The following is a 114,344-nucleotide window of genomic DNA, read 5'->3' as shown; positions in this document are numbered from 1 at the left end:
GGCGATCAGATTCACGCCGACCACGAGCGAGGCGATGGCGCCGGCCGCGAACACCACGGTCCACCATGCGCCACCCGCCATCAGCGTGTACGACTCGGACAGCGCGAGCCCCCAGTCGGCGGAAGGCGGCTGAATGCCGAAGCCGAGAAACGACAGCGTCGCGACCGCGAAAATGGCATACCCGAGCCGCACGGTCGCCTCGACGATGATCGGTGGCAGCACGTTCGGCAGAATCTCCGCGAACATGATGTACGGCGCGCGTTCGCCCCGCAGTTGCGCTGCGGCGACGTAGTCCAGATGCCGTTCGGCGAACACGGCCGCGCGTACTGTGCGCGCGGTGATCGGCGTGAAGGTAATGCCGATCACTAAGATCACGGTGAAGTTCGATGCGCCGACCGCGGCCAGCGCGAGCAACGCGACGATCACGAGCGGCAGCGCGAGCACAGCGTCGATCGCGCGGCCCACGACGTTGTCCACCCAGCCCTCGAAATAGCCGACGATCAAGCCGAGGGCTGTTCCCGCGACCGTGCCGAGCAGGGTCGCCAAAGGCGCAATGGCCAGAATGTCGCGCGCGCCAACAATGACGCGGGAGAACACGTCACGACCGAGCTGATCGGTGCCGAACCAATGCGTGCCATCGGGCGGTGTGAGCGAGTTGAGCGGATCGGATGCGTACGGGTCGATCCGCACGATCCATTGCCCGGCGATCGCGCAGACCACCCACCATCCAACGATCAACACGCCGACCACAAACGTGGGCGAGCGCAGCAGGACGCGCAACTGGTCGAAGCGCGGTTCAGTAGCCGGGCGTGGAGCGGGCGGCGCGGCCGGCGGAACGATGGTGCTCATTCGGCGCTCCTCACTCGTAGTCGCGGATTGAGCAGGATATGCAGTGCATCGGCGACGAGGTTGGCGGCGGTGTAGACCACGCCGATTGTCAGCACGCCCGCTTCGAGCATCGGAAAATCCTTGGCCTTGGCGGCGTTGTAGATCAGCGAGCCGATACCTTGATAGTGGAACAGCGTCTCGACCACCACGAGGCCGCCGATCATGTAGCCGAGCTGCGTGGCGGCGACGGTGATGGTCGGCAGCAGCGCATTGCGCAACACGTGCCGCCAGATCACGGTACGGCGCGGCAAGCCTTTGAGGATTGCCGTGCGGGTGTAGTCCGCATCGAGCGCTTCGACGGTGCCCGCGCGCGCCATTCTCGCGATGTAGCCGAAGAACACCAACACCAGTGGCAGCACCGGCAGAATCAGATACCGCAATTGTTCGAGCGCGCTCGCTTCGGGCGGATACGACGCTTCGATCGGCAACCAACGCAGCCACACGCCGAACACCAGAATCAGCACGATCGACGAGACGAACTCCGGCACCACGGTCGCCGACAAACCGGCGATGCTGATGGTGCGATCGAGCCAGCGTCCCGCGTGCATGGCCGACCACACACCGCCCGCAATGCCGAGCGGCACGACGACGATAAACGCGAGCAGACCGAGCTTGGCCGAATGCGCCAGGGCGTCGGCGATAAACGGCGCAACCGGTTCACGGTACGCATAGGAAAGCCCCATGTCGCCGCGCACGAAATGCGAGATCCACTCGACGTATTGCGTCATGAGCGGCCGGTCCGCACCGAGCTGATGATTGAGCGCGGCGACCGCGCGCGCATCGGCGAGCGGCCCGAGCACGGCGCGGCCAATATCGCCAGGCAGCAACTGGCCGCCCGCGAACACGATTACGGACAGCAGCCACAGCGTAATCAACGACAAACCGACCCGCGTCGCCAGAAACCGCGCGACACGGCCGGCGTTGCCGCTGGGGACCGGAGAGGCGGAAGGGGTCACCGTGGTCGACATTGTGATCTCCTGCCGAAGAAGTGCCGTGCGCTCATGCTTTCAACGCCTTCGCGTCAAACCGCTTTTACGTTCAGACCGCTTTTGCGTCCACGTTACGCGCTCAACACCGCGCGGTCGAAATAGAGTTGCGCGAGCGCGGTGAAGCGCACGCCGTTCACACCCTTACGCATGGCGATCAACTGATCGTAAAAGAACGGAATGATCACGGGCGTTTCGTCGAGCAGCAGCGTCTGGATCTGTCCGGAGATTTTCTTCTGCGTGCCCAAGTCGACTGCCGCGACGAACTGCGCGACCAGTTGATCGTATTGCGGGTTCTTGAAGTGCGCGGCGTTCCACGTGCCGGTGCTGGTGAGCGGCGCGTTCAGAAACACGTTTGGCACGCCGCGATGACCGTAATCGGTGATGCCGAGCGGCGAGTCGAGCCAATCCGATTTGCCAGGTGTGCCCGCGCCGTAGTACAGCGACTGACTCTCCACCTTCAGATTGATGCGCACGCCGATCGCCTTCGCCGCGTTCTGCACGACCACCGCGAGATCGGGAATCTCCATGTACTTCTCGGTGGTCAGCGTGACGTCGAAGCCATTCGGCACGCCCGCTTGCGCAAGCAGTTGCTTCGCCTTCGCGATGTCGATCCTGCGTTGCGCGACGCCTGCATCGGAAGACGGAAATACCGGCGCGAACGGGCTGTCGTTGCCGATTTGCGCACGGCCCTTGAACAGACCGCGCACCAGCACGTCGCGGTCGAGCGACAATGCCAGCGCCTGGCGCACGCGCTTGTCCTTGAACAACGGATTGTCGTTGCGCATATGAATCTGGCGATGCGCGCTCGACTTCACGCCGATTGCCTTGTAATCCGGATTGTTCAGAATGCCAGCGCCGCCCTGCACGGTGAAGGTGCCCATCACGTCGGCCTGGTGGCCTTGCAACGCGAGCATTTGTGCCTGTTCGTCGGCGTAGAACGAGAACTGTACGCGTTGCGGTAACGCTTTGTCGCCCCAGTAGTCCGGATTGCGCACGAACGAGGCGCCGACCTTCGCCTGATACTTTTCGAGCTTGAACGGACCGGTGCCGATGAAGCTCTTTTCATAACCACCCGCATAGTTCGCGGGCAGGATCACGGCGTTGTAATTGTCCGAGGAAACGTAGTACGGGAAGTTGCCGTTCGGTGCATCGAGATGGAAGGCGACCGTGTGTTCGTCGACGACCTTCGCACCGCCTTTCGACAGCACGCCCTTGAGCACCGAGAGCGCCGCCGAACCGCTCGCCGGATCGGCGAGCCGATCGAAGGTGGCGACGACGTCTTTGGCGGTGAATGCCTGGCCGTCGTGGAATTTGACGTTCGGGCGCAGCGTGAAGGTCCACACGTCGCCCTTGTCGTTCGGCTTCCACGACAAGGCAAGCGCCGGCTTCAGCACGAGTTTTTCGCCGTCGTCGTCGATCAGGAATTCGCCGGTCTGATTCAGCAGCGCGAGGCTCGCGGCATCGTTCACGGTGAGCGGATCGACGGCGCCGGCCGGCGTCAGGTGGGCCACGCGGATCGTCTGGTTGGACGGGCTCGGTGCGCCTTGCGCGCGGGCTCGCGGCGCATTCAGCACGCCGCCGCCGGCCAGCGACAAACCGATCACGCTCGCATAGCGCAGCAGATCGCGGCGCGTGATGCGGCCGGCGATGAATTCGTCGATGGCGTGGTTGCCGTAGGCGTCGGCGGTGTGGCGAGCTAGGTCGAGTTCGAGAAATCGGTCCGCGGGAGTCTTCATCGATGGAGTATCCAGTCCGTTCTGCTGTCGGTTCTGAAGGGCCGCGCCAGATGCACGCGACAGGCGACTTTATTGCAATGACGAAAAGCTGCAGCGCGCTGCAGTGCTGAAAAGCGGTTTCAGTGTAAGCGATTGCCCATCGGTTCGGCGCGCTTGCTGCGCGGTCCGGTCGCCGTTTGGCGTATAAAAGGGCCGGCGTGTGTCGTCACGACAACGCTCGGCGGGCTGTCTCGCACGGTTGCGCAAAAGCGCAGGATGCCGCAGCGCGGAAACTGCCGTTGTGTCGTCTCCGCCGTGGAAACCATGCCGGTCTTCTGCGAAGGCACGTTGGATTTACCGTGCAACGATGCCGGCGCGGCGCCAGCGATGGAACAGCACCGAGCCGATCCAGCACGCCATGAAGGTTGCGACGATGCCGTAACCCAGTACGCCGAAGCGTTCGTTGAGACCCGCCACCGCATCCCATACGCCGCCGCTCAAACCGAGTTTGTCCGACAGCAGGCCCAGCGCTTCAACGCCGCCAATGACGATTGCCACCACCGCCGAAACGAACGTGATGCTCGCGTTGTAGTAGAGCTTGCGTTTCGGATCGTCCATGGCCCAGCCGTAGGCGTGGACCATCAGCACGTTGTCGGTCGAATCGACCAGCGTCATGCCCGCGGTGAAGAGCGCCGGGAACACGAGGATCGAATACAGCGGCAGACCTTTGCCGGCTTCGGACGCGGCAATCGCCAGCAGGCCGATCTCGGTCGCGGTGTCGAAGCCGAGACCGAACAGCACGCCGACCGGGTACATGTGCCAGCTTTTCGTCACGAGCCGGAACATCGGCCGCAATGCGCGCGACAGCAGACCGGCGGGCGCGACGCCTGCCGTCGTTTCAGCAGCGAGTTCGCCGCCGCGTTGGACGTGGCGATAGCGGCGCCACACGTCGCGCAGAATCACGAGGTTCACGCACGCCAGCACCAGCAGAAACACTGCCGAGACGACGGTGCCGATCGTGCCGCCGACCGCCTTGAAGGTGTCGAAGCGGCCGTGCAGCGAATGCGCAGTCCACGCAATGCCGATCGTCGCCGCGATCACGATTGTCGAATGGCCCAGCGAAAACGCCAGGCCCACGCCGAGCGGCTGCTTGCCCGCCTGCATCAGCTTGCGCGTAACGGCATCGATCGCCGCGATGTGGTCCGCATCCACTGCGTGGCGCAGACCGAAGCCATACGCGAGCAGCGCGGTGCCGAGCAGCAGCGGATAGTGGCGAAACGCGATCAACGCCCACGCCCAGGCGCCGAGATTGGCGGCGATCAGTACGGCATACAGCGTGATGAGGCGAGGGCGCAGCGAAGCAGTCGACGTCATGAGTTGCGTGATAGAAGTTTAGTGATCGTGCGGATGCTTGTGAATCGGATCGACCCAGAAGACCGTTTCCGGCGCTTCCACCGCGTCGATGTTCAGATTTACCACCACCGCTTCATTGTCGCTGCGCACCAGCACGCATTCGAGCGGATCGTCGGTACTGGCGTTGATCTCCTGATGCGGCACATAGGGCGGCACGAAGATGAAGTCGCCCGGGCCGGCTTCGGCGGTGAACTCGAGATGCTCGCCCCAGCGCATGCGTGCCTGGCCTCGCACCACGTAGATCACGCTTTCGAGCGCGCCGTGATGATGCGCGCCGGTCTTTGCATTCGGATGGATCGTCACGGTGCCGGCCCAGATTTTCTGCGCGCCGACGCGCGCCGCGTTGATCGCCGCCGCGCGATTCATGCCCGGCGTTTGCGCGGTATTGCTGTCGAGCTGGTCGCCCTTGATGACCTTGACGCCGTGCTCGCGCCAATCGATCGGCGCCGGCGGTTGCTCATCCTTGTAGTGCGGGTGTTCGTGATCCTGGCTCATGGTGTGTCTCCTTGAGGGCGTTAGTCCGGGCGGTCGGCCCGGCGCCGTTTGGCATTTTTGCACGTTCAAAAACGTGCGTGTTGCCGGCTGCTCCAGGCGGTGTCACGGACGAAAAAAAGCCCATCCACAGGGGACGGGCCTTTTGCTGTCAGCCTTCATTGCATCGCGGGTCGCAGCACATGGCGTGTTGCAACCCTCGGCGCTTACTTCTGCTTTGCGTTGATCACGGCTTCCGCGACGTTGTTCGGCGTTTCGGCGTAGTGCTTGAACTCCATCGTGTACGTCGCGCGACCTTGCGTTGCAGAGCGCAGTGAAGTCGAATAGCCGAACATCTCCGCAAGCGGTACTTCGGCGCGCACCAGCTTGCCGCCACCGCCGGCGATGTCTTCCATGCCTTGCACCATGCCACGACGGCTCGACAGGTCGCCCATCACGTTGCCCATGAAGTCTTCCGGCGTTTCCACTTCGACGGCCATCATCGGTTCGAGCAGCACCGGTTTGGCCTTGCGCATGGCGTCCTTGAACGCCATCGAACCGGCCATGCGGAACGCGTTTTCGTTCGAGTCGACGTCGTGGTACGAACCGAAGGTCAGCGTCACTTTCACGTCGACCACCGGATAGCCCGCCAGCACGCCGGCCTTCAGTGTTTCCTGAATGCCCTTGTCGACTGCCGGAATGTATTCACGCGGAATCACGCCGCCCTTGATCGCGTCGACGAATTCGTAGCCTTTGCCTTGCGCCGACGGTTCGAGCGTGATCACCGCGTGGCCGTACTGGCCGCGGCCGCCCGACTGCTTGACGAACTTGCCTTCGACGTCTTCGACCTTGTTGCGCACCGTTTCGCGGTAAGCAACCTGCGGCTTGCCGACGGTCGCTTCGACGCCGAACTCGCGTTTCATCCGGTCGACCAGAATTTCCAGGTGCAACTCGCCCATCCCGGAGATGATGGTTTGGCCGGATTCTTCATCCGTCTGCACGCGGAACGACGGGTCTTCCTGCGCCAGACGATTGAGCGCGATGCCCATCTTTTCCTGGTCGACCTTGGTTTTCGGCTCGACGGCCTGCGAAATCACCGGTTCCGGGAAGATCATCTTTTCAAGAATGATCACGTGTTGCGGATCGCACAGCGTGTCGCCCGTGGTCGCTTCTTTCAGGCCGACTGCCGCGGCAATGTCGCCGCAGTAGACTTCCTTGATTTCCTTGCGCTCGTTCGCATGCATCTGCAGGATCCGGCCAAGGCGTTCCTTCTTTTCCTTGGTCGCGTTGTAGACGGTATCGCCCGAATTCACCACGCCCGAATACACGCGGAAGAAAATCAGTTGGCCCACGAACGGGTCGGTCATGATCTTGAAGGCGAGCGCGGAGAACGGATCGTCGTCTTTCGGATGCCGCTCGATTTCGTTGTCGTGCTCGTCGTGTCCGGTAATCGCGGGGATGTCGAGCGGCGAAGGCAAATAGTCGATCACCGCGTCGAGCATGGCCTGCACGCCCTTGTTCTTGAACGCGCTGCCGCACAGCATCGGCACGATCTCGTTGGCGATGGTACGCACACGAATGCCGTGCTTGATTTCCTCTTCGGTCAGCGTCCCACCGTGCAGGTATTTGTCGAGCAGCTCCTCGCTCGCTTCAGCGGCAGCCTCGACCATCTTGTCGTGCCACTCCTTCGCGGTCGCCTCGAGCTCGGGCGGAATGTCCCGGTACTCGAACTTGATGCCCTGGTTCTCTTCGTCCCAGTAGATCGCCTTCATCTTGACGAGGTCGACCACGCCCTGGAAATGATCTTCCGCACCGACCGGAATCTGGATCGGCACCGCGACGCCCTTCAGGCGATCGCCGATCTGTCGTTGCACACGGAAGAAGTCCGCGCCGACGCGGTCCATCTTGTTGACGAACGCAATGCGCGGCACCTTGTACTTGTTCGCCTGACGCCACACGGTTTCGGACTGCGGCTGCACGCCGCCGACCGAGTCGTACACCATGCAGGCGCCGTCGAGCACGCGCATCGAGCGCTCAACTTCAATTGTGAAGTCGACGTGACCCGGGGTGTCGATGATGTTGATCCGGTGTTCCGGATAGTTGCCGGCCATACCCTTCCAGAAAGCAGTCGTGGCAGCCGATGTGATCGTGATGCCGCGCTCCTGCTCCTGTTCCATCCAGTCCATCGTCGCAGCACCGTCGTGAACCTCGCCGATCTTGTGGGTCACGCCTGTGTAGAACAGGATGCGTTCAGTGGTGGTGGTTTTGCCGGCGTCGATGTGAGCGCTAATGCCGATATTCCGGTAGCGCTCGATGGGAGTCTTGCGGGGCACGTGAACCTCCTTGAAATGGCGCGCCTGAAACGCTTGCCGGGCGGCAGTCTGTGCTGCCCGGGGAGCCTTGGATGCTGCTTTACCAAGAATACTAGGATAGCGCGTCGGCCTGTCTTTTGCAGGAATCTTGCCAGCCGCGTGTGAAGGCCTGCTGGTATGGGCTCGCGCGACGGCGCCGGCCTCTGCCGGGTGGTGCCGGGCATCGCCCGCCCCGCGCTGAATGGAAAAAAGCCGGCGCCTCGCGAAAGGCACCGGCTTTTTGTGAAAAGCGGCCGCTGAAGACTCGGCAGGGTGTCGTCGTGGTCGACGCGCCTTTATTGTGCGGCCGGCAAGCCCTGGATCTTCATGCCCGGTTTGATGCCTTTCGACGAGAACCAGCCCTTGCTCATTTCCAACGCATACACGCCGTTGTTCTTCGGGCAGTGATTGTTGGTGGTCTCGGCCTGCATCTCGTCAATGTCGGTGACCGTGCCGTCGGCGCGCATGAACGCGATCGACAGCGGGATCAACGTGTTCTTCATCCAGAAGCAATGCACGGCGTTTTCATTGAAGACGAACAGCATGCCTTCATTCGGCGCGAGGGTCGTGCGATACATCAGACCCTGTTCGCGATCGGCGTCGTTAGCGGCGACGGCTGCGTCGATCACGAACATGCCCGCGGTCAGCTTTGCGCGCGGAAAGTCGCCGGGCTGCTTAGCGCCCGCCGGCATCTGTTGCGCATGAGCGGGGGCAGCGGTGGTCGCGGCGAACGACATCGCGGCGAGCGGCAGTGCAACGGCAACAGCGAAACGCGCAATCAACGAGCGCATGGGAAATCGCACGGCATGACTCCTTGCTGAAATTTAACTCGCGAATGTTACGCGAGCGCGTCAAAAACAAAAAGGCAGATCGCCTTGCGGTGATCTGCCTTTCAACGCCGTAAGAACGGCAATGAAGCTAGTTCTTGACTGCGTTTTTACAACAAACTTACTCCGAAGCGCCCGAAGCTGCAGCTGCAGCTGCTGCCTTCTTGTGCGACTTCTTGTGAGCGTGCTTCGTGGTCTTCTTTGCCGACGAAGCTGCTGCCATCGGAGCTGCCGAAGCTGCTGCCGGTGCCGAAGCTTGTGCGAATGCTGCCGTTGCGAAGAGACCAGCGACCAGAGCGGCGATCAGTTTGTTCATTTTGTGAATCCTCAGCTTTAGTTGATTAACCAAATGACCCGGTTATATGTAGAGTCATGTCGGTAAACGTGCCATCCACCTTTCGGTTGACAGCCGCATCGAACATTTTTTCGACGCGTCTGCTTAGCGCTCAGACTCCCCGTACTCACCGCGAGAGCGGCGTGTGCAAAGGCCCTTAAGGCTGAATGCCGGATAGCTTCGGGCGGCATCTGCGTCGAATAACGCGTGAGCTCGCGCACCGGTTGACGTGGATTTCGTGGAAAATTTATATGCCGACGTGCTGAAGCAAATGAATGGCTGTAGAGCGATCGCGAACGCAATTGTTTCACGCGTTTTTCATATTGGTTTCACGCGCTATTTTGTTTGCGGATACAACGAGTTAGCTTTCTCGCCGGGGGTCAAAATAGCGATTCGATGCGGGTTCAGTGTGGGTTCGGTGCAGACATGGCGCGCATGCAAATGCGTTCAGGCGATGCCTTCCCATGGGGCCTTCAGCGGCAACTCGACACTCTCTCCCGGCTGCAGCCCAAGCGAAAAAATATCGAGTGCGCCGATACCGGCACGCACGAGACGCAATGTCGGGAAACCCACCGCGGCGGTCATGCGCCGCACCTGGCGGTTCTTGCCTTCTGTGATCGACAACTCGATCCACGTGGTCGGAATCGCGGCGCGATAGCGGATCGGCGGCGTGCGGGTCCATAGCGAGTCGGTCGGCTCGACGTATTCGGCGCGGCAGGGCCGTGTCACGTAATCGCCGAGATCGACACCGCGTGCGAGCTTCTTCAACGTGGCATCATCGACTGCGCCTTCCACCTGTGCCCAATAACGTTTGACAAGTTTGTGACGCGGCTCGGCGATGCGCGCTTGCAGCGCGCCGTCGTCGGTGAGGAGAAGCAGCCCTTCGCTATCGGAGTCGAGCCGGCCCGCCGGATAGATGCCGGGCACTTTCACCCAGTCGGCCAGCGACGCCCGCGTTTCATGCGGCGAAAACTGACAGATGGTGCCGAACGGTTTGTTCAGGGCGAGGAGTCGCATAGAGGAATCGATGAAGGTCGAGCGGCGGCGGGAGCGTGCCGCGCAGGCCAGGAGGGGCGCTGGCTCGGTAGTAAATGGCGGAATAATAATGCATAATGAGCTGCTGCAAGTCATCTGTCTTATATAAGACATAAGACTAAACGAGTAACTGATTTTGATTTTCGACAATGTTGGAAAACCCCGAGCGGCATACCGGCTCGTGGCTGCGTCGGCGTGGGCTAGAATAGACGACCAGGCCGCTCGCGGGCGTCCGGCATTGCGCGTAGCGAGGAGCACCCGGTTTTCGCAGTCTCCCATCAGCTTTCAGCACAGCCTTCACTGGAGTCCGATCATGCCGTATCAGCACATCAAGGTTCCGACCGGCGGTGACAAGATCACCGTCAACGCAGATTTCTCGCTCAACGTTTCCGACCAGCCAATCATTCCGTATATCGAAGGCGACGGTACGGGCCTCGACATCACGCCGGTGATGTTGAAGGTGGTGGATGCCGCGGTAGAAAAAGCCTACGCGGGCAAGAAGAAAATCCACTGGATGGAAATCTACGCCGGCGAGAAGTCGACCAAGGTGTACGGCCCGGACGTGTGGCTGCCGGAAGAAACGCTGCAGGTGCTGAAGGAATACGTCGTCTCGATCAAGGGTCCGCTCACCACGCCGGTCGGCGGTGGTATCCGTTCGCTGAACGTCGCGCTGCGTCAGGACCTCGATCTGTATGTCTGCCTGCGCCCGGTGCAGTACTTCAAGGGCGTGCCTTCACCGGTGCGTGAGCCGGAGAAGATCGACATGGTGATCTTCCGCGAGAACTCGGAAGACATCTATGCCGGCATCGAATGGCCCGCCGGGTCGGAAGACGCGAAGAAGGTCATCAAGTTCCTGCGCGAAGAAATGGGTGTGAAGAAGATCCGCTTCCCGGAAACCTCAGGGATCGGTGTCAAGCCGGTGTCGCGCGAAGGCACGGAGCGCCTCGTGCGCAAGGCGATCCAGTATGCGATCGACAACGAGCGCCGCTCGCTCACGCTGGTGCACAAGGGCAACATCATGAAGTTCACCGAAGGCGCGTTCCGCGACTACGGTTATGCGCTGGCGCAGAAGGAATTCGCTGCGGAGCTGATCGACGGCGGTCCGTGGATGAAGATCAAGAACCCGAAAACGGGCGGCGACATCGTGGTGAAAGACGTGATCGCCGACGCGTTCCTGCAGCAGATCCTGCTGCGTCCGGCGGAATACGACGTGATCGCCACGCTGAACCTGAACGGCGACTACATTTCAGACGCGCTGGCCGCGCAAGTCGGCGGTATCGGGATTGCGCCGGGTGCGAACATGTCGGATTCGGTCGCGATGTTCGAGGCCACGCACGGCACGGCGCCGAAGTACGCCGGCAAGGACTACGTCAATCCGGGTTCGGAAATTCTCTCGGCTGAAATGATGCTGCGTCACATGGGTTGGACTGAAGCGGCCGACCTGATCATCAAGTCGATGGAAAAGTCGATTCTGCAAAAGCGGGTTACGTATGACTTCGCGCGCTTGATGGAAGGCGCGACGCAGGTGTCCTGTTCAGGTTTTGGTCAGGTGTTGATCGAAAATATGTAAGCGATTCGCGCTGGTTTTTCCAGCCTGAGTCAACAAAACCCCGGCGCCGTGAGGTGGCCGGGGTTTTTTGTTTTACAGCGCATGAAGCGCATCTGCATGCGATTCATGCATTCCTGCAGCGTTTGCTCAAAACGCCACGTCACGTTACGACGTTTCAAGAGGTCGCATCCGACCAATATCGAGAACTCCCCGCACCCCGTCGGGTACGGTACCCCCGGCTGGAAATCGCGCCCGCCTGTTAGCGAGGCGCGCCCACCTGCCGGCGAACCCAACCAACTTCCCTGCGTGAGAGTGACAAAACGATGACCCACAAAGATTCCGTTGCCAATGTGTACGTCGCCACCCCCAGTTATGGCGCGGTCGTGACGACCGACTACGCGCTTGGACTTCTCGACCTCTACGACGAGGCGGCCCAACAAGGCTTCGGCTTGCGGGTCAACTTCAACAGCTTCGACAGTCTGATCACTCGCGCGCGCAACACCATGGTGGCGGAATTTCTCGCCGATGCCCGCTTCACGCATCTGATGTGGATCGACGGTGATATCGGCTTCAAAGGCGCGGATGTGGTTCGCCTGTTGCAGGCCGATCGGCCGGTGGTGGCCGGCGTCTATCCGCTGAAGAACGATGGGTGGCCGGCCGCCGGTCTGGAGCAGGCGGTCCCGGCCGGTTCGACGAAGGCCGATTTTCGCGCCCGCCACGCCATGTACCCCGCAATAGTGCGGGGAGATGTACTGGAAGCCGACGCTGACGGCTTTCTCGACGTTCTCTATGCGCCCACCGGCTTCATGCTGATCAAGCGAGAAGTCTTTCTGGCGCTGATGCAACGCTTTCCTGAGCTTCATTGCCGTTCGAGGCTCGCAGGCCGTCCGGAACTGGATACGGGTGAGCCCGCGACTTTCCTCTACGCGTTCTTCGACACCATGATCGATCCGGAGTCGCGGTTGTATCTGTCCGAGGACTATGCATTTTGCCGCCCATCGCAAGCATCGGTATCACGCCAGCGGTCGATGCGCGGTCGAATCTGCGGCACCAGGGCATTGCAGTGTACGAAGGCGATCTCGCTCGCAGTCTGGCGCTACAACGTGCGATGGCGGGTAGTCGTGCGGCCGCCAACGGGTGACTATCGAAAGCGTTCGGAAAGGAAAGCGGGTGTCCAGTATTTGAGACATTCGCTTTGTCGACGTTTCAAGCCACGGTAGCCGCAGTGGCAATCCGCCTCAAATTAGAACGCGCCGCCCAAAAAAAGAAACCCGGCACGGAGCCGGGTTTCAAAGGACGGGTAACGAACAGGTTCAGGCAGGTGCCTGGATGTTCGATGCCTGTTTGCCTTTCGGGCCTTGCACGACCTCGAAGGTTACTTTTTGACCTTCCTTGAGGGTCTTGAACCCATTCATCTGGATGGCCGAGAAGTGTGCAAACAGATCCTCACCACCTTCGTCAGGCGTGATGAATCCGAAACCTTTTGCGTCATTGAACCATTTGACCGTACCAGTTGCCATTCCAACTTCCCCTGTAACTCATGTCACTACCACGAGCCCTCGAAAAGCTCGACGGCCGCGCGATGCAGCCGCTCCCTCCTCACAAGCTCACCATCGGCATTTTTTCGATTTATGGCGCAGTGAAAAAAGTGCCAGCTTGATTGTTGAGGCTCTTTATTCGAGTGTCAAGAAAATTTTGAGACGTCGTTGTCGCGTTGCAAACAGGCGTTTTCCAGGGTTTTTCCCGCTTTTGTTTTCTTATGTGCGGTTGCCCAAGCGTGCTGTCTTGAAAAGTCGCATAATCGACTCACATGCTGTTCTGCGGGTCGCACGCCGTCCGCTGGCCGGGCGCGTGCCGTCAGCCAGTATGGGCAGGTTGTGCGATACTCGATCCGACTGCGGCGCAGCACGGCCGCGACGCATCACAGGATAGGGGCCGGCTCCGCAATCGGCTCGTCGAATGACGCACCGCTTGGGGGTATTTACCCATCAGGCGGGAGCGAACGGGCTCACCGGCCGGTCGGCCGGGTTTTGACAGGATTGCGGGCCTGTCCTAGTTGTTTAGAATGGGTGTATGGCGATTATCCCGGACAAGCAGGACGGCACCGTACTGGAGCGGCAGGAAAAGAAGCTGAAGCCGCCTTCCATGTACAAGGTAGTGCTGCTGAATGACGACTTCACGCCAATGGAATTTGTCGTGATGATCGTGCAGGAATATTTCAATAAAGATCGTGAAACCGCAACGCAGGTGATGTTGAAGGTGCATCGCGAGGGCAGGGGAGTTTGTGGGGTCTATACGCGGGACATCGCGTCGACCAAAGTCGAGCAAGTCGTTACCCACGCACGGCAGGCCGGGCATCCGCTGCAGTGTGTGATGGAGGAAGCATGATTGCCCAGGAACTGGAAGTCAGCCTGCACATGGCGTTCATGGAAGCACGCCAGGCGCGGCACGAGTTCATAACGGTCGAACATCTTTTGCTTGCACTGTTGGACAATCCAACAGCGGCGGAGGTGTTGCGTGCATGCGCGGCCAATATCGAGGATCTGCGCCAGAACCTGCGCAACTTCATTCATGACAACACGCCGACCGTGCCTGGCACGGACGACGTCGACACGCAGCCCACGCTGGGTTTCCAGCGTGTGATCCAGCGCGCGATCATGCATGTGCAATCCACCTCGAATGGCAAGAAGGAAGTGACCGGCGCGAATGTGCTGGTGGCGATCTTCGGCGAGAAGGATTCGCATGCGGTGTACTACCTGCAGCAGCAGGGCGTGACGCGTCTGGATGTGGTGAATTTCATCTCGCATGGCATTGCCAAGACCAGCAGCACGGACGCCGCGAAAGCGAGCGACGCGAATGCCGAGTCCGACGAAGCCGCCGCGCAGAAGGAAACGCCGCTCGCCCAGTTCACGCAGAACCTGAACCAGATGGCGAAAGACGGCCGCATCGATCCGCTGATCGGACGCGAGTCGGAAGTCGAGCGCGTTGTCCAGGTGCTATGCCGCCGCCGCAAGAACAATCCGCTGCTGGTCGGTGAGGCCGGTGTCGGCAAGACCGCGATCGCCGAAGGGCTCGCCTGGCGCATTACGCGCGGCGAAGTGCCGGATATTCTGGCCGATGCGCAGGTGTATTCGCTCGACATGGGCGCGCTGCTCGCCGGCACCAAGTATCGCGGCGACTTCGAACAACGCCTGAAGACGGTCCTCAAGGAATTGAAGGAACGTCCGCACGCAATTCTGTTCATTGACGAAATTCATACGCTGATCGGCGCAGGCGCTGCGTCGGGCGGCACGCTGGACGCGTCGAATCTGCTGAAGCCGGCGTTGTCGTCGGGCACTTTGAAGTGCATCGGCGCGACCACGTTCACGGAATATCGCGGCATCTTCGAAAAAGACGCGGCATTGTCGCGCCGCTTCCAGAAGGTCGACGTGACTGAGCCGACCGTCGAGCAGACGGTGGCGATCTTGCGCGGCCTGAAGTCGCGTTTCGAAGAGCACCACGGCGTGAAGTATTCGTCGGGCGCGCTGTCGGCGGCGGCTGAGTTGTCGGCACGCTTCATCACGGATCGTCATCTGCCGGACAAGGCGATCGACGTGATCGACGAAGCGGGCGCGGCGCAACGCATCCTGCCGAAGTCGAAGCAGAAGAAGACCATCGGCAAGAACGAGATCGAAGAAATCATCTCGAAGATCGCCCGCGTCCCGCCGCAAAGCGTGTCGCAAGACGATCGCAGCAAGCTGCAAACGCTGGATCGCGATCTGAAGAGCGTGGTGTTCGGGCAAGACCCGGCCATCGACGCGCTGTCGGCCGCGATCAAGATGGCGCGTGCGGGCCTTGGCAAGCTGGACAAGCCGATCGGTGCGTTCCTGTTCTCCGGCCCCACGGGCGTCGGCAAGACGGAAGTGGCGAAGCAACTGGCGTTCACGCTGGGGATCGAACTGATCCGCTTCGACATGTCGGAATACATGGAGCGTCATGCGGTGAGCCGTTTGATCGGTGCGCCGCCGGGCTATGTCGGTTTCGATCAGGGCGGTCTGTTGACCGAAGCCGTCACGAAGAAGCCGCACTGCGTGCTGCTGCTCGACGAAATCGAAAAGGCGCATCCGGACATCTACAACGTGCTGCTGCAGGTGATGGACCACGGCACGCTGACGGACAACAACGGCCGCAAGGCGGATTTCCGTAACGTCATCATCATCATGACGACGAACGCGGGCGCCGAGGCAATGGGCAAGGCGGTGATCGGCTTCACGAACCGTCGGGAAACCGGCGACGAAATGGTCGACATCAAGCGCATGTTCACACCGGAGTTCCGTAACCGTCTGGACGCAACGATCAGCTTCCGCTCGCTCGATGAAGAAATCATCATGCGCGTGGTCGACAAGTTCCTGATGCAACTGGAAGATCAGCTGCACGAGAAGAAGGTCGATGCGCTCTTCACCGACGCGCTGCGTGCTCACCTCGCGAAACACGGTTTCGATCCGTTGATGGGTGCGCGGCCGATGCAGCGTCTGATCCAGGACACGATCCGTCGTGCGCTGGCCGACGAGTTGCTGTTCGGCAAGCTGATGAATGGCGGCCGCGTGACGGTCGACGTGGATGCGGAAGACAAGGTGCAGTTGACCTTCGACGAGCATCCGGCGCCGCGTAATCCGAATCCGGAAGCGGTTGAGGTTGAGTAAGTCGGTCGAGTAAGCGTTTCAGTCTCATCTGAAAGCAGAACGGCGCGGGTTGAACCCCGCGCCGTTCTGCTTTTTGCGTTGCGCGAAGCGCTTGTTGGAAGCAAGCGAGGCTTCAACGCTTATCGATCGATAGGGCTTAGTGCTTGCCGGTGCTGCCGAACCCGCCTGCGCCACGCTCGCTGGTCTCGAAATCGTCGACGATGTTGAATTCAGCTTGCACGACCGGCACGATCACCAGTTGGGCAAGGCGCTCCATCGGATTCAATACGAACGTGGTTGTGCCGCGATTCCAGGTCGAAATCATCAGTTGCCCTTGATAATCTGAATCGATCAGCCCGACCAGGTTGCCCAGCACGATGCCGTGTTTATGACCCAGACCCGAACGCGGCAGGATCAGCGCCGCGTAACCCGGATCGGCGACGTGAATCGCCAGACCCGTCGGCACCAGTGCGGTTTCGCCGGGTTTGAGGGTCAGCGGTTCGTCGAGGCAGGCGCGTAGGTCGAGGCCCGCGCTGCCGGTGGTTGCGTAGGCCGGGAGTTGTTCGCGCATGCGCGCATCGAGAATCTTCAGGTCGAGTTTCATGCAGGTTCGAAGGGTTAAGGAGTGGAGGCCGGGCGTCCGAGTTGGAACGCGTCGGCGAGAAGTTCATAGGAGCGCAGCCGGGCGCGATAGCTGCCCGCTACGGTGAGCACGATCAATTCATCGGCCTGGAACTGCTCCTGCAAGGCATGCAGCCGCTCAGTGACGGTTTCCGGCGTGCCGATGATGCTGCGCGGCTTCTCGCGGTCGATCACCAGTTGCTCACGCACGCCGTATTCCTGCGCAGCGCCTTGCTCGACCGTCGGAATCGGCGCATTCAGGCCAAGGGCCATCTGCACGCGGCGCAGATCGACCGCTTTTTCCAGGTCGGCGGCTTCCTGTTCGGTGTCGGCGCAAATCACAAATACCGAGGCGGCCAGATAGGGCTGTGCTGTTTCCAGGCTAGCCTTGAAGCGTTCACGATAAGCCAGCGCCACCTGATGCCCGAAATGCGCGTTGATGAAATGCGCGAACGCAAAGCGGATGCCGAGTTGCGCCGCCAGCAGGCCGCCGAATTCACTCGACCCGAGTACCCACAATTGAGGACGCGTAGCGATTTGCGGTTGAAGCAGCACGCCGTGCCCAAGGTGATCCTCGGGCAGTGTGCCGTGCATCAGGCCGACCAGATCGGCGACCTGCTGCGGAAAAATCTCGCCGCGATTGTAGGCACCGGCCGCGACCGCCTGCGCCGTGCGCATGTCGCCTCCTGGGGCGCGTCCCACCCCCAGATCGATACGGTTCGGAAACAACGCCTCGAGCATCATGAATTGCTCGGCGACCTTGAAAGGGCTGTAGTACGGCAGCATCACGCCACCTGAGCCGAGTCGAATGCGTTTGGTTACGCTGCCGAGGCGCGCCAGCATCACCTCAGGGCAGGGATTCGACACGCCGCGCAAGCCGTGATGCTCGGCGCACCAATAGCGCGTGTAGCCGAGGTCGTCAGCCAGTTGCGCGAGTTCGACGGTGGCGGCGATTGCGTCCGCCACTGAGTGCCCGTCGATCACGGGCGTTTGATCGAGCACGGAAAGTAGCGTCATGTCAGTACTGCTCCAGATGAATCGGTGCGCTAGAGGCGCTCGCGGCGAATGCAACATGCGCCGCCGCGCGCGGCTTTAGCGAATCAGACTTGTGTCGGGCAGACGCCTGGCAATTTCTACGATCAATGCGCGCGCGAGCGTCTGCTTGTCGGCGCGCGGCAGCTTGGTGGCACCTGCCGCTTCGAACAGGATGACTTCGTTATCGTCCATGCCGAAGGTCAGTGGACCGAGATTGCCGATCAATAAAGGCACGTTCTTGCGCATGCGCTTTTCTTCGCCGTGCACTTCGAGGTCGCCGCTCTCGGCCGCGAAACCGACTGTGAACGGCGGATGCTGCAGCTTGGCAATCGCTGCCAGAATGTCCGGATTCTCGACGAACGTGAAGGTGGGCAGCGCGCGCTCGGCAGTCTTCTTGATCTTGTGTTCGCTGGCGTGATCGACGCGCCAGTCGGCCACCGCGGCCACGCCGATGAAGATGTCGGCGTCGGCGACCGAGCGCATCACCGCATCGTGCATTTGCTGCGCGGTTTGCACGTCTTGGCGGAACACGCCCCACGGCGTTTCCAGCGCCACCGGACCAGCGACCAGATGTACCTCGGCGCCGGCTTGTTGCGCGGCGCGCGCCAGCGCAAAGCCCATCTTGCCGCTCGAACGATTGGTGATGCCGCGCACCGGATCGAGCGGTTCGAAAGTCGGGCCGGCGGTCAGCAACACGCGGCGGCCGGAGAGGATCTTCGGCGAGAAGAATGACGCGATCGCTTCGTAAGTCGCGGCCGCTTCGAGCATGCGCCCGTCGCCGACTTCGCCGCACGCTTGCGGACCCGAATCGGGACCGAGCACTTCAATGCCGTCCGCGCGCAGTTGCGTGACGTTGCGTTGGGTGGCCGGGTTCTGCCACATCTGCCGGTTCATCGCCGGCACGACGAGCAGCGGACAATCGCGTGCTACACACAGCGTCGACAGCAGGTCGTCGGCCATGCCGTGCGCGAGTTTGGCGAGGAAGTCGGTAGAGGCGGGTGCAATGACGATCGCGTCGGCTTCACGCGAGAGATCGATGTGCGCCATGTTGTTCGGCACGCGAGCGTCCCACTGGCTCGTGTAGACCGGCCGGCCGGACAGCGCCTGCATCGTAACGGGGGTGATGAACTGCGTGGCCGCTTCGGTCATGACGACCTGCACGGTCGCGCCGGCCTTGGTCAACAGACGCGTGAGTTCGGCGATCTTGTAGCAGGCAATGCCGCCCGTCATGCCGAGGACGAGGTGTTTTCCTGCGAGTTCTGCGGTTGCCAACGAAAGCCTCCGACAAAGCGTGGTCTACCTATACTCGTTAGCGCGAGCCGCGCACGCGCCGCAACTCGTCGAGCACGAGCAGGATCGCACCGATCGTGATCGCGCTGTCGGCGAGATTGAACGCCGGCCAGTGCCACGTGCGCACGTGAAAATCGAGAAAGTCGATCACATGGCCGTACGCCAGCCGGTCGATCACATTGCCGAGCGCGCCGCCCAGAATCAGCGCGAGCGCCGTGCAGAACATCTTCTGCCCGCCGTGGCGCTTGAGCAGATAGCAGATCACCAGCGCCGCGACCACGCCGAGCGCGGTGAACGCCCAGCGCTGCCAGCCGCCCGCCATCGCCAGGAAGCTGAAGGCGGCGCCGCGGTTGTACACGAGGATCAGGTTGAAAAACGGCGCGACCTCATGCGGAACACCGTAGGCGAACACCTTCTGGACCGCGATTTTGGTGAGCTGATCGAACAGGATCACGATCAGCGCGACACCGAGCCACGGCGCCAGCGAACCACCGGCGGCTGACGATTTCGACATGGTTTTCGCCATTATGCCGCGCTCCTCGCTTCACCGTTGCCGAACAGATTGCTGAAGCAGCGGCCGCACAGGGTGGGGTGCTCGGCATTGGCGCCAACGTCCGCGCGGTAGTGCCAGCAGCGTTCGCACTTCAGATACTTCGAGGCAATCACTTCGACGCCTTCTTCCGCTTCGCTGTCGACCTTGACGACGGTCGCCGCCGACGTGATCAGCACGAACTTCAGGTCGTCGCCGAGGCTCGTGAGCGCGTCGTAACGCGCGCCGCTCGCGCGGATTTCGACTTCCGCCTGCAGCGACGAACCGATCAGGTTCGCAACGCGTGCTTCTTCCAGCGCCTTGGTTACGTCGCTACGCGCGGCGCGCAGCAGCGTCCATTTGTCGAGCAGATCACCCGCTTCCGGCACCGCCGGGAACGCGTGATAGGTCTCGGTGAAGATCGTTTCGCTGTTCGGCGAGAAGATCTTCCACGCTTCTTCGGCGGTGAACGACAGGAACGGCGCCATTAGGCGCAGCAGACCGTGTGCGATGTGATACAGCGCGGTCTGAGCCGAGCGGCGTGCGACGGAGTCAGCCGCCGTGGTGTACAGACGGTCTTTCAGCACGTCCAGATAGAAGCCGCCCAGGTCTTCCGAGCAGAACGTCTGCAGCTTCGCGACCACCGGGTGGAACTCGTACTTGTCGTAGTGCGAGAGGATGTCGTTTTGCAGGTTTGCCGATAGCGCCACCGCGTAACGGTCGATCTCGAGCCAGTCTTCGACCGGACGCGCGTGTTGCGCGAAGTCGAAGTCCGACAGGTTCGCGAGCAGGAAGCGCAGCGTGTTGCGGATGCGGCGATAACCTTCCGTCACGCGCTTCAGGATCTCTTCGGAGATCGCCAGTTCACCCGAGTAATCGGTCGAGGCGATCCACAGACGGATGATTTCCGCGCCAAGGCGGTTCGCCACTTCATGCGGGTCGATACCGTTGCCGAGCGACTTGCTCATCTTGCGGCCTTCGCCGTCGACGGTGAAGCCGTGCGTGAGCAGCGCGTTGTAGGGCGGGCGGCCGTCGAGCATCGAAGCGGTCAAGAGCGACGAGTGGAACCAGCCACGGTGCTGGTCCGAGCCTTCCAGATACAGGTCAGCCGGGAATTGCAGTTCGTCTTTATGCGAGCCGCGCAGCACGTGCCAGTGCGTGGTGCCCGAATCGAACCAGACGTCGAGCGTGTCGCGGTTCTTTTCGTACATGTTGGCGTCGTCGCCGAGCAGTTCGCGCGGGTCGAGCGTTTGCCACGCTTCGATGCCGGCCTTCTCGACGCGTTGCGCGACTTCTTCGAGCAATTCCAGCGTGCGCGGATGCAGCTCGCCGGTTTCCTTGTGCACGAAGAACGCCATCGGCACGCCCCATTGACGCTGACGCGACAGCGTCCAGTCCGGGCGGTTGGCGATCATGCTGAACAGGCGCTGCTTGCCCCACGACGGATAAAAGGCGGTGTTCTCGATGCCTTCGAGCGCGGTCTCGCGCAGCGTCTTGTCGGTGTCGTTCGGCTTCACGTCCATGCCGGCGAACCATTGCGAGGTCGCGCGGTAGATGATCGGCGTCTTGTGGCGCCAGCAGTGCATGTAGCTGTGCGTGTACTTCTCGGTGCGCAGCAGCGAGCCGGCTGCTTGCAGGGCTTCGACGATCTGCGGATTGGCCGCCCAGATCGACAGACCGCCGAACAGCGCGAGCGATTCGATATAACGGCCGTCGCCCATCACCGGGTTGATGATGTCCGAATCGGCCATGCCGTGCGACTTGCAGGACACAAAGTCTTCCACGCCATACGCCGGCGACGAGTGCACCACACCCGTACCCGTTTCGGTCGTCACATAGTCGCCGAGATAAACCGGCGCCGTGCGCTTGTAGGCCGGATGCGCGGAGGCGAGCGGATGATTGAAGCGCAGGTTGACGAGCTTCGCGCCCGGCGTGGTCGCGATGACCGTGCCTTCCACTCCGTACAGTTTCAGGCAAGCTTCAACGCGCTCTTCGGCCAGGATCAGCAAACCGCGCGGTGTATCGACCAGCGCGTAGACGATTTCCGGATGCAGGTTCAGCGCCTGGTTGGCGGGGATGGTCCACGGCGTGGTGGTCCAGATCACGATGCCGCCTTCGTTGCGCGGCAGCGCATTCAGGCCGAACGCCTGCGCGGTCTTCTCCGGCTCGGCGAAGCTGAACAGCACGTCGATGGTCGGATCCGTCTTGTCCTTGTACTCGACTTCCGCTTCGGCCAACGCCGAGCCGCAGTCGAAACACCAGTTGACCGGCTTTAGGCCGCGGAAGACGTAACCCTTTTCCATGATCTTCGCGAGCGCGCGGATTTCGCCGGCTTCATTCGTGAAGTTCATTGTCTTGTACGGGTTGTCCCAGTCGCCGAGCACGCCCAGACGGCGGAAGCCGACCTTCTGCTTCTCGATCTGTTCGGTCGCGTAGGCGCGCGCCTTCTGCATCACTTCGGCGGCCGGCAGCGACTTGCCGAACTGCTTTTCGATCTGGATTTCGATCGGCATGCCGTGGCAATCCCAGCCCGGCACGTAGACCGCGTCGAAGCCCGCCAGATTGCGTGCCTTGACGATCATGTCCTTGAGGATCTTGTTGACCGCGTGGCCGAGGTGGATGTCGCCGTTCGCATACGGCGGGCCGTCGTGCAGGATGAACTTCTTACGGCCTTTGCTGGCCGCGCGGATCGTCTCGTAGACCTTGCGTTCCTGCCATTCCTTGACCCATTGCGGCTCGCGCTTGGGCAGGTCGCCACGCATCGGGAACGGCGTGTCGAGCAGGTTGACCGGGTAGCGTGACTGCGGTTTCGAATCGGCTTTCTTGTTGCTCATGATGAGGTCGCGGTGAATTCTTTCTAAGCGCAGCGAGGCTGCGGTATGCGCAAGATGCGCAGGGCGTTGGGCGCGCCCGGCAGGCATGTCGCGTGATCCACGGACGCCCTTCGATGCGCGCAGCAGTGGGTACATGCAGCGCTTCAGCGCGCTCGCATGTACCGCGGCGGCTATCTAATTCGGTCGGTGGCCGAGGTGGCGAAACCGGTGGAACGGCTGCCCGGCGTGCCGGCGCCGACGGCCGCGAACCACGCGCGCGCATTGGCGACGTCGCGCGCGATGGCGGCGGTCAGCGTTTCGAGGTCGACGTACTTTTCCTCGTCACGCAGCTTTTTCAGGAATTCGACGCGCACGAGTTTGCCATACGCATCGCCGTGCCAGTCGAGCAGGTGTACTTCGAGCAGCACGCGGCCGGAATCGTCGACGGTGGGGCGCAGGCCGAGGCTGGCGACGCCCGGCAACGGCTCGTCCGCCACGCCATGCACGCGCACCACGAAAATGCCGGCCAGTGCCGGGCGCTTGTGCGCGATCGGCAGATTGAGCGTGGGGAAACCGAGGTCGCGGCCGAGCTTCATGCCATGCACGACGTGGCCGCTGATCAGGTAATCGCGGCCCAGCGCGGCACGCGCCGAATCGAGATCGCCCGCTACCAGCGCCGTGCGCACGCCCGAGCTGGAAATGCGCGCGCCGGACGGATCGGCCACCGTTGCCATCTGCTCGACTTCGAAACCGTGCTGTTGACCCGCGGCCTTTAGCGAGGCGAAATCGCCCGCGCGCTTGGCGCCATAGCGGAAGTCGTCGCCGATCATCACCCAGCGAGCATGCAGCCCGTTGACGATGATCCGTTCGACAAACGTATCCGGCGACTGGCTCGCGAAGGTGTGATTGAAATGCTCGACCACGACCCGGTCGACGCCGTTGGTGCGCAGCGCTTCAAGCTTGTCGCGCAGCATGGCGATTCGCGGCGGCGCGCCAGCGGGGTTGAAGAACTCGCGCGGGTGCGGCTCGAAGGTCATCACGCAGACGGGCAGGCCGCGTGCATCGGCGGCGGCCCGGACGTGGGCGAGCAAAGCCTGATGGCCGCGGTGGACACCGTCGAAGTTGCCGATGGTCAGTGCGCAGGGCGCACGGCTTTCGGCATTGGGAAGACCGCGGAAGACTCTCACGATAGCGGGTTTGAGGTAGGGCGGCCGAGATGCCGCAAAACAAATGATTATAAACGCTCAGCGCACGAGACGGCGGCGCGTCGCCGTTTCAGTGTCCCCCGAATGATAAAATCCGCGGATGAAAAAACTCGTCATCCTGATTTCCGGACGGGGAAGCAACATGGAAGCTATCATTCGCGCCTGCGCGGACGAAGGCTGGGCGGCGCAAGTCGCGGCTGTGATTGCCAACCGTCCTGACGCCGCGGGCCTTGCGTTCGCTGCGTCGCACGGCATTGCCACGGCGGTGGTCGACCACCGCCAGTTTCCCGATCGCGACAGCTTCGACGCCGCGCTGGCGCAAGAAATCGACAGCTTCGCGCCTGATCTCGTCGTGCTCGCCGGCTTCATGCGGGTGCTCACGGCCGGTTTCGTCGACCATTACGCCGGGCGCATGCTGAACGTGCATCCGTCGCTGCTGCCAAGCTTTCCGGGCCTGAAAACCCATCAACAGGCACTTGACGCCGGCGTGCGGCTGCATGGCGCGTCGGTGCATTTTGTCACGTCGCAGCTGGATCACGGGCCGATCGTCGCGCAGGCGGCCGTCCCCGTTGAGGCCGGCGACACCCCCGCCACGCTCGCCGAACGCGTGCTGGCAACTGAACACATTATCTATCCACGCGCGGTGCGCTGGTTCGTCGAAGGGCGTCTTGCTCTCGACGGCTTGCGTGTCACGCTTACGCCGCCGGAGCCGCAATGGCTCTTTGCCGGTCACACCGCCGGAGAGGGCGCATGAGATTACATGGTTTTTTGATTGGACAAACCGAGACTTTGCTGGCTGAAGTCCTGAAGCTGAACGGTCCGGCCGACGCCACGACGAGCCGCTTTTTCCGCGCGCATCCGAAGCTCGGGCACGGCGAGCGCGGCGTGATCGCCGAGGCGGTCTTCGCCGTCCTGCGCCGCCGGATGGAATTCGCCCATCTGGCCGAAGGCGGCGCGGGCAGCCCGGCGCGCCGCATGGCCTTGCTGGGACTGATGCAAACGGCCGGCCGCACGGCCCTCAAGCCGTTCTTGTCGGACACCGAATCGCACTGGCTCGAACACGTCGCGAAGATCGACCCTGAAAGCCTGCCGCTGCGGATTCGCCTGAATCTGCCCGACTGGATCTATCAGGCGCTCGCGAAGCGCTTCGAACCTGCGGAACTTGCGCAGCTGGCCGCCGCGCTGAATTATCCGGCGCCGCTGGACCTGCGCGCGAACCCGATCAAGGCAAGCCGCGACGACGTGCTGAACGCGCTGTCGAAGGCAGGCATCGAAGGTGGCGCGACGCCTTTCGCACCGTTCGGCGTGCGGGTGGTCGGCAAGCCGCCGCTGACCAAGCTCGACGCGTTCCAGCACGGCTGGGTCGAAGTTCAGGACGAGGGCAGCCAGTTACTGTGTTCGCTGGTCGCCCCCAAGCGCGGCGAAATGATCGTGGACTTCTGCGCGGGCGCCGGCGGCAAGACGCTGGCACTGGGCGCGGCGATGCGTTCCACCGGGCGTCTGTACGCCTTCGACGTCTCCGAGCGGCGTTTGGCCAAGCTCAAGCCGCGCCTCGCGCGCAGCGGGCTGTCGAACGTGAATCCGGTGCTGATCGACAGTGAACACGACGCCAAGATCAAGCGTCTGGCCGGCAAGATCGACCGCGTGCTGGTCGACGCGCCGTGCAGCGGCCTCGGTACGCTGCGTCGTAACCCGGACCTGAAGTGGCGCCAGTCGCCGGAATCGGTCGCCGAACTGGCGCCGAAGCAGGCGTCGATTCTGGCCAGTGCCTCGCGTCTGGTGAAGAAGGGCGGCCGTCTCGTCTACGCAACCTGCTCGATTCTGGAAGCGGAAAACGAAGCCGTCGTGCAGCAGTTCCTCGCCGACCATCCGGACTTCGCCTTGGTGCCGGCGCGCGACGTGCTCGCCGAGCAGCGCATCGACCTGGAAATGGGCGATTACCTGTCGCTGTGGCCGCACCGCCACGCTACCGACGGCTTCTTCGCAGCCGTGCTGGAACGCCAGAGCTAAACGCAACCGGCTGGCTGCCGGCGCAAACGGGTTTCTTTTCTGAACTGAACCCCGCTGCTCCGGCGATTTCGGCGACATCATGCAAAACCGCATTTTTCCTCATATGTTCGGCGACCTCGCGCGCGACTTCGGCCAGCCGGTGATGCTGTGGCAGGTCGGCGTCCTGCTCGTGACGCTCGGCATTGCCTGGCTGCTCGCGCGCCTGTTGCGCCGCACCCTCGATCTGCGGCGCCAGACGCGTTACCAGACCTTGCGTTTCGGCGCGGAAAGCCTGAACCGCGCGTTCTTTCCGCTGATTGGTGCGGCGTTCGTGTGGCTTGCGCAGGCGATCACCGGCCCGTTCATGCACACCGCGCTGCTCGATCTGGCGCTGGTGCCACTGTTCGGTATCGGTCTGATTTACATCGTGTTTTTCTTCGCACGGCGGGTTTTCAGTCAGGACGGCTCGAACCATCCGTGGCTGTTCCTCGTCGAGAAAATCGTTTCGCTGGTCGTCTGGATCGGCATGGTGCTCACCGTGATGGGCATCCAGGACGACGTGATCACCTGGATGGGCAGTGTGCGCTTCCGGGTCGCGAATGCGCACATGACGCTGCTTTCGCTTACCACGGGGCTTCTGTGGGTGTGTGTGACGATGATCGTCGCGATGTGGCTCGGCGCCACGTTCGAAGACCGTCTGATGCGCTCCAAGACGCTCGACGCCAACCTCAAGGTGGTGGTGGCGCGAGTCGGGCGCGCTGCGTTCGTGCTGGCGGCGGTGTTGATCAGCCTGTCGCTGGTCGGAATCGACATCACGGTGCTGGGCGTGTTCGGCGGCGCGCTGGGTGTCGGGCTCGGGTTCGGCTTGCAGAAGATCGCCAGCAACTACGTCTCGGGCTTCATCATCCTGATCGACCGCTCGCTGCGCATCGGCGACACCATCAATGTCAGCGGCTTGCAGGGCATGGTCACGCAGATCCGCACGCGTTATACGGTGGTGCGCGGCCTCGACGGCATCGAAACGCTGATTCCGAACGAAAAGCTGATTACGGACGTGGTGCAGAACCAGTCGTCCTATTTGACGCGCGGCTACGCCAAGGCGGCCGTGCAGGTCGCCTACTCCACCGACGTCGAGCAGGCGATGGCGTTGCTCGCCGAGGCCGCACAGGGCGTCGCGCGGGTGCTGCAGGAACCGGCGCCTACGCCTTATCTGGTTGGTTTCGGCCCCGACGGCATCAACCTCGAACTGGGTTTCTGGATCGAAGACGCGGCAACAGGCACGTCAGGCGTGCGCTCGGCCGTCAATCGCAACATCTGGCGTCTGTTCTCCGAACACGACATCGCAATTCCTTTCTCGCAACGCGAAGTGCGAATCGTCGGCAACGTCAGCGACGCCATGCCGCAAGCGGTAACAATGACTGCTCCCGTGGCCAATCAGGCCGACAGCGCCCACTGACGGGCACTTCGAACCCGCCGGCGGGTCCAAAAAAGACCGCCAGCGCGTTCCATCTGGTTGATACCGCACAAAAAATCCCTATTTGTTACAAACACTTGGAACGCTTCAAGTAGAATATCGTCCAATCCCGCTGTATGCTTTCACTTTCTTGACACGCGCATTTCGCGTGTGTCTGGCGTCTCTTGTTCCACAGGTAAATTGCCTTGTTGAATTCCTTGCTCGATTTCCTTGCTCACGGTTTGCTGCACTTCTCGTGGTGGCAACTTGTGCTGTACACGCTGGTCGCGACGCACATCACGATCATTGGCGTAACGGTCTATCTGCATCGCTGCCAGGCGCACCGTGCGCTGGAGCTGCATCCGATCGTCAGTCATTTTTTCCGTTTCTGGTTGTGGATGACCACCGGTATGCTGACCGGCCAATGGGCCGCGATTCACCGTAAGCACCACGCCAAGTGCGAGACCGAAGAAGATCCGCACAGCCCGCAAACGCGCGGCATCTGGAAGGTGCTGCTCGAAGGCGCGGAACTGTACCGTTCCGAAGCCAAGAATGAAGAAACGATGCGCAAGTTCAGTCACGGCACGCCGAATGACTGGATGGAACGCAACGTCTACACCAAGTACCCGATCTTGGGCGTGAGCCTGATGATGGTGCTGAATGTCGCGCTGTTCGGCGTCGTCGGCCTGACGATCTGGGCCGTGCAGATGGTGTGGATCCCGTTCTGGGCAGCAGGCGTGGTGAACGGCCTCGCGCACTGGTGGGGCTACCGCAACTTCAACTCGTCGGATGCCAGCACCAACATCTTCCCGTGGGGCATCATCATTGGCGGTGAAGAGCTGCATAACAACCACCACACGTATGCGACGTCGGCCAAGCTGTCGAACAAGTGGTACGAGTTCGACATCGGCTGGATGTACATCCGCATCATGTCGGCGTTCCGTCTGGCCAAGGTGAAGAAGATCGCGCCTACGCCGCGTCTGACCACTGGCAAGCTGGTGCTCGATCAGGACACGTTGCAAGCCGTGCTGGCAAACCGCTACGAAGTGATGGCGCGTTACGGCAAGGCGCTCAAGCGCGCATATCGCCAGGAACTGGCGCATCTGAAGGAAGTGGGCGCGCGCGAGAAGTATCAGGTGATGCGCGGTGCGCGTAGCTGGTTCCACAAGGAAGAAGCGGGTCTCGATGAACCGCAGAAGCGCCAGTTGCCGCAGATCTTCGCGAACAGCCAGAAGCTCAAGACCTACATCGACATGCGCAATGAACTGGCGGCGATGTGGGAGCGCTCGAATGCGTCGCGTGATCAACTGCTGATTCAGTTGCAAGACTGGTGTCATCGGGCGGAACAGAGCGGTATCAAAGCACTGCAAGACTTTGCGATGCGCCTGCGCCGTTATGCCTGATCGTATGCCTGAGCGCGAAATCTATTAAAATTTCGTTACGTCACAAAACCCCGCGTTGGCGGGGTTTTGCTTTTTGGGCCGCGGCAATTTCAACGACACGCGATTGACAGTCCGCGGCGGCAGAGCGAAGGCAGAGGAGATCATGGATCAGCAGACGATCAGGACCGTCGAATACGACCGGCCACAGGCGCAGGGCACGACCTGCGGGATCGGGCAGGCCTGGGCGAAGGTGCCCGACGTGCCGTCGGCGGAACAGAAGGTGGAGTTGAAGGAACGCATCCGCGCATTGCTTAAGCGCGAGAAAGCCGTGCTCGTTGCGCACTACTACGTCGACGCGGAACTGCAGGAACTCGCCGACGAAACCGGCGGTTGCGTGGCCGACTCACTGGAAATGGCGCGCTTCGGCCGCGATCACGAGGCGCAAACGCTGGTGGTGGCGGGCGTGCGCTTCATGGGTGAGACCGCGAAAATCCTGAGTCCGGACAAGCGCATTCTGATGCCGGATCTCGACGCGACCTGTTCGCTCGACCTCGGCTGTCCGGTCGATGAATTCTCGGCGTTCTGCGACGCGCACCCGGATCGCACGGTGGTCGTGTACGCGAACACCAGTGCGGCCGTCAAGGCTCGGGCGGACTGGATGGTGACGTCGTCGATCGGGCTGGAAATCGTTGCCGATCTGCACGCACGCGGCGAAAAGATCATCTGGGCGCCAGATCGGCATCTCGGTAGCTATATCCAGAGCAAGACGGGCGCGGACATGCTGCTGTGGCAGGGCTCGTGTCTCGTGCACGACGAATTCAAGGGCATTGAACTCGATCTGCTGCGCGCCGAGTATCCGGACGCGAAAGTTTTGGTGCATCCGGAGTCGCCGGCTAACGTGGTCGCGCAAGCGGACGTGGTCGGCTCGACCACGCAGTTGATCGACGCCGCGCAAAAACTTGACGCGACGCATTTCATCGTGGCGACCGATCTCGGCATTCTGCACAAGATGCAGCTCGCCGCGCCGGGCAAGACGTTGATCGCCGCGCCGACGGCCGGCAACAGCGCGACCTGCAAGAGCTGCGCGCATTGCCCGTGGATGGCGATGAACGGCCTCGCCAATCTGGCCGAGGTGCTCGAACGCGGCCACAACGAAATCTTCGTCGATCGAGCGATCGGCGAACGGGCGCGTCTGCCGATCGACCGGATGCTCGACTTCGCGGCGCGTCACAAGAAACGCGTGCAAGCCAGCGGCGATCTCGCACGCGACGCGCAACTGTATTCGAACGTGGGAGCGGCGTAATGGGGGCGGTTGAAGGGGCAGTTGAGCGCAATCAGGTCGAGGCGGTGTCGCCGCTGTTCGCGGAGATTCATGCGCAGTATGGCGCGGCATTCGATGCTGCGCTGGCGCGCAACGTCGTCGACGCGCTGGCCGAAGATGTTGGCGCAGGCGATCAGACCGGCCGTCTTGTCCCTGCAGACGACGTGCGTGATGCGCGCATCATCGTGCGCGAAGATGCCGTGCTGTGCGGCGTGCTCTGGTTCAACGCGGTGATGCGCCAGGTCGATCCGCGTATCGATGTGCAGTGGCGTTATCGCGAGGGCGATCGGATGACGGCGGATACGCCGGTCTGCGAGCTGCGTGGCCCTGTCCGTGCGCTGTTGACTGCGGAACGCAATGCGTTGAATTTCCTGCAACTGCTGTCGGGCGTGGCGAGCGCAACGTGCCGCTATGTCGACGCAATCGCCCACACCCAAACGCGCATCCTCGATACGCGTAAGACCCTGCCGGGCTTGCGGCTCGCGCAGAAATACGCGGTGCGTGTGGGTGGCGGTGCGAATCAGCGGCTCGCGTTGTACGACGGCATTCTGATCAAGGAAAACCACATCGCTGCAGCGGGTGGCGTCGGTGCCGCAATGGATGCGGCGCTCGCGCTGAATGCGGGCGTGTCGATCCAGATCGAAGTCGAAACGCTGGCGCAGTTGGAAACCGCGTTGGCGCATCGCGCCCAATCCATTCTGCTGGACAACTTTTCGTTCGACGCGATGCGTGAAGCAGTGCGTATCACGGCAGGGCGGGCGGTGCTGGAGGTGTCTGGCGGTGTGAACTTCGAGACGGTGCGTACCATCGCGGAAACGGGTGTCGACCGCGTGTCGATCGGTGCGCTGACCAAAGATGTGCGTGCAACGGATTACTCGATGCGAATCGTGTAAGCCGCACGCCTAAGCGTTCGCCATCCATGAAAAAGCCATCGCTGGGAAACCGGCGATGGCTTTTTCACTTCAGCTTCAGAAATCACACGTTGCGGTTACGCACATGCTCCGGCGACAGCACCGTCGGCAGCGCTTTAGGCAACGTGGCCGGCCAATCGCGGCTGAAATGCAAGCCACGGCTTTCACGCCGTGAGCGAGCACCTTCGACAATCAACGACGCCACGTCGACCAGATTGCGCAATTCAAGCAAATCGCGGCTCACCTTGAAGTTCGCGTAATACTCGTGAATCTCGTCACGGAGCAAGGCAAGCCGATGCTTGGCCCGGGCGAGCCGCTTGTCCGTCCGCACAATGCCGACGTAGTTCCACATCAAACGGCGCAGTTCATCCCAGTTGTGCGCGACCACCACTTCTTCGTCCGGATCGGACACACGGCTTTCGTCCCAGTCAGGCAGCGGCGCGTGGACGGCGGCGCTGAAGCCTTCTTCCTCGATGGCTTGCGCGGCGGAGCGCCCGATCACAAGACACTCGAGCAAGGAATTGCTGGCAAGCCGGTTCGCACCGTGCAGGCCTGTGCATGACGTTTCACCGACCGCATAGAGGCCCGCGAGATCAGTCCTGCCGGCCAGGTCAGTCACGACACCGCCGCACGTGTAGTGCGCGGCGGGTACAACCGGAATGGGCTCTTTGGTGATGTCGATGCCGAATTCCAGGCAGCGGGCCAGAATCGTCGGGAAGTGCTCGCGCAGGAATTCGGGCGGCTGATGGCTGATGTCGAGATAGACGCAATCGATGCCGCGTTTCTTGATCTCGAAGTCGATCGCGCGCGCGACGATGTCGCGCGGCGCGAGTTCGGCGCGCTCGTCGTGGTTCGGCATGAAGCGCGTGCCATCCGGGAGCTTCAGAATGCCGCCCTCGCCGCGTACGGCCTCTGAGATCAGGAACGACTTCGCATAAGGGTGGAACAGGCAGGTGGGATGGAACTGGATGAATTCCATGTTCGACACGCGGCAGCCGGCGCGCCAGGCCATCGCGATGCCGTCGCCGGTCGCGGTGTCGGGGTTGGTGGTGTACAGATAGACCTTGCCGGCGCCGCCGGTGGCGAGCACGGTATGCGGCGCTTCGATTGTGACGGTGCGGCCGCTTTGCAGATCGAGTGCATACAAACCGTGGCAGCGACGCCCCGGCAGACCCAGACGGTCGGACGTGATCAGGTCGATCGCGTAGTGGTCCTCGAGCAGGGTGATGTTCGGATGGCGGCGTACACGTTCGCTGAGCGTGGTGACCACTGCATGGCCCGTTGCATCCGCAGCATGAATGATCCGGCGATGGCTGTGGCCGCCTTCGCGTGTCAGATGAAAGCCGAGTTCGGCGGCGTCGTCTTTGGTGAACGGCACGCCTTGCTCGATTAGCCATTCGATCGCAGCGCGCCCATGCTCAACGATAAAACGCGTCGCCGTCTCGTCGCACAGGCCGCCACCGGCGATCAGCGTGTCGCGCACGTGGTTTTCGACGCTGTCTGCCGAATCCAGAACGGCGGCGATCCCGCCTTGCGCCCAATCGCTCGCGCCTTCGGTCATCGATCGCTTGGCGACCACCGCAACCCGCCGGGTCTCCGCGAGGTTGAGCGCGACGCTCAAGCCCGCCAGACCGCTACCGACAATCGCTACATCGAATTCCATCGCCTGCATCTCCGTCTTTCGTTTTGCCGTGACGCCATGCTGTGTGCATGCCGCTAAAACGAGAAAGGATACGCGTCGCAACGAATGAGGGAAAGCTGGCCGAACGGGATAAGACTGTCCTGGCGGCGAAATGACAGCTAAAGGGCAGCTAATCAGCGCGATATTGGGACGTTGAAAACAAAAAAGCCCCGCACGAATGCGAGGCTTTTTTGCAAATCTTTTTGCCTTCGTCAGGCAGGAGCCAAGATTTATTTAATCTTGGTTTCCTTGTAGTCAACGTGCTTACGGACGACCGGATCAAATTTCTTGATCAGCATCTTTTCCGGCATGTTGCGTTTGTTCTTCGTCGTCGTATAGAAGTGACCCGTGCCTGCGGTCGATTCCAACTTGATCTTGTCGCGTGCGCCTTTCGCCATGATTTACTCCTTAGGCTTCACCGCGTGCGCGCAGATCTGCGAGCACAGCGTCGATACCGTTCTTGTCGATCAGGCGCAGGCCGGCGTTCGAAACGCGCAGACGCACCCAACGGTTTTCGCTTTCCACCCAAATACGGCGGTTTTGCAGGTTCGGCAGGAACCGGCGCTTGGTTTTGTTGTTCGCGTGGGAAACGTTGTTGCCGCTCATCGGCGCTTTCCCAGTTACTTGGCATACGCGTGCCATGAGAGCACTCCTAATACGCTAATTCTGAGTTCGAACGCCGTGAAAGTTTCCCGAAAAGAGCCGCGCTGAGAGTTTATTGAAACTCGAGGCACGTTTCCTTTCCGGAACGCCTTGGTGGCTTCGGAACAGGGGGTTGGAAATAGGCAAACCGGAATTCTAGCAGAAAAAAAGCCGCAAAATCAAACCTTATTTGCGATGCCGAACTCGGCACAACGTTGCCGCGACCCTGGTTCGCACCGTGTCACGGCCAGCCGGCGCGGGCAAAGGAGTATGTGCGATCCGCGCCGATCACCAGATGATCGATCAATTGGACGTCGATCAGCGCAAGGGCTTCGCGCAGCGTATGCGTCAGCCGGCAGTCGCTCGCGCTCGGCTGGACGGCGCCGGAAGGGTGATTATGCGCGACGATCAGGCTGGCCGCATTCAGGCTCAACGCCCGCCGCACGATTTCGCGCGGATAGACGGCCATGCGCGTGAGCGTGCCCCGGGCGCTCTCCTCGCAGCGGATCAGCCGGTGGCGGGCGTCGAGAAAGAGCGACACGAAGACTTCGTGGGGACTTCCGCCGATGCGCAGGCGCAGATAGTCTTGCACGGCTTCGGGCGAGTTCATCAGCGAGCGGTCACGCATTTTATCGACCAGCGAACGCCGCGCCATTTCCATGATGGCAATCAACTGGGCCTTTTTCGCCGGCCCGATGCCGCGCAGGCCGTCGAAGTCCGAGTAAGTTGCGTCGAGCATGGCGCGTAGCGAGCCGAAGCGGTCGAGCAGTGTGCGCGCCACGTCGAACACGTCGTGGCCGGGCAATCCTGCGCCAAGCACCAGTACGATCATTTCGGTGTCGGACAGGACGCCCGGCCCTTCCTCGATCAGCCGCTCGCGCGGCATGTCGTTTTTGTGCCATTTGCCGCGTACAAGCGAGCGGGCAGGGTGGGCGGCGCCGTTCGCGGTGGCGTCCGCGGAGCTGACGCCGGCTGCGGCCGCGGTATGACCCGTTGTGGCGCCAGCGCGTGGCGACGCCGGGGCGGGTGCAGCGGGTGCGGCGATGGCGGGCGCGACGACGGGCGCGATGGGCTCCGGCAAGGCCGTTTCAAGTGCGGCTTCGTCTATCGTGCAGGCATAGTCGGCCATATAGATATGCATCCTCCAGTTGGGGTTTGTGGCGGCGCGCGGTGCGCGGCCGAGCCGCGATGCGCGCGACGGAGCCAAGCCGCCGCCCGCTATGTGGCTTACAATAGACGCTTTGCGCACGGCACCCCGAGGGTTTGCCACGCGCGTCAACTGCGGCGCCAACTGCGCCCGCGGCGCACGCGTGCAGCGCGCTTCGACTGAGCGAGCATTGCATGAGCATCATCGACATTTCCGAAGTGAAGCCCGGTTCACACGTCACGCTTCATTACCGGCTTTCCCTTGCCGATGGCGCCGAAGTCATCAATACGTTTACCGACAAGCCGGCCACGCTGTTGCTCGGCGCGGGTCAACTGGCGCCGCCGCTGGAAGATATTTTGCTGGGTTTGAAGGTGGGCCACCATTCGACCTTTCAGCTAACGCCGGGTCAGGCGTTCGGTCCGCGCAATCCGGAGCTGATCCAGCGGGTTTCGCTGGCCACGCTGCGCGAAAACAGCATGATCGGCGAGGATTTTTCGCCGGGTGACCTGGTCGAATTCAACGCGCCGGGTGGCGGCCGCTACGCGGGCGTCCTCAAGGAAGTTGGCGAGACGTCGGCGTTGTTCGATTTCAACCATCCGCTTGCCGGCCAGGCGCTGGCGTTTGAAGTGAAAATCATCGGGATTCTGTAAACATGAGCATCACGGATACGACTCTTGCCGAAACCGAGATCCTGCTGGCGCAGCCGCGTGGGTTCTGTGCCGGCGTCGATCGGGCCATTGAAATCGTAGAGCGGGCCATCAAGCTGCACGGCTCGCCGATTTACGTGCGCCACGAAATCGTCCATAACGCCTATGTCGTCGAGGATTTGCGCAAGAAGGGCGCAATCTTCATTGAGCAACTGGAAGAAGTGCCGGCTGGCAATACCGTCATCTTCAGCGCGCATGGCGTGTCGAAAGCGGTGCGTTCGGAGGCCGAGTCGCGTGGCCTGCGGGTGTACGACGCCACCTGTCCGCTCGTGACCAAGGTGCATATCGAAGTCGCGAAGATGCGCCAGGACGGCTTCGACATCGTGATGATCGGCCACAAGGGCCACCCTGAAGTCGAGGGCACGATGGGGCAGGCGGGCGAAGGCATGCATCTGGTGGAAGACATCAAAGACGTGCTGGCCTTGCAGTTGGCCGATCCCGAGCGGATCGCGTTCGTGACGCAAACCACCCTGTCGGTCGACGACGCAGCCGAGATCATCGGCGCCCTGAAGGCGAAATATCCCGCGATCCGCGAGCCGAAGAAGCAGGACATCTGCTACGCCACGCAAAACCGCCAGGACGCGGTCAAGTTCATGGCGCCGCAATGCGACGTCGTGATCGTGGTTGGCAGCCCGAATAGTTCGAATTCGAACCGGTTGCGCGAGCTGGCCGAAAAGCTTGGCGTGCCTTCTTATATGGTGGACTCGCCGGACCAGATCGATCCGGTGTGGGTTGAAGGCAAGCGCCGGATCGGCGTGACGGCGGGCGCCTCGGCGCCGGAAGCGCTGGCGCAAGCGGTGATCGGCCGGTTGCGTGAGCTCGGCGTGCGCAACGTGCGTGCGCTCGAAGGCATCGAGGAAAACATCGCGTTTCCGTTGCCGCGCGGGCTGGGTCTGCCTGCCTGACAATCAGCCGACGTTTCTGAAAGGAAAGCGCGCCCGAGGGCGCGCTTTTTTTACGCCCGCAAAATCGTGAGCCCGCAGAAAATAAAGTGCCAGATCAGTGTATCGAGCCGTTTTAAGTGTCCTCCCACACAAATTCCTTTGAATTGTGATTTGGCTTTTAATCAATTTTTCGATGATGTGGCCCCGTTTAAATCGTATCAAACGCGTTGCCCCGATTTTTGGCGCACTAAAATAGTGCGCGCGTCCTGATATCAATGGAAACGTAATACTTAACGCGAACCACGGTGCAATCAGGGATCGGGCCAGATCGCTGCAACACTTGATGCCATTGGGCGCAGCGATGGTGCAACTGATGCACGAAAAACAGTCGCAACCCGGTTGCGCCTTTTGCGGAATTCCTCTCTCAAAATAAGGTTGCAATGCAGGAAAACCCCACCGTTTCAACAATATTGCCCGTCGCATAATTGGAGTTACAATGCGCGCGTTCTCAAGGCCTCCGGGTCCCGAACAATAGATTTTGCAAGGCGCAGGAGACCTACTTAATGCGAGTCAAGTTTGCTTACGCCGTGTCCATCGTGACCGCGGTTGCGATGTTGACCGCGTGCGGCAAGAAACAGGATAGCGAGGCGGGAGCAGGTGCATCGGCTGCCACGGCGGCAGCGGCACCGGCGAGTGAAACGACTGTCGTGAAAATCGGTCATGCGGCCCCATTAACGGGGGGTATTGCGCATCTTGGCAGGGACAATGAAAACGGCGCGCGTCTGGCGGTCGAGGAAATCAATAAGCAAGGCTTGACCATCGACGGTCACAAGATCCAGTTGGAACTCGACGCACAAGATGATGCCGCGGACCCGAAAACGGGTACGGCGGTCGCTGAAAAATTTGTCGACGATCATGTTGTCGCCGTGGTCGGGCACCTGAATTCAGGCGTCTCGATTCCCGCGTCGAAGATCTATAGCGATGCCGGGATCGTGCAGATCTCACCGTCGTCGACAAATCCGGGGTACACGCAGCAAGGTTTCAAGACGACTTATCGGGTGGTCGCGACCGATGCCCAGCAGGGCCCGGCGCTTGCCAACTACGCGACGAAAGTGCTCGGCGCGAAACGCATCGCGATTGTCGACGACTCGACCGTATATGGTAAGGGACTGGCCGACGAGTTCGCGAAGACAGTACAGGCGAGCGGGGCGAAGATCGTCGCGCGTGAAGCCACGAATGACAGGGCTACGGAGTTTCAGGCCGTCCTTAGAAAGATCAGGAGTGTTCAGCCGGACGTGATCATGTTCGGCGGCATGGACGCAACGGGCGGGCCGTTTACCAAACAGGCGGCGGCGCTCGGTATCAGGGCAAAAATCCTTGGCGGCGACGGCGTGTGTACCGACAAGGTGGGTGAGCTGGCGGGAACCGCCGTGCAAAACCTGGTCTGTTCGGAGGCAGGACTCGCGCTTTCGAAAATGGACAAGGGAGCGGACTTCGAAAAGAAGTACGTCGACCGCTTCCACACGCCGGTGCAGATTTACGCACCGTTCACGTATGACGCTGTGTACGTGATTGTCGATGCAATGAAGCGCGCTAATTCGATCGAGGCGCCCAAGGTGCTGGCTGCGATGCCGTCCACCGATTACAACGGGGTAATCGGTCACATCGCGTTCGACGACAAGGGTGATTTGAAAGAGGGCGCCATTACGCTTTACGACTTCAAGGACGGCAAGAAAGCGGTTCTCGACGTCGTGAAGAAGTGATGACGGGATGTAGCCTGACGGCACCGAAACCACCCAACGGTGCCGTTTTTGCATCCGCCATCGGCGAGTCCCCGACTGCATCCCAGTCGTAAGACGAACCGGATAGCGGATAACCCTTACCGGTCTTTTACATCAGTACCCGCAGTGCCGTTGAGATTGGCGTACCGCATCACCGCCCACCGGCTGATGAAGAACGCGAATCCAGTCGCACGGGCTAAGGAGCATTAAATGGATATCTTCATCCAGCAGGTCCTCAACGGGCTGGTGCTTGGCAGCGTTTACGCCATCATCGCACTGGGCTATACGATGGTTTACGGCATCTTGGGCATCATCAACTTCGCGCATGGCGATGTGTTGATGGTGGGCGCGATGGTTGCGCTCTCGGCCATAGGCGTGCTTCAGAACCACTTCCCCGGCCTCGGCAACGTGCCGACGCTCATCATCGCGTTGATCATCGCGGCAGTGGTTTGCTCGCTGGTCGGCTACACGATCGAGCGCGTGGCCTACCGGCCGTTGCGTAAAGCACCGCGTCTCGCCCCGCTGATCACCGCGATCGGCGTGTCGATCCTGCTGCAAACCCTCGCGATGATGATCTGGTCGCGCAACCCGCTGCCGTTCCCGCAGCTGTTGCCCACCGACCCGATCAACGTGATCAAGGCCACCGACACGACGCCTGGCGCCGTGATCTCGATGACCGAAATCGTGATCATGGTCGTGGCGTTCCTCGTGATGGGCGGTCTGCTGTTGCTGGTTCACAAGACCAAGCTGGGCCGCGCGATGCGTGCGATCGCTGAGAACCCGGGTGTCGCCAGCCTGATGGGCGTGAACCCGAATTTCGTGATTTCGGCGACCTTCATGATCGGCTCGGCGCTGGCCGCTCTGGCCGGCGTGATGATCGCGTCCGAATACGGCAACGCACACTTCTATATGGGCTTCATCCCGGGTCTGAAGGCCTTTACCGCGGCGGTGCTGGGCGGGATCGGCAATCTCGGCGGGGCCATGGTGGGCGGCGTGCTGCTCGGCCTGATCGAACAGTTGGGCGCCGGCTACATCGGCAACCTTACGGGCGGTGTGTTCGGCAGTAACTACCAGGACGTGTTCGCATTCATCGTGCTGATCATCGTGCTGGTGTTCCGTCCGTCGGGCCTGCTGGGCGAACGTGTTGCGGATCGAGCATAAGGAGTAGACAGACATGACATCAATTCAACCGATCGAGCCGTCCACGACGCTCATCCCTGAAAAGAACCTGACGAAGACGCTGACCGTCGGCATCATCACCGCGATCTTCGTGATCGCGGCGCCGATGATCATCGGTGCCGCTGGCGGCAACTACTGGGTCCGCGTGCTCGACTTCGCGATGCTGTACGTGATGCTGGCGCTGGGTCTCAATGTGGTGGTCGGCTTCGCCGGCCTGCTGGACTTGGGCTACATCGCGTTCTACGCGATCGGCGCGTACACCGCGGCGCTGCTGAGTTCGCCCCACCTGACCTCGCAGTTCGAGTGGATCGCGCACCTGTTCCCGGGCGGCCTGCATACGCCGATCTGGATCATCGTGCCGATTGCGATGGGGCTCGCCGCGACCTTCGGCGTCCTGCTCGGCGCGCCGACCTTGCGTCTGCGTGGCGACTACCTCGCGATCGTGACACTGGGCTTCGGGGAGATTGTGCGGATCTTCATTAACAACCTCGACCGTCCGGTCAACATCACGAACGGGCCGAAGGGGATCACCGGCATCGCTCCGGTGTCGGCAGGCGGCTTCAGCCTCGCGCAGACACACACGTTCCTCGGGTTTTCGTTCCCGTCGGTGTACATGTATTACTACCTGTTCGTGCTGTGCGCGCTGTTCGTGATCTGGACCTGTACGCGTTTGCAGCACTCGCGTATCGGCCGTGCATGGGCCGCGATCCGCGAAGACGAAATCGCCGCCAAGGCGATGGGTATCAACACCCGTAACGTGAAGCTGCTGGCCTTTGCAATGGGCGCGTCGTTCGGCGGCCTGTCGGGCGCGATGTTCGGTTCGTTCCAGGGCTTCGTGTCGCCGGAATCGTTCACGTTCTGGGAATCGGTCGTGGTGCTGGCGTGCGTGGTGCTCGGCGGTATGGGCCACATCCCTGGCGTGATTCTCGGTGCGGTGCTGCTCGCCGTGTTCCCGGAATTCCTGCGCTCGACCATGGGTCCGTTGCAGAACATGATCTTCGGCCATGAAATCGTCGATACCGAAGTGATCCGTCAGTTGCTGTACGGCCTCGCGATGGTCGTGATCATGCTGTACCGCTCGGAAGGCCTGTGGCCGTCGCCGAAGCACGAAGACAAGATTGCGAAACTGGCGAAGCGCGCTGGCAAGAAGCCGGTGCGCGCCTGAGGCCCGCAGGGAGAAATCATATGAGCGATAACGTAAACAACGGCGTCGGCAGCGATCAGATCCGCCTGTCGGTTAAGGGCGTCAACAAGCGCTTCGGCGGCCTGCAGGCACTGTCCGACGTTGGCCTGCAAATCAAGGCGGGCCAGATTTATGGCCTGATCGGCCCGAACGGTGCCGGCAAAACGACCTTCTTCAACGTGATCACGGGTCTGTACACGCCGGATTCGGGCGAGTTCAAGCTCAACGGCACGGAATACACGCCGACCGCCGTCTATCAGGTGGCGAAGGCGGGTATTGCGCGTACGTTCCAGAACATCCGTTTGTTCGGCGGCATGACCGCGCTGGAAAACGTGATGGTCGGCCGCCACGTGCGCACGAAGCATGGCCTGATCGGCGCGGTGTTCCAGACGCCGGCCGAGCGCAAGGAAGAGCGCGAGATCAAGGAACGCGCAGTCGAACTGCTGGAATACGTCGGCATTGCGCAGTATGCGGACTACACGTCGCGCAATCTGTCATACGGTCACCAGCGCCGTCTGGAAATCGCCCGCGCACTGGCAACGGATCCGAAGCTGCTCGCACTGGACGAACCGGCTGCCGGCATGAACGCAACGGAAAAGGTCGAGCTGACCAAGCTGCTCGACAAGATCCGCAGCGACGGCAAGACGATTCTGCTGATCGAGCACGACGTGAAACTGGTGATGGGTCTGTGCAACCAGATGACGGTGCTCGACTACGGCAAGGTGATTGCACAAGGTCTGCCTTCAGATGTGCAGAAGGATCCGAAGGTGATCGAAGCTTATCTGGGTGCGGGGGTCCACTAATGGCAACGGCAATGTTGAAAATCAAGGGCCTGCAGGTCAATTACGGCGGCATCCAGGCAGTCAAGGGTATCGATCTCGAAGTTGCGCAGGGCGAACTGGTCACGCTGATCGGCGCGAACGGCGCGGGCAAGACCACGACGATGAAGGCGATCACGGGTCTTAAGCCGTACTCGGCAGGCGACATCGAGTACATGGGTGAGTCGATCAAGGGCATTCCGGCGCACGAACTGCTCAAGCGCGGTCTCGCGATGGTGCCGGAAGGCCGCGGAATTTTCTCGCGCATGTCGATCGTCGAGAACATGCAGATGGGTGCGTATCTGCGCAACGATACCGACGCCATCAAGGCAGACGTCGATCGCATGTTCGGCTTTTTCCCGCGGCTGAAGGAACGGGCGACGCAATACGCGGGCACGCTCTCGGGCGGCGAACAGCAGATGCTGGCGATGGCGCGCGCGATCATCAGCAAACCGAAGCTGTTGTTGCTGGATGAGCCGTCGATGGGTCTGTCGCCGATCATGGTCGAGAAGATCTTCGAAGTGGTGCGGGCGATCTCGGCTGAAGGCATGACGGTGCTGCTGGTTGAGCAGAACGCGCGTCTCGCGTTGCAGGCGGCGAACCGCGGCTACGTGATGGACTCGGGTCTGGTGACGATGTCGGGTGACGCGAAGCAGATGCTGGATGATCCGAAGGTGCGGGCGGCTTATCTGGGTGAATAAGCTGGGTGAATAAGCCGGACTAAGTTTGCCTCAGCCGTAAAAAAGGCCGCATGCGCTTCAATCGCGCATGCGGCCTTTCTCAATTCAGGCGATTGCCTGCGCTTAAGCCGCCGGCGTTTCCGCCAGTTCGCCCAATCGTTTGCCGAGACTGATCACGGCATCCGCGCGATAACCGAGCGCTTCATAGAACGCGCGCACATCGGCCTTCGCGGACAGCACCTGCAAATTCAGCTTCGGGCATCCACGTTCGGTCAACGCGTTTTCGACATGTGCGACCAGCCGCGTGCCGATGCCGTGACGACGCAACGATTCATCTACCGCAAGCGAATACAGCCAGCCTCGGTGCCCGTCGTAGCCGCCCATCACCGTGCCGACGATACGCTCGCCGAACACCGCGACAAAGAACAGTTCCGGTTGCGTCGCCAGCTTGTTGGCGATCGACAGATGCGGATTGCGTTGCGGCCTTGTCACGTCCCGATACTCGGGGAACGCTTCCTGCCACAGCGCGACCACGGCATCGGTGTCGCTCGCGTCGAAGCGGCGGATCGATAGCGTTGCGCTCGTCGTCATACGCGCTTTCCTGTGTGATTACAGCGTGTCGAGAATTGAACGCAGCATCGCCATCATCTGGTCGATTTCTTCGTTCGTGACGTTCAGCGCCGGCATGAAACGCAGCAGGTTCGGACGCGCCGCGTTCAGCAGCAGGCCGTCGGGTTGCATCACGCGCGCCTTCTCGACGATCTGGTTGCCGATGTCCTTGCCGAGCAGCAGGGCGCGCAGCAGACCTTCACCGCGTTCGCCTTCGAAACCGCGTTCTTCCGACAGTTCGAGCAGCTTCGCGCGCAGATATTCGCCGCGCGCACGCACGTCTTCGAGGAAACCCGGCGCCGTCAGTTGCGAGATCACCGAGTAACCGACCGCGGTCATCAGCGGATTGCCGTTGTACGTACCGCCCTGATCGCCGGCTTCGAACACAGCAATGTCGGCCTTCGCCAGCAGCGCCGCGAGCGGCACACCGCCGCCGATGCCCTTGCCGAGCGTCATGATGTCCGGCTCGATGCCCGACAACTCGTAGGCGAATAGGGTGCCGGCACGGCCACAACCGCTTTGCACTTCGTCGACGATCAGGAGCAGGTTGTGCTTTTTAGTCAGCGCGCGCAGTTGCTGCATAAATTCGCGTGTGGCGGGAATCACGCCGCCTTCGCCCTGAATCGGTTCCAGCATCACCGCGACGGTCTTCGCATTGATCAGCTTTTCAACCGACGCGATGTCGTTCAGATCCGCTTTCGGGAAGCCCGGCACTTGCGGTGCGTAGATCGTGTCCCAGCCCGGTTTGCCACTTGCCGACATGGTGGCGAGCGTGCGGCCGTGGAAGCTGTGATCGAACGTGATGATTTCGAACGCGCCGTCCTTGAACTTCTTACCCCACTTGCGCGCGAGCTTGATTGCGCCTTCGTTCGCTTCGGCGCCGCTGTTCGCGAAGAACACCTTGTCGAAACAGCTATGCTGGGTGAGCAATCCGGCGAGCTTCGCCATCGGCTCGTTGTAGAAGGCCGGCGACGGATTCAGCAGCAGCTTCGATTGCGTGTTCAGCGCTTCGATCATGCCGTCGTTGCAATGACCGAGGCTGTTGACCGCCCAGCCCTGGATGAAGTCCAGATATCGCTTGCCGTTATTGTCGTAGAGCCACGAGCCCTTGCCGTGCGTGAAAACGATTTCGGGCCGGTTCGTGATGTACATCAGCGACTCGATCGGGTACTCATTGAAATTCATGACGGCAAGCTCCAGACAGCGGGGTGAAGGGTGAGTGAGCGGCTGGCCTCAAATGAAGCAGCGGCCGGTGAAAACAAAAAAAGCAAACAAAAAAGCCACGGCATGCCGTGGCTTTCATGATTCGAACTGCTTGCGCCTTTGTGCGGCGCGAATCCGTGACGAAGCCAGCGGCGCCCCTAAGGGAGCGGCGAGCGGCGACGTCGGAGTTCGGACTGGATGCGGTTCATGCGCGAAAGAATACGACAAGGAAAGCGCTGGTGTAAACCATGAATTTGCACAAATTCGCGTCAACGCGGATTTATGCAAGTCTGCCAGCGTGCCTGTTTCGTTTTGATGAACGGGTTGATCTGATGACGATCAACCCGTTCATCGCCTCAAACCGCGTTCGCCAGATCCGCCGCGCTCGTGAAGGAATCCGCGTAGAACTCGTCTTCCGGCAGCCCATGATGCTGGGTGAAATCGCGCTGTGCCGACTCGACCATCACCGGTGCGCCGCACGCGTACACCTGGTACGGCGACAGGTCCGGCAGGTCCTCGATCACCGCGCGATGCACGAAGCCGACGCGACCCGTCCAAGCATCGCCCGCGTCCGGTTCCGACAGCACCGGCACGAACTTGAAGTTCGGAATCTCGCGAGCCCATTGCTCGGCGATCTCGAGCAGGTACAGGTCCTTCTTGCGGCGCGCGCCCCAATAAAGCGTCATGGGCCGGTTCAGGTTTTTGAACACCGCATGTTCGACGATCGCCTTCAGCGGCGCGAAGCCCGTGCCCGAGGCCAGCAGCACGATCGGCTTGTCCGAGTCTTCACGCAGGAAGAAGGTGCCGAGCGGGGCTTCGAAGCGCAGGATGTCGCGCTCCTTTATCGTGTTGAATACGTGGTCCGTGAATGCGCCGCCCGGCATATGACGGATGTGCAATTCGATCGGGCCTTCGGTGTGCGGCGCGTTCGCCATCGAATAGCTGCGGCGTTTGCCGTCTTTCAGGATGAATTCAAGGTACTGGCCGGCCAGATATTGCAGACGCTCGTTAGCGGGCAATTGCAGCTTCAGCACGACGACGTCGTCGGCCTTGCGCTCGATCGCGTTCACGCGGCACGGCAGTTTCTTGACCTGCACGTCGCCCACGCCGGCCACTTCGCGGATATCCACTTCGAGATCGGAGCATGCCGTCGCGCAGCAGAAGAGGGCCATGCCGCGCGTCTTTTCGTCGTTCGACAAAGCCGATGACGAATGCTGACGCTGTTCGATCTGACCGCTGACCACGGTGCCTTTGCATGAGCCGCAGGCGCCGTTCTTGCAGCCGTACGGCAGACCAATGCCCTGGCGCAAGGCCGCGATCAGGACCGGTTCGTCCTGTTCCACCTGAAACTGCCGGCCGCTTTGCCGGAGCGTGACGTTAAATGCCATAGAGTGTTCGAAATCGAAAAGTCGGTAATCGTTATCGGACCCGCTGTACAACTGTGCGGTACCTGCCGCGCTTGACGGCTACAATTCGTCCACCATGAAAGCGACACGAAATTTACGCCGGCCGCGCGTGTTGATTGTTGGCTGCGGTGATGTCGGCATGCGCTGCGTGCCCCTGTTGCGGCCACGCACACATGTCTTCGCGCTCACCAGCCACACTGAACGCAGCGCCGAATTGCGCGCCGCCGGCGTCACGCCGCTGGTCGGCGACCTCGACGCACGGCGCAGCCTGAAACGGCTCGCCGGCCTCGCGCCGACGGTGCTGCATCTCGCGCCACCGCAAAAGACCGGCGATGACGACCGCCGCACCCGGGCCTTGCTCGCTACGCTGAGCGCGCGCCGTGATCGGGCGATGCGTGCCGCGCGCGGCACGGTGGCGCCGGTCGGGCGGCTGCGCCGCGGGTTGCGCAACATGAGTGCCTCATGGGCGGAATCTGAAGCAGCCAATATTGTACCCGACAGGGTGCGCTGGACCGCCGCGCCGCACGTGCCTGTGAGGCTGGTGTACGCGAGCACGACAGGCGTCTACGGCGATTGCGGCGGCGCGTGGGTCGACGAGACGCGCGCGTCGCAGCCGGCCAATGCGCGTGCCAAACGCCGCGTGTCGGCCGAGCGGCAATTGCGGCGCGCCACCGCGCGAGGCGTGGTCGCTGCCAGCATCGCGCGGATTCCGGGCATCTATGCGAGCAACCGTCTGCCGCTCGCGCGGCTGGAAAAGCGCACGCCCGCCTTGGTCGACGCAGACGACGTCTACACCAACCATATCCATGCCGACGATCTGGCCGCGATCCTCGTGCGTCTCGCCACACGCGGGCGGCCGGGGCGCGTGATTCACGCGTCCGACGATACGTCGCTGAAAATGGGAGAGTACTTCGATGCAGTGGCCGATGCGTTCGGTCTCGAGCGCGCGCCTCGCATCACGCGCGCGGAGGCGGAGCAGCAGATCGAGCCGACCTTGCTGTCCTTCATGCGCGAATCGAGGCGGCTCGTGAACCGGCGCCTCAAAGAGGAGTTGCGTGTGCGCTTGCAGTATCCAAGCGTCGAGGATTTTCTGCGCATGCGGCCCGAACGGAGCGCCACTGTGCCACATGCCGAAGCAAAAGCGCGCGGCTGAGAAAACACGCGATCAGGCGATGGGTCTCAACGCGTTCAGCCGCGAACAACAAACCGCCGGGCCGTGCATCTCCCGGCGATACTCCGCGCGCGCCGGCCTCTGCGCCAGCCGCGCGCGCCCCCGTTGGTTTACGTCAGCGCCGGCAATGCCTCCAGCAACAGGAAACACAGCATTGCGCCGATTAGCGCGCCGATCAGGTTCGGATGATATTTATGCCGCAGCCGCATCATGACCAGCAGTCCGCCAATCAGAACCAGGCCGAGGCACACGAAAGCGATCATCACATACGAAATCGCGATGGTGTCGTGGATGACCATGGCGCCCCTCCTTGAACTCTTTGTAGTCTTTGTTTAAACGAGTATAGGGCGAGTTGTAAGCAAGAGCATGCTGCGATGCAGCGTGCAATCAGGTGTCCGCCGGGGCTTGTGTGCGGGGGCGCACACCATTCTCCTGACGCATCAAGGCTCTAAAGGGGACCTACCTGTTTACCCGCTCCGTAAAGATCCGAGGTCGGTTTCATCGAGCCATTGCCACGCGCCTTCCGCGAGCGTCGCGGGCAATGCGAGTCCGCCGATCCGCTCGCGATGCAGCGCTTCGCAACGGTTGCCCGCAGCCGCGATCATCCGCTTGACCTGGTGATATTTGCCTTCCATCACGGTGAGGGCCAGCGCGTGCTCACCGCGCGCCTCTACGTCGACGGCGATGATCGGCTTGGGCTCGCCGTGCAGCAAGACGCCGTCGCGCAAGGCACGCAACTGGGCATCGTCGATGGGATGGCGAGTAGTCGCAATGTACAGCTTCGGCACTTTGCGTTTGGGCGACGTGAACATGTGCACGAACTTGCCGTCGTCGGAGAGCAGCAGGAGGCCGGTCGTGTCCTGATCGAGGCGGCCCACGCACTGCACGCCGCGTTCGGCGAACTGCGGCGGCAGCAGGCTGAACACGCTCAGATGATGCTGCGGATCGCGTGAACATTCATAGCCGGCAGGTTTGTTCAGCAACAGATAGGCGTGCTCGCGATACGGCCAGACGACCCCGTCCACGCTGAAGCAGAACGTGCTGTCATCGGTTGGGAAATCGGCGTCGGCATCGGCGCAGACTGAGCCGCCTATGCTCACGCGGCCGTCGCCGATCAGTGCCCGGCATTGGCGGCGCGAGCCGAAACCTTGTGTGAAGAGGATGCTTTCGAGATTCATGGCGAGCGAAGAATAACACCGCAAGAAGCGGAGCGCCGCGCTGCGCCATAGCGACCACGATGGTCTCCCACATCCCGTCGCAGGAGTTCATCGATGCACGCCGCTTCCTCTTCGTCGTCTTCATCCGCGATTCGCTTGCCGGCCGCATTCCAGCGGCTCGCATGGTCGAATCTGGTCGCGCAATCGGCTGAGCAGATCAGCCTTGCCGCCGCGCCGCTCGTCGCCGTGTTCGCGCTTGGCGCCGGCGCACGCGAGACCGGTCTGCTGCAAACCGCACAGACGTTGCCGTTCCTGTTGTTGTCGATTCCGCTCGGCGTATGGGCCGACCGCCGCTCGCGCCGCACGTTGATGACGCTCGCCGAAAGCGTGCGCGTGATCGCGATGTTGTGCGTGCTGTTGCTCCTGATGACGCATGCGCTGAGCTTGCCGCTGCTCGCCGCGCTCGGCTTCATTGCCGCGACCGGTACGGTTGCATATAACGTTGCGGCGCCTTCGCTGGTGCCCTCGATTGTGCCGCGCGAGGCGTACGCCCAGGCCAACGGCCGGCTCGAACTGGCGCGTAGCGTCGCGTATTCGGCGGGACCGGCGCTCGGCGGACTGCTGGTCGGCTGGGTCGGCGCGGGATGGGCGTATGGCTGCGCGGCCGGGCTATCGGCGCTGGCCGTCGCATTGCTCGCGGGGCTGCGCGAACCGCCGCGAGCGGCTGCTCCCCAGCGTCACTTCCTGCTGGAACTGCGTGACGGTACGCGCTTCGTGCTGCGCGACGCGCTACTGCGTCCGATGCTGGCCACCGCGATCTTCTTCAACCTCGGTTTTTTCGTGCTGCAGGCGGTATATGTGCCGTATGCCGTGCATCGGTTGGGCTTGAGCGCTTCGATGGTCGGCGTGACGCTCGGCGCGTACGGCGTCGGCATGGTGTGCGGCGCGCTCGCCGCACCGGCCATTGCGCGGCGTCTCGCGTTCGGCCGTGTGCTGATCATCGGACCGTCGTGCGGTTTGCTTGCTTCGCTCGTGATGGTGGCGACGATCGTCACGCCGTCGTTCTGGCTCGCGATGCTGAGCTTCTTCCTGCTCGGCGCCGGACCGATTCTGTGGGTGGTCGGCTCGACCACGCTGCGTCAGGCGATCACGCCTGAACGGATGATGGGCCGCGTCTCGGCGCTCAACAGCACCGCGACCTATGGCGCGCGGCCGTTGGGCGCGTTGCTTGGCGCGGCGATCAGCGCGCGCTGGGGGATGGACGCGTGTCTGGTTGCGGCTGCGGCGGCCTTCTTCGTGCAGGCGCTGATCATCGTCATGTCGCCGGCGGCGCGGCTCGCGCACATTCCGGAGGGCGCAGCAGTCGCGCAATGAAAACTGGTTTTCATCGGATGGCCGCGTTGCATGCCGACGTGCCTGTGGGCGTCCGTGAAAACCCTCGAAAATGAAAATGAATTTTTTTCAGCGAGATTTCTATGTAAATATACTTTCATGCATTTTGCTTACATCCCGAAGGAAGTCCTCTTTGAGGACAGTTACCAGGCCGCCTTGCTCGCATGATCCATCACTCGTCCGTCGCTTCGAACCCCGCCGAGCAGGCCATCGCCGCGCGCATCGCCGCGGCGATGCCAACTCTCACGCCGATCCATCGGCGCATGGGCGAATACGTGCTGGCGAATCTGTTCCGCGCGGCGACCATGCGGATCGACGAACTGGCGAGCGTGGTCGGTGCGTCGGTGGCGACGGCGAATCGCTTCGCCCGCGCGCTCGGCTTCGACGGTTATCCGCAGTTTCGGGAAGCGCTCGTTCGCGGTTTCGAAGCGACGCTCGCGCCGGTCGAGCGGCTGCGTAGCGCGCAGGAATCGCTTGCTTCCGGCGACGATCTGATTGACGCGTCGCTCGAACAGGCCGCTACCAATCTGCAATCCACGCGTTCCGCGATCGATAGCGCCGCCGCCGAGGCCGCCGTAGAAGCGATCATTTCCGCGCGTCGCGTCTTCGTGCTCGGCGCCGGTTCAAGTGCGTTCCTCGCGGGCCTGATGGAGCACGGCCTGATGCCGTATCACGACAACGTGCAGTCGCTCGCGTTCGTCGGCGGACCGTCGCATGCCGCGCGGCGTCTGTTCTCCTCGAATGAAGGCGATCTGGTGATCGGGATCGCGTTTCCGCGTTACGTCGAAGACACGATCGAACTCGCGCGGCGCGCGGCAAGTCGCGGGGCACGTGTGCTTGCGCTGACCGACAGCCCGCGCTCGCCGCTCGCGCAATTCGCCGATCTCTCGCTCTATATCCGCTCCGAACGGCGGCTCGCGGCCAATGCCGATTCAGCCGTGCTGGCCGTTATTGAAGCGCTGTGCGACGCGGTCGCCTACCGGGCGAAACGCTCGGTGAAGGCTGCCGCCGAAGTCACCGAATTCGTGCTGCCGTGGCTCACAGATCCGCAAGCGGCTGTCGCCAGCACTGTTGATCAACCCGCGCGCGTTTCTACCCGCACCACCCGCACTACCAAAGCCAAAAAATGAACACCAACGCAGTCATTGCCATTCACGGCGGGGCAGGCACGATCCTGCGCGCGTCGATGTCGGCCAGCGCCGAAGCCGACTATCACGCTGCCTTGCACGCTGTGCTGAGCGCCGGACAGCGCGTGCTCGCCGACGGCGGCAGCGCGCTCGATGCCGTCAGCGAAGCCGTGCGTTTGCTCGAAGACTGTCCGCTCTTCAACGCGGGCCGCGGCGCGGTCTACACAGCGGCCGGCACGCATGAACTCGACGCAGCCATCATGGATGGCAGCACGCTCGACGCCGGCGCGATCTGCTGCGTGACGCGCGTACGCAATCCGATTCTGGCGGCACGCCGCGTACTCGAACGCAGCGAACACGTGTTGTTTACGGGCGAAGGCGCCGAAGCCTTCGCGGCCGCGCAAGGGCTCGAATTCGTCGAGCCTGAGTATTTCCACACCGAAGCGCGCTATCGCCAATGGCAACTCGCACGCGGTCAACAGCGCGCAATGCTCGATCACGACGGCGCGACGCTGGCCTCCGCGCCATCGTCGAGCGACGACGATCCCACGCCGCATGAGCCGATTGATCCAAATCGCAAGTTCGGCACCGTCGGCGCGGTCGCGCTCGACCAGCATGGCCACGTGGCGGCCGCGACATCGACTGGCGGTGTCACCAACAAGCAGGTGGGCCGGGTCGGCGATACGCCGCTGATCGGTGCGGGCTGTTACGCGGACGACGCAACCTGCGCGGTCTCGACCACTGGTTCCGGCGAGATGTTCATGCGCATGGTGGCTGCCTACGACGTCGCGGCGCAGATGGCGTACCGCAACGTCTCGCTCGAAGAAGCAGCGCACGACGTGGTGATGAACCGTTTGCCGAAGATCGAAGGACGCGGCGGTCTGGTCGCCGTCGATGCACGCGGCAACGTCACGCTGCCGTTCAACACCGAGGGCATGTATCGCGGTTTCGCGCGAATCGGCGAGACGCCGGTGACGGCGATCTATCGCTGATGCGGTCTTGCTGCGTCGTCGCTTGAACTGCCGCTTGAGTTGCCGCTTAAGTTTTCGTTTGAACCACCGCTAGCCGCGTTCGAATCCAAAGGAACCATCGTGCCGACTTCATCGCACACCGCTCGTCCGCTTATCGAAACCTTGCCGCCGCAACGCGTGCTTGCGGTCGACGATCTGTCGGTCGCATTCCGCAGCGGCGACAAGACCGTCAACGCGGTGCGCAATCTCTCGCTGACGGTCGAGCGTGGCGAGACGCTGGCGATCGTCGGCGAATCGGGTTCGGGAAAATCGGTGACATCGCTCGCCCTGATGCGGCTGATCGAGCATGGCGGTGGGCGCCTTGCCGGCGGCAGCATCGCTTTCCGGCGCCGCGACGGCAGCGTGCTCGACCTCGCGAAAGCGTCGTCCGGCACGATGCGTTCGATTCGCGGCGCCGACATCGCGATGATCTTCCAGGAACCGATGACCTCGCTGAATCCGGTGTTCACGGTGGGTGATCAGATTAGCGAAGCGATTGCCTTGCATCAAGGGAAGAGCCGTTCTGCCGCGCATGCCGAAACGCTGCGTCTGCTCGAACTCGTGCGCATTCCGGAAGCGCGCCGGGTGGCCGCACGTTTTCCGCATCAGCTATCCGGCGGTATGCGCCAACGCGTGATGATCGCGATGGCGCTGTCGTGTAAGCCCGCACTGTTGATCGCCGACGAGCCGACCACGGCGCTCGACGTCACGATCCAGGCGCAGATCCTGCAATTGATTCGCGGCCTGCAAGACGAGATGAACATGGGCGTGATCTTCATCACGCACGACATGGGTGTGGTGGCCGAGGTGGCCGATCGCGTGCTGGTGATGTATCGCGGCGAGAAAGTGGAAGAGGGAGCCTCGGATACGCTGTTCGCCGCGCCGTCGCATCCTTATACGAAGGCATTGCTTGCGGCGGTCCCGCGCCTTGGCGCAATGCAGGGCACCGATCAGCCCGCCAAGTTTCCGATTCTGACCGTCGAGCAGGCGGCGCTCACCGGCACCGACGAAGCCGTTCGTCCCGCAGCCGCCGTCGCACAAGAAAACCAACCGCTGGTCCACGACAGCACGCCGCCGATTCTGCGCGTGCGCGATCTGGTCACGCGCTTTCCGGTCAAGAGCGGTGTGTTCGGGCGTTTGACGGGCCGCGTGCATGCGGTCGAGAAAGTCAGCTTCGATCTGCGCCCGGGTGAAACGCTCGCGCTGGTCGGCGAATCAGGTTGCGGTAAATCGACGACCGGCCGTTCATTGCTGCGCCTCGTCGAAAGCCAGAGCGGCTCGATCGAATTCGACGGCAAGGAAATCAGCTCGCTTACAGGCCCTGCGTTGCAAGCGCTGCGCCGAAATATCCAGTTCATTTTCCAGGACCCGTTTGCTTCGCTGAATCCGCGCTTGACGGTCGGCTTCTCGATCATGGAGCCGCTGCTTGTGCACGGCGTCGCTCAAGGCGCGGAAGCCCAGGCACGCGTTGCGTGGCTGCTCGAAAAGGTCGGCCTGCCACGCGAGGCCGCAGGCCGCTATCCGCACGAATTTTCGGGCGGACAACGGCAACGCATTGCGATTGCGCGTGCGCTGGCATTGAATCCGAAAGTCGTCATCGCCGACGAATCCGTCTCGGCGCTGGACGTCTCCGTGCAGGCGCAGATCGTCAACCTGATGCTCGATCTGCAGCGCGAACTCGGCGTTGCGTATCTGTTCATTTCGCATGACATGGCGGTGGTGGAGCGTGTCAGCCATCGCGTGGCGGTGATGTATCTCGGCCAGATCGTCGAGATCGGTCCGCGCCGCGCGGTGTTCGAAGCGCCGCAGCACCCGTACACGAAGAAGCTGATGGGGGCGGTGCCGGTCGCCGATCCGGCGCGCCGTCACGCGAAACGCATGCTCGCCGCCGATGAGATTCCAAGCCCGATCCGCGCGCTGAACGACGAACCGAGCGTGGCGCCGCTGATTGCGGTCGGACCAGACCATTTCGTGGCTCAGCATCGGGTCGGCGGGGCTTACTAGATAGACGGGATAGACGCCGCATACCCGTGCGCAGACCTGAACCGCTCGCTAAACCTGAAGCGAAACCATTTTCTCTCGCAGCACATAACCCTGTTTCAATTCGCAGCCTGGAGCCAACCTCATGAACCTGCTGGTCCCGTCTTCTCCGTTTCGTTTGCGCGCGCTGATCAGCGGCGGCGCGGTGGTGTTCGCGATGCTCGCGGGCAGTGTGGCGCACGCCGATACGACGGCCGTGATGGCCGTTGCGTCGACCTTCACGACACTCGATCCGTACGATGCTAACGACACGCTGTCGCAGGCCGTCGCCAAGTCGTTCTATCAAGGTCTGTTCGGTTTCGACAAGGACATGAAGCTGGTCAACGTGCTGGCAGACAGCTACGAAGCGAGTCCGGATGCCAAGGTCTACACGTTCAAGCTGCGTCACGGCGTGAAGTTCCAGGACGGTACCGACTTCAACGCCGCGGCAGTGAAAGCGAACTTCGACCGCGTGACCGATCCGGCGAACAAGCTCAAGCGCTACAACATGTTCAACCGTATCGAGAAGACCGAAGTGGTCGATCCGTACACGGTGAAGATCACCCTGAAGGCGCCGTTCTCGGCGTTCGTCAACGTGCTGGCGCATCCGTCGGCGGTGATGATTTCGCCTGATGCGCTGAAGAAGTACGGCAAGGACATCGCCTTCCATCCGGTCGGTACAGGTCCGTTCGAACTGGTGAAGTGGGACCCGGCCGGCGACCTGACCGTGAAGAAGTTCGCGGGCTACTGGAAGAAGGGTTACCCGAAGGTCGATGCGATCGACTGGAAACCGGTGGTCGACAACAACACGCGTGCTGCGTTGATGCGCACCGGTGAAGCGGACTTCGCGTTCCAGGTGCCGTTCGAACAGGCGGCGCAATTGCAGTCGAGCCCGAAGGTCGATCTGATTGCTTCGCCGTCGATCATCCAGCGCTATATCAGCATGAACGTCAACCAGAAGCCGTTCGACAATCCGAAGGTGCGTGAAGCGCTGAACTACGCGGTCAATAAGGATGCGTTGATCAAGGTCGCGTTTGCCGGGTACGCGACGCCGGCTGAGGGCGTGGTGCCGCAAGGCGTCGAGTACGCGACGAAGCTCGGCCCCTGGCCGTACGATCCGGCGAAGGCGCGTGAGTTGCTGAAGGACGCGGGTTATCCGAACGGTTTCGAAACGACACTGTGGTCCGCGTATAACTACTCGACCGCGCAGAAGGTGATTCAGTTCGTGCAGCAGCAACTGGCGCAAGTCGGCATCAAGGCACAGGTTGAAGCGCTCGAAGCGGGTCAACGCGTCGCCAAGGTGGAAAGCGCCCAGGATCCGGCGACCGCCCCGGTGCGGATGTACTACGCGGGCTGGTCGTCGTCGACGGGCGAAGCGGACTGGGCGATCACGCCGCTGCTCGGGTCGGTCTCGTTCCCGCCGAAGATGGTCAACACCGCGTACTACAAGAACGACACGGTCGATACCGATCTGAAGCAGGCGCTCGAAACCACCGACCGCACGCAGAAGGCCACGCTCTACACCGACGCGCAAAAACGCATCTGGGCCGACGCGCCGTGGATCTTCCTCGTCAAGGAGAAGGTTGTGTACGCGCGCAGCAAGCGTTTGTCGGGCGCCTATGTCGCGCCGGACGGTTCGTTCAACTTCGACGAGATCGCGATCAAGTGATGAGCTGACCGTTCGGCGCTGTGTGTTCTTCGCGAACGCACGGGCCGGACGGTCGCATACTGCGCTGAAAGATCTATCGTTGCCCGCATCATTGCCGGATTGGGTTTCATGCTGAACTTCCTCGTCAAACGTATCTTTGGCCTGCTGCCGACGCTCTTCATCGTCGCCGTGCTGGTGTTCCTGTTCGTGCATCTGTTGCCCGGTGATCCGGCGCGCCTCGCGGCCGGTCCCGAAGCGGATGAGGCGACCGTTGCGCTGGTGCGTGCCGATCTCGGCCTCGACAAGCCGATGCCGCAGCAATTCGCCAACTTCTTCGTGAAGATCGCGCACGGCGACTTCGGCACGTCCACGCGCAGCAAGCGGCCGGTCAGCCAGGAAATCGGCGAGCGCTTCATGCCGACGTTGTTGCTTACGCTCGCGAGCATGGTGTGGGCGGTGGTGCTCGGCATGGGAATCGGTATCGTCTCGGCGGTGTGGCGTAATCGCTGGCCGGACCGGCTTGGCATGACGCTGGCGGTGTCGGGTATTTCGTTTCCCGCGTTCGCGCTCGGCATGCTGCTGATGGAGATCTTTTCGGTGAAGCTCGGCTGGCTGCCGATCGTCGGCGATGGGTCGTGGAAGAGCTACGTGCTGCCGTCGCTCACGCTCGGCGCGGCGGTGGCGGCGGTGATGGCGCGCTTCACGCGTGCTTCGTTCGTCGAGGTGATGAATGAAGATTTCGTGCGTACCGCACGCGCCAAGGGTGTGCCCGAATGGCTCGTGATCGTCAAACACTGCCTGCGCAACGCGATGATTCCTGTCATCACGATGATGGGGCTGCAATTCGGCTTTCTTCTGGGCGGCTCGATCGTGGTCGAAGTGGTGTTCAACTGGCCGGGGCTCGGACGCCTGCTGGTGGACGCCGTGGCGATGCGCGACTATCCGGTGATTCAAGCGGAAGTGCTGCTGTTCTCGCTTGAGTTCATCATCATCAACCTGGTGGTGGACGTGCTGTACGCCGTCATCAACCCGACCATCCGTTTCAAGTGAGGCCCGCATGAGCATCTCAGTCACCGAGGCGAATGCGGCCAAGTCCGCCCTCGTAGAAAACGCGATCCGCACACCGTGGAGTGAATTCTGGCGCAAATTCCGTAAGCAGCATGTGGCGCTCGGCGCCGGCATTTTCGTGCTGCTGCTGGTTGCGGTTGCGATTCTCGCGCCGCATATCGTGCCGTACGATCCGGAGAATTTCTTCGACTACGACGCGTTGAACGCGGGCCCTTCGGCCGCGCACTGGTTCGGCGTCGATTCGCTGGGCCGCGATATTTTCAGCCGCATTCTGGCCGGTTCGCGTATTTCGCTCGAGGCCGGTTTTCTGTCGGTGGCGATCGGCGCGGTGATCGGTACGTTCTTCGGTTTGCTGGCCGGTTACTACGAAGGCTGGTGGGACCGCATCACGATGCGCGTTGCCGATGTGCTGTTTGCCTTTCCCGGCATTCTGCTGGCGATCGGTGTGGTCGCAATCCTCGGCAACGGCATGATCAATGTGATCTGCGCGGTGGCGATTTTCAGCATCCCAGCGTTTGCGCGGCTCGTGCGCGGCAATACGCTGATGCTCAAACAACTCACCTATATCGAAGCGGCGCGCAGTATCGGCGCATCGGACTGGACCATCATCGTGCGGCATATTCTGCCGGGGACGATTTCGTCGATCGTGGTGTACTTCACGATGCGGATCGGTACGTCGATCATCACGGCGGCGAGCCTGTCGTTTCTCGGACTCGGCGCGCAACCGCCGATGCCGGAGTGGGGCGCGATGCTCAACGAAGCGCGTGCGGATATGGTCACCGCGCCGCATATCGCGCTGTTTCCGAGTCTGGCGATTTTCCTCACCGTGCTGGCATTCAATCTGCTCGGCGACGGTTTGCGCGATGCACTCGATCCGAAGCTCGACCGGCCATGAGTTTGACTGAAACGGCAGGTGAAAGCGCACCGCATATCGGCGTGTTACCGAGCGGCCCACGTGGAACGATTGCCGATGTAGGAGGCGTGACGGTCGGACATTGCACGCTGGATGAAGGCGCTGTGCAAACCGGCGTGACCGTGATTCGTCCGCATCGTGGCGATCCTTTTGTGAGCAAGGTGCCTGCTGCGGCTTCTGTGATCAACGGGTTTGGGAAAAGCATCGGGCTCGTGCAGGTTGAGGAGCTCGGCGTGTTGGAGAGCCCCATTGCGTTGACCAATACCTTTGGCGTTGCTGCTGTCGCACAAGCGCAGATTCGCGCGGCTATTCAAGCCAATCCGAAAATCGGACGCGAATGGTCGACGGTCAATCCGCTGGTGTTCGAATGTAATGATGGATACCTGAACGATATTCAGGCTTTGGCGGTAAGCGAACGGCATTACAACGACGCGTATGAGGCGGCAAGCGTCGACGTTGCAAGCGGTTCGGTCGGCGCAGGCCGAGGTATGTCCTGCTTCGATCTGAAAGGTGGGATCGGCAATGCGTCGCGTGTTGTTGACGTAGCAGGGCAGACTTATACGGTCGGCGCGCTGGTGCTGGCGAACTTTGGTCGCCTGCCGATGTTGACGATCGACGGCGCGCCGCTCGGTCGCGTGCTCGCCGAACGCGCGGCCGCATCAGCCACCTCCACGGCCTCAGCAACCTCCTCAAAACCCGAACAAGGCTCGATCATCATGATCGTCGCCACCGACGCGCCGCTCGACGCGCGTCAACTCAAGCGTCTGTCATTGCGCGCCGCGGCCGGTCTCGCACGAACCGGTTCGGTGTACGGCCACGGCAGCGGCGACATCGCGTTGGCGTTTTCAACGGCCTACACCGTGCCGCACGAATCCGACTTTGTCGCCTTGCCACCCGTGCTCGCCGACGCACGCCTCGATCCGCTATTCCGTGCCTGCGCGGACAGCGTCGAGCAAGCGATCATGGATGCACTATGGAGCGCCACGTCGGTGACGGGCCGCGACGGACATCGTCGCCTGTCGCTGCACGACGCCGTATCCGACCTCGCTCAACTTCTCAAGTAATCTTCCTGATGAAAGTCCTGATTTCCGTCGACATCGAAGGCGTGGCCGGTGTGTTCCATCCTGAACAAACGCGCGCGGGCAACGGTGAATACGAAGCCGCGCGCCGCTGGATGACGCTCGAAGCCAACGCTGCAATCGAAGGTGCATTCGCGGGCGGCGCGACGCACGTGTGGGTCAACGATTCGCATGGCGGCTTTCGCAACCTGCTGCCCGATCTGCTCGATGGGCGTGCACAGATCGTGCTCGGCAAACCGCGCACGCTTGGCATGATGGCCGGCCTTGAATACGGCGCGGCGCTGGTGTTCATGATCGGCTACCACGCGAGGTCGCAAACGCACGGCATTCTCGCGCACACGATCAACAGCTCTGCGTTCGCGCGTGTTTCGCTAAACGGCGTCGAAGTCGGCGAGGCGGGATTGTACGGCGCGCTGGCGGAAGAATATGGCGCACAGGTAGCGCTTTTATCCGGCGACGATGTATTCGCCGAGGAAACCGCGCCGCGTTTTCCCGGCGCGCGTTTCGTGGTCACCAAGAGCGCGACGGGGCACGCGAGCGGCGTCACGCAAACACCGGCAAGCGCTCGCGACGCGATCGAAACTGCCGCGCGCGAAGTGGTGCGGCACTACATCGACAACGGGCATGCGCCGCAAGCCACGCGCGCTGCCGCGAAGCCCGTCGAATGCGAGTTGCGTGTGCAAACCAGCGCGCTTGCCGATCTGTTCTGCCAATGGCCGACGCTCACGCGTATCGACGCTGTCACGTTGCGCTTTGGCGCGGAGTCGGCGGAACATGTGGTGCGCATGCTGAACTGTCTGTCGGCGATGTCGTTCATGCTGCGCTGAGCAGTGTGACCGAGGGCGTGACCGGCGACAGCCTACTGCTGCCGGCTCAACTCCCGCGCTGCGCGATCGATCACATCCGCAACCGCGCCCGCATGCGACACCGGCACGAGATGGCTCGATGAGATCGGCACGATCTTCGCGCCCATCCGGTTGGCCATGAACTGTTCGACTTCGGGCGATATCGCACGGTCTCTCGTCGTCACGATGTACCACGAAGGCTTTTCGCGCCACGCGACCTGACTGACCGTTTCGCTGAAGGCCCTGGCCGAGATTGGCTGTTGCGCGGCGGAGAGCACGCGCGTCAGATTCTCGGGCACGTCGGCGGCGAAGTCGGCGTGATATTTGCTGCGGTCGAGCCAAAGAAAGCCTGTGGAATCCGCGGTGATGGCTTGACCCGCCGGCGCCGGCGCCGCGCGCTTCATCAGGTCCATCGTAGATTCGTGCAGGTCCGGTGCGATCGCCGCCACATAGACGAGACCGGCGACGTTCGGCGCGTTCGCGCCCGCCTCGGTGATTACGACACCGCCCCACGAATGTCCTACGAGGATGGTCGGACCATTCTGGCGCGCGAGAACACGACGGGTGGCGGCGACATCGTCGGCGAGCGACGTGAGCGGATTCTGCACCGAACTCACGTGATAACCCTTCTGCTGCAATTTCGCGACCACACCGTTCCAGCTCGACCCGTCGACGAACGCGCCATGAACCAGCACGACGTTGCGTACGGGGCCGGTCATCGGCGCTGCGCGAGGTTTGGCGGCACTCGCCGTTGGCGCAGCGGGTGCTGAGGGCGTGGGGGCGGTGGCGGCAGGCGTCGCGGGTACTACGGCCGGTGCGGCGGGCGGCGGTGGCGGCTCCGGTGCTTCCGGTGCGCTCGACTCCATGCCAGGCATGTCGGCCGGTTCGGCGGCGGGTTCTGCCGTGGGCGCCGCGGTTTGCGCGAGGGCACTCGCCGCAGCGAAGCAGAGACACAAAGCAGCGGCGCAAAGCAGACGTTTGGGCAACATATTGAATCTCCGAAGGCAGAAACCTCGACTAGGGCAACATACAGAAGCCCCACGCCAGTGACAATCACTATCCTCGCCGTTAAGTGCGGCGCAGAACCAAGCACGGGTTGCTCCCAGTATTTAGGGAATATCGGCCGCGGTAAAATTTCAGGTTCTGCCCGGGCAGACCATAAGTCTGATCGGGCGATCGATATCCATACACTGGGGCGCAATTTTGAATAGTGCACAGCAGCAAGATGGCCTGAAGCGCGGGCTTAAGAATCGTCACATCCAGTTGATCGCGCTGGGCGGGGCGATCGGCACGGGCCTGTTTCTCGGCTCCGCCAGCGTGTTGAAGGCCGCCGGTCCGTCGATGATTCTCGGCTACGCGATCGGCGGCATCATCGCCTTCATGATCATGCGCCAGCTCGGCGAAATGGTCGCGCAGGAACCGGTTGCCGGTTCGTTCAGCCACTTCGCGTACAAGTATTGGGGTGATTTTCCCGGTTTTCTGTCCGGCTGGAACTACTGGGTGCTGTACGTGCTCGTGAGCATGGCCGAGCTGACCGCGGTCGGCACCTACGTGCATTACTGGTGGCCGGGCGTGCCCACGTGGGTATCGGCGCTGGTGTGCTTCGCCGTCATCAACGCGATCAATCTCGCCAACGTCAAAGCGTACGGCGAAACCGAATTCTGGTTTGCGATCATCAAGGTGGTGGCGGTGATCGGCATGATCCTGTTCGGCGGCTATCTGCTGATCAGCGGCCATGGCGGTCCGCAAGCGTCGATCACCAATCTCTGGGCCGACGGCGGCTTTTTCCCGCACGGTTTTCATGGCCTGTTCATGATGCTCGCGGTCATCATGTTTTCGTTCGGCGGGCTTGAGCTGATCGGCATTACGGCCGCTGAAGCGGCCGATCCGCAAAAGAGCATTCCGAAAGCCGTGAATCAGGTGATCTACCGGATTCTGATTTTCTACATCTGCTCGCTGGCGGTGCTGCTTTCGTTGTATCCGTGGAATCAGGTCGCGGCCGGTGGCAGCCCGTTCGTGATGATCTTCTCGCAGATCGGCTCGACGCTGACCGCGAACATCCTCAACGTGGTGGTGCTGACCGCGGCGCTGTCGGTGTACAACAGCGGCGTGTATGCGAATAGCCGCATGCTCTACGGTCTCGCGGAACAGGGCAATGCGCCGCGTGCGCTGATGAAGGTCGACCGGCGCGGCGTGCCCTATATGGCGATTGGTTTGTCGGCGCTCGCCACGTTCACCTGCGTGATCGTCAACTATCTGATTCCGGCCGAAGCGCTCGGCCTGCTGATGTCGCTGGTGGTGGCCGCGCTGGTGCTGAACTGGGCGCTGATCAGCCTGACGCATCTGAAGTCACGCAAGGCGATGGTGGCGGCGGGCGAGACGCTCGTGTTCAAGTCGTTCTGGTTCCCGGTCAGTAACTGGATCTGCCTCGCTTTCATGGCGCTGATTCTCGTGATTCTGGCCATGACGCCGGGCCTGTCGGTTTCGGTATGGCTCGTGCCCGCGTGGCTGGTCGTGATGTGGCTCGGCTACGTGTTCAAGCGCCGGCGTGCATCAATGCATGGCGGCGCGCAGGTGGCAGGGCGGTAAGGCAGATATTGGGCGCCGGCGCCGTTGGCGTCGGACCGCCCAATGTCGAGAAGCGCTTCAATATCCGGCGGAGCGTCACATATTGCTTGGGCAATTATTGCCTAAGCTGATCAGCCGCGTCGACAGATCGCGGAAATGACATGGCATGGCATGTGTGCGGATCAAGAGGTCGAGTACCAGCCACATTTATCGTCACTCGCTATTGCGCAACCGCCGTACGACAACCCGGGTGACTATTTTGACGAGATCGGAAAGTCGCAAATCAGGTGGATACATCCCCATTCAGTTCCTCATCCGTATCGTCCAAAGCCGTATCTTCCGCGACGTATATTCCGTACGCGACCATTCGCCGATATAGCGTGGCGCGCGAAATTCCGAGGGCCGTCGCCGTTTCTCCCGGCCGGTGATCGTGGCTTAGCAAAGCGGTTTCGATCGCACTGCGCTCGGCTTGTTCGCGTATACGGTCGAGCGTCATCCTTTCTCCGGCCGGCTGCGATTCGAGGTCGAGATCACGGGGTGTCAGCAGCCTGCCTTCGGCCATGACCAGCGCATGGCGCACGCGATTGATCAACTCGCGCACGTTCCCCGGCCAGTGGTAGCTGCACATGGCGTCGATGGCCGATGGCGTGAAGCCGTGAATCTTGTGGGTGCTATCGGTCTTGTACTTCTGCAGGACGTAGTGCGCGAGGATTTCGATGTCCTTGCCGCGTGCGCTCAGCGGCGGTTCGTTGATGCGCAGCACGCACAGGCGATGGAACAGGTCGGTGCGGAAGCGGCCAGCGAGTATCGCGGCTTCGAGGTCGACGTGGGTCGCTGAGATGATGCGTATGTCGACGGGAATCGATTCGTTGCCACCGAGCCGTTCAATTTTGCCTTCCTGCAGAAAGCGCAGCAGGCCCGCCTGGGCTTCGAACGGCATGTCGCCGATTTCATCGAGAAACAGGGTGCCCCCGTTCGCCGACTCGATGCGGCCAATCCTGCGCCCGTCCGCGCCTGTGAACGCGCCACGCTCATAGCCGAACAGTTCAGACTGCAAAAGATGATGCGGAATCGCGCCGCAATTGATCGCAACGAAAGGCGCTTTGCGGCGCGGCGAGCATCTGTGAATCGCGAGGGCGGTGAGTTCTTTTCCGGTACCTGATTGGCCGGAGATGAACACGCTGGCGTTCGTATTGGCGAACTTGCGGATGGTGCTGTAAAGCTGCTGCATGGCTTCGCAGGTGCCCACCATCGTACTGTCATCCGTGAGCAGGGTATCGGCGGCCGTATCGACGTAATCCAATGCCGCCATGCCTCGCGCGTGCCCGAGCGCATGCGAAATCCACTCGGGAGGCAGCGGCAGCGTGACGTAGTCGAAACAAAAATTGCGAATCAGTTCGCGAACCGCCTTGCTTGCCGTTTGGCCTTCAGCAGCGATTGCCACCCAGCCGATCGCAGTCTGGCTCAGACATGCCTTGAGGGTAGGAAAGTCGCGCGGCGTGAAACCGTCGAAATCGATGAGACCGGCGGCGACGCCTGATTTTTTCGTCGCAGCCTCGGCGCCGGCGGCGGTTTTCGCCACGACGACTTCCCAGCCGGCTGAGCGCATCTCCGCGAGGAGCGCGTTGTTAGGTGCGCGAGCAACGCAGATCACACGCCGCAGGGTGTCCGACTGGGGCGAGGGCGTGGACTGCGTTGAGTCGGCCGTCACGCAGGCACTCGTTTGGAATTGGTCAGGTGATTTTGGCATGATATTCCCCCTTGCCGTCTTTCTTATTTCATTGCCCGCCTGAAAATCGGCAGCGCAACGACGTCCGTCGCTTCGATGCTACTCGCTGCGGACGCCGCAAACAAAGAATCTTGATGCTGCGGCTACAGCGCGGTACGCAAAACTTCTATACAGGGATAACGTCCCGACTCGCCGGTGGACAAATGCGCACTTATACCGAGGAAATAAGATTCGAAACGCGTCGCCGATGACCGACGCGCGCAGTGCCGTCTCGTGTTTCCCTGGCAGTGCAACTCGCTCGACCACCTGCTAGCCGCCACTCAAAGTGGGGAGGAGAACCCGGTAGATGTGGATAAACGCCGGCCCCAGCAGGACGGTGAGAAGGGCAGGAAAGATGCAGAAAATGAGCGGAAATAGTAGTTTCAGCGCGATTTTCGATGCCTGTTCTTCGGCGCGCGTCCGGCGGCGTGAGCGCAGCGTGTCCGAAAGCACGCGCAACGAGGCGCCGATGCTGGTGCCGAAACGTTCGGCCTGAACCAGCATTGCGCAAAAGGAATCGACATCCTCGACACCGGTGCGCAAAGCAAGATTGCGTAACGCCTTCTCCTTGGCAAACCCGGAGCGCATTTCGAGCAGCATCAGTTGGAGTTCGCTGGCGACCACCGGGCTGCGCAGTTCGATTTCTCCCGCCACTTTCATCAACGCCGCGTCGAGGCTGAGGCCCGCTTCGACGCACACTGTTAGCAGGTCGAGCGCGTCGGGAAAATCTTCGAAAATTGCCCGCTTGCGCCATGCAATGCGGCGCGTCAGCACGAAATTCGGCAGGTAGTAGCCGATCGCGCCGAGCAGGGCGAGCAGGGACAGCAACACGTACTGCTGCGTCGCGAGCGAGGTATTGGCCAGCCACGTAAGTGCAATCAGCGGCAGCGCGAGCGCGAGCAGCGTTTTCGCGGCGAAATAGAGTGCGGCGGCCCCCTGCGTGCGCCAACCCGCATTCATCATTTGCACGCGTAGTGCCGAGTTTTCCCAGCCCTCAGTCGGGATCGACAGTTTCGAAATCGGCTGCGAAATCTCGGCGAGCTTTTCGAGCCATGCCGAGCCTGACGGCATGGTGCCGGGGTCGGACATGGGGAGGGTGGTCCCGCCTGCCTGTTCGATACGCCGACGCATATCGCGCGGCGAGAATAGCAGCATTGCGGCGAATACCGCGCCGAACACCACGGCGAAAAGGCCGACCAGCAACAGCATATGCATTGAGTCGAGCGTTTGCATGACAGCTCCTTAATTTCCTGATCTGCGGCGCGTGTGCGAAAAGTGCAATCAGACGCGAATTTTCACGATGCGCCGCATCCACAGCACGCCGCATAACATGGAGAACACCACTGTCTCGACGACCTTGAGGCCGGCCGGGTCCTGCCACAGCACTTCGAGGAACGTGGGGTTAAGGACCATCATGAACCCCGCGGTGACAAAGGGCAGCAGGCCAAGTATCCACGCCGACAACTTGCCCTCGGCAGACAGCACGCGGATCTTGTCGAACAGCTTCATACGTTCGCGGATCAGCGTTGCAATGCTGTCCAGTATCTCCGCGAGATTGCCGCCCGTCTCCCGCTGAATGAGGACGGCGATCACGAAGTAACGCAGATCGCGGATCGGCACGCGCGTCGCGAGATTCATCAAGGCCTCGTTCAGTGAGACGCCGTAGTTGATTTCGTCGAAGGTGATGCGGAATTCACCCCCCATCGGCTCGGCGAATTCGGTGCCGACCATGCCGATTGCGCTAGAGAACGCATGTCCTGCGCGTAGCGCGCGGCTAATCATGTCGGCGACGTCAGGCAACTGGCGTTCAAGTTGGCGCAGCCGCTTGCTACGCCGCCGGCTCACATGGAGGAACGGCAGCACTGATGCGGACAAGGCGCCGAGCGCGGCGATCGTCGTCGGTACGGGCGTGAGCGTGGCGAGAGCGAGCACGGTGGCAGGCAGAACGAAAGTCGTACCGATCAACCGCGCAATCGACCACTTGAGCCCGGATTGCTGGATCCACAAGTCGAGCGTCTGGATGCGAGGCAGTTGCATCAGCAGCTTGTCGAGCAGTGCCGACTCACTCAACATGCGCTGCTTCAGGATCGTCAAGCGTTCCTTATGAACCTGGCCGCCGGCGGATAGTGCGCGGATACGCGATTCGATCCGGCGGGCGGCAGGGCCGTGACGATTGTTCCACCACTGGTAACCGCCCTCGAGCGCGAGCACGACAGCGAGGAACAGCAGGATGGCGAATGCATAAAAGATCGGGGTCATGCGTGTCTCCTGAGACCGCAGAGAGTCAATGAGCGGATCGGGTCAGCCGGATCACGTGGTTTCGAAATGCCGTCCGGGATCGTAGATAGCGTCAGGCAATGCAATGCCGAACGCCTGCAAGCGCTCGGCGAATTTGGGCCGCACGCCGGTCGCGCAAAACCGCCCGCGCACGTTGCCGTTCTCGTCCATGCCGGTTCGCTTGAACGTGAAGATTTCCTGCATGTTGATGATGTCGTCCTCCATGCCGGTGATCTCCTGAATGCTAACGATCTTGCGTTTGCCGTCAGTCAGCCGGGCAGCCTGGATCACGACCGAGATGGCCGATGAAACTTGCTGGCGCATGGTTTTCGTCGGCAGCGACAGGCCCCCGAGGTTGATCATGTTTTCGAGGCGAGTCAGTGCATCGCGCGGGGTATTCGCGTGGATGGTGGCGAGCGATCCTTCGTGACCGGTGTTCATCGCGTTGAGCATGTCGAGCGCCTCGGCGCCGCGCACCTCACCGAGGATGATGCGATCAGGCCGCATCCGCAGGGCATTGCGCACCAGCGTGCGCTGCGTGATCTCGCCGCGCCCTTCGATGTTGGGCGGCCGCGTTTCGAGTCGCAGCACGTGCTGCTGCCGCATTTGCAGTTCCGCCGCGTCTTCGATCGTCACAATGCGCTCATCGTCCGGTATGAAGCCGGACAGGACATTGAGCAGCGTCGTCTTGCCGCTGCCGGTCCCTCCCGACACCAGGATGTTCACCTTCGCGCGCGCCAGCGCTTCGAGTACTTCCGCCATCGGCGGCGTGAGGCTCTGCAACTGGACCAGGTCGGAGACTTGCAGCGGATTGACCGCGAAGCGCCGGATCGAGAGCAGCGGTCCGTCGACCGCGGATGGCGGAATGATTGCATTGACCCGTGAGCCATCTGGAAGACGGGCGTCGACCATCGGGCTCGATTCATCGATCCGCCGTCCGACGCGCGACACGATCTTCTCGATCACCTTCATGAGGTGCGCGTCATCGTAGAACGTCACGTCGGTCAGTTCGAGCCGGCCTTTGCGTTCGACGTAGGTGTGCTTGTATGTGTTGACCAGAATGTCGGATATCGTCGGATCGCGCAGCAGGCTTTCCAGAGGACCGAACCCGAACATCTCGTCATGGACGTCGATCACCAGCTGCCGGCGTTCGAGATCGTTGGCCGGCGCTTTCTCTTCTTCGAGAATGCGCGTAATGAGCCCGCCGATTTCGTGACGGATCTGCTCGGAAGGCATTCGCGCCAGACGTTCCAGTTCGACTCGCTCGAGCACGCACTGATGTATTTCCCGTTTCAGTTTCTGGTAAGCACTCCGCGCCATTTGGTTCGGCGAGTACTGTGCGTTTTCGCGTTCGCCGAACGGCTGCACGCGTTGAGCGGAAATCTGTTCACGCAGCGACATGATGGTCTCCTGGGGTGTATTACATAGCCTTGAGCTTCGGTGCCGGGCTGCGTCCGAAGAAGCGGGTGAGCAGCGGCTCGCCCTTCACGCGCACCCCCTCGGGTCCCGCCGACAGGCTGACGATGTTGTTTGCGAGTGCAAGCAGACTGCGCGACACGGTGTTATTGCGGCTCATCTTCGTGATCGGCACGCCGTGATTCACGGATTCCGACACGGTCTCGGTGTCTTCCGGGATGACCTGATAGGGCCGCATGCCGAGAACTTCCTCCAGCGCGGCCCGTGCGCGTTCCCCATGGCGCGTGTACCGGTTCAGAAGCAGCCGGGTACGGTCAGCCGGATAAGCGAGCGACGCCAGAATCTCCTGCAGACGCCGGCCTGCGCGTACATGCGGCATGCTCGCCTGCAAGACGAGATGGATCTGGTTGCTGCGATCGAGCGCCAGGATGGAGAGCGGATTGATGGACTGGCCGAGATCGAAAATCACCACGTCGTAACGCGGAACGGCGACGCCTAGAATCCATTCGAGCCTTTCCTCCTTGATCTCCGACGCTTTGATAGGGTCGCCGGCGCCGGCGAGTATGTGGAACGTGTCGCTCGCGTGCACGAGGCACGCGTCGAAGAAGGCTGCGTCCATCCGCTCTACCTGCGCACACATCTGCGGCAAGGTCGAGGGTGGTTTTTCGTCGGTGACGAGAAAGGCTGCGTCCCCGAAGAGCTGACTGAGGTCGATCAGCAGCACACGTTTTTGCTGGCTATCCGAGATCGCATGAGCCACGTTGCTGGCGATGAAGCTGGTTCCCGCTCCGCCCTTGCAGGACAGGAACGAAACGATCTGCGTTTCGTGCGCGCCATTTTTTTGCACCAACTGGCTCTCGATGCGCGACAGCGCTTCACCGAGCGAAGCCTTGTTGAGCGGCCAGCCGAGCACGTCGCGAAAGCCGGCGCGCATGGCTTCGATCAGCGTCTGTGGCGACGCATCGGGCATCAGCAGGATCGATGTGACCTGCGGGCGCCGTTGGCACAGTTTGCCGACAACCGGAAGCTCGGCGGTTTCGAGCGACGAAGCGTCGACGATCAGCACGTCGAAGGCGTCGAGGCTATCGCCGCGCTCTACTAGCGACGACGGTCTGCCGGCCACGCGGGTGGTGCGATAGTTGCCGCATTCGCCGATCAGACTCACGATCTGGGACAACCGTGCGGCGTTTTCCGAAGTGATGAGAATGTTGATCATGGTCGTGGCTGCCTGGATATGTTGTGTTATTGACAGACGGTGCCGCCTGTCGACGTCGCGAGACTTTCGCGCGGCAGGGTGGTGGTGAGCGGTGGCATCTTGAGCGTGAGGGGCACGAACGGAATCATGGTTTTCACGCTGACGTTGGTCACGCTGACGGTGACTAACGTGCACGTGCTGCGTGCAGTGGCGGCGTCGGAGTCGCAACCAGAGGGTGTGTACGTAACGCTCACGTTGGACGTGGCGAGCAACGGCAGCAGGTTTGTGATCCTGCTTTTGATCACCGTGGCATCGGCATCGCAGACCGTGGCGGTACGTGCGCCGAGGCGCACCGCTTCACTCGCGGTGTTCCAGTAAAAAAGCGCACGGCTCAGTTCGCAAACGCCGATCAGCAAGGTGCACAAGATGCCTGCGACCAGCGCGAACTCCACGGCGGCAGCACCGCGTTGTGCGCGTAGCCGAAGTGGCCGGGAAACGGGGCTCGGGTTCATGACACTTGCCTCATCACGGTGACGATGTTGCCGAACTTCAGCGTAGACAGATTGAAGTAGTTCAGGATCGGAGAGTACGGATACCCCTTGATCTTGACTTCGACAAGATTGATGCTGCCGGCTGCGTTCGAAGGCCCGGTTCCGTTGTTGTTGTCATAGGTCGGGACGTTGGTGAACTGCGCCGGGTCGGAGGCATCGGCGCAACTGGTCGTGTGCGCGCTGTCGCACACGATCACCATCGAGGTCGTCAAACCGGTTACGAGCTCCGTACCGCTGCCCGGCGCCGCGCAGGTCGTACTGCCATAGACGGCGAGACACTGGGCCTGCGCGAGCGGGTAGGCGCTATCGCTCGGCAGGTAGGTGGACAGATAGCGCGCGGCATCGCGCGTGGCTTTCGTGAGCGCTTCGTACTGGTAAATTGCGTGGCCAAATTCGGCCACGCCGGCGACGAGCATCACGAGCGGAATCAGCACGATGGCGAATTCCACCGCGGCGACACCGCGCATGCGTGCTGGACGGGTAGAGCGTTTGTTCATGACAGTCCCCTATTGCAGCAATACTGGTACTTGCCGCCCGACCGAACTGCCGGAACCAGGCACACCCTGCGTTGCACACGGGCTTCCCGGCGCCGACGACGAACCGCGGTACTCCAGATGGACCGGGCCGGCCGTCCCGCCGGAGTCCATCGGGTCGAGCATCAGCACGCAATCCCAGGAAATGACCGGAGCCTGGTGGCTGCTCGCCAGCACGCCGCAATCCAGTTCGGGGGCGAGTGCGAGACGCCGGTCGGCGCCGAGCGGGTAGTTGCTGGCGCTGTACGTGCCTTTGGTGTTGGAGCCGGTGACCTTGTCGCCCTGATAGGGCTGAAACGTTTTGCGCTCGTTGACGAAGTCGCTATATGCGTTGCTCTGCGCGGTCCACGTTGTTGCGGTGTAAGCGTATCCGGTGAAATCGGGCTGGCCGTCGGCAGGTCCCTTGAACGAGGTGCCGTAGATACCAAAGCGTGTATTCCAGGCGCCTGAGTCGGCGACCATGTTGCCTGTCGAGCCGATGTTCGCGCCGGTGGCGGGCAAGGAACAAAAATTTCCAGTCAATTCATTCTTGATCGAATTGGCACTGTTGCTGCCGTCGAGGGCGGCCCAGCCGAAGTTGCCTGGTCCGTATGCTGGAGAGGCGCCGGTTTTCGACGCGATCCACTGCCCGACCGTATACGTCTCGCCTGCGGTCGGCGGCGTAGTCTCCGTTCCGGCCTTGCAGATGAACGCCGGAATCGCACAGGTGGTTTGCGCGGCACCGACGGTTGCAACGGCCGTAGCGGAAACGGTTGCATTGGCTACGCTCGTGCCGCTGAACGCGCCAAGCACCTGGATGAACCAGTTTGCAATGTTCGCCTTGGACGTTGTGCATTTTGCGTACTTGATGTTCACCGGGGTGGCGACGGAACTCTTCGGCAGGAACGGGTTGCTCAGCGAATCGCTGAACAGCACGCTGCTGTCTGTTGTCATCTGCACGGCGCCGCTCTGGAACAGCGCGTAGTTGAGGTGGCCGGCAGTGATGCCGGCCGCCTCGGAGACAGACAGATTGACTGTTGCACCGGTGAGATCGCGTGCGGCGGCCAGCGCACAGGCATCGGCGCTGTTCTGCAACTCGCTTCGGGTCACGTACAGCTTGCCGAGATCGAGCGCGAGGCCGACGAAGCCGATCAGCGCCACGAGCGACAACGCGACGATGATGGACACTGCGCCGCGCTCGCCTCGACGAGCCGCACCACACCTGCCTGACTGATTAACGCTACGCATGACGCCCCCCGAGCATATTGTTCTTACTGACCGCTGGCCCCGCCGCCCCCGCTTCCGATGCCGATGACAAACGCGTTCGGCGACGGTGGGGGTTGTTGAAATGATCTGTCGTAGGTGTCCATCGCCGAAGCGGCGGACTTGCCGTCCATGCTCTGAGCCGCCTGAGCGTGTTCTGCCGCGTGCGGATCGATGATCTGCGCCTGAGTGACGGTTTTGAGCGCCTCGCCAAAATGCGCGTCCCAGATCGGCGTGCTCGACATGCAACCGCCGAGCGCTGCACAGACCGGCACGATGAGCGCGGCCCAGCGTGCGAAAGCAAAGTGTTCTTGTTTCATGAGATTCCCCTTGGCATCACATCAATGTTCGATCGCGTGGGTGGAAGCGTCCGCGTTCGCGACTTCTTGCGGAACCTTGCGGGAGGCGATCCGTGCCGCGGCGCTTTCGATACGGGCGGCGCGGGCCGCCTGTTCGGCGTCCGCGGATCGTGGCGTGTCCGTTAGCGGCGCCGCCGTGCACGCGCCGTATCCGGCATGGGGCGCGACCGGTCGGCGCTGGGCGTCGCGGCCTGCGGGCCGGGCTGCGGCAACGCCGTCGCAACGGGCCCGGTGGGCGGTTGCGGCGCCGGTGCGGGCGAGGGCAGCGGTGCCGCCGGGCTCACCGAAGCCGGGGCTGGCATGGGCGAGGCAGCCGGGGCAGTGCCGGCAGGCGCGGCACGCATTTTCGGGTGACGGCCTTCCATGTTGCCGGTTGCGTAGACGTCGGCTTCGTTCGGTTGCGAGAAGCTGTCCGTCGGCAGCGGCAGGTCGGCGGTCTGCAGCGGCTTGACGAGATGCGGCGTGATGATGAACACCAGTTCCGTGAGGTCCTGCTGGAATGACGTGCTGCGTGCCAGCGCTCCGAGCACCGGCACTTCGCCGATGCCGGGAATGGCTTTCAGCGCGCCGGTCACGTTGCTCTTCATCAGGCCGCCGATCGCAAACGACTCGCCGTCGTTCATCTGGACCATCGTGGATGCACGACGCGTCGTGATGAGCGGCAGAATCGACACACCGCTCACGTTAGTCGCGCTGAGCGTGATGCCGGTTGGCGACAGCTCGGACACTTCAGGTGCGACCTTCAGGCTGATGCGGCCGTTGGCGAGCACGGTCGGCGTGAACTTCAGGCCGACACCGAACTCCTCTTCCTGCAGGGTGATGGTCGTCGCCCCCGTGCTGCTGCTCTGCGGCACTGGAATGAAGATCTTGCCACCGGCGAGGAAAGTAGCCTCCTGGCCGCTGATGGCGACGAGGTTCGGTTCGGCGAGGATCTTGACGAGGTCGTCCGTCTTCTGCGCGTCGATGGCGAAGCTTAACGGGCGGTTGTTCGCCTTGCTGCCCGAGATGAGGCTCGTTACACCGGCCAGCAGGTTGCTCGCGAGCACGCCGCTCCATGAGCCGAAGCCACCCTGAATGTTGAGCGCCGCGCCCATCTGGTTGATGAGCGTCTTCGACACCTCGGCGACTTTGACTTCGAGCATCACCTGCTGCGGCGAGTCGACCGTCATCATGTTGATCACTTCGGCCGGCTTGCTGGTGCTCGAACTCTGCTGATTCACGGGAGTCCCGTTGCCGAGGACACCGGTTCCGCTCTGCGATTGCTGGGTGGGCTGTGCGCTCGCAAAGGCCTTCGCGATCTCCAGCGCCTGCTGGGCAGCCGGCGAGCTCGACACGCTTCCCCCGAGCACCAGGTTGCCCGCAGCGGTCGATACGCGGATGCCACGCTCGCCGGGCAACAGTTGTCCGAGCGATTGCTGCAAGCCGTTGGCGTCGATGTTGACGATCACATCGATAATCTGGCATCCGCCGCTGCGTCCCTGAACGATCATGTTGGTCGTGCCGACCGCCATGCCGACGAGGTAAAGCGTGCGCGGCGACACCAGCGTGGCTTGCACGATCGTCGGATTGCCGACCGGCACGACGACGCTGGTTTCTTCGTGGATCTCTCCAGTGCAGTTCGGGCCGCGCATTGGCACGGATGCGCCGGCTGCCCCACCAGCCGGCATTGGTGCCATGCTGACCATCATCGGCGTTGGCGCGCGGCCCACCGGCAACGGCGCATTCGGCCGGGCCTTCGCGAGCACTGGGCTCTCGAGCGCTTCCTGCGCTGAGCCGTTTTGTGCGACAAGCAATCCGGTGCACAACGCCGAGGCGAGTACGACGCCGCTCAGCGAGCGGTTACGCATCGCACCACCGGTTGAGAACCTCAGTTTCGTTTTCATTTTCCTGCCCCCGTTTCTCGACATCGGTCGATCGAGACTTCCGTTATTTGCCTTAGTGGTGCCAGTTGCAGCGGCCCGTCTTCGCAGATGCCGCCGCATCCGCCCTAGAAACATTCGACACTGCCCAACGCACCCGAGAGCACGCCCACGCAATCTCGCTTCGCCGCTGGTCGTGCGGCGTAGTGCACGCGCGCCGGACGCGCGGGCAAAGCGGCAGGTGCCGAGGCCGGTACCGCTGCAGGTGTGCCGAGCAGCGTGAACTTCGTGGCGCCGCCGGTCGGCTGCATCGCCTTATCAACCTGGTTGCGCAACACCAGCGACAACGTGCCGACGCTGCGCGCAAGGTCGAGTTTTTCCGCCTGGTCAGGCGTGACTTCGAGCGTGACCGCGTTGACGACCTTCGGCGCCGTGTCGTCGCGATTGACCTGCTGGGCCACCGCGAGCACCAGGATCTTTTCCAGCACGATCTTCGAGATGCTTTGCTGAGCGTCGCTCTTGCCCGGTTCCTGAGTGTTCACGATGACGTCGACGTAGTTGCCCGGCAGCGCGAAGCCCGCTACGCCGACTACGTCGTTGACGCGGACCGTGATGGCGCGGCTGCCTTCGCCGATGACGGCGGAGAGGCCGCCTTTGGTGCCGATCGGTGCGAGCTTCGCCTCGATCACGGGCTCGCCGCGCCCGAGACTCGTACGCACCACACGGCCCTCGAGCGATTTCGGATCGGTGAATGCACCCGGCGGCACACTTCCTGTCGGCCAGTTGACGGTGCGGATCAGGTTGGCGTTGAGCGGCTCGCCGAGGCTGACGTCGCCCGCCGCGACCGCAATAGGCGTAACCGCGTTCGACGAGGTTTGTATCAGCCATCGAGAAGCGAAGACCACGGCGGCCAGACCGGCCAGCATGGCGACGGCCAGCATGACTAAAGCGCGACTGTTTTTCATGGTGATACTCCTGCGTAGGTCGTTGGACACTTGCCGGTCAACCGGCGGCTAACTGTTGGCCCGGCCGGTCGGCCGTAGGTGGGTAAGTACTGTCGTGGTCCATCGCGGTGCCGAAATAGCTGTGCCATGCTTCGCGCAGTCCATCCCCCGTCACTTCGCGCGCCGTGCCGCGGTAGTGCGCCGTGGCGGAGACCAGATTGAGCAGATCGCCTGGATAGCAGGCCAGGAACGGTTTGCCGGTCGGGAGATGCAGGTTGTGGAGCAGGTAATCGAATGAGGCTTGCGTAGCAGTGAGCTTGAGTGCAGCACAACGCGCGTTGAAGACCGCGCGATAGTCGTCGACCGATAAGGGTCCGACGTACAGCTTCGAGCCGAGCCGGCGCAGGAATGCGTCGTCGAATTGGGCTGGCGCGAGATTGGTGGAGAACACCGGCCATACGTCGAAAGGCGCAACGAAGCGCGAGCCGGATTGCAGCGTGAACTGATCGACACCCCGATCGAGCGGCATCAACCAGCGGTTGAGCAGATCGTGAGGCGCGATGCGTTGGCGTCCAAGATCGTCGACGATATACAGACCCATGTTTGCTTTCATGTGCGGTGGCGCCTGGTAGAAGCCGGCCGTGGCGTCATGGCGCAGGTCGAGCGCTTCGAGCGTCAGCTCGCCGCCTGAGATCACCACCGGGCGGCGGCACATGCGCCAGCGCCGGTCGCTCGCCTGCGTCTGGCTCTGCTCGGGTGCGTCGCGATGCACGAGTGGATCGTAAAGCTGCACGATTTCGCCGCCGACGTAGAGCGCATAGGGAATCGGCACGTTGCCGCGCAGCAGCAGTCCGAGCCGCGGCGAACGGGAATGGCTGGCCGCGCTCTGGATCGCGCCGCTCGGGGGCATGTTGATCATGGCATGCGGGCCGTTCTGCAACCTGGAAATGCTGGCCGAGTTCGGCAGTGTGAGCGGAATGGAGATGGACGAGACAGCGCGGATGCTGACCGCAAAAAGCACCGGAGAGCGTTTCGATATTCGCGCAGGACGTTGCCCGGATGATCTGCCTTTCGACTCCGAACGCTTCGACCTGATCTGTTTTTTCGATTGCCTCGAGCACATTGCCGACGACGTTGGCTCGCTTGCGCGCATGCGGGAAGTACTGGCCCCCGGCGGGAAAATCGTCGTAACAGTGCCGGCGTACCAATGGCTGTGGAGCGCGCACGACGTTTATCTTCATCATCACAGACGGTACGGTCGAACGGCGCTCGCGGCGTGCGCCGATGAGGCAGGGTATCGGATCGAACGCATGACTTACTTCAACACGCTGCTGCTTCCGCTGGCGATTGCCGTGCGTTTTATCGATCGTCTGCTCAAGCACGATCGGTCGAGCGGCGATGCCACGCCGACCGGTGCTCTGAACATGCTCTTCTATCGGATCTTCAGTGCCGAGCGTCACTGGGTGTCACATGGCGCGTTGCCATGCGGCGTGTCGCTGCTCGCTGTGCTGACAGCGAAGTGACACCGGCATGAAAAACAGCACCGAGTTGACAAGACTGATCCGCTTCGGTGTTTGCGGACTGTCGGCGACTGCCCTGCATGTCGGGGTGGCCGTCGTGTTGATATCGCACGTCGGTATGTCGCAGCTTCTCGCGAATACGGCCGCGTTCGCATGCGCGACCTGCTGGTCGTACCTTGTGAACACGCTCTGGAGTTTTTCGTCGTCGCTGCGTGTGCGGAACGTCTGGCGATTCATCACTGTTTCGCTTGCCGGTGCGACCTTGACCGGACTGGTGTCCTACCTCGCGCAGATGACGGGGGCCGGACCATGGATAGGGATTGCGATGGTTGTTTGCGCGGTAACGCCACTCACTTTTGTCACACACCGTCGCTGGACATATCGATAGAACGTGGACATCTGCGTATCGCCGCGCTCTTCATGGAGAACGGGAAGCCGTTAAACGGGCTGGGACGATGGCATGTAACGAGTTATCGTTATCGCGCAGATCCGACGAACGGGAGGCGCTAATACCACCCGATACCATCAGTTGCACACGGGTCGAGCCAGATCATCCAGGAGAGAAAAAGCCCCGCAAGTCGTTGACTTTACGGGGGTTTTCAGAATACCGCAGCTCATGCCGGAACAACTTTTGGTGCCAGGGCCGGAATGGAAAAATTCCGGCTATCGCTTTGCTGGAGCGGGTTCGTGGAATTTTGCCGGTACGGATACCACCAAAAATACCACCGGGCGTGGGTACTAGGTCATTCACGTGCTTTTGGCTGGCCATTCTGTCTTTTGCATATGTCTCATGTCGAGACTCCGCTTGACGCGTATTGGGCCGTATTCGACCCAAAGGGGGCGCCGATGGCCTCGTCTAAATACAACCAGTGCGACGAGGCCGAGAAGCGCGCCGGTCGCACCGCCGAGCGCCACGCCGCGTTCGAGCGAGTGCACGACGTCGCTGCTTTGCAGCAAGGATGTCTCGGGTAACTGTTCGAGTGCGACACTGTGATTCGCGAGGACATGGATATGTCGCGATGTGATCCGCGCCGGCAGCAAGTCGTCGTACGCACGTCGCACACGTGAACAGACCCTAAACACCCGGCGCCCTTGGGAAACGGCTGCCTCGGCAACCAATGCTGGAGGCGGCCGTTTTGTATTGCATCGCGGCAAGTGACTCCTCCATTCGCGCGATCCGTATATGGGGCGCGCTTCCCCCTGGCGCTGTCTTGCACGATGCAGAGGAGAGGACTACCTTTGTTTTAGGGCCGCTTACAACGCTCAGCGAAGCGGTCCTGGCAGAAGTGCCGGCGCAGGCAGTACGAAGTACGGCAAGGCGGCACAACGACGCCAGGAGCCTTTTTTGTTAGCGGCTCCAACGAGTGACACGCAGCGAGGTGACCTATGTCGCTTGCGATTGCCCTGATCCTGATCATCGTATTGGCGGTGGGGTTTCACTTTGCCAGTCCCTGGTGGATCACGCCGATCGCCTCGAACTGGGTGCGCATGGACGACATGCTGACGATCACGCTCGTCATTACCGGCGCGCTCTTCGTCGCGATCAACCTGTTCATCGTGATCGCACTGGTGCGCTACCGCCACCGCAGGGGTCATCGCGCTGCTTACGAGCCGCACAACAAGCGGCTGGAATGGTGGCTGATCGGCCTGACCACTGTCGGCGTGGCAGCGTTACTGGCACCGGGGCTCTTCGTCTACGCAGACTTCGTACGGCCGCCGCGCAACGTGCTGCAGATGGAAGTGCTCGCCCAGCAATGGCAATGGCGCTTCCGCTTTGCCGGCCCCGGTGGCAAGCTGGGCACGACGGACGTGCGCTACATCAGCAACGACAACCCCTTCGGCCTGAACCCCGGCGACCCCAACGGCCGTGACAACTACCTGATCGAGACGCCCGAGGTGCACCTGCCGCTCAACCGGCCGATCCAGGTCCTGACACGGTCGCGCGACGTGCTGCACGACTTCTACGTACCGCCGTTCCGTGCGCGCATGAACATAGTGCCCGGCATGGTGACCACCTTCTGGTTCACGCCGACCAAGGCAGGGCGTTACGACATCCTGTGCGCGCAGCTTTGCGGTATCGGGCACTCCAACATGCGCGGCGTGGTGGTGGTGGAAGACGAAGCATCGTTCTCGCGCTGGCTGGCGCAGCAGAGCACGTTCGCGCAGCGGCAGCAGGCCAAGGTGCAGGCCGCACCCGCCGCTGCAGGCGGCAGCGCCCAGGCGCTCGCTGATCAGGGCAAGACGCTCGCAGAGGCCAAGGGCTGCTTCGCCTGCCATACCGTGGACGGCAGTCCGCGCGTGGGCCCCACATGGAAGGGCCTGTACGGCAAGACCGAAACGATGGCCGACGGCAGCACCGCGAAGGTGGACGAGGCCTATCTGCGCGCCTTCATCCGCGATCCGAAGGCCCGCGTCGTGAAGGGCTTCGCACCCATCATGCCGAACTTCGACCTGAGCGAGCAGGAGCTGACCGCGCTGGTGACCTACATCGAATCGCAAGGCGGCCCGGCCGCCATCAGCGCAGCCAAACCCTAGCGGAGCAGACGCAATGCCCTACGCGCACACCAACCACGCCCAGCAAAGCTTCTGGACCCGCTATGTCTGGAGCCAGGACCACAAGGTCATCGCCGTGCAGTATTCGCTGACGGCCATCGCCGTCGGCCTGGTCGGCCTTGTGTTGTCGGACCTGATGCGGTTGCAGCTCGGTTTTCCGGGCAAGTTCAGTTTCATCGACGCCAACCACTACTACCAGTTCGTCACCATGCACGGGATGATCATGGTGATCTACCTGCTGACGGCGCTGTTTCTGGGCGGCTTCGGCAACTACCTGATCCCGCTGATGCTGGGCGCACGCGACATGGTGTTCCCGTTTCTCAACATGCTGAGCTACTGGGTCTACCTGCTGGCCGTGCTGGTGCTGATGGCGAGCTTCTTCGTGCCAGGCGGGCCGACCGGCGCGGGCTGGACGCTATATCCACCCCAGGCCATCCTGCCGGGCACGCCGGGCGTGGAATGGGGCATCGTGTTGATGCTGGTGTCGCTGGCGATCTTCATCGTCGCGACAACGATGGGCGGCTTGAATTACGTCACCACCACGCTGCAGGCGCGCACGCGCGGCATGACGCTCATGCGCATGCCGCTCACGGTGTGGGGCATCTTCGTGGCGACCATCATGGCGCTGCTGGCGTTTCCGGCGCTGTTCGTGTCGGCGGTGATGATGCTGCTCGACAAGACACTCGGCACCAGCTTCTTCATACCGGCCGTGGTGTCGATGGGGCAGACGCTCAAGCATGCCGGCGGCAGCCCGCTGCTGTTCCAGCACCTGTTCTGGTTCTTCGGGCATCCGGAGGTCTACATCGTCGCGCTGCCGGCCTTTGGCATCGTGTCGGACCTCATCAGCACGCACGCGCGCAAGAGCCTCTTTGGCCACAAGATGATGGTGTGGGCCATCATCATCATCGGTGCGTTGAGCTTCGTGGTCTGGGCGCACCACATGTTCATCGCCGGCATGAATCCGTACTTCGGCTTCTTCTTTGCCACCACCACGCTCATCATCGCCATCCCGACCGCCCTCAAGGTCTACAACTGGGTGCTGACGCTGTGGCGCGGCGATATCCACCTGACCGTGCCCATGCTGTTTGCCATCGGCTTCATCAGCACCTTCGTCCTGGGTGGGCTGACCGGGCTCTACCTCGGCAACGTGAGCGTGGACATTCCGCTGTCGAACACGTACTTCGTGGTGGCGCACTTCCATATGGTGATGGCCGTGTCGCCGATCCTTGTGGTGTTTGGCGGTATGTACCACTGGTATCCGAAGGTGACGGGCCGCATGCTCAACGACACGCTCGGGCGCGTGCACTTCTGGGTTACCTTCCTCGGCACCTATGCGATCTACTTCCCGATGCACTATCTCGGCATTCTGGGCATGCCGCGGCGGTATTACGCGTATGAGGGCTACAGCTTCATTCCGTCTTCGGCGCAGACGCTCAACACCTTCATCACTGTCGTTGCGCTGATCGTTGGGGCGGCGCAGTTGCTGTTCTTGTACAACCTGGCGTGGAGCCTGGTGCGCGGCAAGCGTGCCGACAGCAACCCCTGGCGGGCCACCACGCTGGAATGGCAGACGCCGCAAACGCCGCCAGTGCACGGCAACTGGGGCGCCGCGCCGCCCGTCGTCTACCGCTGGGCGTACGAATACAGCCCGCCGGGGCACGAGGAAGACTTCGTCCCGCAAAACCAGCCGCCTGCGCCTGCGACGGCGCCTGAACCGGCCCACCCGACGCTTCAACCCGGTGAGGCACGCGAATGACCACACTGCCCCGCCCCTTCGTTCCTGACGCGCCACCTGTCTTGCCGAATGCGAGCCGCATCGGCCTGATCGTCTTCATGGCGGTGGCAACGACATTGTTTTCACTGCTGCTGTTTGCCTATGCAATGCGCATGCGCGAGCCCGACTGGCAGCCGATCCCGCATCCGTTGCTACTGTGGTGGAACACCGGCGCGCTGGTGCTGGCAAGCATTGCCATGCAGCGTGCCCGGCAGATGACCTTGCACCGCGCGGCGTGGCTGGTGTCCGGCGGTGTGCTGGCGGCCGTTTTCGTGATCGGACAACTGACCGCCTGGCGCATGCTGTCGGCGGCCGGGCAGACGGTCACCGTCAATCCTTCCAATAGCTTCCTCTACCTGCTCACCGGCCTGCACGGGTTGCATGTGCTGGGCGGGCTGGTGGCCTGGGCGGTGACGATCGCGCGTCTCCAGCGAGGAGACCCCTTCCGGGCCCAGCGCGCCATCGTGCTGTGCGCTATCTACTGGCATTTCCTGCTGGCTGTCTGGCTCGTGCTGCTGGCTGCGATGTGGTGGATCACCCCTGAGTTCGTCGCAGCCATCTGCGGGCCGCTGTATGGAGCCGCGCCATGACCACGCCCACGCTCCCCACCGAATCCGCTGCCACCACGCCCACCGACGCCGGGCCTGACGGCTGGCGCGGCATCGTCACGGACTGGTCGGGCGACCGCGAAGCCTTCAAGGTGCCGTGGGGCAAGGCGATGATGTGGATCTTCCTGCTGTCGGACACCTTCATCTTCAGCAGCTTCCTGATCGGCTACATGACGGTGCGCATGTCGAGCACGGTGCCGTGGCCCGACCCTTCCAAGGTGTTCGGGCTCACTGTGGGCGGCGTGGATGTGCCCTTGCTGCTGATCGCCATCATGACGTTCACCCTGATCACCAGCAGCGGCACCATGGCGATGGCTGTCAACTTTGGCTACCGCCGCAACGCAAAGCGCGCCGCCGCACTGTTGCTGGCGACCGCGCTGCTGGGCGCGACCTTCGTGTCGATGCAGGCCTTCGAATGGACCAAGCTGATCGTCCATGAAGGTATCCGCCCCTGGGGCAACCCGATGGGCGCGGCGCAGTTTGGCGCGTGCTTCTTCATGATCACCGGGTTCCACGGCTTTCACGTGACCTGCGGCGTGATCTACCTGCTGCTGATCGCACGCAAGATCCTGCAGCCGGCGTTCACCGAGCACGGCAACTTCCAGATCGTCGAGATTGCCGGCTTGTACTGGCACTTCGTCGACCTCGTGTGGGTGTTCATCTTTGCGCTGTTCTATTTGTGGTGAGGCAGACCATGGACCACACCGATCCCGCCCATCGACCCGACGCCGCGCACGGCCAGCAGCATCCGATCGGCATCTACCTGAAGATCTGGGCCCTGCTGTTCGTACTGAGCACGATGTCGTACATGGTGGATTACTTCCACGTGCAGGGCCTGCTGCGTTGGACGCTGATCGTCGTGTTGATGATCGCCAAGGCCGGGCTGATCGTGTCGATTTTCATGCACATGATGTGGGAGCGGCTGGCGCTGGTGTACGCCATCCTGATACCGCCCCTGACCCTGCTGGTGCTGATGGTGCTGATGGCTGCCGAAGCGGATCACACCTTCGGCATGCGGGAACTCTTCTTCCACTGACCCCTTCTCCGACCGTTTCTCAGGCGAGTGCCTGGAACGCACCGCTCCGAATACAAAACGACCCGACAAATGCCGGGCCGTTTTTGTTTCCTGGCTCGCTGAAAATCTCGGCGAAAAACACCTTCAAATCAGGCGTGCTTCTCACTGAATTCGTTGAGCGGCACAGGCTGGCTGAGCGGATCGAAGTCGGCCCACCGCCCTTGTTGCCAGCGGCCGGTCGCGCGTTCGATCGCCGCGCCTCCGGCATCGCGCAGCACCCGTGCGGCGTCCAACTGGCTGTCCTGCGACACGTGTACGGCCACCAGCACGCCGCATTCACGGGTTTCTTCGTCGCAGGCGTCACGCGTGCGCATCATCGCGCCGACCAATGAACCGACATACGCACTCACCCCGGCCGCGACCAGCGACATGATAAGCGGCGCCGAAAACGCCGCGAAGATCCCGACGCCGACCACGGCGCCAACCGCTGCGCCAATCGTGATGCCTATCTCGGCACCCTTCGGCGCCTCCCTCGCGTTTGTGTCGGCGCTGATATCGCCGCCGGGCCGAAAACGTGCGTGCTGGCCGATCGGATTGACGAAAAACAGTGTGACGTCCTCCTCGACGAAACCGGCATTGAAGAGCCGTTGCGCCGCGTCTTCAGCGGCGGGGAATGTCGTAAAGCGTGCTGCGACGATGAGTGACATGTGTCCTCCTTCCATCGTTGACTAGCGGTTGCAGACTATGCCGCCCCACCTTACCCGCGCCGAGACAGAGGTGCATGCGGTGGCACGCGCCGGGACTATGCCGTGGTGCCGCGATCGGGTTGCGTGCCGTCCACTCTGAACAGTCCGCTATGTAACACTACTCCTTTGCCGCCGTTCTGGTCGATCGCTTCCGCGTAAACCGAACGGATAGGATTGCGGCCGTTGTCGAAGGCAGCCATTAAGGCGGATTCCAGCGCGCAATGGGCGCCGAAATGATCTTCCAGCGCCTCGGCGGTAATTGCGCAGCCATCTGTTGTGCTTTCGACTTCGCAGACATTTGATCCTCCACTGTGAGCTAAAAGATTAATTATCGATCCGCTGACAGGTCTGCTGCGAACAACCCTCCTACCTCCCAACAACTGACGTGCCTCAAGGGTCTCTTGCACGTGCAGTTCATCACGCCACGTCGTCGCCAGAACGAGGATCGTCCGTCGGGGTGGCGATAGCCATGCGGCGCTATCAGTCTCGCGAGCTGTAGGACTAGAATGAATTATCCGAATCAATCGGGAGAGAAATTGTGGAACTTCGCATGGATTCCCATCATTTCACACACGGCCAGCCTGACTGGCGGGCAGCCGTGCTCGCAGGCGTCATCGCAGGCGCTGTGTTCCTGGCGTTAGGGGTTATCCTGATGGCACTGATGACGGGCGCAAGTCTGCTGGAGCCCCCACGCATGGTCGCCGCGATCATGCTGGGACGAGGCGCATTGCAATCGCAGCAAGCATTCTCAATTGGCATCGTGCTCGGGGCCTTTGTGATGCATTTTGCCCTTGCCATCGTATTCGCGCTTATCCTCGGTCTGATCATGACGTCATTCAACCTTGACTCGAGCATGGGGATGGCTTCACTGGCGGGTGGCGCTTTCGCTGCAGCCGTTTACCTGATTAATTTCTACGGCATGACACGGTTTTTTCCGTGGTTCGCAGAAGCACGCAACGGGGCCAGCCTGTTCGCTCACATCGTCTTCGGTATCGTGGCGGCGAACATGTACATGAGACTGGAGCGCAACACATCCCGCGGGGTCAAGGCGGACGCGGGCGGCCCATCGTAGTCCGGTGCCATGTTGATCGACCGGTCTCCAGAGCAGAAAAGGCTCGCCGCGCAACAACATGAGCACCTCGTCGAGATAGTCATGGTCGGCCAGACGAGACGAAAGAAAAGCCAAGCCGGAAGATCGGCCTGAAGTCGTCACGCAGATTTTGCCGAACCGGCTTTCGACCGACGAAAGCGACCGGTGGGGCGCGCCACTGGCTCAACTGATGTGGCGCACGCTTGTGCAGGACCTGACGAGCCGGCTGCCTCCAGGCGTGTTCATCTTCCCGGATGCGCCGGAGCCGCCCGACAATCGGATGCTCGTCGTCACGGTGCTCGATGCCGAGACCGATGCGAGCGGAACGGTGACATTGCAAGCGGCGTGGACGCTGCAATCGGGGCAGCCCGCCCGCGCTACCTTGACGCAACAGGCGACGCTGGAGAACCGCGGCACGCCCATTGGGCGTCACGAATGGCTCCACGACGCGGGACTTTCGATCATGTACGCATACTTCAGGCGTTCGTACGGGCCTGGCTCTTTCGACGGCGAGGGAGGTGTGCCGAGCCGCGAGTGGCGCATCAAGCGCAACTGCTCCCTCACGCCGCGGCAGTCGCTCGCCGCGACCGTGTTCCTCATGGCGCTCGACCTCGCGATCGGCGTGGTAACGGCATTCGCATTCGGCGCGTGGCTCACGCTGTTTTTCTCGATGCTTTGCACCGTGGCCGTCGGCATCGCCTTTATCGCCTACTCCAGGCACGCGACGGACGGCGAGGTGCTGACGTTCGCGCCCCCGTTCGTGATCGTCGAAGTACACGAGCGCGGACGCCGCACGATGCATCGGATGAATGCTGGCCGCTTGGCCGTGTCTCTCGACGACAGCGATGGCGTCGTCTACCTTTGCGACGGCTGGCAGCGTATTCCCGTCGGACGGCAACTGCCTGCCGCCGCCCGCGCGGAGTTCGTGCGTCAATTGCGCCGCTTTATCGTGGCCGACTGTTGACATGCCGGCCGATGATCGCCCGGCATATCTGATACCGGTAGTTCATCCGCCAGTATTTCGCGCCGGACTTATCGAGCTGGAAATACATGCGACCACCGTCTGCGAGGCGGTTGCCGATACCACCAGCGGTACTCGGGTCGAGCCGGATCATCCAGGAAAGAAAAAACCCCGCAAGTCGTTGACTTTACGGGGTTTCTAGGAATGCATGCGGCTTATGCCGGAACAACTTTTGGTGCCCAGGGCCGGAATCGAACCGGCACGCCTTGCGGCGGGGGATTTTGAGTCCCCTGCGTCTACCAATTTCACCACCTGGGCAGATCTTGCAGCGCACGCGCCAGAGTATGGCTCGCGGCGAAGACGCAGATTATGGCGGAAAATTCGACGACGGGCAAGCCGGTCGCCTTCTTCGCCTGCTCAGCCCTCAAACCGTGCGTGAAAAACGTTCGAGCGTCTGCTGACCGAGATAGTGATCGAACACCATCGCGATGTTGCGCACGAGCATGCGTCCGGCCATCTGTACTTCGAGCTTGCTGTCGTTCACCGACACCAGCCCGTCCTGCTCGAAGCCGCGCAAGCGCTCCAGTTCCGGTTCGAACGTATCGGCGAAGCGGATGCCGTAGGCCGCTTCGAATTCATCGAAGCGTAGTTCCAGATTGCACATCAATTGCGTGATCACATCGCGACGCAGACGGTCGTCCGCAGTGAGGCGCGCGCCGCGCGTGATCGCGAGCTTGCCCGCATCGATTGCCGCGGCGTAGCCTGGCAGGTCCTTGATGTTCTGCGCGTACACGTCGCCGACTTTGCCGATCGACGACGCGCCGAAGCCGATCAGATCGCATTCCGCTCGCGTGCTGTACCCCTGGAAATTCCGATGCAACGTGCGCTGCGCTTGTGCGCGCGCGAGTTCGTCGATGGGCAGCGCGAAGTGATCCATGCCGATGTAGACATAGCCCGCGTCGGTCAAGCGCTCGACTACCCGCTGGAGGATCGCAAGGCGCACGGCGGGAGAGGGCAGCGTGGCCTCATCCATCTGCCGTTGCATCTTGAAGAGCTGTGGCATGTGCGCATACGCGAACACCGAAAGACGATCGGGTGCGAGTTCGATCATCGTGTCGAGCGTGCGGCTGAAGCTGTCGACCGTTTGATGCGGCAGCCCGTAAATCAGATCGACGCCGATCGAGTGGAACCCCGTATCACGCGCGGCTTGCATCACCGACGCAGTCATCTCGAGCGGCTGAATGCGATTGATCGCCCGCTGCACCACCGGATCGAAATCCTGCACGCCGAGACTGAGCCGGTTGAAGCCGAGCATACGCAGATGTGCAATGGTCTCGGGCGACGCTTCGCTCGGATCGACTTCGATCGAATATTCGCCTTCAGTATCGGGCAGCAATGTGAAGTGTTCGCTCGCTGCGGCCATCAGTTCCGCCATTTCGTCGTGCGACAGGAACGTGGGCGTGCCGCCGCCCCAATGCAATTGCGACACGGGGCGCCGCGTGTCGAAACACGCCGCTTGCAAAGCCATTTCGCGCTTCAGATGCTCGACATAGGGACGCGCGTGCGCGCGGTTCTTTGTGGCGACCTTGTTGCAACCGCAGTAGAAGCACACGGTGTCGCAAAAGGGGATGAGGAAGTACAGCGAGAGGTCGGTGGTGGAAGCACCTGGGTCTGCGGCGGCGCGCAGATAGTCAGCGGGATCGAAATCGTCGCGGAACTGCAAGGCGGTCGGATAGGACGTATACCGTGGACCGTTCGCGCTGTATTTGGCGAGCAGGTCAGGGCGGAATAGCGTGTTGGCGGTGGTCATGGGGCGCTCGGGTTTGACAGCCACCCTTGAAGAGGCACGAACCGGCGGATTCTCGGGACCGGTTCGAACAGCGCAGACGCCTCTTGAGCGTGGCCTTTCGTATCCAACAAGTTTACGTGAGCGACCCTTCGCCGAATTGTGTAAAAAGGTCGCACGGGATGCGATGGCACAATGCGGGTCTGGTATGGCGTTGTATGTTGCGTTGCCTGTTTTCGAGTTCAGGAAAAATGTCGTGAGTGATGTGCCGAACAGCGTTGTGAAGCGCGAGTCCCCGTTCCATGTGGCCGGTCATGCGTGTCGCCCCGATTGCGGCGCGTGCTGTATCGCGCCGTCGATTTCGAGCCCGATCCCCGGCATGCCGAATGGCAAGCCGGCGGGCGTGCGCTGCGTGCAACTCGGCGATGATCTGCGCTGCGCGATCTTCGGTCAGCCGGAGCGGCCGGCGTGCTGTTCCGGTCTGCAACCGCAGATGGACATGTGCGGCACGAGCCGCGGTGAAGCGCTCGCGTGGCTCACCCAGCTTGAAACGCAGACTCAACCGCAACCGGCGGTGCGCGGATAACGCGTGAACGATTCCGCTACGTCATCCACCCGGACAAACAACCCAACGCAACCGCATGCTCGAGAAGGCTTCCACAGGAGATTTCGCATGACTCGACCCGCTGCGCCGACCCGGCGCCGCTTCCTGATTGCCGCGCTGACAGGCGGCACCGCGCTTGGCATCACCGTCTCGCTGGCGGCGTGCGCGACATCGACTTTCCCGTTCATCCCGTCGCATTACACGTTCTCGCAGCAGCAGGTGCAGGACGCGGTGCAGCGCAAATTCCCCTATCAGCGCACGGTTTCGCAAGTGTTCGACGTCGCGCTGACCAATCCGGTGGTCGGCTTCCTGCCGGACGCGAACCGCGTCTCGGTGAAGCTCGACGCCCGGCTCGCGAGCCCATTCATGCCGCAACCGGTTGACGGCGTATTTACGCTGTCGAGCGAACTGGCCTACGACGCCGCCAGCAAGTCGGTCGTGCTGAAGTCGCCGAACGTCGACAACGTCAGCGTGAGCGGGCAGGCGCAGGCCTATACGCAGCAGATCAATGCCGCGGCGGCCCTGCTCGCTACGCAGTTGCTGACCAACTACCCGATCTACACCTTCAAACCCGAACAACTGCAATTTGCCGGCGTGAATTACGAACCCGGTACAATCACCATCCTTACAAACGGCATACGCGTGCAAATCGTCGAGAAATGACGCTGCGCGCGGCCGGCAGGGCCGCGCGCGCACCGTGCCGACCCTGTTCGTTTCGACTATCTACAGCGATGAGGGTCACGGATGGACTGGCTAATGGCTTGCAAGGCGCTGATTCTGGGCGTCGTCGAAGGGCTGACGGAATTTTTGCCGGTGTCGAGCACCGGCCATTTGATCGTCGCGGGCAGTCTGCTCAATTTCACGGATGATCACGCGAAAACCTTCGATGTCGTGATCCAGCTCGGCGCGATTCTGGCTGTGTGCTGGGAGTTTCGCCGCCGCATCGGCAGCGTGGTGACCGGCTTGCCCAGCCGGCCCGACGCGAGGCGCTTTACGCTGAACGTGATTATCGCGACGATTCCGGCGATTGTGCTCGGCCTGCTGTTCGAGAAGGCCATCAAGGCGGCGCTGTTTTCGCCCGTGCCGGTTGCGTTCGCGTTAGTGGCGGGTGGGGTGGTGATCCTGTGGGCTGAAGCGCGTCAGCGCGCGCGAGGCGACGTGGCGGCACGTGTTCAGAACGTCGACGATCTGAGCCCGCTGGATGCGTTGAAAGTCGGCCTCGCTCAATGTTTTGCGCTGATCCCGGGCATGTCGCGCTCGGGTTCGACGATCATCGGCGGGATGTTGTTCGGCCTCGACCGGCGCGTCGCTACGGAGTTTTCATTCTTCCTCGCGATTCCGATCATCTTCGGTGCAACGGCTTACGAGCTCTATAAAGACTGGCATCTGCTGTCCATCGACGCGCTCGGCAGTTTCGCGCTCGGCTTCGTGGCGGCCTTCATCAGCGCCTTCGCCTGCGTGCGCTGGTTGTTGCGCTACATCGCCACACACGATTTCACCGTGTTCGCGTGGTACCGGATCGGCTTTGGACTGTTGATCCTGCTGGTGGGTTACAGCGGCGCGTTGAGCTGGGCGGACTGAGTCTCCGCTTGTCTTCCGCGTCATGAAAAAAGGTCCGCGTTTGCGGACCTTTTTGCGTATGGCGAGCACAACTGCAGCGCGGCTTTATACCGCGCCGCGCTTCCTGAACACCAGATCCCACACGCCATGCCCGAGCCGTAGCCCACGGCGCTCGAACTTCGTCACCGGACGATACTCGGGACGCGGCGCGTAGCCGTTGGCGGTATTTTCCAGCGCAGGATCGGCGCCCAGCACCTCGAGCATCTGCTCGGCGTAGTTCTGCCAGTCGGTCGCGCAATGCAGATAGGCGCCCGGCTTCAGACGCGAAACCAGCAACGCGACGAACTTCGGCTGGATCAGCCGGCGCTTGTGGTGGCGCGCCTTGTGCCAAGGGTCGGGAAAGAAGATGTGCACGCCGTCGAGGCTGTCGGGCGCGATCATCTGTTCGAGCACTTCGACCGCGTCGTGCTGAATGATGCGGATGTTCGACAGCGTCTGCTCGCCCATCAGCTTCAGCAGCGCGCCGACGCCGGGTTCGTGCACTTCGACGCCGAGGAAGTCGTCGTTGGGACGGTGCGAGGCGATTTCCGCGGTGGTCGCGCCCATTCCGAAGCCGATTTCCAGCACACGCGGCGCCGCGCGGCCGAACACGCTGTTCCAGTCGGGTTGTTGCGGTGTGAAGGACACGACGAAACGCGGACCGAGTTCGTCCATTGCGCGGCGCTGGCCGGTCGAGACGCGGCCAGCGCGCGTGACAAAGCTGCGGATGCGGCGTCGATGCAAGGCTTCTTCGTGCGGGGTGTCGGCAGTCGCGTCGGCGTCGGCCGGTTGGCCTTCGGCTTCGGTGGAAGGCGGCGGGAGTTCGTCGGGCAGGCCGGCGTCGTTTGGATCGTGGATCATTATCGATACTGCTACTAGGGTGAGGGCTTGACGGCTTGCATGGCGGGTTGCGAGGCGCCGTTTGCGCTTGCGCGGCATGGGCCGCAGTTCGCAGGCGCGGTTCGCTCGAATCGCTATGCCGGGCCGCTGCCACTACAAAAAAGCCGCCTTCATGGGAGGCGGCTCGTGCTGGATTCTGCTGAAGGCTTCAGCAGGAAGGTGGAGCGGACGTTGCAAGTGCGCGTAAGGTAGCACACCCGAAAAGGGTGCGTCCAGACGGTGGCAGGGTTGAAGGGGCGCGGAAATCGGCATGAACATTACGGTTTCATAACCGTGACAGCCATTCGTATGATTTAATCGCGCTCATCAGCTATCTCGTTGCAACGATTATCAAAGCGAAAATCCAACATGGGCAAACACGCACACAATCATCGTCAGGCAAAAGCCGCCAAAACGGGTTGGGTCGCTATCGATCCAACTGCGGTTCCGACTACTTCCCAGAATGCGCTTCGCAAGGCAATGGCCATTGAAGGCGTGCCCCTCACGCAATTCAACGATTTGCTGTGGCTCATGGCGCAGGAATCGAGCGGTGTGGTTGACGTGCGCAATGGGAAGTCGTCCGCACGCGGGCTTTATCAGTTGCTGCGGCCTCAATATGAATTGAATCCGAATGGCGAAAAATCTTTCGGTAATGCGGTTGAAGAATGTCAGGGCGGGATTCGCTATATTCTCGGGCGATATCACACTGCGGCATCAGCGCGGCTGTTCTGGGAAAAACACCACTGGTATTGAGCAATGAAAAAGTTTCTATTGATGGGCTTCGTTTCGGCCATGTGCTGGATGTGCGTGGCGCAAGCTGCTGATGCCGGCGTGCCGCGTTTTGAAGATTTCGCGGTGAGCGACACCTTTGCGGGCAAAGCGGCGAAAGTGCGGCTCGTATCCGCGGACGACAAGGAATATGCGACGCGTATCCGCGAAGCCAGCCGGCAGAAGCCGAACTTCGCCGGGCACTACGTGCTGGCAAGCTGGGGCTGTGGGGCGTCGTGCGTGTCCACTGTGGCGATCGACGCGAAGACCGGCCGCGTCACGTGGCTGCCTTTTACGGTGTGCTGCTGGGATGTGGATGTGCAGGAGCCGATCGAGTTCCGGCGCGACAGCCGCCTGTTGGTGGTTCACGGCAGCAGGAATGAACAGGGTAGCGGGACGTACTACTACGCGTTGGACAAAGACGAATTCAAGCTGGTCAAGGCGGTCGAGAAGGCTGCGAAGAACTAACGGCGGCTCGCGCAATGGCGTGTTGACGCCGCGCGGGCTCATCTTGCGTTTGTGCGACTTCTCGAATGACAGACGGGGAGAGCGTAGCGGGTGGGAAATGCGGCAATGTGCTGCAGATTCAGATCCTTTCGCGAAGCCGCCTGGTCAATCGCCAGGCGGGCTGAAAAGAATCTGGAGCGGGCGATGGGAATCGAACCCACGGCTCTAGCTTGGGAAGCTAGGGTATTACCATTATACGACGCCCGCAGAGCGCATGATTCTACTCGGGAAGAGGCGGTTAGCGCAAATCGCGCTGCCGCCACCCTTGTCCACAAGGCGCACCGAACGCCGTTCAGATCACGAAGTAGGTCAACTGAACGGCCGCACGCGTGACCACCATCAGCAGCACCTGCACGATCACGAACAGCAGGATCGGCGAGAGGTCGATGCCGCCGAGTTGCGGCACCACGCGGCGCAGCGGATTCAGGAACGGCGCGGTCAGTTGGTACAGAATCGGCATGGCCGGCGAGCGCGGATTGAGCCACGACAGCAGCGCCATCAGGATCGTCATCCAGATGATCAGGTTCAGCGCCCACTTGATAACGGTCAGCACGGCAACAATCAGCAGCGTCGGCACGAGCGTGAGCGGATCGGCGCCCGTGAGCACCACCATCAGCACCACATAAACGATCGCCGCAATCAGGGCAGCGGCGAGACTCGCCCAGTCGATGTTCCGGGTGCTGTGCAGAATGTGCCGCAAAGGCAGCACGATCCAGTTGGTGGCTTGCATGACGGCGTTCGTGACGGGGTTGTACGGCGGCATGCGCACGACCTGCAGCCATGCGCGCAGCAGCAACGCGGCGCCGAACAGCGTAAAGACGGTATTGAGCAGAAAACGGGCGATATCGCCAAACATCTCGTGTCCTTATCCTTCGGAAGGCGGCCGTCGATCGGCCGCAGGGTGCCGGCGCTGACCGATCGGTGCGCCGGCGGGTTCATTTGGATTGCCTGCGCCGTTCCCGGGAGAGGGCGCGTTACGCGTCACAAATGGGGACGCGGTGGTTCAATTTCCAGATGTTCGAGTCAGGCCAATCGGCGAACTGCATGCCGCCAGGCCACACCTACCACGGGATATCACACAGAAATCTTGATTTCGCTGATCAGAATCGTGCCGTTGCCGCCGTCGGTGTAATTCGGAATGTCGGCAACCAACTGCTCCGAGGCCGACTTGAAGACTTTGTAGAAGTCGTCCGCGCTATCGAACAGGAAGTGGCCCGCGGCGACATACGGGGGCGGCGTTCCCGGCGGCCCGGCATTGATGCCGACGTCGACCGACCAGCCTCTCAGCGACGGCCCGAACAGCCTGGCCGCGAGCGGCATGTGCGTGACGCAGTAATAGTCCACGTCGAAGTGGCCGTTTTCCCGATACGGATAAAGGATGCTGACCTTGATCATTGTGCGTTCTCGTCTGTTGGTCCCGAAGCGCGGCGCTGGCGGATTGCGCGCGGCGCCGGTCGTCACATTATCACGGCTTACTTGACGCTTGCACCTGCTGCGGCCTGATTCAGCGACCGGTTGAGCGATTCTTCCACCGCCTCGGCAATCGTCTCGATCGCCGCGGGCGGTTTCGCACGGCGTTCGGCCAGTCTGACCGCGCGCCGCGTCAACAAACCGTACAGCGCGGCATGATCGCCGCCAAGGCCTTCGAGCAACGCCAACTGCTTTTCCACGACGCCCGTGTCACCGCGCGACACGGGGCCGGCGAGGGCGTTGGGCAGACCCTTGTCGCGGGCGGTTTCGATCGTGCCGGAGAGCATCGGCAGCAGCGCGCGCAGCGCGTCGTCTTCGGCAAAGCCCAGCGTGCGCCACAACGCGACGCATTCAGCGAGGCTGCATAGCGCGAAGCTGGCGGCGTAATGCGCGGCAGCGTGATACAGCATGCGGCCGCCTGCTGGAATCGACAGCGGATGGCAGCGCAGGGCGACGGCCAGCGCCGTCAGCGCGTCCATGAGGGCGCCGTCGGCCTCGATCGTCACCGAGCAGCCGGCGATCCGGTCGAGGTCGGCGAGATCGCCGCTAAAGAGGTACAGTGGGTGAAAGCCGCCGATCGAGGCACCCTGGTCGCGCGCCGGAGTCAGCAACTCCACCGGAGAGGCGCCGCTGCAATGCACGAGCGCCTTGCCGTATGGGGCGCTTGCCGCGTCCGCCGCGAACCGCAGTGTGTGCGCTGTCGTACCGATGCTGTCATCGGGAACGGCTAAAAAGACGATATCGGCGGCGTCGACAACCTGTTGTGGATCGTCGAATGCCGCGCAATGTTCGATTTGACTGGCGAGCCGGCCGGCCGAGGCCGCCGAGCGGCTCGCTACCGCCGTGACGGGATAGCCGGCGCGTGAAAAGCTCAGCGCGAGACAGCGCGCGAGCCGCCCCGCACCGATGAAACCGAGGCGCGGTAGAGAGGGCTGGGACATGGTTACCTGCTCCAGACGGGATACTTGAACGGGAATGCAGCAGTATCGCGCATCCGTCCGGCAGTAGTGTGTCCCGGTGTGGGTATTCCTCTGATCAGTTCGCGCGCGATATGGCGTGTCCGGTCGGTCATCCGGCCACAGACGCCCCGCGGGTCCGAAAACTGCTCACAATTTCCTTCATGAACTGGTTTGGCAGTTGCTGTTCTGGGTTTTTCGTCTCGCAGTCAGATTCGGGAGGTAACGATGAATATTTTTTCTTACCGAAAGCACTTGCGGTTCTTGACGCACTCGCAGCGCCGTCGCTGGTGGGATCAGAAAAAGCGCCTGACGCCACGCGTGCGCATCAGTGGCGCGTATGTCCCGCCCAACGTCTCCCGAGAATTCGCCTATGTAAAGGTAGGCTGAAAATACCGTCTGCTGATGGGTAAGAAATGCCCGGTGCGATTGCATCGGGCATTTTTCATTTGGGCCGTCAGGATTGAAGCTAATTTGTAATCAAAGATTACTGGCAAGCGAGAGCCTGAAGCCGCAAGACCCGCAAAGCGGTGGGTTCGCGTTCGCTCGACCGCTGGCAAACCCTTAGTTCTCAGTCCGTTACACAGCGTGTCCCGGCGGTGGCGCGCCGGCGCACATTCCGAGCCATTGCCGCCAATTGCAATTTGCAACAAATGCGAACATCTATGCGTGGTCTTTTTCGATACATTGATTTCATAGCATGCAAAGCATGCGAAGTCGGCGACCTTAGTGGGCCGCGCCAGGAGAACAAAAGTGAAAAAGATCGTTCCGTTTGTCGTTGCCGCCGCACTCGGCGTGGGGTTCGCGACTGATGCTGAGGCGCACGTTTCCGTCGGTATCGGTATTGGCATTCCGATCGCGCCGGCGTACCCGGTTTATGCCGCGCCGCCGCCGGTCTACTACGCACCGCCGCCGGTCTATTACGCGCCGCCGCCGGTCTATTACGGAGCGCCGGTCGTAGTGGGTGGCTATTACGGTGGCTATGGCCGTCCTTATTATCACCATGGCTACTACGGCCGTGGCTACTACGGCCACGGCTACTATCGCCGCTAATCGCAAGAAGCGCGCAGAGATGTATTGACGGCGTAACGCCGGCTTGATCGCCGGGTTGCGCCGTTTGTGTTTCTACTGCGGCATACCAAGCGACATACCAAAGCACTGTCGAAGCTGGGAGAATGGCTGTTTCGCCAATGCTCTGGAGAGTTTCGTCAATGCAAGCGCTTCCCGCTCCCACTTTCGACGACGTACTCGACGCCGCTGCGCGTCTCGAAGGCGTCGCCCATCGCACCCCCGTTCTAACCTCGAGCACGTTCAACGAGCGCACGGGCGCGTCGGTGTTCTTCAAGTGCGAAAATTTTCAGCGCATGGGCGCTTTCAAGTTTCGCGGCGCCTACAACGCGATTTCGCATTTCGACGCGGAGCAACGTAAAGCGGGTGTGTTGACGTACTCGTCGGGCAATCACGCGCAAGCGATCGCGCTATCGGCGCGTCTTGCCGGGATTCACGCCACGATCATCATGCCGCACGACGCGCCCGCAGCCAAAGTCGCGGCGACCAAGGGCTATGGCGGCGAAGTGATCAGCTACGACCGCTACACCGAAAGTCGCGAAGAGATCGGCCGGCGGCTCGCCGAAGAGCGCGGCATGACGCTGATTCCGCCGTACGACCATCCGCACGTGATCGCCGGGCAGGGCACGGCGGTGAAGGAGTTGATCGACGAAACCGGCCCGCTCGACATGCTGTTCGTTTGCCTCGGCGGCGGCGGACTGATCGGCGGCAGCGCATTGTCGGCGGCGGCATTGAGCCCGGCGTGCACCGTCATCGGCATAGAACCCGAAGCGGGCAACGACGGTCAGCAATCGCTCGCGCGCGGCGAGATCGTGCATATCGACGCGCCGCGCACGATTGCCGACGGTGCTGCTTCCACGCATCTCGGCGACTACACGTTCGCGATTATTCAGAAGCTGGTCGCGAAGATCGAAACGGTCAGCGACGAACAGTTGATCGAGACCATGCGTTTTTTCGCGCAGCGCATGAAGATCGTGGTCGAGCCGACGGGTTGCCTCGCCGCGGCTGCCGTGCTCAACGGCGTCGTGCCGGTGAAGGGCAAGCGTGTGGGAGTGGTGGTGAGCGGTGGCAACGTCGATCTGGCGAAGCTGGCGCAGTATCTCGCCTGATAGGCTGCGTGATCGTTCTTGCGTCCGGCTACGCACGTTGAAATTGAGGGAAGACGGCTCGCCTTGGCGAGCCGTTTTTTCTAGCTTGCCACCTGTGCGGTCTGCACGATCAGATCGCGATACCCGTTCACGATCACGCTATACGAGAAGTAGGCGAACAGCAGCGCCGACAACACATGGCACGCGCGCAGCAAACCGGTGCCGGCGCGTTTGCGTCCATGGCTGCCGAGTCCGCAGATAAAGATCGTCCAGCACAAGCCGCCCAGGAAGAAGCCGCCGAGGAATACCGGTGCAGTCGTCACGCTAGTGGCGCCGGCCTTCGCGATCAACGCACCGCCGACTGCGGCAAACCACAGAATCGCTGACGGCGACGACATGGCCAGCAACGCGCCGCGCAAGAAACCGCGCCACGGGGAAAGATGCGGCGCTTTGGCATCCGCTTCGCCGGCAACTGCGGGCGCCGACGCCGGGAACAGCGCTTCACGCGCCATCTTCCACGTGAGAAACAGCAGGACCGCCGCGCCGCCGATCCACACGACCCAGCGTACCGATTCGAACTGCAGCAGCGCAGCCATTCCCGCGAGCGCGAGCGCCGCGTAAACGAGATCGCCGAAACAGGAACCCAGGCCCAGCCAGAAGCCCGGTTTGAAGCCGTGCGACAGCGCCAGCGAAATCATCGCGATGTTGACGAGACCGATATCCAGACACAACGACAACGACAGAAAAAAACCATCCGACATCATTGAAAAGGCATGCATCCGCGCAACTGCTCCATCAGTTTTGTTCTTCAGACTTGTTCAAGCGCGAGCGATCCGGCCGGTGAACGGATCGCTTCGATGCCGACAGAATTCCGATATTCAGTGGTGTGATTCGAGGCCTGTTTTTACAGTCCCAACTCATTCCACAAGGTGTCGATGCGCTGTTTGACCGCACGGTCCATCTCGATCGGGCGGCCCCATTCGCGATCGGTTTCGCCGGGCCATTTGTTGGTCGCGTCGAGTCCCATCTTCGATCCGAGACCTGCCACCGGCGAGGCGAAATCCAGATAGTCGATCGGCGTGCGATCGACCAGCACGGTGTCGCGCGCCGGATCGATACGCGTGGTGATGGCCCAGATCACTTCCTTCCAGTCGCGGATATTCACGTCCTCGTCGACCACGACGATGAACTTCGTATACATGAATTGCCGCAGGACGCTCCACACGCCGAACATCACGCGCTTGGCGTGACCCGGGTAGCTCTTCTTCATCTGCACGATCGCCATCCGGTAGCTGCATCCTTCGGGCGGCAGATAGAAATCGGTAATCTCGGTGAACTGCTTCTGCAACAGCGGCACGAACACCTCGTTGAGCGCGACGCCGAGCACGGCGGGCTCATCGGGCGGTTTGCCGGTATAGGTGGAGTGATAGATCGCGTCGCGCCGCATGGTGATGCGCTCGACCGTGAAGACGGGAAACCACTCCTGCTCGTTGTAGTAGCCGGTGTGGTCGCCGTAGGGGCCTTCCAGCGCGTGTTCGTAAGCGGCGGACGCGCCCTTGGCCGGGCGCGGCGGCGCGCCCGCGGGAGCAGGTGAGGGCGTGCCCTCCTGCGGATAGATGAAGCCTTCCAGAACGATTTCCGCCCGCGCGGGCACCTGCAAACCGTCGACGCCCGGCGTGATGCACTTCGCGAGTTCGGTGCGGCCGCCGCGCAGCAGCCCGGCGAACTGGTATTCGGAGAGCGTGTCGGGCACCGGCGTAACCGCACCGAGGATGGTAGCCGGATCGGCGCCCAGCACTACGGCCACGGGATACGGCTTGCCCGGATTCTGCAGCGCGAACTCGCGGAAATCGAGTGCGCCGCCGCGATGCGCGAGCCAGCGCATGATGAGTTTGTTACGCCCGATCAGTTGCTGGCGATATATGCCTAAATTTTGTCGGCTCTTATTCGGGCCTTTTGTGACAGTCAGGCCCCACGTGATCAGCGGCCCCGCATCGCCCGGCCAGCAGGTCTGAATCGGCAGCTTTCCGAGGTCGACGTCGTTGCCTTCCCAGACGATTTCCTGGCAAGGCGGCGCGCTCACCGTTTTGGGCGCCATGTCCCACACCGCCTTCGCGAGCGAGAACAGTTTGCCGGCGTCCTTGAGCCCCTTCGGCGGCTCCGGTTCCTTCAGTGCGGAGAGCAGGCGGCCGACGTCGCGCAGCGACTCCAGCGCGGCGCTATCGCCTTCACCTGCTTGCGCGTCGATACCCATGCCAAGCGCGACGCGGCGCGGCGTGCCGAACAGGTTACCGAGGACCGGAAACGCGTGCTGCTGCTGGCTCTCAAACAGTATCGCCGGACCGCCGGCGCGCAGTACGCGGTCGCACAGTTCGGTCATTTCCAGGACAGGCGAGACGTTTTGCGAGATACGGCGCAGTTCACCGATCGTTTCGAGACGGCCGACGAAATCGCGCAGGTCTTTGTATTTCATCTGGTGCGGTAGAGAGCCGCGCAAGCGGCAAAAAGGTAGGGCGCCGCAGAGATCACGGTGCCAGAACGATTGTCGATTTTACCTGTGTTGGCAGGCGCACGTAGATTGGCCAAACGGCCGACTTCGGAAGGACTAATTGAGATAGCTCAAGAAGCGCGCACCGCGCGGTTCTTAACGGACTGAACACTGTTCATTATTACAATTAGTTATACATTTGCCTATCTATAGTGTTGACGATCTATAAAACCCTGCATAGAATCCGTCCACATTGGTTGCAGGGCGTGAACCTTTTTACCACTGCCCCCGGTCCCTTTTGACGCAACGCGTCACCGTTTACCGACCCCCTGCACGGTATCTGACGGCCTTACTGAAGTCCTCGCCAGCGCCAACTGACGCTGGTTTTTCGCGTGGGAGCCACCGCCCGCATGCTTTTTTGGCATGCCGCGGACCTCTTTTCAAGAGGGCTCCCCACAAACGGTATGTACCGTTTTCCCGACGTCGCTGCTGCCCTAACCAGACAGAGCGCGCGATGTCTTGACTCTGCGAATGTGTGTTACCGCCTGTTCAACTGGCGGAGTTCGCGGATCATGCAACATGGGAGATCTGAATGAACGCCTGGTTATCGTGGCGTCCCGATGAGCGTATCGCGCAAGTTGTGCGTGGTGCGTTGCGTCGCGGGACGCGAATGAGTCATCACCTGTTCAGCATCGTCGGTGGTATCGCCGTCGTGCTGGCCGTTACGCTGTGGCTGATGCCAGCTTTGCGCGGCACCCTTGCCGCCAAGCTGATGCCGGTCATTTCCGCCGCTGTGCAGGCCGGTCCCGCCCGTCTGCTGCAGGGCCACCCGCTGCCGGCTTTCGGGCCCCCTGGCGCGTCCTCTGACGATTCGCTGTCCGCGAATTCGACCGGTAGCGACGCCGCGAGCGGTGCGAACAACGGCAACAATGGCGTCACCGCCAGCAATACCAGCTACGACGGCGCCTTCGACGGCACCGGCACGTCCGGTATGGGCGTGGCTGCACTGAACGGCCTCGACCCGCGCACCATGCAGAGCGTTTCCGCGCTGGCACGGCTGATCCCGGCGCAGCGCGTCACGGCCGATGCACGCGACGATCGTGTGCTGGTTTCGACCCGCGAGCAGGATCTGGTCTCGTCGTACCTGGCGCGGCGTTATCGCGTCGCTCAGGGACCCGTTAGCGAGCTCGTGAAGGCCGCGTTCGACACCGGCCGCGAAGTCGATCTCGACCCGCTTCTCCTGCTGTCCGTGATGGCAATCGAATCGGGCTTCAACCCGTACGCCGAGAGCGGCGTGGGCGCGCAAGGCCTGATGCAGGTGATGTCCAAGGTTCACTCGGACAAGTTCCAGTATTTCGGCGGCCAGAGCGCGGCGCTTGAACCGGTTGCGAACATCAAGGTGGGCGCGCTGGTGCTGAAGGATTGCATCGCACGCGGCGGTTCGCTGCCGGGCGGTCTGCGTCTCTACGTCGGCTCCACTTCGCAGGACGACGGCGGCTACGGCGCCAAGGTGATGGCCGAGCGTGGCCGCCTGCGCGATGTGGCGCGCGGCCGCAAGGTGCCGATCAACGCACCGCAGGCGCCGGTTTTGACGGCGTCGAACACGACTACGGCTGCGGCGGCATCGACTAGCGGCAAGCGCGTGCAGATGACGCTCGATGCCGGTCATCCGCTGAGCGCGGCGGCGCCGGTGAAGACGCCGGTGTCCGAGCAGGACGACGCTAGTTCCAATGCGACCAAGCATGTGGCATCGGCTTCGGAGTTGGGCGCTTGAGGTTGACTTAACCCGGTTCGCCTGGCCCGGGAGCGGCCGATACAAAAAAGGACACCCGAGAGAGTGTCCTTTTTCTTTTGTGGTTTTCGTCTGTAGTGACGTGCGCGGCCGTGAGGCGTGTGTCACAGGCATTGTGCAACCCGGCCTCGCCGAGCAGCCCTTCAGGCACTCAAAGCCGCAGAGCGGCTCTGTGGCGCCTCTATCCAGTCAGTGCCGTCCGAAAAGCTTCGCCAGCCGCTCGACCGCTTCTTCCAACTTCGGCAGGGCGGTTGCATACGATAGCCGGATGTAGTCTTTCGGCGCGTGCGTGCCGAAGTCCATGCCCGGCACCAACACCACGCCCGCGTCATGCAGCATCGCTTTGGTGAGCGCCGCGCTGTCTCCGGCCGCCGGATGCGCGACCGTTCGGCAATCGGCGTACACGTAGAAGGCGCCGTCAGGCATTACCGGCACCGAGAAACCCAGCGATTCGAGCGCCGGCACAATGAAGTCGCGGCGGCGCTTGAATTCGAGGCGACGCGCTTCGTAGATGGCGATCGTTTCCGGTTCGAAGCAGGCCAGCGCCGCATGCTGCGCGAGCGCCGACGCGCAGATGAACAGGTTTTGCGCGAGCTTTTCGAACGCGCCGACCATGCCAGGCGGCACCACCAGCCAGCCCAAACGCCAGCCGGTCATGTTGAAGTACTTCGAGAAGCTGTTGACGGTGATGACGTCGTCACCGAACGAGAGCGCCGAGACGGGCTTCGCGTCGTAGCTCAGGCCCTGGTAGATCTCGTCGACGATCGTAAAGCCGCCACGCGCCCGCACGGTCTTGACAATGCGTTCGAGCTCAGCGAGCTCGATCGACGTGCCCGTCGGATTAGACGGCGACGCCAGCAGCACGCCGCGGGTGTGCTCGTTCCACAGGCGCTCGACGTCGGCGGCGGTTAGCTGGAAGCGTTCGGCCGGCCCGCTCGGCACCATCACCGGCTTGCCTTCCGCTGCGATTACGAAGTGGCGGTTGCACGGGTAGCACGGGTCGGGCATCAATACTTCATCGTCGCGATCGACTAGCGCCGCGCAAGCCAGCAGCAGCGCGGCAGACGCGCCGGCGGTGACGACGATCCGCGCAGGATCGACGCTGACGCCGTAGAACTCAGCGTAATGCGCCGAGATCGCTTCGCGCAGCGCGTGCAGGCCAAGTGCGTTCGTGTATTGCGTGACGCCGCGGCGCAGGGCGCTCGCGGCCGCTTCGATGACCGGCTCGGGCGCGGTGAAATCGGGTTCGCCGATTCCCATGTGGATGATGTCGCGCCCTTCGCGCTCGAGCAGCGCGGCTTCCTTGGCCAGTTCCATCACATAGAAAGGCTGGATGGCGTCGACGCGGGCAGCAAGCCGCACCAAGGGTTCGGTCACGGAGTTCATACGATCAAATCCAGTTCAGAAGCAAAAGCGGGACGGCGCATGGCGCGCTCGCCCCGCCTCACGCTCAATGCTTGCGGGCTGCCTGCGTTTCGGCAGCGCGCAATTGCGCCGACAGCTTATCCAGCACGCCGTTCACGTACTTGTAGCCGTCCGCGCCGCCAAACGTCTTGGCGAGTTCGACCGCTTCATTGATGACCACGCGATAGGGGATATCGACGTGATTCTTCAACTCGAACGCGGCAACCAGCAGCACGGCGCGTTCGACCGGCGAAAGCTGGTCGATCGGGCGGTCGAGGCACGGTGCGATGTCGGCGGAGAGCGCTTCCGAATCGCGGATCACGCCGTGCAGGATGGCGTCCAGATGTTCGTGGTCGGCCTTGTCGAAGCCCTGCGCGCCGCGCAACTGCGCGTCGATTTCACCGCCGGGCGAACCCGACAGCAGCCACTGGTAAAGCCCCTGCGTGGCCAGTTCGCGGGAGCGTCGGCGTGCGCTCTTCATGCCTCTTCCTCTTCTTCGTCTTCTTCCTCGTCGTCACCGCCGAGCTGTTCGAGCGCGACCGAGAGGTTCGCCATTTCGACGGCCACGCGCGCTGCGTCACGACCCTTCTCGGTCATGCGCGCGACGGCTTGTTCGTCGTTTTCGGTGGTCAGCACAGCGTTCGCGACCGGGATGCCGAAGTCGAGGCCGATGCGGGTGATGCCCGCGCCGCTTTCGTTCGACACCAGTTCGAAGTGGTACGTCTCGCCGCGAATCACCGCGCCCAGCGCGATCAGTGCGTCGAATTGGGCGCTTTCGGCAAGCTTTTGCAGCGCCAGCGGGATTTCCAGCGCGCCCGGCACAGTGACCAGCAGCACGTCTTCGCCGGTCACGCCGAGGCGTTCGAGTTCTTCGATGCACGAATCCGCGAGACCGTTGCAGACGGGTTCGTTAAAACGCGCCTGGACGATGCCGATACGCAGTCCGTCGCCGTCGAGATTCGGTTGGTATTGTCCGATTTCCATGTGAATTCCGTAGTGTTTTGAGTTGGCGCTAAAGCGCGTGAATGGTCGGATCAGCCTTGTTGCGGAGCCTGTGCGGTGCTGCCCGGCATGGGTACGAAGCCGGTGACTTCGAGGCCGTAGCCCGACATGCTGCCCAGCTTGCGCGGGTTCGACAGCACCTGCATCTTGCCGACACCCAGCTCACGCAGGATCTGCGCACCGATGCCATATGTCTTGAAGTCGACCGGCCGGCGTTTGAGCGCCTCGGCTTTTTCCTTCGAGTCGAACGCCTTGAAAACGTCGACCAGATGTTCCTTCGAATCGCCGCAGTTCAGGAGCACGATCACACCGAGGTCGCGCTGGGCGATCTCTTTCATCGCCGCATCCAGCGTCCATGAGTGAGTCGATTTGCCGACTTCGAGCAGATCCAGCATGGACAGCGGCTCGTGCACGCGCACCGGGGTGTCGTGTTCCGGGTTCGGCGTGCCGCGCACCAGCGCGATATGCGGCTGGCCGCTCGGCTGGTCGAGATACATCACCGCGCGAAACGCGCCGTGCGCGGTTTGCATGGTGCGTTCGCAAATGCGCTCGACGATCGATTCCGTGCGGCTGCGGTAGTGAATCAGATCCGCGATCGTGCCGATCTTCAGATCGTGCTCTTTGGCGAATTCCATCAGGTCCGGCAGGCGCGCCATCGTGCCGTCGTCCTTGATGACTTCGCAGATCACCGCGGCCGGCGTGAGGCCTGCCAGCGCGGTGAAGTCGCAGCCGGCCTCGGTATGGCCGGCGCGCACCAGCACGCCGCCGGGCTGCGCCATGATCGGGAACACGTGTCCCGGCTGCACGATGTGCTCGGCCTTGGTGTCCGGTGCGACCGCCACGGCGATCGTGCGGGCGCGGTCGGCCGCCGAGATGCCGGTGGTCACGCCTTCGGCTGCTTCGATGCTGACGGTGAACGCCGTGCCGTACTGCGTGCCGTTGCGATAGGTCATGAGCGGCAGGTTCAGCAGTTTGCAGCGTTCCTGCGTGAGCGTCAGACAAATCAGGCCGCGGCCGTAGCGGGCCATGAAGTTGATCGCTTCCGGCGTGACGAATTCGGCGGCGATCACGAGGTCGCCCTCGTTTTCGCGATCTTCTTCGTCGACGAGGATCACCATCCGGCCTGCTTTCAGTTCGGCAATGATCTCTTGAGTGGAGGCGAGCGTCATGTTGGCGGAATTTTTCGAAGAAAGCGCGTATTTTACGCCACGCGCGCCCCCACGTCGCCTGGGCCGGATGGCATAGGCCGTTTGGCGAGGCACTTAGGGCTGTCTGGCGGCGGTTTGACAGGGCGGCGTTGCTATAATTCGTCGCGCCCGCGAAGGCCGCCTCCAGAAAACAACCTCCCCGCTAAACCCGTTCGAGAAAGATCATGCCGCACTATCGCTCACGCACATCGACTCATGGCCGCAATATGGCCGGCGCCCGCGCCCTGTGGCGCGCCACCGGAATGAAAGACGACGATTTCGGCAAGCCGATCATCGCGGTGGTGAACTCGTTCACCCAGTTCGTGCCGGGCCATGTGCATCTTCGCGACCTGGGCGCGCTGGTCGCGAAGGAAATCGAAGCGGCTGGCGGTGTGGCCAAGGAATTCAACACCATCGCGGTGGACGACGGCATTGCCATGGGCCACGGCGGCATGCTGTATTCGCTGCCCTCGCGCGAACTGATCGCCGACTCGGTGGAATACATGGTCAACGCGCACTGCGCCGACGCCATGGTCTGCATCTCCAATTGCGACAAGATCACCCCGGGCATGCTGATGGCCGCCATGCGCCTGAACATTCCGGTCGTATTCGTGTCCGGCGGTCCGATGGAAGCGGGCAAGGTCAAATCGCCGACGGACGGCCAGGTGATCGCCAAGATCGATCTGATCGACGCGATGATCAAGGCGGCGGACCCCAAGATCAGCGACGCTGAAGTGGCTGAAGTCGAGCGCAGCGCCTGCCCGACGTGCGGTTCCTGCTCGGGCATGTTCACCGCGAACTCGATGAATTGCCTGACCGAGGCGATCGGTCTGGCGTTGCCGGGCAACGGCACGATCGTCGCCACGCATGCATGGCGCAAGGGCCTGTTCGAACAGGCCGGGCGCCTCGTGGTGGACCTGTGCCGCCGCTACTATCAGGAAGAGGACGTGTCGGTCCTGCCGCGCAGCATCGCCAGCAAGCAGGCATTCGAGAACGCCATGGCGCTCGACGTGGCCATGGGCGGTTCGACCAATACTGTGCTGCACCTGCTGGCGGCGGCGCAGGAAGCCGGCGTCGATTTCACGATGTCCGACATCGACCGTATCTCGCGCAAAGTGCCGTGCCTGTGCAAAGCGGCGCCCGCCACCGACAAATATCATATCGAAGACGTGCACCGTGCCGGCGGCATCCTCGGCATTCTCGGTGAACTGGCCCGTGCGGATCTGCTGGACCTGTCGTGCGGCAACGTGCATAGCGGCACGCTGGGCAATGCCATCGCCAAATGGGACGTCGCCGGTGGCGCGGGTGAAGAAGCGCAGAAGTTCTTCCGTGCGGCCCCGGGCGGCATTCCGACCACTGTCGCGTTCAGCCAGGAAGCCACGTTCGCGTCGCTGGATACCGACCGCAAGACCGGCTGTATCCGCAGCAAGCAGGACGCGTATTCGAAAGACGGCGGCCTCGCTGTCCTCTACGGCAACCTCGCGGAGAAGGGCTGCATCGTCAAGACTGCAGGTGTCGACGAATCGCAATGGATTTTCTCCGGACGCGCGCGCGTCTTCGAGAGTCAGGACGACGCCGTCGACGCCATTCTGGGCGACAAGGTGGTGGCGGGTGACGTGGTCGTGATCCGTTACGAAGGCCCCAAGGGCGGTCCTGGCATGCAGGAAATGCTGTACCCCACGTCGTATCTGAAGTCCAAGGGCCTGGGCAAGACCTGTGCGCTGTTCACCGACGGCCGTTTCTCCGGCGGTTCGTCAGGGCTCGTGATTGGGCATGCGTCGCCAGAAGCAGCCGAAGGCGGCACGATCGGTCTGGTGGAAGATGGCGATGTGATCGAGATCGACATTCCCAGGCGCAAGATGCACCTGGCGGTGTCGGACGAGGAATTGGCGCGCCGTCGCGAAGCCATGGAGGCTCGTGGTGACAAGGCGTGGATGCCGGTGGATCGTGAACGCATGGTGTCGCAGGCGTTGCAAGCCTATGCGGCGTTGGCGACCTCTGCGGACCGTGGCGCCGTGCGGGACCTCTCGCAATTGAAGCGCAAGTGAGGCGTAGTTGAAGCTTAACTGACCGGCTGGCTGATGCAGGGGGCGCGAGGCCGGGCGACGTTCGGTGAGTCGTATTGAGGACGCAATAGTCTCTTGCCGGGAGCGCGCCTGGATCACCCCGCTTAGTCAGGAGAAATGTCGGCCGCTTTCGGAAACGACGGCGGCCCCATCACTTTCGCGCATGGCCTCCGCTATTCCCGCGAACGACATCGGACGGCCAGTCAGAAAGCCCTGAACAACGTCACATCCCGCCTCTGACAACCAGGCGAGCTGCGCAGGGTATTCAACTCCTTCGGCGACGACCGTGAGGCCAAAGCTGTGTGCCATCGAGATAATGGCGGTAACGATCGGCTGTCCTGCGTGTGGCAGTGCCTTGACGAAGCCGCGGTCTATCTTGATCTGGTTGAGCGGAAATGACTGCAGATAGGACAGGGAAGAATAACCGGTCCCAAAATCGTCGATGGACAGGCGGATACCATGGGCGCGCAGTTGCCTCATCACGTTCACCGCGACTGACATGTTGGCCATGAGCAGGCTTTCGGTAAGCTCAAGTTCCAGCATGCCGGGGGGTAGACCACTATCTTTTAGCGCCTCAAGAACATCGTGCTGAAATCCAGGCTGTCGAAGTTGCCTTGCAGATACGTTCACCGAGACACTTGCGGCATTGCTCGCGTTGGCATTCCATTGTGCGGCATCGTGACAGGCGCGCCGCATAACCCATCTCCCCAGTGTAACGATGAGATCACTGTTCTCCGCGATCGGGATAAATTCTGCCGGCGAAATGCTGCCTTCCGATGAATGGGTCCATCGCGCAAGCGCCTCTACGCCAACAAGTTGTCCTGTCTGGCAATTGAATTGAGGTTGGTAGGCCAACTCAAGCGCCTCGCATTCAATCGCTCCCCGCAGTTCGCGCTCAAGCCAGGCGCGTCGCTGAGCCTCCTTCGTCATCTGCGGCCTGAACTCGACAGCGACGTTCTTCCCCCCGCTTTTTGCAGCGTACAAAGCAAGGTCTGCGCTGCTGACGAGTGATGCAACGTCGGTCGCATCGTCGGGGAACCGGCTGAATCCGACACTTGCCGTCACCGGAACGCTGCCGCCATGCAGCTCGAACGGCCGAGCCAGGACGTTGGTTATGCGCTCGGCCGTGCTACGGCTACCGGCGCGGTCGGCGTCGTCGACAGCAAGCACTGCAAATTCGTCACCTCCAATGCGGCTGACAACGTCTGTCGGGCGCACGGCGTCGCGTAGAGCGGAAGCGACGGAACGCAGCAGTTCGTCTCCCGCGCCATGCCCCAGGGTGTCGTTAACAGTCTTGAAGTTATCGAGGTCAACCAACACCAGCGTCACGTGCGTCCAGCCACCGCCCCACGGTAGCAGGCGGGCCGCCAGTTCGTCGTAGAATGCCCGGCGGTTTGGCAAGTCCGTGAGAGGGTCTGTACGCGCGAGGTATTCGAGTTCCCTCTCTGCCTTTACGACGCGCGCTTTCATGCGCGACGTGACGATGGACGATACGCAGAGCGCGCAGATGCAAGCTGCCAGGAGAAAGCCGGCATATTGCCAAAGCTCTCGAACCATGCCTTCAGTGCTCGCGACAAGCACGACGGTACCAAGGACTTCCCCGCCCTGGATGACCGGATAGGCGACAAAAATATCTTTCAGGGAAAAGTGTTCCGGCGCGAAATTGCTTGCGAGCGCCGCTTCGTTCGCCTCGGGTGCCGAGATTCCCGCTCTGGCGTACCGCGCGTGGACACTGCCTTGCGCGTTAAACACCGCGACGCTCTCCACATACGGCACGTTGCTAAGTGGTCGAAGTATCTCGCGGGTTGTCTGATCGTCGTGAAACATCAGCGACGCGGTGATATTTGCTGAGACCATAGCTGCTTGCAAACGTGCGTCCGCCAGGAGAGCGGCGCGTAACGACAGCGCCTGGTAGGCCAGCAGCCCTGCGCTGGAAATCAGCAGGGCGATTGCGATACCAACGATATTCACGCGCCCCAGGGCGCGCGTCAGACTTGGTGTCTGTTCCTCATGAGACGTCATAAGACATTCCTTGCAAGGCGGAGCAGCTTGGAACTGAGCGACAGATGTCGGCGCAGCGCCTGCTGATTCTCTATGTCGAAACGGAGATGATTTTCCTCAGTGAACAGACGGATGACCGCAGTGTGGTCGCCGGTGTCAAAGTTGCTGATGACCAAAATCGGCTGATCCGACGAGACAACGTCTTTCACCGCATGAGACATTTGCTCCTCGCCTTCGAGCACGATGACATTGCATCTGTCCTGGCCGCTCCTGGACGGCATGGGAATTACGGACCACGCATGGCCGCCAACAGATCGCCCGTCGAGTTTCGAGAGCGCGGTGCCAAGATCGCTGTCCCTGTTCGCACAGACAAAGAGAGTGGTGTCAGACAGACTTCCTACGGGCCATGTGGTGAACTGGGTAAAGTTGAATATATAAGCTGCCTTCAATGCCGACTCATCCACCTGCGCGTGAACCGATCCCGCTATAAGCGCCCAGATAACGAAGGTGCATGCGCTTGCATAGAAAAAGGTGCGGGCGAACGACATTTCAGAACCCGTACACCAACTTGACCAGGAATTCCCGGCTTTGCTGCGCTATGACGTCCTGCGTGAAGCCTGGGCCGGCGGGGTCCGCATATCGCGCGTTGGCGACGTTGTAGACAGAGAAAGAGACGTCTGCATGGGTGATCAGACGCGAGCTTCCGACGGTCACATTTCCCAGGCAATAGCCAGCCGCATGCCCCTGTTCCGCGAGTCGACTCGATACGCACTGAATCTCCGTGCCAATCCGCGCAATGTTTTCGAAGACGGGCAGCACGAGGTTCAGCTTCGCCAGGTTTCTGGGTGAGTTCTGCAGGACTGCCCCGGAGTTGCTGTCGCGAGCGATCTGCCATGAGTAACTGGCGCGTATCCTCGCATCACCAGCGAATCTTTGTTCATAGGTCAGTTCTGCGCCGTTCGCGTTCGCGCGATTCACGTTTTCGAAGATGTAGAGCCCGGATGGCGCGGTCGTCTCTGAAATCAGGTCGCGAATGTCATAGTGGAACAACGAAAGGGTTGCGCGGCCGGATTTGCCGATCTGTCGTTCGTATATGAATTCATTGGTTGTGATGTGCTCAGCCTTTAGCGAGGGATTCGCCATCTGTCCGCCGACGCCCGGAACCGCGTAGTAAAGCTCGTAGGCGTTGGGCGCCCGGTAGGCTTGCCCATAGACAAGCTTTAACGTGTCTCTCGGGGACGCCTTGTACTCAAGAGCCAGTCGCGGGCTGACATTCCGGCCCGAGACGGTTTCCTGGTCATAGCGAAGCCCCGCATTCAGCGAAAAATTCGCCGGTAACTGCAATTCATCTTCGGCATAGACGCCCTCCCGATTGCTGCTGCGCTGGTCGTTCAGAAGTAGCGAATACGGGTCTACGTTGTAGTTGTACTGGTCACGCTGAGCGTCGCGTGTGGAGTCCACCCCAAAGACCATTTTGTTCTTCGGAATCGATGTAAGGGTCGCGTGCACGTCGCCACCGTACCAAAGCGCGTGATCACCGTCGACGTTCTCCACCGGCCCGGGTGCGTAAAGGCTCGGGCTACGGTAGTCGTAACGCCCCCAATAGACTTCGGCCGCAACCTGTAACCCGTCGTTCACAGCGTGGTGGAACGAGCCGTTGATAAAGCTGTGGGTATCGGTGGTGCTATAAGGCGTGTCGAAAATCGCTCCGTACGGGGCGTTCGGCACGCCCTTCGTCCGGTTCCCGTAGGCCATGCTCAACCCGAAATCCCCGTACGCAAACTTTGCAAGGAAGTCCTGGGCCCGGTCGTAGTCCAAACCTTGCGCGACACCATGATTCTGATCTGCTGTGTCGAATTCCGGGTAGTAGAGGTCCTGTCCGCTCCGGACGTAGGAGCTCGCCGAAAGCACAACGTCTGCGTCGTTACTGCCATGCCAGCCATAGCTTGCCCGCGCCCGTTTCTCGCCGAAGCTGCCTGCGGCAACCGCCACCTGAGGCCCCTGAAGGGTCTTCCCAGTTTTGGTAATCACGTTGACGATGCCAAACAGCGCGTTTGAACCATATACCGCTGACCCCGGGCCTGGCACGTATTCAATACGCTCGACCATGTCCATGTCGACCGGGAAATCCGTACCGATCGGGGCCTGGTCGTACACGGCGTCGTTTATCCGTACGCCGTCAACCAGAAGCAGGAACCGGCTGTTGTAGTCGCCTGGACGCTGGAAGCCGCGTGCCCCGAGATAGGCGTAGTCGCGGTCATAGCTGACATAGAGTCCTGGCAGCGAGGCCAAGGCATCGGCGAGCGTTCTCCAGCCAAAATCCCGGATGTCCTTTGCCGTCAAGACGACGACAGCAGCAGGCGCATCGGAGATGGGCTGATCGAGCCGGCTGGCCGTGCTGACCGTTACCTGCATCAGGTCTTCGAGCGGGAGTGCTGCTAAATCCGCATCTGCACGCTGCGTAGGGTTGCCATCCTGAACGGGTTCGGTTGCAGGCCGTGCGTCGGCTGGCCATCCTGCCACACAGGCACTGGCTAGCATCGCAAGGTGCAGAACACGCAGGACAACGCACGAACGGTCACGCAAACAATACATATTGGAACTTTTTACTCAACACTCTTGCGAAAGGAGACTCTTCCCTTGTTCTTATCGGCCCGAGGGCCGCATTCTTGAGGAGGCGTTCATCCAGGACGTCGACGGCGGGCGCGAACTGGGTTGTGATAGCGAAGTACTGTGGGAGATTGACGCTCCCCGAACGCTCGCCAGTCGAACCCGACACACTTCTGTTTTTCCCGTCAATCTCCCGTTTGTCACCTCAACGTTCCCGAGCAATCGCCGTTAACAGGTAACCAGGTGTTCGCTTTACCAGATGGGGTTGGCGATTTTGCCTGCTCGTTGCTATCGATATGAGAGGTTGGCAAACATATGAAACTGTCTTTTGCCCAGAAGCTCGCCATGACCGCACTCGTCGCGGTGGGGGCCGCGCAGGGTGTGGATGCGCAGACTTTGCCGGACAGTGGCGCGCGCGCTGCCGTCATTGCCCAACCAGGCACGGCGACGGCACTGCCGGCCACGACGCAGGAACAGCAGGGGCAGGCCGGTGTGTTGACAGCCGACGAGGCGAAGCAATCCGCCGCCGGCAACGTCGCCGAGCTGCAACAGATGATCCGTGGTTCGGACCTGAGCGAGTTGCGCACGACCTACAACGGCGGCTATGGCGCGAGCCTGCTGTTTTACGGCAAGGAGATGACGTACTACGTCGCGCTGTTCCAGCAGAAGAATTTCTGGCGTGTCATCAAGACGCAGGACGCAACGCGTGCTGACATGATCTACAAGGATTTTGTGCGCCAGACGTTGCAGCTATCGGATGTCGAGATTCGCCGCACGCGGCTCGAGGCGCAAAAGGTGTTCACCGAGCGGATGATCGCGCTGTCGCAAGACCGGGCGAACCGCCTGCAGGCCGACCTCGATGTGGCGCATCAGCAGCAGAGCATCGTCAACAGTCAGCAGCAGCAGACGCGCGCCGAGGCGACCGTGCTCGCGCAGCAGAAAGCGGCCGCACAAGACCAGCTACGCGCCCAGCAGCGCGAAGTGCGAGAACTGCAGCGCCAGTTGGACAGCGGCTTGCCGAATTCGCACTGAGTGAGCGCCGACCCCTGCAGGAACACGACCCCGTCCGGTTTGCCGCGCAGGGTCGTATTCGTTCACCGATCGACACTCGTCATTTCAGAACGATGGCCGAGGTCATCGTCATCGCGATGCTGATCTTCTGCACCTCACGTGACCCGGTCCGCTTTAAGTCCGGCACGGTACGCTGACCTGAACGGTGCGGGATTCATGCGTCGGTGCCTCGGCGGCGGGGTACGTTCAGGTTGACCCACTCGTAAGCATCGTGCCCAAGCCTGCCCACTTCGCGCCACACGGCGAAGGGAATCTCCTGTCGGGCCGCGTGCCGATCAACGAGACCCTGGCATGCCTTTGTCATCTGTCGAAGCAGCACAATCGCATGCGTTTCAGTTCTCCCCCCGTGCTGGTCGAGCGCCGTCTTCGCCTCGTGAGCCCGTTGAAACATTGCCCGCCATTGGGAATCCCGGATTTCCTGAGCGTGAGTGCCGCGCTGCGCGAGCGCGCTCGAAACAATGTAGAGGTTTTTGAGCGCCGTGATGACTTCTGGTGGCAACACAACGCAGCCTTCGCTGCAGCCCGGCTGCGTGCGCGTCATCGGCATGTCCTCGACAGGTCCGCCAGGGGTGTGGCCGCGAAATCCGTTGTCGACGAAGCCGTGCAACCTCTTGAGGAACGGGCGGGATGTGAGATGTTAGCCAGCCGGTGTAAGTCTGGACTGGGTAGTGGTGTTTGTGAGATGCCGTTCGAGGTGGCGCTCATGCGGGCGTGACAAGTGTTGTGGATGAGAAATTCGCTGGACTGTTCAGGTCGCTTTCTGCCTTTCGTGCAGATGTGGCTACCGGATGGGGGGCAATAGTCGGCTTACGTTAGTGCTTGCGGCCAAAGCACGCCTGGGCGGCTTCGAAGGGCGACAGGCCCGCGCCGAAATAGCCGCGAAGACGCCGCATGGTCGCGGGGTCGGGATGATAGTGCGGGCGGATAAATCCCGCTTCAATGGCTTCGCCGTACCAGGCACGCGTCCACTGGTCCAGGCCCTGTTCGTACATTAGCGATACGTATTTCGACTCGTTAAACATGATGATTTCCGAAAGCTCAATAGACGCGTTCGCCGTACATGACGACGCCGGTCACTGCTGTAGTGAGACACTACAGCCCGCGACGGGCGTGCCGAGCAGGTTGAGCAGCGCGCGGAGTCGTTGCCGGTCCTGCACCGACAGTCCTGGGCGTGCCAGCAGGCACTCGATCTGCGATATCCAGTAGTCGCGACGGATAAGTCGTGGGCGACAAACCAGGGCATTCAGTGCCTTCTCCAGTTGTCCAATCTCGGTCTTCACCATGTTCACGTTTATCTCCTTCCGCAATCTTCTGAAATCCGGAATGTCACACGGGCTGTCGTGGGTCGCAGCAGACACCTCATTCGTAAGAGATCAGTGGCTGTTTCCATCATCCTGATCGACCGTCGACGGCGCTCAGGCATCCGCCGGGACGCGACACACGCTACATGTGACACAACATCCGCTACAGGTAATTCAGCCATATCACCATCAGGACGTAGGTGAGGACGAAGAGCCAACCCAGAGTGCGATTAGGCCATGTCGACATCGGCTTTCTCCATCGATACCGGGTGGTGAGTACGTGTGCTCATTTCGCGCTTTCACACCGGCTCGGCAGCAGTCCAACGCGTCCAGCCGCTTTGTCCATCTGCGCCGGTGACGCGCAAGGCGCGGGAGCCGTCGGTGAACGTCAGGCATTCAACGCGAAGACGCCGGTCTGCGTCAGTACCATGTGCGTGGACATCGCCGCTTTCATGCCTGAAATGCAGCTTGCCTTCCTGCAAGAGGTCCAGCGATGACTGATCTCCTGGGTTTGCGCGTTTACGGTCCCATCGGTTCAGGAGCGTCGCGGCAATTTCGGCGTCGAACATGTTGAACTTTCCTCAGCGGGCAGATAAGGGTGTCAGCCCGAAGCATCTTGGAGTGTGTGTCTTGGCCGCCTTGAAACGCGTGATCGCGCCCGGGTATCGACGCTCTGTTCGTTCGATGCGCCTGGTGCAACAGCCATACGTCGAATCCCTTGATGGCGGTCAAACAGACGAGGTTTGGGAGCAATGGCAGCCACAGTTTTTGGGCAAACGTTTGCCGTTTCATGTTCGACCCGCCGCAAGGGTTTGAATGAAGTCAACGTGTATAACGGCATCCATTCTTATATTTTGACCGGGGTAAACCCTGTGTCAGCATGCCATCCGCATGGGAGCCAGACAGTGCAATAATCTGCGCTGCACAGGTTCTGGCATGGCCTTCGGAACAGCCAGAATCCTTCAGCCGACACGACCTGTCGGCTTTTTTTCGCCAGCGTGTGGGCGAGCGCTCGTGCGAATCTACGGACTCGGAAGGGTCTTTCCATTGGAGAATTCGTTGATAGCGAGCACGGCCACTGTGGGTTGCGAGCCGGTACATCGACCAGTTCGCCGAGCGAGCATGTTGCGTGCACTGCGAAGGGCGCATCTTCGGGTATCCGTCGCAACATGGTGTTCCTTGCGCTAATGACTGGAGTCGTCTCTGGCTTCAACGTTGGACAAAGGGGCGTGCGATCCTTCGGTGCCGGCACCGAAGGATGCAGTTTGCTTTGCCGGCCAGTCAGCCGTGATAGGGGCTGCCTAAAAACTGTTCCATTCGTCAGCCTTGGCGGTTTGCGCCACCAGAACGGGCTGCGGAGCGGACCGCTTCACGGCTGGCTTGGCCGGCGCTCTGGCGCGCGCCGGAGCCGCCGTGTGCATCTGCGCGCCAGCCCCCCTGCCGGGGTCGTGCGAAACGTCCAGCCTGAACATCGAAACAGCGGCTTTCAGATCGCTCGCCTGCGACTCGAGCGCACCGGCGGCGGCGGCCGCCTGTTCGACTAGGGCCGCGTTCTGCTGTGTGACTTCGTCCATCTGCGTGACGGCCTGGTTGACCTGGCCAATGCCCTTGCTCTGTTCCTGTGATGCAGCGGTGATTTCACCCATGATGTCGGTCACGCGCCTGATCTCGCGGGTGATCTCGTGCATCTTCGTTCCGGCTTCCTGTACATGGCTGGCGCCTGTCCGCACCCGTTCGACGGAATCGTGGATCAGCTCCTTGATTTCCTTGGCTGCCGCCGAGGAGCGCTGCGCCAGCGACCGCACTTCGGAGGCCACCACCGCAAAGCCCCGTCCCTGCTCACCCGCCCGCGCTGCTTCGACAGCAGCATTCAGCGCAAGGATATTGGTCTGGAAGGCGATACCCTCGATGATGCCGACAATGTCGGCAATCTTGTCCGAGCTGGTGTTGATGCCCTCCATGGTTTCCACCACCCGCGACACCACGGCGCCGCCCTGTTCCGCCACCTGGGCGGCCTGCGCAGCAAGCTGGTTGGCCTGACCGGCATTGTCGGCATTCTGGGTGACGGTCGAGGTCAGTTGCTCCATGCTGGACGCCGTTTCCTCGAGCGAGGCGGCCTGCTCTTCGGTGCGTTGCGACAGGTCCTGGTTGCCCGCCGCAATCTGGTGAGTAGCGGTGGCAATCGAGTCGGCCGAAATCTTGATCGTGCCGATCGTTTGCGTAAGTTGCTCCTGCATGCGCTTCATCGAAAACAGCAGGCTCGAGCGGTCATCCGGTGCCGTCTTCACCACGGCAGTCAGATCGCTCCTGGCGATCTGGTCGGCAATTTCGGCGGCGTAGGACGGCTCGCCCCCCAGTGAGCGTAGGATGCCGCGGTTGAGCAGTACCACCACAGCCGACAAGGCCCCGGCAAGGACCACCAGAATCCCGAGGCTCTGATACATCGACGAGCGGAATGCCGCATCGATGTCGTCGACATATAGACCCGTCGTGAGAATCCAGTCCCACGGCTGGTAGGTCACGTTGTAGGCAATTTTCGGAGAGGCCTCGGTGGCTCCCGGCTTCGGAGCGCTATATGCGGTAAAGCCCTTGCCGTCGCGCTTGATGACAGCGACCATATCTCTGTATTGGTGAACGCCGTTCGGATCCTTGTAGTCGCCGACGTCCTTGTCATTCATCTCCGCTCGCGTCGGGTGCATCAGGACCCTCGGCTGCGAATTGACGATCATGAAATAGCCGTCCTCGCCGTACCGCATGTTCCGGATGCGGTCCATGGCCCGCTTCTGGGCTTCCGCCACGGGCATGGCGCCAGCGGCCGCGTCTTTGCCAGAGGTCGTGACAACACTCAGGGCGATCTCCGACGCGTGTATCAGGTCGGCCTTCCGCTCCTCCAGCCGCATTCCTCTCGTCTGGTAAGCGTTATAGATCGATATTCCAGCGAGACACAGCAAACTCAGGATGAGTGGCAGCCAAAGCTTCTGGACAAAAGACAGTTTCATATCTATGCAACCCTTGCGTTGAACATGTCACGAGCAGGCAAAATTGCCGCCCGTATAGAGGCTTGGACGCTGCTGCGGCAAGCAGCCAGTACTAGCCATTTATTCTTTGACGTGAAACTGAGATCTTGTGCCGCCAAGGCGGCTATGCATGCGAGGCAAACTTCATGCATACGTCGGCTCAGGATGCCGGCATTGAGCCGAAAACGAATCTAGGTGCATGTTTATCGGTTCAAGCCGAGCGGACTTTATTCGAAAAGGCGCAATCAAGGATTGACAAAAAAGAGGCTGGCGAGCGGTGTACCCGTGATGCGAAGATCCGCGGAAGGGATCGGCCACGACTACGATGCCATTCGCGCCGCACTGCAGACGCCCTACGTCAATGGCGTGGTCGAAGGCCACGTCAATCGCCGGAAAAGTTCTGAAGCGCCAGATTTCTGGACGTGCCGGCTTTCAACTGCTTCGCGCGCGTGTGCTGAATCACTTTTCCTTCACACCAGGAGGAAGAGTGGGTCAGTTTTACATCGGAGTTATCAAAACTGTAATCGCACGGTTCGCTTTGCGTCAGCTTGTCGGAGGTAAGTTAGTGAA

Annotated in this window: 107 protein-coding genes, 2 tRNA genes and 3 pseudogenes (1 of these 112 running past the window's edge); 51 read left to right on the top strand and 61 right to left on the bottom strand. The window is 61.8% G+C overall.

Translation table 11 applies throughout. The features are described from left to right. The 9 genes from P3T25_RS30150 to P3T25_RS30110 all read right to left on the bottom strand — a co-directional run. Positions 1–849, bottom strand: the 5' portion of a protein-coding gene (locus P3T25_RS30150; RefSeq protein WP_429360518.1) for an ABC transporter permease. Its footprint begins 30 nt before the window's first position; only the first 849 of its 879 coding nucleotides appear in the window; its start codon is at positions 847–849; the stop codon falls past the left edge of the window. Beyond that, positions 846–1,856 (bottom strand): ABC transporter permease, encoded by a 1,011-nt coding sequence (locus P3T25_RS30145; protein ID WP_429360516.1) that lies wholly within the window; start codon positions 1,854–1,856, stop codon positions 846–848. The genes P3T25_RS30150 and P3T25_RS30145 overlap by 4 nt, the downstream gene beginning before the upstream one ends. A 92-nt stretch (positions 1,857–1,948) precedes the next feature. Then, the gene (locus P3T25_RS30140) at positions 1,949–3,613 is read right to left on the bottom strand and encodes an ABC transporter substrate-binding protein (protein ID WP_154565863.1); all 1,665 of its coding nucleotides are present in this window, start codon (positions 3,611–3,613) and stop codon (positions 1,949–1,951) included. Between the two features lie 333 nt (positions 3,614–3,946). Next, the gene (locus P3T25_RS30135) at positions 3,947–4,966 is read right to left on the bottom strand and encodes a HoxN/HupN/NixA family nickel/cobalt transporter (protein ID WP_429360514.1); all 1,020 of its coding nucleotides are present in this window, start codon (positions 4,964–4,966) and stop codon (positions 3,947–3,949) included. Between the two features lie 18 nt (positions 4,967–4,984). Further along, positions 4,985–5,500, bottom strand: coding sequence for a cupin domain-containing protein (locus P3T25_RS30130; RefSeq protein WP_154565865.1), 516 nt, complete (start codon positions 5,498–5,500; stop codon positions 4,985–4,987). 203 nt (positions 5,501–5,703) lie between these two features. Then, a complete protein-coding gene (gene fusA, locus P3T25_RS30125; RefSeq protein WP_429360512.1) occupies positions 5,704–7,809 on the bottom strand; it encodes an elongation factor G in 2,106 nt (701 codons plus the stop codon). Between the two features lie 314 nt (positions 7,810–8,123). Next, entirely contained in the window at positions 8,124–8,630 is a 507-nt protein-coding gene (locus tag P3T25_RS30120) for a DUF192 domain-containing protein (protein WP_054042654.1), read from the bottom strand. A 145-nt stretch (positions 8,631–8,775) separates the two neighbouring features. Then, entirely contained in the window at positions 8,776–8,970 is a 195-nt protein-coding gene (locus tag P3T25_RS30115) for a hypothetical protein (protein WP_041758551.1), read from the bottom strand. Between the two features lie 465 nt (positions 8,971–9,435). Then, positions 9,436–10,005 (bottom strand): pseudouridine synthase, encoded by a 570-nt coding sequence (locus P3T25_RS30110; protein WP_054042670.1) that lies wholly within the window; start codon positions 10,003–10,005, stop codon positions 9,436–9,438. A gap of 331 nt (positions 10,006–10,336) precedes the next feature. On the opposite strand from P3T25_RS30110, the gene icd reads away from it, so the two are divergent. Beyond that, a complete protein-coding gene (gene icd, locus P3T25_RS30105; RefSeq protein WP_154565866.1) occupies positions 10,337–11,593 on the top strand; it encodes an NADP-dependent isocitrate dehydrogenase in 1,257 nt (418 codons plus the stop codon). Between the two features lie 302 nt (positions 11,594–11,895). Continuing rightward, positions 11,896–12,792: a hypothetical protein gene (locus P3T25_RS30100; RefSeq protein ID WP_429360509.1), complete on the top strand. Its 897-nt coding sequence runs from the start codon at positions 11,896–11,898 to the stop codon at positions 12,790–12,792. Between the two features lie 93 nt (positions 12,793–12,885). Here P3T25_RS30100 and P3T25_RS30095 read toward each other — a convergent pair whose 3' ends face one another. After that, a complete protein-coding gene (locus P3T25_RS30095; RefSeq protein ID WP_007180614.1) occupies positions 12,886–13,092 on the bottom strand; it encodes a cold-shock protein in 207 nt (68 codons plus the stop codon). A 553-nt stretch (positions 13,093–13,645) separates the two neighbouring features. On the opposite strand from P3T25_RS30095, the gene clpS reads away from it, so the two are divergent. Then, the gene (clpS, locus tag P3T25_RS30090; RefSeq protein WP_006050100.1) at positions 13,646–13,960 is read left to right on the top strand and encodes an ATP-dependent Clp protease adapter ClpS; all 315 of its coding nucleotides are present in this window, start codon (positions 13,646–13,648) and stop codon (positions 13,958–13,960) included. Continuing rightward, positions 13,957–16,254, top strand: coding sequence for an ATP-dependent Clp protease ATP-binding subunit ClpA (gene clpA / locus P3T25_RS30085; RefSeq protein ID WP_074282414.1), 2,298 nt, complete (start codon positions 13,957–13,959; stop codon positions 16,252–16,254). The genes clpS and clpA overlap by 4 nt, the downstream gene beginning before the upstream one ends. A 136-nt stretch (positions 16,255–16,390) precedes the next feature. Here the strand turns inward: clpA and dut are convergent, their stop codons facing one another. The 6 genes from dut to P3T25_RS30055 all read right to left on the bottom strand — a co-directional run bounded on the left by dut (position 16,391) and on the right by P3T25_RS30055 (position 23,708). Beyond that, positions 16,391–16,837 carry a dUTP diphosphatase gene (gene dut / locus P3T25_RS30080; protein ID WP_154565868.1) on the bottom strand — a complete coding sequence of 149 codons (447 nt, stop codon included), beginning with the start codon at positions 16,835–16,837 and terminating at the stop codon, positions 16,391–16,393. A 14-nt stretch (positions 16,838–16,851) separates the two neighbouring features. After that, positions 16,852–17,871, bottom strand: coding sequence for an LLM class flavin-dependent oxidoreductase (locus tag P3T25_RS30075; RefSeq protein WP_429360507.1), 1,020 nt, complete (start codon positions 17,869–17,871; stop codon positions 16,852–16,854). 75 nt (positions 17,872–17,946) lie between these two features. Further along, positions 17,947–19,161, bottom strand: coding sequence for a bifunctional phosphopantothenoylcysteine decarboxylase/phosphopantothenate--cysteine ligase CoaBC (coaBC, locus tag P3T25_RS30070; protein ID WP_154565870.1), 1,215 nt, complete (start codon positions 19,159–19,161; stop codon positions 17,947–17,949). A 37-nt stretch (positions 19,162–19,198) separates the two neighbouring features. Beyond that, positions 19,199–19,705, bottom strand: a complete 507-nt coding sequence (gene lspA / locus P3T25_RS30065; protein ID WP_093638890.1) for a signal peptidase II — start codon at positions 19,703–19,705, stop codon at positions 19,199–19,201. After that, entirely contained in the window at positions 19,705–22,542 is a 2,838-nt protein-coding gene (gene ileS, locus P3T25_RS30060; protein ID WP_266237498.1) for an isoleucine--tRNA ligase, read from the bottom strand. The genes lspA and ileS overlap by 1 nt, the downstream gene beginning before the upstream one ends. Positions 22,543–22,712: 170 nt before the next feature. Then, positions 22,713–23,708 (bottom strand): bifunctional riboflavin kinase/FAD synthetase, encoded by a 996-nt coding sequence (locus P3T25_RS30055; RefSeq protein WP_168435941.1) that lies wholly within the window; start codon positions 23,706–23,708, stop codon positions 22,713–22,715. 118 nt (positions 23,709–23,826) lie between these two features. On the opposite strand from P3T25_RS30055, the gene purN reads away from it, so the two are divergent. The 6 genes from purN (at position 23,827) to nadC (ending at position 30,764) form a co-directional block, all read left to right on the top strand. Further along, positions 23,827–24,480 carry a phosphoribosylglycinamide formyltransferase gene (purN, locus tag P3T25_RS30050; protein ID WP_093638893.1) on the top strand — a complete coding sequence of 218 codons (654 nt, stop codon included), beginning with the start codon at positions 23,827–23,829 and terminating at the stop codon, positions 24,478–24,480. Next, positions 24,477–25,736, top strand: coding sequence for an RsmB/NOP family class I SAM-dependent RNA methyltransferase (locus tag P3T25_RS30045; protein WP_154565873.1), 1,260 nt, complete (start codon positions 24,477–24,479; stop codon positions 25,734–25,736). The genes purN and P3T25_RS30045 overlap by 4 nt, the downstream gene beginning before the upstream one ends. Positions 25,737–25,815: 79 nt before the next feature. Then, entirely contained in the window at positions 25,816–27,171 is a 1,356-nt protein-coding gene (locus tag P3T25_RS30040) for a mechanosensitive ion channel family protein (RefSeq protein WP_154565874.1), read from the top strand. Positions 27,172–27,374: 203 nt separating this feature from the next. Next, positions 27,375–28,571 (top strand): DesA family fatty acid desaturase, encoded by a 1,197-nt coding sequence (locus tag P3T25_RS30035; protein ID WP_154565875.1) that lies wholly within the window; start codon positions 27,375–27,377, stop codon positions 28,569–28,571. Positions 28,572–28,713: 142 nt separating this feature from the next. Beyond that, positions 28,714–29,853, top strand: a complete 1,140-nt coding sequence (gene nadA / locus P3T25_RS30030) for a quinolinate synthase NadA (RefSeq protein ID WP_154565876.1) — start codon at positions 28,714–28,716, stop codon at positions 29,851–29,853. After that, a complete protein-coding gene (gene nadC / locus P3T25_RS30025) occupies positions 29,853–30,764 on the top strand; it encodes a carboxylating nicotinate-nucleotide diphosphorylase (RefSeq protein WP_429360501.1) in 912 nt (303 codons plus the stop codon). Before nadA ends, nadC begins: the two co-directional genes overlap by 1 nt. Positions 30,765–30,846: 82 nt before the next feature. On the opposite strand, the gene nadB is transcribed toward nadC, so the two are convergent. The 4 genes from nadB to radC all read right to left on the bottom strand — a co-directional run bounded on the left by nadB (position 30,847) and on the right by radC (position 34,234). Beyond that, positions 30,847–32,445: an L-aspartate oxidase gene (gene nadB, locus P3T25_RS30020; protein ID WP_154565878.1), complete on the bottom strand. Its 1,599-nt coding sequence runs from the start codon at positions 32,443–32,445 to the stop codon at positions 30,847–30,849. Between the two features lie 248 nt (positions 32,446–32,693). Beyond that, positions 32,694–32,861, bottom strand: coding sequence for a 50S ribosomal protein L33 (gene rpmG / locus P3T25_RS30015; protein WP_006050116.1), 168 nt, complete (start codon positions 32,859–32,861; stop codon positions 32,694–32,696). 10 nt (positions 32,862–32,871) lie between these two features. Next, the gene (rpmB, locus tag P3T25_RS30010) at positions 32,872–33,105 is read right to left on the bottom strand and encodes a 50S ribosomal protein L28 (protein ID WP_007180631.1); all 234 of its coding nucleotides are present in this window, start codon (positions 33,103–33,105) and stop codon (positions 32,872–32,874) included. A gap of 241 nt (positions 33,106–33,346) precedes the next feature. After that, entirely contained in the window at positions 33,347–34,234 is an 888-nt protein-coding gene (gene radC / locus P3T25_RS30005; protein ID WP_429360499.1) for a RadC family protein, read from the bottom strand. A gap of 212 nt (positions 34,235–34,446) precedes the next feature. Between radC and P3T25_RS30000 the strand changes: the two genes are divergently transcribed. The 7 genes from P3T25_RS30000 to P3T25_RS29970 all read left to right on the top strand — a co-directional run bounded on the left by P3T25_RS30000 (position 34,447) and on the right by P3T25_RS29970 (position 41,505). Then, positions 34,447–34,902 (top strand): FKBP-type peptidyl-prolyl cis-trans isomerase, encoded by a 456-nt coding sequence (locus P3T25_RS30000; protein WP_042321518.1) that lies wholly within the window; start codon positions 34,447–34,449, stop codon positions 34,900–34,902. A 2-nt stretch (positions 34,903–34,904) separates the two neighbouring features. Continuing rightward, on the top strand, positions 34,905–35,864 hold the full coding sequence (gene ispH / locus P3T25_RS29995) for a 4-hydroxy-3-methylbut-2-enyl diphosphate reductase (protein ID WP_154565879.1): 960 nt from the start codon (positions 34,905–34,907) through the stop codon (positions 35,862–35,864). A 542-nt stretch (positions 35,865–36,406) separates the two neighbouring features. Then, positions 36,407–37,606 (top strand): branched-chain amino acid ABC transporter substrate-binding protein, encoded by a 1,200-nt coding sequence (locus tag P3T25_RS29990; RefSeq protein ID WP_266237507.1) that lies wholly within the window; start codon positions 36,407–36,409, stop codon positions 37,604–37,606. 228 nt (positions 37,607–37,834) lie between these two features. Next, positions 37,835–38,785, top strand: a complete 951-nt coding sequence (locus P3T25_RS29985; protein ID WP_266237509.1) for a branched-chain amino acid ABC transporter permease — start codon at positions 37,835–37,837, stop codon at positions 38,783–38,785. Positions 38,786–38,798: 13 nt separating this feature from the next. Continuing rightward, positions 38,799–39,968 carry an ABC transporter permease subunit gene (locus P3T25_RS29980; RefSeq protein ID WP_171926115.1) on the top strand — a complete coding sequence of 390 codons (1,170 nt, stop codon included), beginning with the start codon at positions 38,799–38,801 and terminating at the stop codon, positions 39,966–39,968. Positions 39,969–39,988: 20 nt separating this feature from the next. Continuing rightward, a complete protein-coding gene (locus tag P3T25_RS29975; RefSeq protein WP_266237511.1) occupies positions 39,989–40,789 on the top strand; it encodes an ABC transporter ATP-binding protein in 801 nt (266 codons plus the stop codon). Continuing rightward, positions 40,789–41,505 carry an ABC transporter ATP-binding protein gene (locus P3T25_RS29970; RefSeq protein WP_093638918.1) on the top strand — a complete coding sequence of 239 codons (717 nt, stop codon included), beginning with the start codon at positions 40,789–40,791 and terminating at the stop codon, positions 41,503–41,505. The genes P3T25_RS29975 and P3T25_RS29970 overlap by 1 nt, the downstream gene beginning before the upstream one ends. A gap of 102 nt (positions 41,506–41,607) precedes the next feature. Here P3T25_RS29970 and P3T25_RS29965 read toward each other — a convergent pair whose 3' ends face one another. Further along, positions 41,608–42,075, bottom strand: coding sequence for a GNAT family acetyltransferase (locus P3T25_RS29965; protein ID WP_154560825.1), 468 nt, complete (start codon positions 42,073–42,075; stop codon positions 41,608–41,610). An 18-nt stretch (positions 42,076–42,093) separates the two neighbouring features. Next, a complete protein-coding gene (locus P3T25_RS29960) occupies positions 42,094–43,278 on the bottom strand; it encodes an acetylornithine transaminase (RefSeq protein WP_154560826.1) in 1,185 nt (394 codons plus the stop codon). A 67-nt stretch (positions 43,279–43,345) separates the two neighbouring features. On the opposite strand from P3T25_RS29960, the gene P3T25_RS29955 reads away from it, so the two are divergent. Beyond that, on the top strand, positions 43,346–43,612 hold the full coding sequence (locus P3T25_RS29955; protein WP_154560827.1) for a hypothetical protein: 267 nt from the start codon (positions 43,346–43,348) through the stop codon (positions 43,610–43,612). Positions 43,613–43,652: 40 nt separating this feature from the next. Here P3T25_RS29955 and P3T25_RS29950 read toward each other — a convergent pair whose 3' ends face one another. Then, the gene (locus P3T25_RS29950; protein WP_154560828.1) at positions 43,653–44,684 is read right to left on the bottom strand and encodes a CDP-6-deoxy-delta-3,4-glucoseen reductase; all 1,032 of its coding nucleotides are present in this window, start codon (positions 44,682–44,684) and stop codon (positions 43,653–43,655) included. A gap of 94 nt (positions 44,685–44,778) precedes the next feature. Between P3T25_RS29950 and P3T25_RS29945 the strand changes: the two genes are divergently transcribed. Further along, positions 44,779–45,855, top strand: a complete 1,077-nt coding sequence (locus tag P3T25_RS29945; protein WP_429360493.1) for an SDR family NAD(P)-dependent oxidoreductase — start codon at positions 44,779–44,781, stop codon at positions 45,853–45,855. A 128-nt stretch (positions 45,856–45,983) separates the two neighbouring features. Here P3T25_RS29945 and P3T25_RS29940 read toward each other — a convergent pair whose 3' ends face one another. Both P3T25_RS29940 and P3T25_RS29935 read right to left on the bottom strand, forming a co-directional pair. Then, on the bottom strand, positions 45,984–46,172 hold the full coding sequence (locus P3T25_RS29940; protein WP_154560830.1) for a hypothetical protein: 189 nt from the start codon (positions 46,170–46,172) through the stop codon (positions 45,984–45,986). 168 nt (positions 46,173–46,340) lie between these two features. Next, entirely contained in the window at positions 46,341–47,051 is a 711-nt protein-coding gene (locus P3T25_RS29935; protein WP_266237521.1) for a pseudouridine synthase, read from the bottom strand. 93 nt (positions 47,052–47,144) lie between these two features. On the opposite strand from P3T25_RS29935, the gene P3T25_RS29930 reads away from it, so the two are divergent. From P3T25_RS29930 to P3T25_RS29890, 9 genes are all read left to right on the top strand, one after another. After that, positions 47,145–48,404, top strand: coding sequence for an MFS transporter (locus P3T25_RS29930; RefSeq protein ID WP_429360491.1), 1,260 nt, complete (start codon positions 47,145–47,147; stop codon positions 48,402–48,404). Positions 48,405–48,586: 182 nt separating this feature from the next. Then, positions 48,587–49,552, top strand: coding sequence for a MurR/RpiR family transcriptional regulator (locus tag P3T25_RS29925; RefSeq protein WP_154560833.1), 966 nt, complete (start codon positions 48,587–48,589; stop codon positions 49,550–49,552). Next, the gene (locus P3T25_RS29920) at positions 49,549–50,541 is read left to right on the top strand and encodes an isoaspartyl peptidase/L-asparaginase family protein (RefSeq protein WP_154560834.1); all 993 of its coding nucleotides are present in this window, start codon (positions 49,549–49,551) and stop codon (positions 50,539–50,541) included. The genes P3T25_RS29925 and P3T25_RS29920 overlap by 4 nt, the downstream gene beginning before the upstream one ends. A 99-nt stretch (positions 50,542–50,640) precedes the next feature. Continuing rightward, positions 50,641–52,563, top strand: a complete 1,923-nt coding sequence (locus P3T25_RS29915) for a dipeptide ABC transporter ATP-binding protein (RefSeq protein ID WP_168435719.1) — start codon at positions 50,641–50,643, stop codon at positions 52,561–52,563. A gap of 121 nt (positions 52,564–52,684) precedes the next feature. Continuing rightward, the gene (gsiB, locus tag P3T25_RS29910) at positions 52,685–54,247 is read left to right on the top strand and encodes a glutathione ABC transporter substrate-binding protein GsiB (protein WP_154560835.1); all 1,563 of its coding nucleotides are present in this window, start codon (positions 52,685–52,687) and stop codon (positions 54,245–54,247) included. Positions 54,248–54,355: 108 nt separating this feature from the next. Then, positions 54,356–55,276, top strand: a complete 921-nt coding sequence (gsiC, locus tag P3T25_RS29905) for a glutathione ABC transporter permease GsiC (RefSeq protein ID WP_154560836.1) — start codon at positions 54,356–54,358, stop codon at positions 55,274–55,276. Between the two features lie 7 nt (positions 55,277–55,283). After that, positions 55,284–56,189 carry a glutathione ABC transporter permease GsiD gene (gene gsiD, locus P3T25_RS29900; protein ID WP_154560837.1) on the top strand — a complete coding sequence of 302 codons (906 nt, stop codon included), beginning with the start codon at positions 55,284–55,286 and terminating at the stop codon, positions 56,187–56,189. Continuing rightward, complete coding sequence (locus P3T25_RS29895) at positions 56,186–57,271, top strand: P1 family peptidase (protein ID WP_429360487.1); 1,086 nt, start codon at positions 56,186–56,188, stop codon at positions 57,269–57,271. The genes gsiD and P3T25_RS29895 overlap by 4 nt, the downstream gene beginning before the upstream one ends. A gap of 8 nt (positions 57,272–57,279) precedes the next feature. Beyond that, the gene (locus P3T25_RS29890) at positions 57,280–58,113 is read left to right on the top strand and encodes a M55 family metallopeptidase (protein ID WP_429360485.1); all 834 of its coding nucleotides are present in this window, start codon (positions 57,280–57,282) and stop codon (positions 58,111–58,113) included. A gap of 32 nt (positions 58,114–58,145) precedes the next feature. Here the strand turns inward: P3T25_RS29890 and P3T25_RS29885 are convergent, their stop codons facing one another. Then, entirely contained in the window at positions 58,146–59,120 is a 975-nt protein-coding gene (locus P3T25_RS29885; protein WP_429360483.1) for an alpha/beta fold hydrolase, read from the bottom strand. A 214-nt stretch (positions 59,121–59,334) separates the two neighbouring features. Between P3T25_RS29885 and P3T25_RS29880 the strand changes: the two genes are divergently transcribed. After that, positions 59,335–60,720, top strand: coding sequence for an amino acid permease (locus P3T25_RS29880; RefSeq protein WP_429360481.1), 1,386 nt, complete (start codon positions 59,335–59,337; stop codon positions 60,718–60,720). A 262-nt stretch (positions 60,721–60,982) separates the two neighbouring features. Here P3T25_RS29880 and P3T25_RS29875 read toward each other — a convergent pair whose 3' ends face one another. The 12 genes and pseudogenes from P3T25_RS29875 to P3T25_RS29820 form a co-directional block, all read right to left on the bottom strand. Next, positions 60,983–62,452 carry a sigma-54 dependent transcriptional regulator gene (locus tag P3T25_RS29875; protein ID WP_372342685.1) on the bottom strand — a complete coding sequence of 490 codons (1,470 nt, stop codon included), beginning with the start codon at positions 62,450–62,452 and terminating at the stop codon, positions 60,983–60,985. A gap of 285 nt (positions 62,453–62,737) precedes the next feature. Continuing rightward, positions 62,738–63,700, bottom strand: a complete 963-nt coding sequence (locus tag P3T25_RS29870; protein WP_154560843.1) for a type II secretion system F family protein — start codon at positions 63,698–63,700, stop codon at positions 62,738–62,740. A gap of 48 nt (positions 63,701–63,748) precedes the next feature. Beyond that, complete coding sequence (locus P3T25_RS29865; RefSeq protein WP_171926122.1) at positions 63,749–64,726, bottom strand: type II secretion system F family protein; 978 nt, start codon at positions 64,724–64,726, stop codon at positions 63,749–63,751. Between the two features lie 51 nt (positions 64,727–64,777). Beyond that, positions 64,778–66,145, bottom strand: a complete 1,368-nt coding sequence (locus P3T25_RS29860; RefSeq protein WP_429360478.1) for a CpaF family protein — start codon at positions 66,143–66,145, stop codon at positions 64,778–64,780. Between the two features lie 19 nt (positions 66,146–66,164). After that, positions 66,165–67,376 carry an AAA family ATPase gene (locus P3T25_RS29855; RefSeq protein ID WP_429360476.1) on the bottom strand — a complete coding sequence of 404 codons (1,212 nt, stop codon included), beginning with the start codon at positions 67,374–67,376 and terminating at the stop codon, positions 66,165–66,167. A 26-nt stretch (positions 67,377–67,402) separates the two neighbouring features. Beyond that, complete coding sequence (locus P3T25_RS29850) at positions 67,403–67,867, bottom strand: TadE/TadG family type IV pilus assembly protein (protein WP_171926123.1); 465 nt, start codon at positions 67,865–67,867, stop codon at positions 67,403–67,405. Then, positions 67,864–68,373 (bottom strand): TadE/TadG family type IV pilus assembly protein, encoded by a 510-nt coding sequence (locus tag P3T25_RS29845; RefSeq protein ID WP_166618198.1) that lies wholly within the window; start codon positions 68,371–68,373, stop codon positions 67,864–67,866. Before P3T25_RS29845 ends, P3T25_RS29850 begins: the two co-directional genes overlap by 4 nt. A 39-nt stretch (positions 68,374–68,412) precedes the next feature. After that, positions 68,413–69,666, bottom strand: coding sequence for a pilus assembly protein TadG-related protein (locus tag P3T25_RS29840; protein ID WP_429360473.1), 1,254 nt, complete (start codon positions 69,664–69,666; stop codon positions 68,413–68,415). A 23-nt stretch (positions 69,667–69,689) separates the two neighbouring features. Beyond that, positions 69,690–70,001: a hypothetical protein gene (locus P3T25_RS29835; protein ID WP_154560850.1), complete on the bottom strand. Its 312-nt coding sequence runs from the start codon at positions 69,999–70,001 to the stop codon at positions 69,690–69,692. Positions 70,002–70,162: 161 nt separating this feature from the next. Then, entirely contained in the window at positions 70,163–71,923 is a 1,761-nt protein-coding gene (locus P3T25_RS29830; RefSeq protein ID WP_429360471.1) for a type II and III secretion system protein family protein, read from the bottom strand. 104 nt (positions 71,924–72,027) lie between these two features. After that, a complete protein-coding gene (gene cpaB / locus P3T25_RS29825) occupies positions 72,028–72,864 on the bottom strand; it encodes a Flp pilus assembly protein CpaB (protein WP_266258389.1) in 837 nt (278 codons plus the stop codon). A 37-nt stretch (positions 72,865–72,901) separates the two neighbouring features. Then, positions 72,902–73,702, bottom strand: a pseudogene (locus P3T25_RS29820) (ATP-binding protein); the annotation flags it as partial. Between P3T25_RS29820 and P3T25_RS29815 the strand changes: the two are divergent. After that, on the top strand, positions 73,668–74,366 hold the full coding sequence (locus P3T25_RS29815) for a methyltransferase domain-containing protein (RefSeq protein ID WP_429360527.1): 699 nt from the start codon (positions 73,668–73,670) through the stop codon (positions 74,364–74,366). The pseudogene P3T25_RS29820 and the gene P3T25_RS29815 sit on opposite strands and share 35 nt — an antisense overlap. A 7-nt stretch (positions 74,367–74,373) precedes the next feature. Then, complete coding sequence (locus tag P3T25_RS29810) at positions 74,374–74,751, top strand: GtrA family protein (RefSeq protein ID WP_429360469.1); 378 nt, start codon at positions 74,374–74,376, stop codon at positions 74,749–74,751. Positions 74,752–75,230: 479 nt separating this feature from the next. Here P3T25_RS29810 and P3T25_RS29805 read toward each other — a convergent pair. After that, positions 75,231–75,446, bottom strand: a pseudogene (locus P3T25_RS29805) (DUF1269 domain-containing protein); the annotation flags it as partial. 303 nt (positions 75,447–75,749) lie between these two features. Between P3T25_RS29805 and P3T25_RS29800 the strand changes: the two are divergent. From P3T25_RS29800 to P3T25_RS29780, 5 genes are read left to right on the top strand one after another with little or no spacing between them, the layout of a single operon-like run. Then, the gene (locus tag P3T25_RS29800; protein WP_154560877.1) at positions 75,750–76,898 is read left to right on the top strand and encodes a c-type cytochrome; all 1,149 of its coding nucleotides are present in this window, start codon (positions 75,750–75,752) and stop codon (positions 76,896–76,898) included. Between the two features lie 13 nt (positions 76,899–76,911). Then, entirely contained in the window at positions 76,912–78,672 is a 1,761-nt protein-coding gene (gene ctaD, locus P3T25_RS29795) for a cytochrome c oxidase subunit I (protein WP_154560878.1), read from the top strand. Next, positions 78,669–79,280: a cytochrome c oxidase subunit 3 gene (locus tag P3T25_RS29790; RefSeq protein ID WP_171926128.1), complete on the top strand. Its 612-nt coding sequence runs from the start codon at positions 78,669–78,671 to the stop codon at positions 79,278–79,280. The genes ctaD and P3T25_RS29790 overlap by 4 nt, the downstream gene beginning before the upstream one ends. Beyond that, a complete protein-coding gene (locus P3T25_RS29785) occupies positions 79,277–79,984 on the top strand; it encodes a heme-copper oxidase subunit III family protein (protein WP_429360466.1) in 708 nt (235 codons plus the stop codon). The genes P3T25_RS29790 and P3T25_RS29785 overlap by 4 nt, the downstream gene beginning before the upstream one ends. 8 nt (positions 79,985–79,992) lie before the next feature. Next, on the top strand, positions 79,993–80,334 hold the full coding sequence (locus P3T25_RS29780; protein WP_429360464.1) for a cytochrome C oxidase subunit IV family protein: 342 nt from the start codon (positions 79,993–79,995) through the stop codon (positions 80,332–80,334). A gap of 128 nt (positions 80,335–80,462) precedes the next feature. On the opposite strand, the gene P3T25_RS29775 is transcribed toward P3T25_RS29780, so the two are convergent. Further along, positions 80,463–81,020 carry a hypothetical protein gene (locus P3T25_RS29775; protein ID WP_154560882.1) on the bottom strand — a complete coding sequence of 186 codons (558 nt, stop codon included), beginning with the start codon at positions 81,018–81,020 and terminating at the stop codon, positions 80,463–80,465. A gap of 95 nt (positions 81,021–81,115) precedes the next feature. After that, a complete protein-coding gene (locus P3T25_RS29770) occupies positions 81,116–81,466 on the bottom strand; it encodes a DUF1488 family protein (RefSeq protein ID WP_266237546.1) in 351 nt (116 codons plus the stop codon). A 143-nt stretch (positions 81,467–81,609) separates the two neighbouring features. Between P3T25_RS29770 and P3T25_RS29765 the strand changes: the two genes are divergently transcribed. The 3 genes and pseudogenes from P3T25_RS29765 to P3T25_RS29755 all read left to right on the top strand — a co-directional run bounded on the left by P3T25_RS29765 (position 81,610) and on the right by P3T25_RS29755 (position 83,113). Beyond that, complete coding sequence (locus tag P3T25_RS29765; protein ID WP_154560884.1) at positions 81,610–82,131, top strand: hypothetical protein; 522 nt, start codon at positions 81,610–81,612, stop codon at positions 82,129–82,131. Positions 82,132–82,264: 133 nt separating this feature from the next. Beyond that, positions 82,265–82,531, top strand: a pseudogene (locus P3T25_RS29760) (ABC-type transport auxiliary lipoprotein family protein); the annotation flags it as partial. An 81-nt stretch (positions 82,532–82,612) separates the two neighbouring features. Then, positions 82,613–83,113 (top strand): DUF2244 domain-containing protein, encoded by a 501-nt coding sequence (locus tag P3T25_RS29755; protein WP_429360525.1) that lies wholly within the window; start codon positions 82,613–82,615, stop codon positions 83,111–83,113. Positions 83,114–83,343: 230 nt separating this feature from the next. On the opposite strand, the gene P3T25_RS29750 is transcribed toward P3T25_RS29755, so the two are convergent. Further along, positions 83,344–83,428, bottom strand: a tRNA-Leu gene (locus P3T25_RS29750). A gap of 106 nt (positions 83,429–83,534) precedes the next feature. Next, positions 83,535–84,920 carry an oxygen-independent coproporphyrinogen III oxidase gene (gene hemN / locus P3T25_RS29745; RefSeq protein WP_429360462.1) on the bottom strand — a complete coding sequence of 462 codons (1,386 nt, stop codon included), beginning with the start codon at positions 84,918–84,920 and terminating at the stop codon, positions 83,535–83,537. A 232-nt stretch (positions 84,921–85,152) separates the two neighbouring features. Between hemN and P3T25_RS29740 the strand changes: the two genes are divergently transcribed. From P3T25_RS29740 to P3T25_RS29730, 3 genes are all read left to right on the top strand, one after another. Then, positions 85,153–85,482 (top strand): YkgJ family cysteine cluster protein, encoded by a 330-nt coding sequence (locus P3T25_RS29740; protein WP_168435723.1) that lies wholly within the window; start codon positions 85,153–85,155, stop codon positions 85,480–85,482. Between the two features lie 87 nt (positions 85,483–85,569). Next, on the top strand, positions 85,570–86,163 hold the full coding sequence (locus P3T25_RS29735; RefSeq protein ID WP_429360459.1) for a DUF1439 domain-containing protein: 594 nt from the start codon (positions 85,570–85,572) through the stop codon (positions 86,161–86,163). Positions 86,164–86,244: 81 nt separating this feature from the next. Further along, positions 86,245–87,081 carry an undecaprenyl-diphosphate phosphatase gene (locus P3T25_RS29730; protein ID WP_154560889.1) on the top strand — a complete coding sequence of 279 codons (837 nt, stop codon included), beginning with the start codon at positions 86,245–86,247 and terminating at the stop codon, positions 87,079–87,081. An 84-nt stretch (positions 87,082–87,165) separates the two neighbouring features. On the opposite strand, the gene trmB is transcribed toward P3T25_RS29730, so the two are convergent. After that, on the bottom strand, positions 87,166–87,960 hold the full coding sequence (gene trmB, locus P3T25_RS29725; RefSeq protein ID WP_429360457.1) for a tRNA (guanosine(46)-N7)-methyltransferase TrmB: 795 nt from the start codon (positions 87,958–87,960) through the stop codon (positions 87,166–87,168). 387 nt (positions 87,961–88,347) lie between these two features. On the opposite strand from trmB, the gene P3T25_RS29720 reads away from it, so the two are divergent. After that, complete coding sequence (locus tag P3T25_RS29720; protein WP_154560892.1) at positions 88,348–88,731, top strand: hypothetical protein; 384 nt, start codon at positions 88,348–88,350, stop codon at positions 88,729–88,731. 3 nt (positions 88,732–88,734) lie between these two features. After that, complete coding sequence (locus P3T25_RS29715; RefSeq protein ID WP_429360455.1) at positions 88,735–89,214, top strand: hypothetical protein; 480 nt, start codon at positions 88,735–88,737, stop codon at positions 89,212–89,214. Positions 89,215–89,386: 172 nt separating this feature from the next. Here P3T25_RS29715 and P3T25_RS29710 read toward each other — a convergent pair. The 4 genes from P3T25_RS29710 to P3T25_RS29695 all read right to left on the bottom strand — a co-directional run bounded on the left by P3T25_RS29710 (position 89,387) and on the right by P3T25_RS29695 (position 91,664). After that, positions 89,387–89,460, bottom strand: a tRNA-Gly gene (locus P3T25_RS29710). Positions 89,461–89,545: 85 nt separating this feature from the next. Continuing rightward, on the bottom strand, positions 89,546–90,109 hold the full coding sequence (locus P3T25_RS29705) for a YggT family protein (protein ID WP_266258414.1): 564 nt from the start codon (positions 90,107–90,109) through the stop codon (positions 89,546–89,548). A gap of 218 nt (positions 90,110–90,327) precedes the next feature. Then, the gene (locus P3T25_RS29700; RefSeq protein WP_154560896.1) at positions 90,328–90,648 is read right to left on the bottom strand and encodes an EthD family reductase; all 321 of its coding nucleotides are present in this window, start codon (positions 90,646–90,648) and stop codon (positions 90,328–90,330) included. A gap of 77 nt (positions 90,649–90,725) precedes the next feature. Further along, entirely contained in the window at positions 90,726–91,664 is a 939-nt protein-coding gene (locus P3T25_RS29695; protein WP_429360452.1) for a Rossmann-like and DUF2520 domain-containing protein, read from the bottom strand. Between the two features lie 768 nt (positions 91,665–92,432). Here P3T25_RS29695 and P3T25_RS29690 point away from each other — a divergent pair. Next, on the top strand, positions 92,433–92,732 hold the full coding sequence (locus P3T25_RS29690) for a hypothetical protein (protein ID WP_429360450.1): 300 nt from the start codon (positions 92,433–92,435) through the stop codon (positions 92,730–92,732). A 158-nt stretch (positions 92,733–92,890) separates the two neighbouring features. Beyond that, positions 92,891–93,856 (top strand): threo-3-hydroxy-L-aspartate ammonia-lyase, encoded by a 966-nt coding sequence (locus P3T25_RS29685; RefSeq protein ID WP_171926130.1) that lies wholly within the window; start codon positions 92,891–92,893, stop codon positions 93,854–93,856. Between the two features lie 80 nt (positions 93,857–93,936). Here the strand turns inward: P3T25_RS29685 and P3T25_RS29680 are convergent, their stop codons facing one another. Together P3T25_RS29680 and P3T25_RS29675 are read right to left on the bottom strand one after the other, a co-directional pair. Continuing rightward, a complete protein-coding gene (locus P3T25_RS29680) occupies positions 93,937–94,614 on the bottom strand; it encodes a LysE family translocator (RefSeq protein WP_429360448.1) in 678 nt (225 codons plus the stop codon). 125 nt (positions 94,615–94,739) lie between these two features. Beyond that, complete coding sequence (locus P3T25_RS29675; RefSeq protein WP_429360445.1) at positions 94,740–96,308, bottom strand: UbiD family decarboxylase; 1,569 nt, start codon at positions 96,306–96,308, stop codon at positions 94,740–94,742. A 607-nt stretch (positions 96,309–96,915) separates the two neighbouring features. Here P3T25_RS29675 and P3T25_RS29670 point away from each other — a divergent pair. Then, on the top strand, positions 96,916–98,097 hold the full coding sequence (locus P3T25_RS29670; protein ID WP_154560904.1) for a lytic transglycosylase domain-containing protein: 1,182 nt from the start codon (positions 96,916–96,918) through the stop codon (positions 98,095–98,097). A gap of 207 nt (positions 98,098–98,304) precedes the next feature. Here P3T25_RS29670 and P3T25_RS29665 read toward each other — a convergent pair whose 3' ends face one another. The 4 genes from P3T25_RS29665 to ribBA form a co-directional block, all read right to left on the bottom strand. Beyond that, positions 98,305–99,501: a pyridoxal phosphate-dependent aminotransferase gene (locus P3T25_RS29665; protein WP_429360443.1), complete on the bottom strand. Its 1,197-nt coding sequence runs from the start codon at positions 99,499–99,501 to the stop codon at positions 98,305–98,307. 64 nt (positions 99,502–99,565) lie between these two features. After that, on the bottom strand, positions 99,566–100,000 hold the full coding sequence (gene nusB / locus P3T25_RS29660; RefSeq protein WP_054037337.1) for a transcription antitermination factor NusB: 435 nt from the start codon (positions 99,998–100,000) through the stop codon (positions 99,566–99,568). Further along, entirely contained in the window at positions 99,997–100,503 is a 507-nt protein-coding gene (ribH, locus tag P3T25_RS29655; protein ID WP_054037335.1) for a 6,7-dimethyl-8-ribityllumazine synthase, read from the bottom strand. The genes nusB and ribH overlap by 4 nt, the downstream gene beginning before the upstream one ends. 50 nt (positions 100,504–100,553) lie before the next feature. After that, entirely contained in the window at positions 100,554–101,690 is a 1,137-nt protein-coding gene (gene ribBA, locus P3T25_RS29650; RefSeq protein WP_154560908.1) for a bifunctional 3,4-dihydroxy-2-butanone-4-phosphate synthase/GTP cyclohydrolase II, read from the bottom strand. A 203-nt stretch (positions 101,691–101,893) separates the two neighbouring features. Here ribBA and ilvD point away from each other — a divergent pair, with 203 nt between their 5' ends. Further along, positions 101,894–103,756, top strand: coding sequence for a dihydroxy-acid dehydratase (ilvD, locus tag P3T25_RS29645; RefSeq protein ID WP_429360440.1), 1,863 nt, complete (start codon positions 101,894–101,896; stop codon positions 103,754–103,756). A 126-nt stretch (positions 103,757–103,882) separates the two neighbouring features. Here ilvD and P3T25_RS29640 read toward each other — a convergent pair whose 3' ends face one another. Genes P3T25_RS29640 through P3T25_RS29630 form a run of 3 tightly spaced genes read right to left on the bottom strand, consistent with a single transcriptional unit; the run spans position 103,883 to position 108,316 of the window. Next, positions 103,883–105,796, bottom strand: coding sequence for a bifunctional diguanylate cyclase/phosphodiesterase (locus P3T25_RS29640; RefSeq protein ID WP_429360438.1), 1,914 nt, complete (start codon positions 105,794–105,796; stop codon positions 103,883–103,885). Continuing rightward, positions 105,793–106,323, bottom strand: a complete 531-nt coding sequence (locus tag P3T25_RS29635) for a YfiR family protein (protein ID WP_154560914.1) — start codon at positions 106,321–106,323, stop codon at positions 105,793–105,795. The genes P3T25_RS29640 and P3T25_RS29635 overlap by 4 nt, the downstream gene beginning before the upstream one ends. Position 106,324: 1 nt before the next feature. Then, on the bottom strand, positions 106,325–108,316 hold the full coding sequence (locus P3T25_RS29630; RefSeq protein ID WP_429360436.1) for a TonB-dependent receptor plug domain-containing protein: 1,992 nt from the start codon (positions 108,314–108,316) through the stop codon (positions 106,325–106,327). Between the two features lie 384 nt (positions 108,317–108,700). Here P3T25_RS29630 and P3T25_RS29625 point away from each other — a divergent pair, with 384 nt between their 5' ends. Then, positions 108,701–109,417: a DUF2968 domain-containing protein gene (locus P3T25_RS29625; RefSeq protein WP_154566948.1), complete on the top strand. Its 717-nt coding sequence runs from the start codon at positions 108,701–108,703 to the stop codon at positions 109,415–109,417. A 250-nt stretch (positions 109,418–109,667) separates the two neighbouring features. Continuing rightward, positions 109,668–110,171, top strand: coding sequence for a hypothetical protein (locus P3T25_RS29620; RefSeq protein ID WP_154566947.1), 504 nt, complete (start codon positions 109,668–109,670; stop codon positions 110,169–110,171). Positions 110,172–110,268: 97 nt separating this feature from the next. Here the strand turns inward: P3T25_RS29620 and P3T25_RS29615 are convergent, their stop codons facing one another. The 4 genes from P3T25_RS29615 to P3T25_RS29600 form a co-directional block, all read right to left on the bottom strand. Continuing rightward, a complete protein-coding gene (locus P3T25_RS29615) occupies positions 110,269–110,478 on the bottom strand; it encodes a hypothetical protein (RefSeq protein WP_233465180.1) in 210 nt (69 codons plus the stop codon). A gap of 51 nt (positions 110,479–110,529) precedes the next feature. Next, on the bottom strand, positions 110,530–110,739 hold the full coding sequence (locus P3T25_RS29610; protein ID WP_154566951.1) for a hypothetical protein: 210 nt from the start codon (positions 110,737–110,739) through the stop codon (positions 110,530–110,532). 317 nt (positions 110,740–111,056) lie between these two features. Further along, positions 111,057–111,326, bottom strand: a complete 270-nt coding sequence (locus P3T25_RS29605) for a hypothetical protein (RefSeq protein ID WP_429360433.1) — start codon at positions 111,324–111,326, stop codon at positions 111,057–111,059. 732 nt (positions 111,327–112,058) lie between these two features. Continuing rightward, complete coding sequence (locus P3T25_RS29600; RefSeq protein ID WP_429360431.1) at positions 112,059–113,657, bottom strand: methyl-accepting chemotaxis protein; 1,599 nt, start codon at positions 113,655–113,657, stop codon at positions 112,059–112,061. A gap of 478 nt (positions 113,658–114,135) precedes the next feature. On the opposite strand from P3T25_RS29600, the gene P3T25_RS29595 reads away from it, so the two are divergent. Then, the coding region (locus P3T25_RS29595; RefSeq protein ID WP_429360429.1) for a hypothetical protein at positions 114,136–114,344 on the top strand (209 nt) is incomplete at its 3' end.

This window comes from Paraburkholderia sp. GAS32 (genome assembly GCF_050434225.1).
GTDB classification, from domain to species: domain Bacteria; phylum Pseudomonadota; class Gammaproteobacteria; order Burkholderiales; family Burkholderiaceae; genus Paraburkholderia; species Paraburkholderia madseniana.
Note: the sequence above shows the minus strand (reverse complement) of the source record. Positions and strands in the feature narration are given on the sequence as shown.

Coding starts and splice junctions, on each gene's coding strand:
- P3T25_RS29635 (WP_154560914.1), bottom strand. CDS start 106,323: ATGTCGTTCGCCCGCACCTTTTTCTATGCAAGCGCATGCACCTTCGTT.
- P3T25_RS29630 (WP_429360436.1), bottom strand. CDS start 108,316: ATGCTAGCCAGTGCCTGTGTGGCAGGATGGCCAGCCGACGCACGGCCT.
- P3T25_RS29885 (WP_429360483.1), bottom strand. CDS start 59,120: ATGTTGCCCAAACGTCTGCTTTGCGCCGCTGCTTTGTGTCTCTGCTTC.
- gsiB (WP_154560835.1), top strand. CDS start 52,685: ATGAACCTGCTGGTCCCGTCTTCTCCGTTTCGTTTGCGCGCGCTGATC.
- P3T25_RS29705 (WP_266258414.1), bottom strand. CDS start 90,109: ATGTTTGGCGATATCGCCCGTTTTCTGCTCAATACCGTCTTTACGCTG.
- P3T25_RS29940 (WP_154560830.1), bottom strand. CDS start 46,172: ATGGTCATCCACGACACCATCGCGATTTCGTATGTGATGATCGCTTTC.
- P3T25_RS29890 (WP_429360485.1), top strand. CDS start 57,280: ATGAAAGTCCTGATTTCCGTCGACATCGAAGGCGTGGCCGGTGTGTTC.
- P3T25_RS29935 (WP_266237521.1), bottom strand. CDS start 47,051: ATGAATCTCGAAAGCATCCTCTTCACACAAGGTTTCGGCTCGCGCCGC.
- radC (WP_429360499.1), bottom strand. CDS start 34,234: ATGGCCGACTATGCCTGCACGATAGACGAAGCCGCACTTGAAACGGCC.
- P3T25_RS30040 (WP_154565874.1), top strand. CDS start 25,816: ATGCAAAACCGCATTTTTCCTCATATGTTCGGCGACCTCGCGCGCGAC.
- P3T25_RS29775 (WP_154560882.1), bottom strand. CDS start 81,020: ATGTCACTCATCGTCGCAGCACGCTTTACGACATTCCCCGCCGCTGAA.
- P3T25_RS29665 (WP_429360443.1), bottom strand. CDS start 99,501: ATGAACTCCGTGACCGAACCCTTGGTGCGGCTTGCTGCCCGCGTCGAC.
- P3T25_RS29870 (WP_154560843.1), bottom strand. CDS start 63,700: ATGCAAACGCTCGACTCAATGCATATGCTGTTGCTGGTCGGCCTTTTC.
- P3T25_RS29990 (WP_266237507.1), top strand. CDS start 36,407: ATGCGAGTCAAGTTTGCTTACGCCGTGTCCATCGTGACCGCGGTTGCG.
- P3T25_RS29685 (WP_171926130.1), top strand. CDS start 92,891: ATGCAAGCGCTTCCCGCTCCCACTTTCGACGACGTACTCGACGCCGCT.
- P3T25_RS30130 (WP_154565865.1), bottom strand. CDS start 5,500: ATGAGCCAGGATCACGAACACCCGCACTACAAGGATGAGCAACCGCCG.
- P3T25_RS29695 (WP_429360452.1), bottom strand. CDS start 91,664: ATGTCCCAGCCCTCTCTACCGCGCCTCGGTTTCATCGGTGCGGGGCGG.
- nusB (WP_054037337.1), bottom strand. CDS start 100,000: ATGAAGAGCGCACGCCGACGCTCCCGCGAACTGGCCACGCAGGGGCTT.
- P3T25_RS29980 (WP_171926115.1), top strand. CDS start 38,799: ATGACATCAATTCAACCGATCGAGCCGTCCACGACGCTCATCCCTGAA.
- P3T25_RS29925 (WP_154560833.1), top strand. CDS start 48,587: ATGATCCATCACTCGTCCGTCGCTTCGAACCCCGCCGAGCAGGCCATC.
- P3T25_RS30095 (WP_007180614.1), bottom strand. CDS start 13,092: ATGGCAACTGGTACGGTCAAATGGTTCAATGACGCAAAAGGTTTCGGA.
- P3T25_RS30100 (WP_429360509.1), top strand. CDS start 11,896: ATGACCCACAAAGATTCCGTTGCCAATGTGTACGTCGCCACCCCCAGT.
- nadC (WP_429360501.1), top strand. CDS start 29,853: ATGGGGGCGGTTGAAGGGGCAGTTGAGCGCAATCAGGTCGAGGCGGTG.
- P3T25_RS29985 (WP_266237509.1), top strand. CDS start 37,835: ATGGATATCTTCATCCAGCAGGTCCTCAACGGGCTGGTGCTTGGCAGC.
- P3T25_RS30115 (WP_041758551.1), bottom strand. CDS start 8,970: ATGAACAAACTGATCGCCGCTCTGGTCGCTGGTCTCTTCGCAACGGCA.
- P3T25_RS29675 (WP_429360445.1), bottom strand. CDS start 96,308: ATGAAATACAAAGACCTGCGCGATTTCGTCGGCCGTCTCGAAACGATC.
- P3T25_RS29735 (WP_429360459.1), top strand. CDS start 85,570: ATGACTCGACCCGCTGCGCCGACCCGGCGCCGCTTCCTGATTGCCGCG.
- P3T25_RS29850 (WP_171926123.1), bottom strand. CDS start 67,867: ATGAACCCGAGCCCCGTTTCCCGGCCACTTCGGCTACGCGCACAACGC.
- P3T25_RS29610 (WP_154566951.1), bottom strand. CDS start 110,739: ATGGTGAAGACCGAGATTGGACAACTGGAGAAGGCACTGAATGCCCTG.
- lspA (WP_093638890.1), bottom strand. CDS start 19,705: ATGGCGAAAACCATGTCGAAATCGTCAGCCGCCGGTGGTTCGCTGGCG.
- icd (WP_154565866.1), top strand. CDS start 10,337: ATGCCGTATCAGCACATCAAGGTTCCGACCGGCGGTGACAAGATCACC.
- P3T25_RS29680 (WP_429360448.1), bottom strand. CDS start 94,614: ATGCATGCCTTTTCAATGATGTCGGATGGTTTTTTTCTGTCGTTGTCG.
- rpmG (WP_006050116.1), bottom strand. CDS start 32,861: ATGGCGAAAGGCGCACGCGACAAGATCAAGTTGGAATCGACCGCAGGC.
- ribH (WP_054037335.1), bottom strand. CDS start 100,503: ATGGAAATCGGACAATACCAACCGAATCTCGACGGCGACGGACTGCGT.
- P3T25_RS29765 (WP_154560884.1), top strand. CDS start 81,610: ATGGATTCCCATCATTTCACACACGGCCAGCCTGACTGGCGGGCAGCC.
- gsiD (WP_154560837.1), top strand. CDS start 55,284: ATGAGCATCTCAGTCACCGAGGCGAATGCGGCCAAGTCCGCCCTCGTA.
- P3T25_RS29625 (WP_154566948.1), top strand. CDS start 108,701: ATGAAACTGTCTTTTGCCCAGAAGCTCGCCATGACCGCACTCGTCGCG.
- cpaB (WP_266258389.1), bottom strand. CDS start 72,864: ATGAAAAACAGTCGCGCTTTAGTCATGCTGGCCGTCGCCATGCTGGCC.
- P3T25_RS29730 (WP_154560889.1), top strand. CDS start 86,245: ATGGACTGGCTAATGGCTTGCAAGGCGCTGATTCTGGGCGTCGTCGAA.
- P3T25_RS30140 (WP_154565863.1), bottom strand. CDS start 3,613: ATGAAGACTCCCGCGGACCGATTTCTCGAACTCGACCTAGCTCGCCAC.
- P3T25_RS29895 (WP_429360487.1), top strand. CDS start 56,186: ATGAGTTTGACTGAAACGGCAGGTGAAAGCGCACCGCATATCGGCGTG.
- P3T25_RS29810 (WP_429360469.1), top strand. CDS start 74,374: ATGAAAAACAGCACCGAGTTGACAAGACTGATCCGCTTCGGTGTTTGC.
- P3T25_RS29835 (WP_154560850.1), bottom strand. CDS start 70,001: ATGAAACAAGAACACTTTGCTTTCGCACGCTGGGCCGCGCTCATCGTG.
- clpS (WP_006050100.1), top strand. CDS start 13,646: ATGGCGATTATCCCGGACAAGCAGGACGGCACCGTACTGGAGCGGCAG.
- P3T25_RS29860 (WP_429360478.1), bottom strand. CDS start 66,145: ATGTCGCTGCGTGAACAGATTTCCGCTCAACGCGTGCAGCCGTTCGGC.
- P3T25_RS29780 (WP_429360464.1), top strand. CDS start 79,993: ATGGACCACACCGATCCCGCCCATCGACCCGACGCCGCGCACGGCCAG.
- nadB (WP_154565878.1), bottom strand. CDS start 32,445: ATGGAATTCGATGTAGCGATTGTCGGTAGCGGTCTGGCGGGCTTGAGC.
- P3T25_RS29640 (WP_429360438.1), bottom strand. CDS start 105,796: ATGACGTCTCATGAGGAACAGACACCAAGTCTGACGCGCGCCCTGGGG.
- P3T25_RS29950 (WP_154560828.1), bottom strand. CDS start 44,684: ATGGCATTTAACGTCACGCTCCGGCAAAGCGGCCGGCAGTTTCAGGTG.
- P3T25_RS29945 (WP_429360493.1), top strand. CDS start 44,779: ATGAAAGCGACACGAAATTTACGCCGGCCGCGCGTGTTGATTGTTGGC.
- P3T25_RS29700 (WP_154560896.1), bottom strand. CDS start 90,648: ATGATCAAGGTCAGCATCCTTTATCCGTATCGGGAAAACGGCCACTTC.
- P3T25_RS29600 (WP_429360431.1), bottom strand. CDS start 113,657: ATGCGGCTGGAGGAGCGGAAGGCCGACCTGATACACGCGTCGGAGATC.
- gsiC (WP_154560836.1), top strand. CDS start 54,356: ATGCTGAACTTCCTCGTCAAACGTATCTTTGGCCTGCTGCCGACGCTC.
- P3T25_RS30110 (WP_054042670.1), bottom strand. CDS start 10,005: ATGCGACTCCTCGCCCTGAACAAACCGTTCGGCACCATCTGTCAGTTT.
- P3T25_RS29755 (WP_429360525.1), top strand. CDS start 82,613: ATGTACGCATACTTCAGGCGTTCGTACGGGCCTGGCTCTTTCGACGGC.
- P3T25_RS30145 (WP_429360516.1), bottom strand. CDS start 1,856: ATGTCGACCACGGTGACCCCTTCCGCCTCTCCGGTCCCCAGCGGCAAC.
- P3T25_RS30135 (WP_429360514.1), bottom strand. CDS start 4,966: ATGACGTCGACTGCTTCGCTGCGCCCTCGCCTCATCACGCTGTATGCC.
- P3T25_RS29865 (WP_171926122.1), bottom strand. CDS start 64,726: ATGACCCCGATCTTTTATGCATTCGCCATCCTGCTGTTCCTCGCTGTC.
- P3T25_RS29840 (WP_429360473.1), bottom strand. CDS start 69,666: ATGCGTAGCGTTAATCAGTCAGGCAGGTGTGGTGCGGCTCGTCGAGGC.
- P3T25_RS29790 (WP_171926128.1), top strand. CDS start 78,669: ATGACCACACTGCCCCGCCCCTTCGTTCCTGACGCGCCACCTGTCTTG.
- nadA (WP_154565876.1), top strand. CDS start 28,714: ATGGATCAGCAGACGATCAGGACCGTCGAATACGACCGGCCACAGGCG.
- trmB (WP_429360457.1), bottom strand. CDS start 87,960: ATGATCCACGATCCAAACGACGCCGGCCTGCCCGACGAACTCCCGCCG.
- dut (WP_154565868.1), bottom strand. CDS start 16,837: ATGAAACTCGACCTGAAGATTCTCGATGCGCGCATGCGCGAACAACTC.
- ribBA (WP_154560908.1), bottom strand. CDS start 101,690: ATGACGCTCGCCTCCACTCAAGAGATCATTGCCGAACTGAAAGCAGGC.
- P3T25_RS29615 (WP_233465180.1), bottom strand. CDS start 110,478: ATGTTTAACGAGTCGAAATACGTATCGCTAATGTACGAACAGGGCCTG.
- P3T25_RS30000 (WP_042321518.1), top strand. CDS start 34,447: ATGAGCATCATCGACATTTCCGAAGTGAAGCCCGGTTCACACGTCACG.
- P3T25_RS29975 (WP_266237511.1), top strand. CDS start 39,989: ATGAGCGATAACGTAAACAACGGCGTCGGCAGCGATCAGATCCGCCTG.
- P3T25_RS29720 (WP_154560892.1), top strand. CDS start 88,348: ATGGGCAAACACGCACACAATCATCGTCAGGCAAAAGCCGCCAAAACG.
- P3T25_RS30045 (WP_154565873.1), top strand. CDS start 24,477: ATGAGATTACATGGTTTTTTGATTGGACAAACCGAGACTTTGCTGGCT.
- P3T25_RS29920 (WP_154560834.1), top strand. CDS start 49,549: ATGAACACCAACGCAGTCATTGCCATTCACGGCGGGGCAGGCACGATC.
- hemN (WP_429360462.1), bottom strand. CDS start 84,920: ATGACCACCGCCAACACGCTATTCCGCCCTGACCTGCTCGCCAAATAC.
- P3T25_RS29830 (WP_429360471.1), bottom strand. CDS start 71,923: ATGAAAACGAAACTGAGGTTCTCAACCGGTGGTGCGATGCGTAACCGC.
- purN (WP_093638893.1), top strand. CDS start 23,827: ATGAAAAAACTCGTCATCCTGATTTCCGGACGGGGAAGCAACATGGAA.
- P3T25_RS29965 (WP_154560825.1), bottom strand. CDS start 42,075: ATGACGACGAGCGCAACGCTATCGATCCGCCGCTTCGACGCGAGCGAC.
- P3T25_RS29605 (WP_429360433.1), bottom strand. CDS start 111,326: ATGTTCGACGCCGAAATTGCCGCGACGCTCCTGAACCGATGGGACCGT.
- P3T25_RS29715 (WP_429360455.1), top strand. CDS start 88,735: ATGAAAAAGTTTCTATTGATGGGCTTCGTTTCGGCCATGTGCTGGATG.
- P3T25_RS29855 (WP_429360476.1), bottom strand. CDS start 67,376: ATGATCAACATTCTCATCACTTCGGAAAACGCCGCACGGTTGTCCCAG.
- ileS (WP_266237498.1), bottom strand. CDS start 22,542: ATGAGCAACAAGAAAGCCGATTCGAAACCGCAGTCACGCTACCCGGTC.
- ctaD (WP_154560878.1), top strand. CDS start 76,912: ATGCCCTACGCGCACACCAACCACGCCCAGCAAAGCTTCTGGACCCGC.
- P3T25_RS30075 (WP_429360507.1), bottom strand. CDS start 17,871: ATGACGCTACTTTCCGTGCTCGATCAAACGCCCGTGATCGACGGGCAC.
- P3T25_RS29800 (WP_154560877.1), top strand. CDS start 75,750: ATGTCGCTTGCGATTGCCCTGATCCTGATCATCGTATTGGCGGTGGGG.
- P3T25_RS29785 (WP_429360466.1), top strand. CDS start 79,277: ATGACCACGCCCACGCTCCCCACCGAATCCGCTGCCACCACGCCCACC.
- P3T25_RS29960 (WP_154560826.1), bottom strand. CDS start 43,278: ATGAATTTCAATGAGTACCCGATCGAGTCGCTGATGTACATCACGAAC.
- P3T25_RS29670 (WP_154560904.1), top strand. CDS start 96,916: ATGAACGCCTGGTTATCGTGGCGTCCCGATGAGCGTATCGCGCAAGTT.
- clpA (WP_074282414.1), top strand. CDS start 13,957: ATGATTGCCCAGGAACTGGAAGTCAGCCTGCACATGGCGTTCATGGAA.
- ispH (WP_154565879.1), top strand. CDS start 34,905: ATGAGCATCACGGATACGACTCTTGCCGAAACCGAGATCCTGCTGGCG.
- P3T25_RS29845 (WP_166618198.1), bottom strand. CDS start 68,373: ATGCGCGGTGTCGCCGCGGTGGAATTCGCCATCGTGCTGATTCCGCTC.
- ilvD (WP_429360440.1), top strand. CDS start 101,894: ATGCCGCACTATCGCTCACGCACATCGACTCATGGCCGCAATATGGCC.
- P3T25_RS29930 (WP_429360491.1), top strand. CDS start 47,145: ATGCACGCCGCTTCCTCTTCGTCGTCTTCATCCGCGATTCGCTTGCCG.
- P3T25_RS29970 (WP_093638918.1), top strand. CDS start 40,789: ATGGCAACGGCAATGTTGAAAATCAAGGGCCTGCAGGTCAATTACGGC.
- rpmB (WP_007180631.1), bottom strand. CDS start 33,105: ATGGCACGCGTATGCCAAGTAACTGGGAAAGCGCCGATGAGCGGCAAC.